Origin of the sequence: Streptomyces flavusporus, from assembly GCF_046267975.1 — a bacterium.
GTDB lineage: Bacteria > Actinomycetota > Actinomycetes > Streptomycetales > Streptomycetaceae > Streptomyces > Streptomyces flavusporus.
In genome coordinates this window covers 2,715,522-2,830,864 of the sequence record NZ_CP176503.1, presented here as the reverse complement: position 1 = coordinate 2,830,864, position 115,343 = coordinate 2,715,522, and the positions used below count along the sequence as shown (strand labels likewise).

Below are 115,343 nucleotides of genomic sequence, written 5' to 3'. Positions count from 1 at the left end.
TGTCGCCTGTCCGACGACCTCCGCCTCGGCATCCTCCGGTTCCGCCCCGGCAGGCTCCGCGCCCTCCAGGTCGACGTCCACGGAGGTCACGTCGTCGACGTCGTCCGCGGCAGCGGCGGCAGCGTCGTCCTCGTCAGCCGCGTCGCTCGCGTCCGTGATCTCTTCGGAGGCCTCTTCCTCGACGTCGGCCGGGGAGTCCGCCTCGTCCTCGCCCACCGCGACCTGCGATGCATCGGCAGCGGCCTCTGCCTCAGCCGCGGCAGCAGCCCGCTCCTGGATCTCCCGCTTCAGGGCGACCGAGGAGAACCGCATGGTGGCGCCGCTCTCCAGGTCACCGTTCCCGGAGTCGGCCTCGTCCGAAGCCTCCGCGGCCTCCGCGGTCTCCGAGTCCGCCGGCGACGCAAACCCACCGACCGGAATGCTCGGCACGGCCGCAGGAGAGGTGGGATCAGCAGAAGCGCCGTCCCCGGTCTCCGCCTCGGGCCGCTGCGGCTCGAACCCACTCCCCACCGGAAGCCCGGGCACGCCGGCCGGCCCACCGGTCGGCGGCGCGGGCGGCGTGTACGGCGCCCCGGGAGCCGGCGCCGGAGGCGTGAAGGGAGCCCCGGGCGCAGGCGCCGGCGGAGGAGGTGTGAAGGGCGCTCCAGGAGCGGGCGCAGGCGCGGACGCGGGCGGAGGCGGTGTGAAAGGAGCCCCCGGAGCCGAGTGCACCGGCGGAGTCAACCCGGGCAGGTATTCCGGCGCTGAAGGCGCCGAAGGAGCCGAAGAGGAGGGCGACGGAGAACCCGCGGAAGGCGACGACGAGGACGAAGCCGACGACGAACCCCCCGAGGCATTCTGCGTGTACCAGGCAGGCGGCGCATAGTCGATGGTGAACTCGCCCGTCGTCTCGACGGCGGACTCCGCGTCGGGCTGGTCATCGCCGGGCGTTGCCCAGCCCCCGCGGATCCCGTCCCGATCGCTGCTCACAGTTCCTCCTGGTGTGGTCGAGCACCCTCATGCCGTGCTGGGGCGACCAGTTCTTGTCGTCCGTACGTGTTCGAGGTCGTCCGATCCACCGGCTCTCCCCCTGCAGACGCCGACGCCCGCTCCACGGGTTCTGGCGTCGCGCCAGGTCCCAGCCTAATCACCACAGGGCGACCCGGCAGGGCCGTCCACCCTCATCGCCCGCCCGCGACAGACGCAACCTGTCAGCTACAACCGTACGCGCCACCACACCAGCAAATAAACCGGGAAATAACGGCGCCAGGCCGCTCACGATTGGACATGAAACCCCCTCAACCACCCCATGACGGCCAAGGAGTCGAACCGTCAGTCCCTCAGTCCATCCGCCGCGCCGTACCCAACAATCCGATCTCGGCGTCCGTCGGCTGCGTCATCACGTATTGACGGTCCCGTTCCGTGCACCACAGCGTCACGCCATCGGCGAGCGTCGGCAGGGACTCGTACTCGGCGCGGGGCAGTCCCGTCACACGCCCTATCTCCGCCGCTTCGTCAGGTGAGACTCGCTGCACGCCGACGAGACGCGCCTGGCGGAGCAACCGCGGTGCGACCGGGCTCAGATACGGCAGGAGCGTCAGCACCGACTGCCAGGGCGCCGACGCCACGCGCCCGCGCGGTGGACGCATGCCGCAGTCACGGATCACGAGAACAGGCCCGCCCGCAGAGGCACCCTGCGGGGGCACCCGCCCCACGTCGTGCACGGTCATCCCGGACTGGCCGCCGCCCACCGCCTGGACCACCTGCGCCCATTGCTGTGCCCTGCCGGTCTCCACGGTCACTCGCGCTCCGGTCGCCGCCGCCCGCAGCGCCAGCACCTGCGCCGTCCACAGACCGCCGATGAGCACGATGTCGTACGGCGTGGGACGGTTCACCCCGAGCACGGCGGGCTGACCCTCCGCGTTGACGCCCACCACGACGCCGTCGTCCCCGATGGGCAGGGACAGCGCGTCGACCTGCTCCACGGGCAGCGCATGCCGCGAGTGCCGAGGGCCCAGCAGGCCGAAGCCCGTGCGCAGGCGCTCCGCGAAGCCGGTGCCCTGCGCGCCGTCGGCACCCGCCGGGGAGGTACGGGTGGATGTCGTCATGGCCATCAGCGGGCACCTCCGAGCGGCAGAGTGGCGAGAACGCCGGGGAGTTGTTCCCGGTCCAGACGTGCAAGGCCCGTCCGCATCTGCCGTGCGCAACGCTCGAGGTCACGCCGCGACGTGGCCAGTTCGCTGCTGCTGCGGCCGGTGATCCGCACATGCCCGGTGACCGAGACGTCCTGCCGATCACCGCGGGCCAGCGTCAGACTGAACGTCGTCGCCAGCGCGGGCACCGCCGTCAACTGCGCCACCAGCTGCGGCAGTCCGACGCCGGAGGAGCCGCCGAGCGGGGGCCAGCGGCGCACCCAGTAGGTGGTGTGCCGGCGGTTGTCGCAGCGCCAGCTGCGGCTGGACTCCTCGGTCCGCCGCCGGGGCGCTTCGCTCTGCCCGGCCTGGGCCGTCACCATCGGGTTGGCGCAGGCCGAGGTGGCGATGGCGGAGGTCACCTCCTCCTCCGTGAGCACGCTCACCCGGAACCCGGCACCTGTCAGTCGGCTCGACAGATGCTCCGCCGACCGCACCAGGCACTTCTGCGCCCCGACGAGCCCACCGCCGCGCGCGGCCACGGCCTCCGGACACAACTCGGGATCCAGCTTCAGCGCGATCCACATGATGCGGACCGCGGGGGAGGCGGTCCCCGCCTGGAGCTGTGTGTAGTTGGTCACCACGACCGACTGCTGGGGCAGATGCGGTGCGGGCGCGGGCTGGGTGTGCACCACGATCTGCGCCGACTCCAGACGTATCCCGTCCACGTCCAGGACGTCCCGCACCAGCGCCACAGGCAGCGGTCTGAGGCTGCGCTCGGCGCGCAGGGCACCGGCGTCCGCCTCCACCTGGAGCACCGCGGTCAGGAAGCCCCCGTCGCCCACCATGCCCACCGGCCGCTGGTCGCGGTCGTCGCCGCGGCTGTAGCTGTACGTGCGCAGGCTCGGGTCGCACTCGACGGCGGGCGCCAGCCCGGCGTCGGTGCCGGGCGGTACCGGCGTGTTCCCGGCTCTCCGGCGGCGGGACCGTAGGGCCTGCACGCCGGCCAGCCACTCGGGCAGGGAGCGCCCACGGTGTCGTACGACCGCAAGCACCACGAGAATCACGGCGACGACGGCCGCCGGCACCAGCGCATACGTGCCGATGACCCAGCCGCACGCCACAAGCGCCGCCGCCAACTCCAGCAGGACCAGCCGCTGCACCGCGAACGAACCGCCGCGGCCCGAACGCCCCCTCAGCTGGAGCGTGACAGCACTGCCGACGGCCGCGGCCGGACCCGTCGTACGAGGCGCGGCGGGCGCGGGGCCGTGGGAATCCGGCCGGCCGTCGCCACCCGATCGCGCCCTCGATTGCGATCGCGACCCGGCCCGCGGTGCGGAAGCCATCACTCCAAACCCCCCGAACTCTCCCGAATTCCCTTGCGCTCAGGGCCCTTGAGGCCCGTAGCACCCTACCCGTGCCACAGGCACTGCCACGCAACAGGCATAGTAGGGGCCGGGTCTGACAACTGAGTCACCAGAGGCAACCATGGGCGGGGGGACGGATCTTCACGGGTCCCCCATGGCTCCGCAACGGGGAGTGAGCGGACACAGATGGCATCACGGCGCGATGAACTCAACGCCTACACCTTCGCGAAGCGCCGCACACTCGCGTCGTTCCTGCAACCTTCGCCGTCGGGTTCGGAGGAGGGCGCACCGAAGCCGCTGAGCGCGGTCTGGCCCGGCGTCGTCGTCGGCGTGGTGATCCTCGCGGTGTTCGGCGCCATCGGCCTGTTCAGCCCCACGGCGCCCAAGGGCTGGGACTCGCCGGGCGAGCACGTCATCGTCGCGAGCGACTCGACCACCCGCTACGTCGTGCTGAAGACGGACGGCAAGAAGCAGCTGCACCCGGTGCTCAACATGGCGTCCGCCAAGCTGCTCCTGGACCCGAACAAGAACAGCATCATCACCGTCGACGAGAAGGTCCTCGACAGCGGCAAGCCGCCGCACGGCGCCACGATCGGCATCCCGTACGCCCCCGACCGGCTGCCCTCCGACGGCGAGGCGGAGACCGCCAAGCGCTGGGCGGTCTGCGAGCGCCCGGGCGACGGGGGCCGGGCCATCCAGAAGGCGGCGTTCGTCCTCGCCGAGAAGGAGTGGTCGAAGACCGAAGGCGGCAACAAGCTCTCCGGCGGCGACCTGATGTACGTCGTCGCCCCGGACGGCAAGACGCAGTACGTCGTCGACTCCCGCGGCTCCGCGTACCAGCTCGCCAACCCGACCGACAAGGAACTCCTCAAGGCCCTCGACACCCAGGGCCGTGACCCGCAGCGCGTATCCCAGGAATGGCTCGACACCCTGCACAAGGGCGACCCGGTGTCGATCCCGACGATCACGGAGGGCACGCCGGGCGAGCCCGCGGGCGCATCCGACAGCCTCGGGGAGTACGACAAGGTCGGCATGGTCATCAAGGCCTATGACGGCACGCGGATGCAGTACTACGTCGTGCTGCCCGGCGAAGTGGCCCGTATCTCCGAGTTCACGGCCACGCTGCTGCTCAACAGTGGCGACCTCGTCGCCGTCGGCCAGGCGGGCGAGGCGCAACAGGTCAGCCCCGGCGCCGTCGTCGACAGCACGACGTTCCTCGGCGACAGGAAGTGGCCGACGTACAGGCCGAAGACGGTCAACACCGGCGCCGGCACCACCACCGGCCGCAACGCCGTCTGCAACGTCCTGCGCTCGGTGAACGCCGACAGCGGCGCGACGACCCTGTCCACCTGGGTGGGCACCGAATTCCCCGCGCAGCTGCCCACCGGCTCCTCGAGCGCGTACGTCACCCCCGGCTCCGGGCAGCTCTACCGCCAGTTCAAGGGCACGGAGACCAAGGCAGGCAGCGTCTTCCTGGTCACCGACACCGGCCTGCGCTACGCCCTGCAGTCCAACAGCGACAGCGCCACCGACGACAAGGGCATCGGCACCTCGGCCGAGCAGCGCAAGCAGGAGCTGAACGAGGCCAGGATCGCCCAGACACGGCTCGGCTACGAGAAGGTCGACCCGACGCCCATCCCCGCGGCGTGGTCGACGTTCCTGCCGACCGGCCCGCGCTTGTCGGAGGCTGCGGCACGTCAGCCGCAGGGTTCGTAGCGGTGCGTGTGGAGAACGAACTCATGCTGAATTCAACCGACTTGAAGCCCAAGGTCCGTACGACCGTGGCGGCTCTCCTCGCCACGACAACTCTCACGGCGACGACTCTGTTCGTCCTCCCGGCCCCCGCGGCACGGGCGGACGACAGCGGCCAGTGCACCTTCCCGTCCAAGAAGTACGAGGGCCGCCCCTGGGCGCTGCAACGCGTCAACCTCGACGAACTGTGGGCGCAGTCGAAGGGCGAGGACGTCCAGGTCGCCGTGATCGACACCGGGGTCGATGTCAAGAACCCGCAGTTGAAGCCGGCCGTCGACGCGTCCAAGGGCAAGAACTTCCTCCCCCCGAAGAACGCCAAGGGCGAGAAGATCGAACGCGGCAACGCGCAGGGCACCACAGATCTCGTCGGCCACGGCACGCGCGTGGCCGGCATCGTCGCCGCTCGCCCCGCCAAGGGAACCGGCTTCGTGGGCCTGGCCCCCGAGGCCACGATCATCCCGATCAAGCAGAATGACGCGGAGGGCAACGGAACGGCGGACAGCCTCGCGGACTCGATCCGTTACGCGGTCCAGGCGGGCGCCGACGTCATCAACATCTCCCAGGACACGGCCAACGCCGTCGAACCGGACCCGCGCCTGAAGCAGGCGGTGGACTATGCCCTGGCCCAGCGAGTGGTCGTCGTGGCCTCCGCGGGCAACGACGGCCTCGGCGGCAACGTCAAGGTCACGTACCCAGCGTCGTACGAGGGCGTCCTCGCGGTGGCGTCCTCGGACCGCAACAACGAGCGGGCCCCTTTCTCCCAGTCCGGCGAGTTCGTGGGCGTGGCGGCACCGGGCGTCGACATGATCTCCACAGTCCCCGGCAACGGCCACTGCTCCGACAACGGCACCAGCTTCTCGGCCCCGTACGTCGCCGGCGTTGCCGCCCTGCTGAAGGCCAAGTACCCCAAGTGGACGGCCCAGCAGATCGTCGCCCAGATCCAACAGACCGCGGAACGCTCCATCCCCGGCCACGACCGCCTGGTCGGCTGGGGCGTGGTCGACCCGGTCAGGGCCCTGACGGACGTGGACCCGGCGAACCCGGTGGAGTCCCCCAGACCCGAGAACGGCGTGGCGAAGGGAGAGGCACCGTCGGTGGCGCCGGTGCACTTCGGGGAGACGCCGGAGGAGCGGAACACGCGGCTGGGCACGTACGTGGTCGTGGGGGGCCTGGTGCTGGTGGCCGGCCTCGGGGGGACGGCGGTGGCGATACGGGATGCGCGGCGGCGTCGGCGAGGCATAGGAGACACGGCATGCTGACAAAACTGTCGGTAATCCTTTTCGTCCTGTCCGCGGTGCTGGTCGCCATGGCCTGCGTGAAGGCGGACCGAGTCCGCGCGTGGCGCGAGTCGCTCAATCCGTCCGCGCCCGAGGTCCCTGATGTGGCGTTCGTCGTCGCTCGCATCATCCTGGTTGGCGTCGCGGTGGGCGGCGTCGTCGTGGGAATCCAAGGCCTGACAGTCGAGGACGACTCGAAGTGGAGCGACAACGAGCTGACAAGCGCGGTAAGGGGCGCCACGGAGGCACTGGACGGCAGCTTCACCTACGGCAGCTCGCTGGAGGGCGACGCCCCTGCCGACTTCGAGGGCGAATACGCCACGAACATCGAGGACGAGGTCGTCGAGCACGGTGGCGGCGACGCCCCCCAGTTTGGCGTGGAAGCGGCGGTTACCGGCCAGACGACGTCCGACGAGGCCTACTACCGGATCACGGCCAGTGGGGCGGGGGTGTCCTTCTGCATGCACGTCAAGCGCACACACGAGGGTTACATCGAGACGGTGGCACCTGGACTCTCGGGCGACGCGGCGGTGGTGAAGGAGCCGAAGTACACGTTCGCGGTGTCGAGCCGTGTGGGGGAGTGCTGATCTCCGCCGCCGAGGGACGGGGGGAACGGGAGCGATGGGACGGATACCGAAGAGGCTGCGGCTTCCCCTGGCCGGGGTCCTGGCGCTGGGCCTGCTCGCGGCGGCTGGCGTGACGCTGATGCCGGGCGACGAGGGCGGCCATCTCGCCGCCAACAGGGCCCAGTTGAAGAAGGCCTGCGGAGGCCTGCTGCCGTACGACGAACTCCGCGACCACGTACCGGACGACGTACGAGGAACGCTCGACCAGTACGGCACCCTGCTGCAACCCGGTCAGGAGAGTCGCTCGCTGCTGAACTGCACCCTGGACTGGGAGGAGCGCGGTGGTGTGCACGTCGAGGCCGCGACGCTCGTCAACCACCTTCCGTACGAAATGAAGACAGAGGACCTCCTGGCGCCGGGCTACGAAGCTCCCGGCGTCACAGGCCGCGAAAGCGACGACAAGGGCAGGCCCTGGATCGTCGCGGAGTGCCCGAAGGGCCTGACCGGGCGCGCGCGCCCGGCGTCACAGATGTACGTCTCCGTGGGAATGGACAAGGTGCCCGTCCGCACGGAGTTCCGCATCGCCGTACATGTCGCCAACGCCATAGCGGAACGGCAACACTGCGGAACCACATCCACGCCGTCCGGCACTGCGTTGAATCTCCCCAGCCAGGTGATCGACACCTACGAGGAACACGACGCGAACGGCGGTCCGGTCGACGAGGGGGATTACGACGGCATCCGCGTCGACGAGCCGGGCCGGGGCGCCAAAAAATGCGGATGGATGTCGGCCAAGGGATCGGCACCCGTGCGGGGCACCTGGACCACGACAGGCGATCTCCAGCAGTCCCGCCTGCTGAGCGTGTGCCGGGCCGATCGCCGGGCCGACGAATACGGCGACTACACCGACCCGCAGCCGGCCGACCTGGAGCCTGTCACTCTAGACGCCACCAGCTGGGTGGGTGAGCTGGGGCGCAGCGCGTACCGCGACTACGAGCGGGACGGCGAGTACCCCGGCTTCGACGACGAGTCGGACACCATCAGGGACGACGACGCGGAACTCGCCCTGTGGGCCCGCTCGGAGTGCGCGGGCGGCACGACGTACCACCGGGTCTCGGTGCGTCCGAACCTCGATGAGCACTCGGTGGACCTCGAGTACGGCGGGATTGACCTGACCCGCTCCCAACGTGCCGAACTCTCAAGTGCTGCAAAGAAATTGATGAGCAGTTACCTGAACGCCCCCGACGGATGGCCGAAGGCACAGGACTGCCACGGCACGAAGCTGCTCGGGGAGGTGGAGCAGTGGAGGTGAGACGAAAGCGGATCATCCGCAATACGGCACTCGTGACGGCGGGAGCGCTGGTGGTCCTGGGCGGGTCGGTCTGGCTGTACGGCATGAACGACCGTGAACTGGGCCGCGCCTGCGGAGGCATGCTGCCCGTGGACGATGTCCGTGCGGTACTGGGTGACGACCGCCTGGACGTGGAGAGCAGATCCGGCGACGGAATCGACACCTGCGAGGTGAGTGCGAGCACCGACGGCGGGGGCAGTACGAAGGTGAGCATCGTCGACACGACGTGGATCGGTGTGTACAGCCGGCTCTCCGTTTCCTTTGCCGGGGTCCCTGCCAATGACATGCTCCCCGTACCGATCGGAAATGGCTGGTTGGGCCTCTTCGCCGCGGACACCGCTCCCATCAATGACGGTGAGGCAACAACCACACTGCTCCTGACCTGCGGCGAGGGCAGCTCGAAAACGTCGGCGGGCAAGCCGGTCAAGGGCCTGGCGGTGACGGTCGAGACGGAACTCGACACGACCCTTGACAACCCGGCCAACCGCCCCGCCCACATACGCATTGCCACGGGTACGGCAGCGAAGGCGGCCAAGGCGTACGGCTGCGTGACCCACCTGGGCCAGCGCCGGGTCCGCACGGTCGGACTCCCGGTGACGGAAGAGGAGTTCGAGCCCCTGTCAGGTGCTTCCGGCACGTGCCTGGGCATCCGCCCGACCTCCGACGTCACGACGGCCTGGGAGACCGCCCGCGACAGAGCTCCCCTTGAGAAATGCCGCCTGGGCGACGACGGCGTGGGCAACCACCGCTACTCCCTGGTGGCTTACTTCGGCGCGTACGCGGCTCAACTGAAGGCCGGCTACAAGGAAGAGCTCCGGTACACCTCGGACCCCACACCCGCCGACGCACCCAAGGGGCGACTTCCGGGAGACGGATCCTACTGGGGGTCCGCCGCGTGCCCGGCCGACGCGGAGCGGGCGGTCTTCATCGTGTCCCGCACACGGGACACTGACGGACAACGGGCAACGGAAGCGGAGCGCGAGTACGCGAGAACCGCCCTCCGAACCTTCGCCGAACGCTCTTCGAAGGCGCATGGCTGCTTGGCGCCTACAACTCCGTGACTCCGGGCAGACGGTTGGGGAAACCGAGTGCCAAGGCGGCGGCGAGTCGGGGTCCCGTCGGCCTCACAGCTTGCCGAAGATCACGCTGCGCCAGGTCCAGCCCGACTTGAGGATGGCGTCCTGCAGGGGGTTACGCAGGTCCGCACCGTTGAAGCGGAAAGTCTCCGTCGCTTCGAGGCCGCCGTTCTCCCCGCGTTCGATCGTGTAGTGGCGGGAGACGGTCCTGTCGGGCCCACGCGAGTACGCCCCTGAAATCTCGAGCCTCGGCGGATTCCCGACCCGGGTGACCTCCCACGATTCCTCGAGGGCGCGCACCTCCTGGTTCTCCGGGACCAGGCGCATACGGATCCGGACGGCGCGAGTCAGTTGGGACTGGACGAAGATGGCCTGCCAGGCGGGCTCCGCCATCCGCCACTCCGCCATCAGGTCGGCGCCCTCCGCGGCGCCGTTGCGGATGATGTACGGGACATCGGGTTGGTTGACGCCGAGCAGGGCTGCCCGCACCTCCTCGGCCGAACGCGGCGCGACACCGTCGTCGGGGTGCTTGGTTCCGGTCAGCTTGTCGAAGAGGCCCATGAGGTCAACCTATCCGGCATCCGGGTGCGGGTGCCGCGCGACGAACGCGGCACGCGGTGCGCCGGCCTCATCCGGTGGTGCGGGGCGCCAGCCTTCCGGCAGTTCGAACTGGATCGGTACGGGCAGGGCCGTGGGCATCTCGGGCCATCCTTTACGGCAGTGCATCTGCGGGGACGTGCATCAGAACAGGCTGCCGACCCCATCGGCGACCCACCCGGCTGCGTCCCCCACGGCGTCGGCGATCTTCCCCGGGTCGACGGTGACCTCGAAGCCGACGGCGTCACCGAGGATGGGGGAGACGCCCACTTTGGGGGCCCAGTGCCATGTGCGGTTGGCGTCCTTGCTGAAGTTCAGGGTTGCTTCCGCGCCAGGACCGGCTCATCCCTCGGCTGTGGCGCCCACTCCGATTCCCTCGATGTCCACACCTCCGGAGACGCCCGCCTTCGCACCCGCGAACGCCTCACCGCCCAACTGCACACCATCGAGACCGGCCCCGCGTAGGCTTCGGCCTCCCCGGCGAGCTTCATCGGCCCGTTGGTGAGCGAGCCCTCCGCGCTGGCGCGGCCGAGGTCAGCATGCGCCTCGGCCTCGCCCAGCTTGCCGGCCCCGGTGTTGGGCCCGGTGACCGATGTCCCGACGCCGGGGCCGGAGGCCTCGCTCTCACCTTCAGAGACCCACCCGTCGGTCTTCGTGGTGGCCTTGGGATCCGGCTTACCGGCCTTCGCCAGGTCACCCACAGCCGAGGCGTTGAACCCGCCGATCCCGATACCGTCCGTCGAAACATCGCTCGTCGCACGGGCCAGCGCCCGCTTCACGCTCTGGTCGGCCTCGTCGACGGCCTTGACCGCCTTGGCGATGCCGTCGGTCCAGCCCTGTGCCTTCTCGCGGGCGTCGGCCAGCAGTTGGGGGTAGTCAGGGTCGTGATGGAGGGCGTACTGGGGCAGCGGTGCTCCGGGCATGTTGGAGGGGCGTGTGCGGGACGGTTGCGCATCCAGCACCGCTGCCCTTAGGTGATCTTGGTGAGATAGGGGCCTCGGTCTATCAGTTTTGCGCGGTGAACCGTATGAAGGCGGCCCACCCCTGAAAGGAGACGGACAGGACCTTCCACGTCCTGTCCTTCGAGTCGCGGACATGCACGATGCCGGAGTGGGACGCGACCTCCACGCAGTCGCCGCCCTCGGCGCCGCTGTAGCTGCTCTTGAACCACGCCAGTTCATCGGCGGTACGAGTGGTCGGTTCGGCGTTCATAGCCCTCCCAGCAACTTCTCGATGTTGGCCAGCGACTCACGTGGGGTGAGGGCCTGCGCTCGGATGATCCCATAGCGGGCGGCGAGGGCACGGACCTCTTCTCGATCTGTCACCAGTGTGCTCTTGCCCTGCGCTTCCATGTAAGCGAACTGGTCGCCGCCCTGCCGGGTCAGCACCGTGAAAGGGCCGTCGACTCCCGCATTGTCCTCCCGGTCGCGGGGCATGACTTGGATTTCGACATTGCGCTTCTGGCCGATCAGCAGAAGCTGCTCGAGCTGGCCGCGGCGCACGGCGGGCCCGCCCAGGCCGCGCGTCAACACGTACTCCTCCATGACGAAGTTCAGCAGCGGTGCCGGCCACCTACTGAAGATCTCCTGCCGGGCCAATCGAGCTGCGACACGCTGCTCGATCGTGGCCTCGTCCAGAAGGGGCCTGCGCATAGCCAGCAAGGCGCGCATGTACTCCTCGGTCTGCAGGAGCCCCTTCACGATGTGCGTGTCGTAGGCGCACAACTCAACCGCCTCCGCCTCCAACCGCGCCGCATCCCGAAAGAACGCCGGATACTGCGCCTGTGCCACCACCTCCTTCCCCGCCTTCAAAACCCCGCCTGCATCCAGGACTTCGTCTGCTCGGTCGATGAACTTCGGCGGCGGAATCCGCCGCCCCTGCTCGAACGACGCAATGGTCGACGCCGAATACCCCGTCAGCGGTCCGAACCGAACCCGGTCCATCCCTGCCCGCACCCGGCACAACTTCAACTGCTGCCCGAATACGTGCAGAAGCGCCACTCCGAACTCGGCGTCGGGCAACACACCCGCATCCGCGTCCGAGACTGACTCGCCCTCCGCCGCCCGCTCCCGCTCCCGCTCTTCCAAGCCCTGCCACCCCTTACAGCGTCGTCGCACCCCGCCTGCCCGCGCCAACGCGGCGGCCCGGAACCGGTCACGCCCCAAGCCGCGTACAACGCCGACCATGCCGCGTACGGCCCGCCCATGTCACAGCGTTACGCCTGGTCAACGCTACGCACACGACGAGACCGTATGCGTCATGAATCAGGCAACTCACTCCGAAGAGCACCCGTCGCAACGCTGCCTGCATCCAACGGAGTTCGCGATGTGCTTCACATCCACCCCACGGGGCGCGCGGCTCGCCCGCCGACTCGTCGCGCACAGGCTTGCCGACTGGGGTCACCCTTACGACTCCGACGCCAACGAGACCGTCACCCTCATCGCCGCCGAACTCGCTGCCAACGCCATCCGTCACGGACACGTCCCCGGCCGCGGCTTTCACCTCCGGCTGAAAGTCACGCCGTACGTCCTCCGTGTCGAGGTCGCCGACACCCGCGGCGAGCGCGTCCCCGACCCGATCGTGCCGAGTCCGCCGGCCTCGGACGCCGAGTCCGGTCGCGGCCTGCTCCTGGTCGCGAGGCTCGCGGACCGTTGGGGGGTGACTCCCCGCGAGGCCGCCCCAGGCAAGTGCATCTGGGCGGAACTCGACATGCCGAGATGTGTCACGGCAGGCCTCCGTGAGTAATCCGAGGCGTTGCGATTTTCGCAAGCGGCGGTTACTGTGCGTGTATGGACGAGACTGTGATCGACCGTGTGCGCAGGGTCATGGAAGCAGCTTCAATGAGCCAGGCTGCGTTCGCCGAGAAGGTGGGCCTCACACCCGACAAGCTGTCCAAATCGCTCAAGGGCGTGCGCCGCTTCACCTCGCTCGACCTCGCGTTGATCGCCGAGGCGGGCGGCAGGACGGTGGACTGGCTGCTCACGGGGCGTGAACCGTCGCGCCCCTCGTTGGCCGCACGGACGGCGGACGCGACGGCTCCCGGACGGGAGCACGTGGGTGATATCGCGAGCCGGTTCACCGCGGCGTACGAGGTGCTGGAGCTGCTGGGGCGATTGCCGAAGCTGCCCCCGCTCCCCACCGTGCGTACGGATCTCGCGCGTTACGTCGATCAAGGGGAGAAGCTGGCTCATGATGCTGCCGCATCCCTCAAGCCGACGGACGCCCACTGGACCGTAGCCGATCTCGAAACCGACGCTCTGATCACAAGGTGCTCCGAGACCTTCGGCGTGGACATCGCAGTCACGCAGCTGCCCGACGGTGTCGACGGACTCGCGTGGCACACGGACACTTTCCGTCTCGTCCTCATCAAGCCCACCGAGATTTGGACCCGGCAGAGGTTCACTTTGGCGCACGAACTCGGCCACATCCTGGCCCGGGACGCTCAGGAACCGGTGGTCGAGTCCGATGTGGCGCCGGGCCGCCAGAAGGATCTGACAGAGGTGCGGGCGAACGTATTCGCCTCAAATCTGCTGATGCCTGCACCGGAAGTCACGCACCGCTTCCAGCAACTGGCCGACAGCCAAGGCGGCCTCAGTGACGAGGCATTTTCCGCGCTAGTCGTCGGTTTCAAGGTCTCGCCGAGTGCCCTGGCCGCACGCCTGAGCCAACTCGGCCTGATCGGCGCAGAGTCGGCACAGCACTACCGCGGCCTCACCACCCAGATCTGCCACCTGCTCGCCGGAGCGACAGACGCCTTCCAGCGACAGCTCGCCTGGGCTGCCGCCGGGAGGTTCCCCGTGCGCGTCGTATCGGCTCTGTACAGGTGCTACGCCGACGGGGAGACCACCCTCCGTCCCCTCGCAGCCCTCTTGCGAAGGGACGTGGACGAGCTGCACGACATCCTCGACCCGACGCAGCCCGAGGTTCCGGAACCGACAAGCGGTGAGGCGGAAGAGGGAGACCTGGTCTTTCAGCCATGAGAATCTGCTGGTTCCCGGACAACACGGTCCTCTGCAACTTCGCCTCCGTCGACCGCTTACCGCTCCTCGAAAAAGTGCTGAACGGCCGCGGACGCTGGACCGAGGCCGTGGCTTACGAGGCCAAGCAGTCCGCCAGGTACCTTCCGCCGTTACGAGGGCTCAAGGAAGCAGGCTGGCTGGGCGACCCCATCGAGATCACCGACTCCCGGGAGCTGACTGAGGTCGACCGCGTACGTCGAGCCGTCTTCAACGGGCCCGCGTCCGCGCCGACGAAGCACCTCGGTGAAGCCGAGACATGCGTACTGATCACCATGCGGACCGAGTTCCGCGACTCCGTGTGGATCACCGACGACCGGTCGGCCGGCGCGTTCGCGCGCCGTCGCGGCATCACCACCAAGGAGACATTCGACCTGATGAACGGGGCCGTAGTCGATGGGCTGATCAGTGCCGTGGATGGTCACGAACTCCTTGACCGAATGCAGGCAGCCGGGCGCCATTTGCACCGTGTTTCGACATGTCCTGAAGATCTCATGCGCTAACCCGAAAGGGGCCTGATGGAGCGTCAACTGCACCGCTAAGGGTCCTCAACACCCGGCAAACCCCAGACAGTCGTCGAGGACGTCATGGCGGTACTGAAGCTGGCATAAGCCGTGCCGGACGGTGGCGATGAGATTCGTCGCGGTATGGCGGGTCGCGTTCAGGGGGACATGCCTATCCGATTGATCGCACGTGCCGACGAGTTACGTCACTCCTGAACCGCGCTCGCCTTGCAGGTGGCAGAGGCCTCGACCTCGCTTGTGAAGGACGTGATGAGGCGTTTCATCGCGTCGGCATCGCTGTGTTCGGAGCCCTGTGCCTGAACCGCTGTGTACAGCTCTTGGCCGTACTGGGTGTCGACGCAGCCGTCTGTCTTGCCGAACGCTTCGTTTCCTGAGTAGCGGAATCTGCCACCCTCGGCTGAATGATCATGGTTTTCGAGGGACTGGCTATATGCAAAATAGGAGGTATTCTTCCCTTCTTCCAGCCATGCCTGTGTCGTAGTGACGATGAGTTTCTTGTCGATGACCACCTCGCAAGTCTTGACCCCAGACGCGGCTTTGTTTCGAACGTCAATGTCGCGTCCTGCCGGAAGGAAAGAGGCGAGATCGTCGGATTCGACAGCAACCCCGCACAGTGCGTCGGGGATCGAGTAGTCGCGCTTCTGCTCATTTCCGCCGCACGCTGAGAGTGTGAGGATGAGGGCTGCAATCGCTGAGATGGCCGCCACGCCGCGTTGCTGCGAAGCTGTTTGGCGATATTTCACAAGAACCCCTCTGTCGGGCGAGGATCGTCAGAAGGCCCCGATGCTTCCCGGTGCTTGACCCTGAAGAATGGCGCGTGCATTGAGATATCCCTGTTCTGCGGCGTCTCGTGCCACCAAGCCGGCGTCTGTCGCATCGACTGTGTGGTATTTATCCGCTGCGTTTCGGGCTGCGTCTTCCATGATGGTCTTATTTCTTACCTGCCCATCCTGCCAGAACTGGCCCCCAGTTTTCTGGGCATCGTCCATGGCATGGCCTTCGGCGTCCTTGAATACCGATTCAAGGATCATGCTGGTCGCGGTTCCGGTCCCACCGGCGATCATCGCGCCGACCCAGGGGGTTGCGACGAAGGATGTACCCACTCCGACGACGGCGCCAACGGTGCCGGAGATCAGGTTCTTCCTCTGTGCCACTGAGTGCTCATACGCCTTGTTCTTGTCCGAGGCTTCCTGTCCGATGGCCTCCTGGGCACCCAGCGCGAGTGTGCCGGACACCTCGCCGGACCTTCCCGTAATCTGCTCGATGAGGAGTTTCTCGTCGTCGGACAGCCGTTGTGCCGCTGGCAGGTCCGGGCTCAAGTGGTAGTCCAAGAGTTTGCCCATGTACGCTTTCTGGCCCACTTCGACTGCGGCGTAGCCTTCCGGGTTCTGTCCAACAGCGAAAAGGAGTTTGCTCACAGCAATGTGCTCCAGTTTCGCCTCGGAGCCGTTAACCGGATACAGCTTCTCTACCTCTTGCCACTTTTCTGAATTCGGGTCCCTTTCCACATCGGTCATGGAACGATTGAGGTCCGGCAGATACTCCGAAGTGATCTGTCCGATGCTGTCGGACATGTATCCGTTCTTCGTCAGACGCTCAGGGTCGTCTGCAATCGACGCGACCAGACTCTCCATGAGCTTGGTTTGCTCCCGATTGTGCGCCGGCGTGTCCGGGGTGGGCAGCTCACCCGCCGGGTGCCCCGTGGTGGCCGCCTCCAGAGCCAACGCGAGATTGTTCTGGCCTGTGTGGAGATCGTCGCCCTTGAAGTTGGTCTCCTGAGGCCAGTCCCGTTCCTCGAAGAGGTACTGGAAGTTGGACAGCGTGACCTTGCCGGGCTTGTCGTCGTCGTCCTTGTCTTCTTCGAAGGGGTTGTCCGGATCGTTATGGGAGATGAACTCCTGATTGAAGAAGTCGGTGGCCGCGTCGGGGCTGTTGGAGAGGCCCTTCAGGTAGCCGGTGAACGGATCTGACCCGCTGTCCTCACCAATTCGGTTCAACGTTGGGGACGCGCCCATCTCCCGCCACACCGTGTTGGCGTGCTCCCCGTTGCCGGTGAGCTTGCGCTCGGTGGCCATGAGCTTGGTTCCGTAGTCCTTCAGGAACTGGTCGTCGTAGTCCCCGGTTCGCATCAGGTTGCTCATGACCTGGAAGCCCATGGGGCCGCCCTGGTTGCCGTGGATCAACTTGTCGCCGTTGTCGATCATCGTGCGCTTCCACTCGGTCATCGCTACCGAGTCGATCTGCGTTGCGTTGGCGAGGGTCGTCCCGAGGCTGCGTTGCAGGTCGTCCAGCTGGTCGAGGCGCTCCCGCCCCAGCTCGTAGTTGCCGTGGTAGGGATCGCTGACCCCAGCCCAGAACTCCAATGTCTTCTGGGGCCCGAGAGTCGTGGCGAACCGTTCGGCGAAAAGATCGTCGTTGCCGTACTTCTTGAGCCCGGCGGTGAGTTGGTCGAACTCCTCGACGGTGAGGTCCTCGGGGTTCTTCCGCGCCAGTTTCGCCAGCCTCTCGGCCTGTTTGATGGCCTCTGCCGCGGCGTCCCGGCTGGAGTAGTTGGCATCCGAGAAGCCAAGCTTGCTCTGGTCGGCGATGGCAGTGAGAACGGTCTTGGCCGAGTTGTCGCTCTCCGTCGCCTTGTCCAGGATCTTCTGCAGCTCGTCGCGGAGTGTGGTGATCTCGGTCTGGTTGTTCTTGTCCTGCTGGGCTCGTCCCTCCGGCGGGACGTTCGAGGTGACGGTGAATCTGCCCTCGTACCCGATGACCATGAGGTTGTTCTTCCGGCCGCCCTCGATGGCGTCAACGAGCTGCTGGTGAAAGAGCTTCAGCTCGTTCCGTGTGTCCTCGAGAATTTTGTGGATCGTTCTCGCCTGAATGTGCGCGTCGGTGAATTCTTCGGCCGTCTTGCCGATGAACTCCTTCGTCACCTGGGCGTCCACGCCGGCCCAGTCCGCCTTGTTGGCGGCCTGGCGCAACTCGTCCTGGGCATCCTTCTTCAACGTCTCGAGGTCATTGACCAGGGTCGACCAGTCCTTGACGGCATCGTCGAGCAGCTTGAAGTTGGCGTTGCGCAGAGTGTCGAGGTCCATCGGTCTCTATCCCCAGAGGTGTCGAGCAGTGGCTGAGTGAGTCGGTGAGGTCGTGCCGGTCCGGGCAGTGACGGCGGGGTTCGCCGTCGTCCGCCTCATCCGCGGCTACTCGTCCTTCTTCTTCTCGCTCTTCTCTCCGTAGATGGGATTCTTCTCGCCGGGCTGACCAACCCGTTCGTCGAAGCCGGCGTCGAGTGTGGCGATACTGCTCATCTGCCGCACGATGTAGTTCTCGCCGGCGCCATGGATCTTCTTGCTGACCTGCAGGTGGTTCGTGATCTGCGCGCAGGCGTCCATCAAGGACTTGAGCTGCTCCTCCCACCGGTTCGACACATGCTGCAGCCCGGCCCCAAGCGCAAAACCCTGCTTCGACAGATCGCCGGCTGCGGAGTCGCTGGTGGGGACAGCGACGCGGGCCTTGTCCCATAGCGCGTTGTACAAGGTGTGCGCCGACTTGCTGATCTTGGTCAGCGAGGCGTTCGGAACTTCCAGGCGGCCGTAGTGGGTGGGCCCCCCGGCAATGCCGGGCGAGCCGTCACCCGGGTCGAGCTGATTCAACTGCATCTGCGTGGACTGCCGTTCGGCCGCCTGGGCCTTGAGCTGCTCCCACTCGTCCCATGCCATGCGTGACCCTTCCCCCGTGCCGCTCTGGCCACCGGAGCGCGTGTCAGGTGGATGCCGCGGTTCCGGTGCGCTGGTTGCCAGCCAAATTAGCAAGCCGGTTCAGGGGAGATCAGGGGCAGTGCTGTTGTGTGTGCTTTGTTCGGTGTGAAAGTTCGAAGGAGAGGCCAGCTGAGGGAGGCGGACAGTGGCAGGGCAGGACAGGACAGGGGTGCGGGGTGGCGGGTGCGGACTGGCTGTCGAGGCGTCGAACACGTCGCTGCTTGATGGAGTTTCGCAGCGAAGGGGCAAATGGGGCAAAGGTGCAGGGCACTGTAACTGGGTTAACACACACCTCAGTTGGAGCGGATGCGTTGGGTGACTACAGTGGTACCTGCGATGTGAGGCTCGACTTGCTTTGCGATCGTAGGGGCGAGTGGTCGGTTGGCCTCAGCCCATCGGCGTACGGGGAAACGGGGAGGGAGCACCATGCTTCCGGCAGACATGGTGGGGGGCGTGTCCGCTGCCAGGGCGGCGGACCTGGAGGCCAGTGGTGAGGCGCTCAGCGACTTCGTGTCGCGGGTGGACACGGTGCTTCGGGACCTTGAGGAGTCGGCCGGCAGTCCGACGAAGGTAGGCGCACAGACGATCAAGGAGTCGTCCCTGAGTAGCGGGCTGGCGAGCCTCTTCCCTGAAGCGCAACGGTTGTTCGCTCAGTACAACAACGTGCACGAACAGCTCACCTCCTTGTCTAAGACCCTGCATCTGCAGATCGAGGCCATCGGTATCGCCGTCAAGGGGGCGTCTGTCGGCTTCGACAACCTCGAAGAGGGACAGCGCCGCCGGTTCTGGGCGATCCAGTGGGAGATCGAGCAGATCCAGGATAGGGCGAGCGTCGAGCATGCCGGCAACGGCACCGGCCTGAAGGCGTGACGATGACCGACGAGCAACGCAAGGCAGACCTGGAGCGTGTCTCCAATCAGAACTCCTTCGCAGACGTGGCCCGGATCGTCGAGGAGCCTCACGGCGGCGGGCTGTTCAGCAGGTTGGTGACCGACCCTCTGCATGCAGTGGTTGGGTCCACCCGCCAAGGGAAGGCCGTATTCGACAGCACAGACTTCGATGCAAAGAATCTCGACCTCAACGAGATGATCGACCTGGTCGAGCAGACGAACCCTGAGGACCTGGAGTCGTCCGGCAAAGCCCTGTGGGACGCACGCGACGCCATCAAGGCGGCAGCGGACGAGCTTGACGGCCGTATCAACAAGGTCCGTTGGGTCGGACGGGCCGGCACGGCATTCCGCGAGTGGGGCGGTTCACTCGTCACGAGCACGCAAGACCTGAGTGACTTTGCTGGCAAGGCGGGCGATCAGATCACCGCTGCCGCGGTGGGGCTCGCGTCGGTACGCAAAGCCATGCCGGCGCGTGACCCGAACAACCGGAAGCGCCCTGAGAGCTTCACCGACGCCGAGAAGGCTGCGAACAAAGAAGACTACGACGCTGCCGTAAAGGTGGAGAAGGACCGCCAAGAGGCGATCAACCAGATGAATCGGTTGGCGTCCTACTATGCGGTCTCAAGTCAGCAGCTCCAGGTCTTGCAGGAGAAGCCTCCGACGTTCAAGCCGATGCCGAATGTCGGGGTGCCTGAGCCTGAACGTTTGCCAGGCTCTGGTCCTGGCGGGTCTGCCTCATCGGGTGACGGCGCGGTGGCAGGCACAGGTCATCATGCGCAGGTTGAATCATCTGGGCGTGCCGGAACGTACGGCACAGGTGATGCACCGTTCCCTTCGACATCCGCCAAGGGGACGGTCACGTACCCCGAAAGTCCTGTCGGCACGAACATCGACAGCGTCGGCACTCTGCCACCCACCACCACACCCGCGACTGGGCATACGCTGCCAGTCACCGGAACCCCACCCACGGTGAGCGGCCAACCCGGCGTGCTTGAGAATTACGGGCCTCAGATCCCGAATCGTGCGTCCGGCAGGACTACGGGCGGAACGAGCGGTCTTCGCACCCCTGCCTCCGCTCAGGGCCGCACTCAGCCCGGCTTGACCAACTCCGTCACGGGGCGCACCACGGGGCCGGGTGGCACGAGCCAGATGGGGCGTCCCACGGAGACTGGCCAGCCGGTTGCCAGGGGGAACGGCTCCGGTTCGAAGCCGTTCCCGATGGGGCAGGGGGGCGTGACCGGTGGCACACCCCGCGCCAGCGGTACGACAGGACCACGAGCCAACGTCGGCCCGGCTACTGGCGCGGGTCGTGCGAACGGTGTGGTCGGGGGGCGACCTGCGACCCCGGGTGGTACTGCGGCGAAGGGAGGGCCGAGGATTCCTCGTGGCACGGTGATCGGCGCTGGTCCGACGGCCAATCCCCGGCCGTCGACCGGTGGCCCCGGACAGCGTGGCGTTTTCGGAGCACCTCAGTCGGGCGTAAGGCCCGGTACTGGCGCTGGTGGTGCTTCTAGAGGCGGCACCACAGGCGGGTCTAAGCCTGTGAGTAGCAGTCCGACTGGGCGCAATTCCGCCATCCACACGGAACGGAATGGCATGACGCGCGGTGGCACGGGCCTCGTGCGTGGGCCTGGTAACAAGGGCAAGCCGGGGGACGAGAGAAACGCGCAGGGTACAGCGCGTCCGGACAACTTGGTCGAAGGCGAAGAAACACACCTGCCCAACAAGCCCCGGCGCGATGTGCCGCCGGTCGTCAACTGAGCACTAGCGAGGACTAAAAACGCCATGAAGTCAGGGACCAGCCGACGAGCCGAGCGGGCTGCGCATCTCGCGACATGGTGCGGTAGACGAGTGCGTGCTGCGAGCGCGATCGTCGGCACCCTGGCTGCCGTGAGTGTGGGACTGGCTCCAAATGCCGCTGCGGCTGACGCCCAGTCGAAGCAGTGGTACTTGGGGCCGATGCAGGTTGAGCAGATGTGGAAGGTCAGCAGAGGGGAGGGCGTCAAGGTCGCCGTCATCGACAGTGGCGTGAACGCGAATACACCCTCGCTGAAAGGACAAGTCCTCGTCGACGAAGTCCCCGAGGCGGTCAACTTCCGTGCCACTGACGACTACTCGGGCCATGGCACCACCATGGCCGAATTGATTGCAGGTACGGGCGCGGGCGGGGGCCTCCAGGGACTGGCGCCTGGCGCAAAGATCGTCCCGTATCGAGTGCAGCTCGAAGGGCTCAAGGATGGGGCGGAGAAGGAGAAGACGCCCTTGTCCTGGGAGGCGCTGAGGGCTGCAGCCGACACCGACGCCAAGATCATCAACATGTCCATCGGGGGCATGACCAGTGAGGAGGGCGAGGCAGCGGTCAAATACGCTGCTTCAAAGGGCAAGCTGCTCGTTGCCGCCGTAGGCAACGACGGCCATCCCGATATGCCGGCTGCTTACCCCTATGTAGTCGGTGCTGCGGCAGCTGACTCAACGCTCGCCATAGCGAAGTTCTCGAAAGAATCGTCACAGGGCTTTGCCGACCTCGTGGCGCCCGGTGTGGCGATCCCTCGGTGGTGCGACGTGACATTCCGTGCGTACTGTGATGCAAGCGGAACGAGCCACTCGACCGCCCTCATCTCCGCCGCCGCCGCCCTGATCTGGTCCGCCCACCCCGGCTGGACGGTTAACCAGGTCACCCGCGCCCTGATCGACACGGCAGGCCGCTCGTGGCCGAAGGACGAGCCGAGCAAGTACGCGGGCTATGGATTCATCCGCCCTCGCCTGGTGCTGGAGAACCCTAACTACGACGCAGGCGCACCGAACGTTGATCCGCTGGCGAAGGTGAACGGCGGCGATCTGTTGGCCAAGTCGGCGGACAAGGACGAGAAGGCCGACGAGACGTCGCCCTCCGCGTCCACTTCTGCATCAGCTGCGTCACAGGCCCCGGAAAAGGGTTCGACCGGCGGCACCTCCGCGGCAGGATCAAGCGCGGAATCCGCCGACGACAGCAACACCCTGTGGATCGCCCTGGGCGCCGCAGCCACAGTGATCGTGATCGGCGGCGCCGGTGCGGCCGTCCTGCGGGCACGGCGTGCGGGATGACGTGATCAGCCGCTCGAGCCACGTGGCCAGGTGCCTCATGGGCCACTGGGTACGGGCCTCCGCAGCGTCATCGCCCGGTTGAGGCGATGACGCGGGACCAATCGACCAGAAAACAGACAGAGGAAGGGAAGGCTGGTCATGGCTACGGACCAGAAGCTTGAAGATGCAGCAGTAGTCAAGCTGCAGAAGCAGATGTACGAGAAGTACGAGAACATCCGGAAGCGGGTGCATGGGCTTCAGGGCGTCATCGACGGCCTCGAGGGCCAGTGGCACGGTATCGGTCGTGCGGAGTTCGACCGGAAGCAGTACGAGATCAACGAGTCGCTGAAGAACATCGGCGTCATCCTCGGCGATGTCATGGAAGCCATGACCACGGCACGCAACATCAAGGACAGCAAGGAAGACGAGGTGCGCGCGTCGGTCAACCGGATCAACGTCAACGACGGGGCTCCCACGGTTCAGCCCTCTGCTTTCAACTCGATGTGAGACGCGCGGGAACCGAGGACATCGGTTCACGACATCGGACATCGGTAGTTCACCGCACATCACCGGCACACGCGAGCGAGACGAGGTAGGCAGACATGAGCCGTAACAATGACGGCCTTTCCGTCACTTATGACGGGCTGGACTTCGCAGCCACCACGATTGGTAACGAGGCGAAGCAGCTCGAGCAGGATCTGCAGGAGCTCCGGCAGATGGTCGAGAACAGCCGACAGTACTGGGCGGGTCAGGCCCAGGGGCAGTTCGGCGAGAAGCTGCGCCGTTGGGACAAGGAAGCCAACGACATCCACCAGGCGCTGATGGGTATCGGCCACGTCGTCGGCCAGTCCGGCGGTACGTACATGGAAGGCGACAAGAAGGCGGCCAGCTACTTCCTGTAGACCGCATTCTGGCCGAGTGTGGCTGTCGAGGGTGGGTGTGCGCGGGAGACACCCACCCTTCTTCTTTTCTGGCGCCCGAAGTCCGCCGCCGCTGCGACCGCAGGGGCGCCTGTTGATCCACCCGCTTGTTCGGCACGGGATTCGACGAGCCGGATCCAGGGATCGGAGACGGCACCGCTGACTCCGCCCTGGCCGACCAGCCGCACGACCTGTGTCGATGCGTCAGCACTTACTTGACTCAGCCGCGGCCCTCAGCCCGCATTCTCCTCCACCAAACCGACCTGAACGAGCGGCTTGCCCCGCTTGCGCGAAACAAACCCCCCCCGCCCCGCAGGCATAGCCCGTGGCCGCACCCCGCCCAGCAGGTCGCCCTCGCCCGGGTCACCGGCGAGCACCACACCCTGCGCCCCGAGTTCCTTCATGCGCTGCATGAACGGCTCGTAGCCGGCGCGGCCCGCGCCCGCTGTCGAGCGGGCGATGATGAAGCGCACGCCCACGTCCCGGGCGAACGGCAGCAGTTCCGTGAGTCCCGACAGGGGGTTGCCGCTCGACGTGGACACCAGGTCGTAGTCGTCGATGACGATGTAGACCGTCGGACCGCTCCACCAGCTGCGGTTGCGCAGCTGTTCCGGTGTGACGTTCGCCGTCGGTGTGCGGCGTTGCATCAGGTCGGCCAGGGCGTCCATGTGGTGCTGCATCTGGTTGGACATGGGGATGTACTCCGCCAGATGCGAGTTCGGCGTCACGCCGAGCAGGGAGCGCCGGTTGTCGACCACGAACAGCTTGCAGTCGTTGCCGTCGTAGCGCTCGGTGAGGCGTTGGATGAGCAGTTTCAGCAGGTTGGACTTGCCGGACTCGCTTTCGCCGAAGACGAGGAAGAACGGGTCCTGGTCGAAGTCCACGAACACCGGCTCGAGGTTGTCCTCGTCGAGCGCGAAGGCGATGCCTCGGTTCGGGAAGCGGTTGCCGGGCGGGAGGTGGGTCGCGGCGAACTCCCTGGGCAGCAGGCGTACTTCGGGGGCGCCCGGCTGCTGCCAGTGCCGGGAGACCTCGGCCGCGAGGGCCTGCGTCGCCTCGGCCAGGTCCGTGTCGGAGGACAGGCCGTCGATCCGCGGAACCGCCGCCATGAAGTGCTGCTTCTGCGGGGTCTGCCCGCGGCCCGGTACGCCCGTCGGCACATTGGCCGCGACCTTGCGGTCGAACTCGGAGTCCATGGGGTCGCCGAGCCTCAGCTCCAGGCGGTTCATCAGGTGGTCCTTGAGGTTGGAGCGGACCTCCATCGAGCGCGAGGCGGTGAGGATCACGTGGATGCCGTAGCCGAGACCGCGCGCGGCGATGTCCACGACCACCGGCTCGAGGCCGTCGTAGTCCGAACGGAAGTTGCCCCAGCCGTCGATGACGAGGAAGACGTCGCCCCACGGCTGGTCGGTCGTCGAGATGTCGCCGCGTGCGCGGCGGGCACGGAACTCCGCGATGGAGGAGATGCCGGCGGTGCGGAAGTACTCCTCGCGGCGCGTCATGATGCCGTACACCTCGGCGACCGTACGCCGGACCTTCTCCGGGTCCAGGCGCGAGGCCACTCCGCCCACATGCGGCAGGCCCGCCACGGCCGACAGGCCGCCACCGCCGAAGTCGAGCCCGTAGAACTGCACTTCCTGCGGGGTGTGCGTGAGCGCGAACGAGGCGACGATCGAGCGCAGCAGGGTCGACTTGCCGGACTGCGGGCCGCCGAGGATCTGCATATGGCCGGCCGCGCCACCGAAGTCGGTCCACAGCGGGTCGCGCCGCTGCTCGTACGGCTTGTCGACCAGGCCGACGGGGATGACCAGCCGGCCCGCGCCCTCATAGCCGGGCTGGGTGAGACCGCGGCCCGGCACCGCGGCCAGGCCTGGCAGCAGCGCGTCCAGCGACGGCGGGCTGTCCAGCGGGGGCAGCCACACCTGGTGGGCCGCCGGGCCCTGCGCCTCCAGTCGCCGCACGATGACGTCGAGCACGGTGTCGGCGAGCGCGTCGTCCGGCTGGTCCGGCTCCTCCTCCGGACGCTGCTGCGGCACCGCCACGTACTGCACCGGGACCTGGGCGGCCGTGAACAGCACGGGCCGGCGGTCCACCGGGAGCGGGCCGCCGAACGCCGCTGCCTGCTGGGAACTCGAGCGGTACACCCCGGAGACGTACGCCGCCTTGAAGCGGACCATCTCGTCCGTACCGAACTTCAGGAAGCCGGAGCCGGGGACGTTCGGCAGCTCGTACGCGTCCGGGACGCCGATCGCGGCGCGCGACTCGGCCGCCGAGAACGTCCGTAGACCGATCCGGTACGACAGGTAGGTCTCCAGGCCGCGCAGGCGCCCCTCCTCGAGGCGCTGCGAGGCGAGGAGCAGGTGCACGCCGAGCGATCGGCCGATGCGGCCGATCTGCACGAACATCTCGATGAAATCCGGCTTCGCCGTGAGCAGTTCGCTGAACTCGTCGATCACCAGGACGAGCGAGGGGATCGGCTGCAGCGGGGCACCGGCCGCGCGGGCCTTCTCGTAGGCGTGGATGTTGGCGTAGTTGCCCGCGTCGCGCAGCATCTCCTGGCGGCGGTTGAGCTCACCGCGGATCGAGTCACCCATGCGGTCGACGAGGGTCAGGTCGTCGGCGAGGTTGGTGATGACCGCGGCGACGTGCGGCATCTGGGCCATGCCCGCGAAGGTCGCACCGCCCTTGAAGTCCGCGAGGACGAAGTTCAGGGTCTCGGAGGAGTGGGTCACGGCGAGACCGAGGACCAGGGTGCGCAGCAGCTCCGACTTGCCGGAACCGGTCGCACCGACGCACAGGCCGTGCGGGCCCATGCCCTCCTGCGCCGCCTCCTTGAGGTCGAGCATCACGGGCCGGCCGTCCTCGCCGACACCGATCGGAACCCGCAGCCGCTCGGACTGCGAGCGTGGCCGCCAGGTGCGCCTGGGGTCGACGGCGGCCGCGTCACCGAGGTTGAGCAGATCCGTGAACTCCAGGTTGGCGAGCAGTGGTTCGTCGTCGTCCCCGCCCGACGCCATCCGCAGCGGCGCCAGCTGCCGGGCCAGGGCCTCGGCCGCCTCGTACGACAGGACGTCGGGCGTGCCCTCGTAGACCATGCCGTGCGCCGATTCCAGGCGCAGCTCGCGCGGGTGTACGACGACGGAGAGGTCGCCGCGTCCGGACGTGAGGTCGCCCGGCACCACCTCGAGGACCGTGACGCCCTGCAGGCCCTCCGGGCTGGCCAGCAGCGAGGTCGGCGGCAGCGAGACACCGTCGAGGACGACCACCACGTGCGGCTGCTCGGGAACCGGCGGCGCGGCCGGGTGGAAGCGCGGGCGACCCTGGAGCCGGGCGTCCAGCTCCTCCTCCAGCGCGACCGGGTTGGTGGTGATCAGGCGCAGGCTGCCGGCGCCGTCCGCCTCGCCCCGCGCCTGTACGTGCGGCAGCCACTTGGCCCACTCCCACTCGGGCGCCAACTCGCGCGCGGTGGCGACGGCGATGATGAGGTCCTCGGGGGAGTGCAGCGAGGCGAGAGAGGCCGTCACCGCGCGGGCGGCGCCGCGCACGGTGACCGGCTCGCCGCTGATCGACACGTGGTAGAAGGCGCGCAGCGAGACCGCCATCGGCAGGTCCTCGAGGGTGCTGTGCGTGGCCAGGAAGCGCTGCATGGCGCCCGCTGTCAGCGGCTCCAGCTGGTCCACGGGCGCGCTCTGCGGCGGGATCAGGGGAGTGGCCAGGGCCTGCGCCCCGAGGCCCACGCGCACCTGCCCGAAGTCCTCGTCACCGGCGCGGCGTTCCCACACCCGGCTGCCTTCGGCGACCAGCGCCCACAGTTGCTCCGGTGAAGGGTGCAGGTAGTACTGGGCGTCGCGCTGGGTCTTGGCGGTCTTCTGGGCGTCGCGGCGGGTCTGCGACAGATAGCGGAGGTAGTCGCGGCGGATGTCGGCCAGCTGACCCTGATTGCCCCGCCGGTAGCGGATCAGCATGGCGATGCCCATGGCGATCGTCGAGGCCACCATCACCATGCCCATGATCTTCATGAAGGGCTGGGCCTGGGGGTTGAAGAAGAACACCACGGACCCGCCCATGCCGAGCATGGGCAGGAGCTGCATCAGGGCGCCTTCCTGCTGCCCGCGCGGGAGCTCCGGCGGTGGCTGCAGCACGACCTCGTCCGTGGGCACTCCCTTGGGCAGTGCCCGCGGTGGGCGCTTGACGACGATGTGGCTCACTTCGCACCAATTCCCTTGCCGCACCGATCCGTTCCGTCCGCCGCCCCGTGTCCGGCGAACGTCGATCGCGCAGCGCGATCCTACTGACAACCACTGACAACAGCGGGCGGTAGGGTGCCCATGAGACGTATGAGCAGTTGCGAATCGGCCCGGGAAAAACGGGCAATCCGCAACGCTTCGCTACGAGTGCTCCCTGCTGATCCCGGGCAACGCGGCGCATGTGACCGGTGGCGCGGGCGGCGGGGCGCAACGTACACGGGAATCTTTACAGGCGGTCGTACGCTCGGCGCCGCGACCGCCGTCACCACCGACGAGGGGGAACAGCAGGTGAGCATGACGGCCTCCGCGCCGGCCGGCGCGACCGGCGGAGCGGGCACCGGAGCCCCTTCCGGGGCGGGAACCGGGTTCGGGTTCTGCCGGGTCACCATTGTGGCGCCCGACAGCCGCATCGACGTGGCGCTGCCCGACGACGTACCGGTCGCCGACCTCTACCCGGAGATCCTTCGGCTCTCCCGGCAGAGCCCCGCCGAGGGCGCCCCGGTCGGCTACCATCTCGTACGCCGTGACGGCACCGTCCTCGACGGCTCCCGCTCCTTCGCCGCCCAACGCATCCTCGACGGCGAGCTGCTGACGCTGCGTCCGTTCGCCGAGTCGCTGCCACCCGCGGTCTTCGACGACGTCTCCGAGGCCGTCGCCTCCGCCGTCACACAGGACCGCACGCTGTGGAGCGGCGCGCTCACCCGCGCCGCCGGCCTGGTCGCGGGCGGGATCCTGCCCGCGTTGCTCGCCTTCGTGGTCTGGAGCTCCCAGATCCGTCACGACATGCACGGCCTCCAGGGCATCCTCGCCGCCGTCACCGGTGTCCTGCTGACCACCATCGCCTGCGTCCGCGCGCGGGTGTACGACGACCGGGGGTCGGCGATCGCCCTGGGGCTCGGCGCCCTGCCGAACATCGCCGTGGCGGGCTCCGGACTGCTGCCGCTGTCGGAGGGGCAGGGCATCGGACGGCTGCAGTTCCTGCTCGCGTGCGCGGCGGTGCTCGTCGCCTCCGTCGTCCTCACGCTGGTGTCGCCGGGCGGTGACGGCCCCTTCGTGGCGTTCGTGTTCGCCGCCACGATCGGTCTGCTCACCACGTTCGTCGCGATCCTCACGGATCTGAAGCCCATCGAGACGGCCGCCGTCTGCGCCCCGCTCGCGGTCTGCGCCCTCGCCTTCCTGCCCGGCCTGTCCATGCGCTTCGCGCGGCTGCCCATCGGCTTCGAACCGCCCAACCCCGCACGCGGCTACACGACGGAGGAGACCGCCGCGCAGGAGCCCGTCGACGCCGAGCGCATCGCCGCCCAGGCCCGCCGCGGCCACGAACTCCTCGTCGGCCTCGTCGGCGGGTGCGCGCTCGTCACGGTCGGCGCGTCGATCGTCCTCGGCTTCTCCAGCAACGTGTGGGCGCAGCTCCTCGCCCTGGCCACGGGCGTCGCCATGCTGATGCGGGCTCACCTGTTCCGCTACACCGCGCAGGTCGGCGCCACGCTCGCCGCCGGTCTCGCCGCCCTTGTCTTCCTCGGCCTCGGGCTCGCCCTGAACCCGCCCGTGGAGTACTGGCGTGACGCCCTCCAGGGCGACACCGCCGGCCTCGACATCCGCACGGTCTGGCTCGCCGCCGCCATCGCCGGGGCCACCGCACTGGTGACCGCGATCGGCCTGATCACCCCGCGCAGCGGTGTCACCCCCTTCTGGGGGCGCTTCATGGAGATCGCCGAGACCTTCGTCCTGCTGACCCTGGTCCCCCTGGCGCTCGCCGTGTTCGACGTGTACGCGTCCGCCCGCTCTATGGCCGGCAACTGAAGCCGACAGTGGGGGGCGGCACGCGCGCGTGCCGCCCCCCACTGTCGTTTCACTCCGACGCAAGCCCGCCATTGTGCGGCGCCGGCTCCAGGTCGAACTCCCCGTCCCGCGCGCCCAGTACGAACGCCCGCCACTCCGCCTCCGTGTACCGCAGCACGGTGTCGGGGTCGAGGGACGAGCGCATGGCCACCGCGCCACCGGGGAGGTAGGCGATCTCGACGCGCTCCTCGTGCTCCTCCGTGCCCGGCGCGCTGTGCCACTCGACGTCCGAGATGTCGAGCGCGTAGAGCTCGTCCCGCTCCCGCTCCTTGCGCGCCTTCATCTCCGCTTCCGTCTCCGCCATGCCGAAGCGACCCCTTCCCGACGTACGAACGATCCGATCACTCACCCTAGTGGCCGAGCCCGGGCCGGCCGGGCGGTTCGGGGAGCGGGGGACAGGCGGTCACCAGCTGCTGGTACCCTGAGTGACGGCCGTTTGTGTACGCACCCCCGGAGCGCCGCTCTGGAGGCCGCGCCCAGCGGATCCCTGCCTCCCGAGTAACGGAAGCTCCCCCGCGATGAAGACCGGGGGCACTCGGTGGCCACTCACAGACTATGAGGAGTACGCGTGTCGCTCGACGCCGCTACGAAGAAGCAGATCATCTCCGAGTTCGGTACCAAGGAGGGTGACACCGGCTCCCCCGAGGTCCAGGTCGCTCTGCTGTCCCGTCGGATCTCCGACCTGACGGAGCACCTCAAGACCCACAAGCACGACCACCACTCCCGCCGTGGTCTGCTGATCCTGGTCGGTCAGCGCCGCCGGCTGCTGCAGTACCTCGCCAAGAAGGACATCCAGCGCTTCCGTGCGCTGGTCGACCGCCTCGGCATCCGTCGCGGTGCGGCGGGCGCCAAGTAAGACGCCGCGAAGGGAGCGGTTCCCACTGTTGAGGGGGCCGCTCCCTTTGCCGTACGTGCGGAAACGTGCACAGTGTCACTGCCCCTTTGTAGTGTGGTAGCACAACGCAAGACGTACGACACAGCGTGATGCCGCGTACCAACAGGGGTATGGCGGGATCACAAGACGAACGAGGAGAAGCGCACCTCGCCGCCGCCGGTCCTCGGTAGTGGCCCCCGGGGGAAGCGAGCCCCGGGTGCTTCGATCGAAGACCGGCCCGCACCAGACGGCGCGCTTCTCCGCCACCGTCCCCCCGCCATCACAGGCGAGGAGGGACGAAGACGAGGAGAAAACACTAGTGGAGAACGAGACCCACTACGCCGAGGCCGTCATCGACAACGGCGCCTTCGGCACCCGCACCATCCGCTTCGAGACGGGCCGCCTGGCCAAGCAGGCCGCCGGTTCCGCCGTGGCGTACCTGGACGACGACACCATGGTGCTGTCGGCCACCACCGCCTCCAAGCAGCCCAAGGACCAGCTGGACTTCTTCCCGCTGACGGTCGACGTCGAGGAGCGGATGTACGCGGCCGGGAAGATCCCCGGTTCCTTCTTCCGCCGTGAGGGCCGGCCCTCCGAGGACGCCATCCTCACCTGCCGCCTCATCGACCGCCCGCTGCGTCCGTCGTTCAAGAAGGGCCTGCGGAACGAGATCCAGGTCGTCGCGACGATCATGGCGCTCAACCCCGACCACCTGTACGACGTCGTGGCGATCAACGCCGCTTCCGCGTCCACGCAGCTGGCCGGTCTGCCCTTCTCCGGCCCGATCGGCGGCGTCCGCGTCGCGCTGATCCGCGGCCAGTGGGTGGCCTTCCCGACGCACACCGAGCTCGAGGACGCCGTCTTCGACATGGTCGTCGCGGGCCGCACCCTGGAGGACGGCGACGTCGCGATCATGATGGTCGAGGCCGAGGCCACCGACAAGACCATCACGCTGGTCGAGGGCGGCGCCGAGGCGCCGACCGAGGAGATCGTCGCCGCCGGTCTGGACGCTGCGAAGCCGTTCATCAAGGTCCTGTGCAAGGCCCAGGCCGACCTCGCCGCGAAGGCCGCCAAGCCGACCGCCGAGTTCCCGATCTTCCTCGACTACCAGGACGACGTCCTGGAGGCGCTGACCGCAGCCGTCCGCCCGGAGCTGGCCTCCGCGCTGACCATCGCGGGCAAGCAGGAGCGCGAGAGCGAGCTCGACCGCGTCAAGGCGCTCGCCGCCGAGAAGCTCCTGCCGGAGTTCGAGGGCCGCGAGAAGGAGATCTCCGCCGCGTACCGGTCGCTGACCAAGCAGCTGGTCCGTGAGCGCGTGATCAAGGAGAAGAAGCGCATCGACGGCCGCGGTGTCACCGACATCCGCACGCTGGCCGCCGAGGTCGAGGCCATCCCGCGGGTACACGGTTCCGCCGTGTTCGAGCGTGGCGAGACCCAGATCCTGGGCGTCACCACCCTGAACATGCTCCGCATGGAGCAGCAGCTGGACACCCTCTCCCCGGTGACCCGCAAGCGCTACATGCACAACTACAACTTCCCGCCGTACTCCACCGGCGAGACCGGCCGCGTCGGCTCCCCCAAGCGCCGCGAGATCGGCCACGGCGCCCTCGCCGAGCGCGCCCTCGTGCCGGTCCTGCCGACGCGCGAGGAGTTCCCGTACGCGATCCGCCAGGTCTCCGAGGCGCTGAGCTCCAACGGCTCGACGTCCATGGGCTCGGTCTGCGCCTCCACCATGTCGCTGCTGAACGCCGGTGTGCCGCTGAAGGCCCCGGTCGCCGGTATCGCCATGGGTCTGATCTCCCAGGAGATCGACGGCGAGACGCACTACGTCACCCTCACCGACATCCTCGGTGCGGAGGACGCCTTCGGTGACATGGACTTCAAGGTCGCCGGCACCAAGGAGTTCGTGACCGCCCTCCAGCTCGACACCAAGCTGGACGGCATCCCGGCCTCCGTGCTCGCCGCCGCCCTGAAGCAGGCCCGCGACGCCCGTCTCCACATCCTCGACGTGATGATGGAGGCCATCGACCGGCCCGACGAGATGTCCCCGAACGCGCCGCGGATCATCACCGTGAAGATCCCGGTCGACAAGATCGGTGAGGTCATCGGCCCCAAGGGCAAGATGATCAACCAGATCCAGGAGGACACGGGCGCCGAGATCACCATCGAGGACGACGGCACGATCTACATCGGTGCCGCCGACGGCCCGTCCGCCGAGGCCGCCCGCACCACGATCAACGGCATCGCCAACCCGACGATGCCCGAGGTCGGCGAGCGCTACCTCGGTACGGTCGTGAAGACGACCACCTTCGGTGCCTTCGTCTCCCTGCTCCCGGGCAAGGACGGCCTGTTGCACATCTCGCAGATCCGCAAGCTGGCCGGCGGCAAGCGCGTGGAGAACGTCGAGGACGTGCTCGGCGTGGGCCACAAGGTCCAGGTCGAGATCGCCGAGATCGACTCCCGCGGCAAGCTCTCCCTCATCCCCGTGATCGAGGGCGAGGAAGCTGCCGAGGACAAGAAGGACGACGCCGACCAGTGACGTCCCGTAGCTCCAAGGCGACGGCCCGCACCTCTTCGGAGGCGCGGGCCGTCGCCCGTACCCAAACCCTCATCAAGGGCACGAACGGCATCGGCACCGTCCGCAAGACCACCCTCCCCGGGGGCCTGCGCGTCGTCACCGAGACCCTGCCCTCCGTGCGCTCCGCCACGTTCGGCATCTGGGCGCACGTCGGCTCCCGCGACGAGACCCGGTCCCTGAACGGCGCCACGCACTACCTGGAGCACCTGCTCTTCAAGGGCACGCAGAGAAGAAGCGCCCTGGACATCTCCTCCGCCCTCGACGCCGTCGGCGGCGAGATGAACGCGTTCACGGCGAAGGAGTACACGTGCTACTACGCGCGCGTCCTCGACGCCGACCTGCCGCTCGCCATAGACGTCGTCTGCGACATGCTCACCGGCTCGCTGATCCTCGAGGAGGACGTCAACATCGAGCGCGGCGCCATCCTCGAAGAGATCGCGATGACCGAGGACGACCCGGGTGACTGCGTGCACGATCTGTTCGCGCACACCATGTTCGGCGACAACCCCCTCGGCCGCCCGGTCCTGGGCACGGTCGACACGGTCAACGCCCTCACCGCCGACCGCATCCGCCGCTTCTACAAGAAGCACTACGACCCGACCCACCTCGTGGTCGCGTGCGCCGGCAACATCGACCACAACAAGGTCGTACGACAGGTCCGCGCCGCCTTCGAGAAGGCCGGCGCCCTCACGGACCCCGACGCCACGCCCATCGCCCCGCGCGACGGCCGTCGCGCCATCCGCACCGCCGGCCGCGTCGAGCTGCTCGGCCGCAAGACCGAGCAGGCCCATGTCGTGCTCGGCATGCCCGGCCTGGCCCGCACCGACGAGCGCCGCTGGGCCCTGGGCGTGCTGAACACCGCGCTCGGCGGCGGCATGTCGTCCCGCCTCTTCCAGGAGGTCCGCGAGAAGCGCGGCCTGGCCTACAGCGTGTACTCGTACACCTCCGGCTTCGCCGACTGCGGCCTGTTCGGCGTGTACGCGGGCTGCCGGCCCTCGCAGGTCCACGACGTGCTGAAGATCTGCCGCGACGAACTCGACCACGTCGCCGAACACGGCCTGCCCGAGGACGAGATCGCCCGAGCCATCGGCCAGCTCCGCGGCTCCACGGTCCTCGGCATGGAGGACACCGGCGCGCTGATGAACCGCATCGGCAAGAGCGAGGTGTGCTGGGGCGAGCAGATGTCCGTCGACGACATGCTGGCCCGGATAGCCTCGGTCACCCCGGACGACGTCCGCTCGGTCGCCCGCGAGATTCTGGGACAACGGCCCTCCCTGTCGGTCATCGGCCCGCTGAAGGACAAACAGGCGTCCCGGCTGCACGAGGCCGTCGCCTGACCCCCGTATCCGGTAAGGAAGCAAGATCATGAGCAAGCTGCGCGTGGCGGTCCTCGGTGCCAAGGGCCGGATCGGTTCGGAGGCGGTACGAGCCGTCGAGGCCGCCGAGGACATGGAACTGGTCGCCGCTCTCGGCCGGGGCGACAAGCTGGAGACGCTGGCCGAGACCGACGCCCAGGTGGCCGTCGAGCTGACCACCCCCGCCTCGGTGATGGGCAACCTCGACTTCTGCGTACGGCATGGCATCCACGCCGTCGTCGGTACGACCGGCTGGACCGACGAGCGCCTCGCGCAGCTCAGGGGCTGGCTGGCCCAGTCCCCGGAGACCGGCGTGCTGATCGCGCCGAACTTCTCCATCGGCGCCGTGCTCACCATGAAGTTCGCGCAGATCGCCGCACCCTGGTTCGAGTCCGTCGAGGTCGTCGAGCTGCACCACCCGAACAAGGTCGACGCCCCCAGCGGCACCGCCACCCGCACCGCCCAGCTCATCGCCGAGGCCCGCCGTGCCGCCGGCACCGCCCCGGCGCCGGACGCCACCGTCACGGCCCTGGACGGCGCGCGCGGCGCCGACGTCGACGGCGTCCCCGTGCACGCCGTCCGCCTGCGCGGTCTGCTCGCGCACCAGGAGGTGCTGCTCGGCGGCGAGGGCGAGACCCTCACCATCCGGCACGACTCCCTGCACCACAGCAGCTTCATGCCGGGCATCCTGCTGGGCGCACGCCGCGTGGTGACCACTCCGGGCCTGACCTTCGGCCTGGAAAACTTCCTGGACCTGAGCTGACGCGAGCCATGCGAGCCAAGCTGTCCTACGCCCTCACGGCCGCCGTCCTGGTCTTCTACTTCGTCCTGGTCGGCAGCCGCGGGGTGCTGCTCATCAAGACCGGCACGTTCCTCACCGTCACCTTCGGTGTCGCGGTGCTGATCCTGCCGGTGATCGGCCTGTGGTTCCTGTGGAAGAACACCCAGTTCGTCCGCAGGGCCAACCAGCTCTCCGCCGAACTCGACGCCGAGGGCGGCCTGCCCGTCGACGAGCTGAAGCGCATGCCCAGCGGCCGCATCGACCGCGACTCGGCCGACGAGGTCTTCGCCCGGCGCAAGGCCGAGACGGAGGCGGCGCCGGACGACTGGCGCGCCTGGTTCCGCCTCGCCGTCGCCTACCACGACGCCCGCGACACCCCCCGCGCCCGCAAGGCGATGCAACGGGCGATCGCCCTGCACGAGGGCAGAACGCCTTCCAGCGCCTGAGCCGGAGAGTCAGGCGCCCCGCCGATACTCGTCGGCCCACGCCTCCACCGAGTCCGACGCACGGTCGAACGCCCCGGGCCGCGCCAGGAAGTCGGCGTTGTGCGTGGTCATCAGCGGCGGCACGTCGTCCGCGGCCCGGTCCTTGCGTACGAGGAGCAGGGCCTGTCCCTGCACGGTGCGCGGCAGTCCGAACCAGCGCACCGGCTGCTGAACCGTCCGCACGGCGACGACCTGGTCCCACCGCACCGTACGCGTGAGGAGAAAGCCCACGTGCCGCAGCCCGTGGGCGCTCACCCACACGCCCATGCGCAGCAGCCGCAGGGCACCGGCAATGACCACCAGCGCGATGCCGAACACCACCCCGGCGGACGACAGCGTGCCGGTCAGCGCGATGATCACCGCCGCGAACAGCACGTACGAGGCGAGCAGCAGCCAGATCGCGGCCGTGCCCACGCGCCAGGGCCCGGGACGGTAGGGCCGCCGCCAGCGGTCGCGATCGTCGAACGGCAGCGCGACGTCGTCCGCTGCGTCGAAGGCGCGGTCGGCCGTCAGGAAGGGCAGGGGCACGGCTGGTCCTCACTCAATCCATGCATGGGCTGTGCCGGTGAGGTTATCGACCTGCGCCCCCGCTCACCACCCTCGGGGGTCCGTCCGAGTCAGCTCCGGCTCAGCGCCCTTCGGACGCCTGGGACTGCTGCGGGTGCTCGGCCGAGTGGTCGAGCTCCAACGCCGGCATGCCGATCACCAGGGAACCCACCAGCGCGGCGACGATGGTGAGCCCCATGAGCCAACGCCCGGCTATCTGCCCGGCGGTGGCCCGCTCGCGGGATGGGGGAGTGACGTTGCTACGGAACCTGTCGGCTTCGGCGAGGAAGGCGAACGGCACAGGTTCGCGCCGACGGTACATCGGTGCTGCTTCTCCTCTCAGGGCTCGAACGCATCACTGTCACCAACACAGACGAGCGAGTGCCCCAAAAGGTGCCCGGCTTCGCCGAATTCGCAGAAGTTGCCGACGTTCGCCGACGAATGTCGAGGCCCGGCACCGAACGCCCCGATGTCAGTGCCGGGCCGTAGAGTGGGCGCCGCCCGAGAGAAGTGGATGGAAGGGACCCTCCAAGCCGTGACCGACACCCCCGCCGACGCACCCCAGGAAGCCCCGGACCTCAAGCCGAGCTTCCGCAGCGACGTCACCGTCGAGCTGGTCAAGCACACCGCCTCGGACGCCGACGTGCTGTTCGCCGCCCGCGTCTCGACCGCCGGCGAGCAGTCCCTGGACGAGCTGAACAAGGACCCGGAGCGCTCCAAGGGCTTGATCAACTACCTGATGCGGGACCGGCACGGCAGCCCCTTCGAGCACAACTCGATGACGTTCTTCATCAGCGCCCCGATCTTCGTCTTCCGCGAGTTCATGCGGCACCGCGTGGGCTGGTCGTACAACGAGGAGAGCGGCCGTTACCGCGAGCTCCAGCCGGTGTTCTACGTCCCCGACGAGTCCCGCAAGCTGGTCCAGGAGGGCCGCCCTGGCAAGTACCGGTTCGTCGAGGGCACTCAGGCCCAGCAGGAGCTGGTCGGCCGCGTCATGGAGGACTCGTACCGCCAGGCCTACGAGGCCTACCAGGAGATGCTCGCCGCCGGCGTCGCCCGCGAGGTCGCCCGCGCGGTCCTCCCGGTCGGCCTGTACTCCTCGATGTACGCCACGTGCAACGCCCGCTCGCTGATGCACTTCCTCGGCCTGCGCACCCAGCATGAGCTGGCCAAGGTCCCGTCCTTCCCGCAGCGTGAGATCGAGATGGTCGGCGAGAAGATGGAGGCAGAGTGGGCCGGCCTCATGCCGCTCACGCATGCCGCCTTCAACGCCAACGGCCGCGTGGCGCCGTAACGCACATGCGCTTCCCCGCTCGCCGAGCACAGATGTACGGACCAGCCGGGCGAAGTGTCCGTATTGCGGCATTTGGAGAAGTTCATCTAGCCTGATCAAACGGACCCGGCACTGCTTGAACCCCCGAGCAGGCAGTGCCGGGCTCCATCTTTATCCTGACTTATCCGGCTCCCCGAGGGCAGACCCCGCCGTGAGCAACGAGTAGCGTGTAACCCATGGCTCCGACCTCCACTCCGCAGACCCCCTTCGGGCGGGTCCTCACCGCCATGGTCACGCCCTTCACGGCGGACGGCGCACTTGACCTAGACGGCGCGCAGCGGCTCGCCACGCACCTGGTGGACGCAGGCAACGACGGCCTGATCATCAACGGCACCACCGGCGAGTCCCCCACCACGAGCGACGCGGAGAAATCGGACCTCGTACGAGCGGTCCTGGAGGCAGTGGGCGACCGCGCCCACATCGTCGCCGGTGTCGGCACCAACGACACCCACCACAGCATCGAGCTGGCCCGCGCCGCCGAGAAGACCGGCGCGCACGGCCTCCTCGTCGTCACGCCGTACTACAACAAGCCCCCGCAGGAAGGCCTCTACCGGCACTTCAAGGCCGTCGCCGACGCCACCGAGCTGCCGGTCATGCTGTACGACATCCCCGGCCGCAGCGGCGTCCCGATCAACACGGAGACACTGGTCCGCCTCGCCGAGCACCCGCGGATCGTCGCCAACAAGGACGCCAAGGGCGACCTCGGCCGCGCCAGCTGGGCCATCGCCCGGTCCGGCCTCGCCTGGTACTCCGGCGACGACATGCTCAACCTGCCGCTGCTCTCCGTGGGCGCGGTCGGGTTCGTCTCCGTCGTCGGTCATGTCGTCACGCCCGAACTGCGCGAGCTCGTCGAGGCCTACACGACCGGCGATGTCCAGAAGGCCACCGAGATCCACCAGAAGCTGCTCCCGGTCTACACCGGCATGTTCCGCACCCAGGGCGTCATGACCACCAAGGCCGCCCTCGCCCTCCAGGGCCTGCCCGGCGGCCCCCTGCGTCCGCCCATGGTCGAACTCACGGCCCAGGAGATCGAGCAGCTCAAGATCGATCTTGCCGCCGGCGGGGTACAGCTCTGACATCAGACTTCGCCCGACCGGGCGTGTACGGACTTCACAACTGAATACGCGGGCCACCGGTGCCTGCACTCCACAACGACAACTGCTTCTGCACGAACGTCACGCGCGCCACGTGCCCAACCGGTACGTGGCGCGCGTGGTGAGGAGAGTCTTTTGAGTCATCCGCATCCTGAACTCGGCCCGCCCCCGCCGCTCCCCGAAGGCGGCCTGCGGGTCACCCCGCTCGGCGGCCTCGGCGAGATCGGCCGGAACATGACGGTCTTCGAGTACGGCGGCCGCCTGCTGATCGTCGACTGCGGAGTGCTCTTCCCCGAGGAGGAGCAGCCCGGAATCGACCTGATCCTGCCGGACTTCACCTCCATCCGGGACCGCCTCGACGACATCGAGGGCATCGTCCTCACCCACGGCCACGAGGACCACATCGGCGGCGTCCCGTTCCTGCTCCGCGAGAAGCCGGACATCCCACTGATCGGCTCCAAGCTGACCCTCGCTCTCATCGAGGCCAAGCTTCAGGAACACCGCATCCGGCCGTACACCCTCGAGGTGGCGGAGGGCCACCGGGAGCGCATCGGCCTGTTCGACTGCGAGTTCGTCGCGGTCAACCACTCCATCCCCGACGCCCTGGCCGTGGCCATCCGCACCCCTGCGGGCATGGTCGTCCACACCGGCGACTTCAAGATGGACCAGCTCCCGCTGGACAACCGCCTCACCGACCTGCACGCCTTCGCGCGGCTGAGCGAGGAAGGCATCGACCTCCTCCTCAGCGACTCCACGAACGCCGAGGTCCCCGGCTTCACCCCGCACGAGCGCGACATCTCCAACGTCCTGCGCCAGGTCTTCGCGTCCGCCCGCAAGCGGATCATCGTGGCGAGCTTCGCCAGTCACGTCCACCGCATCCAGCAGATTCTGGACGCGGCCCACGAGTACGGCCGCAGGGTGGCCTTCGTCGGCCGCTCCATGGTCCGCAACATGGGCATCGCCAGGGACCTCGGCTACCTGAAGGTCCCCCCGGGCCTGGTGGTCGACGTCCGGACACTCGACGACCTGCCGGACAACGAGGTGGTCCTGGTCTGCACGGGCTCACAGGGCGAGCCGATGGCGGCCCTGTCCCGCATGGCCAACAGGGATCACCAGATCCGCATCGTCAACGGCGACACGGTCATCCTGGCGTCGTCCCTCATCCCCGGCAACGAGAACGCGGTCTACCGCGTCATCAACGGTCTCACCCGCTGGGGCGCCAACGTCGTCCACAAGGGCAACGCCAAGGTCCACGTCTCCGGCCACGCGTCGGCGGGCGAGCTCCTGTACTTCTACAACATCTGCAAGCCGCGCAACCTGATGCCGGTCCACGGCGAATGGCGCCACCTGCGGGCCAACGCGGAACTCGGTGCCCTGACCGGTGTTCCTCACGACCGCATCGTGATCGCCGAGGACGGAGTCGCCGTCGACCTCATCGAGGGCAAGGCGAAGATCTCCGGCAAGGTCCAGGCGGGCTACGTGTACGTCGACGGCCTCTCGGTCGGCGACGTCGGCGAGCCGGCCCTCAAGGACCGCAGGATCCTGGGCGAGGAGGGCATCATCTCGGTCTTCGTCGTCATGGACTCGTCCACCGGCAAGATCACGGGCGGCCCGCATGTCCAGGCCCGCGGCTCGGGCATCGAGGATGCGGCGTTCGTCGATGTCATCCCGAAGATCACGGAGACACTGGAGCGCTCGGCCCAGGACGGCGTCGTCGAGCCCCACCAGCTGCAGCAACTCATCCGCCGCACGCTGGGCAAGTGGGTCTCCGACACGTATCGGCGCAGGCCGATGATCCTCCCGGTCGTCGTGGACGTCTGACCCGCGTACGACCCCTCGTACGCGTGAACCGGGAGCGGGGCGCCTCGATTTGCATCGAGGCGCCCCGCTCCAGTACGTTTACGGCTCCGCCTCACGGGGAACCCGGCTGCTTCGCGCAATCGGAGACAGTCTCCGAGTGGGGTGGAAATTCCGACTCAGAATCTCTGATAAAGTCGGAGCCGCCGGAAAGGGAAACGCGAAAGCGGGAACCTGGAAAGCACCGAGGAAATCGGATCGAGAAAAGATCTGATAGAGTCGGAAACGCAAGACCGAAGGGAAGCGCCCGGAGGAAAGCCGCGAGAGAGTCTCTCGGGTGAGTACGAAGGAAGCGTCCGTTCCTTGAGAACTCAACAGCGTGCCAAAAGTCAACGCCAGATATGTTGATACCCCGTCCATCGGATAACCGATGGTCGAGGTTCCTTTGAAAAACACAGCGAGGACGCTGTGTGCGAGGGGACTATTCCTCCTCTCGCACCGCTCTCGTGGTGTTGCACCGGATTACCGGTAAACATTCACGGAGAGTTTGATCCTGGCTCAGGACGAACGCTGGCGGCGTGCTTAACACATGCAAGTCGAACGATGAAGCCCTTCGGGGTGGATTAGTGGCGAACGGGTGAGTAACACGTGGGCAATCTGCCCTTCACTCTGGGACAAGCCCTGGAAACGGGGTCTAATACCGGATACCACTCTCGCAGGCATCTGTGAGGGTTGAAAGCTCCGGCGGTGAAGGATGAGCCCGCGGCCTATCAGCTTGTTGGTGAGGTAACGGCTCACCAAGGCGACGACGGGTAGCCGGCCTGAGAGGGCGACCGGCCACACTGGGACTGAGACACGGCCCAGACTCCTACGGGAGGCAGCAGTGGGGAATATTGCACAATGGGCGCAAGCCTGATGCAGCGACGCCGCGTGAGGGATGACGGCCTTCGGGTTGTAAACCTCTTTCAGCAGGGAAGAAGCGCAAGTGACGGTACCTGCAGAAGAAGCGCCGGCTAACTACGTGCCAGCAGCCGCGGTAATACGTAGGGCGCAAGCGTTGTCCGGAATTATTGGGCGTAAAGAGCTCGTAGGCGGCTTGTCGCGTCGGTTGTGAAAGCCCGGGGCTTAACCCCGGGTCTGCAGTCGATACGGGCAGGCTAGAGTTCGGTAGGGGAGATCGGAATTCCTGGTGTAGCGGTGAAATGCGCAGATATCAGGAGGAACACCGGTGGCGAAGGCGGATCTCTGGGCCGATACTGACGCTGAGGAGCGAAAGCGTGGGGAGCGAACAGGATTAGATACCCTGGTAGTCCACGCCGTAAACGGTGGGCACTAGGTGTGGGCAACATTCCACGTTGTCCGTGCCGCAGCTAACGCATTAAGTGCCCCGCCTGGGGAGTACGGCCGCAAGGCTAAAACTCAAAGGAATTGACGGGGGCCCGCACAAGCGGCGGAGCATGTGGCTTAATTCGACGCAACGCGAAGAACCTTACCAAGGCTTGACATACACCGGAAAGCATCAGAGATGGTGCCCCCCTTGTGGTCGGTGTACAGGTGGTGCATGGCTGTCGTCAGCTCGTGTCGTGAGATGTTGGGTTAAGTCCCGCAACGAGCGCAACCCTTGTCCCGTGTTGCCAGCAGGCCCTTGTGGTGCTGGGGACTCACGGGAGACCGCCGGGGTCAACTCGGAGGAAGGTGGGGACGACGTCAAGTCATCATGCCCCTTATGTCTTGGGCTGCACACGTGCTACAATGGCCGGTACAATGAGCTGCGATACCGCGAGGTGGAGCGAATCTCAAAAAGCCGGTCTCAGTTCGGATTGGGGTCTGCAACTCGACCCCATGAAGTCGGAGTCGCTAGTAATCGCAGATCAGCATTGCTGCGGTGAATACGTTCCCGGGCCTTGTACACACCGCCCGTCACGTCACGAAAGTCGGTAACACCCGAAGCCGGTGGCCCAACCCCTTGTGGGAGGGAGCTGTCGAAGGTGGGACTGGCGATTGGGACGAAGTCGTAACAAGGTAGCCGTACCGGAAGGTGCGGCTGGATCACCTCCTTTCTAAGGAGCACTTCTAGGCAGCCGCAAGGTTGTCCAGAGGCCGGTACATCAGCGAACGTCTGATGCTGGTTGCTCATGGGTGGAACGTTGACTACTCGGCACACTTGGTCGTCTTCTCCTGCCAGTACTGCTCTTCGGGGCGTGGAACGTTGAGGGAAGCGGGGAGTGTGTCGGGCACGCTGTTGGGTGTCTGAGGGCACGGCCGCAAGGTCTGTCTTCGGATGCCGGCCCCGGTGAAGCGCCACGTGGTGGTGTGTGACGGGTGGCTGGTCGTTGTTTGAGAACTGCACAGTGGACGCGAGCATCTGTGGCCAAGTTTTTAAGGGCGCACGGTGGATGCCTTGGCACCAGGAACCGATGAAGGACGTGGGAGGCCGCGATAGTCCCCGGGGAGTCGTCAACCAGGCTTTGATCCGGGGGTTTCCGAATGGGGAAACCCGGCAGTCGTCATGGGCTGTCACCCGCTGCTGAACACATAGGCAGTGTGGAGGGAACGCGGGGAAGTGAAACATCTCAGTACCCGCAGGAAGAGAAAACAACCGTGATTCCGGGAGTAGTGGCGAGCGAAACCGGATGAGGCCAAACCTACGACGTGTGAGACCCGGCAGGGGTTGCGTCGTGGGGGTTGTGGGATCTCTCTTCTGTTGTCTGCCGGCAACAGGACGAGTCAGAAACCGTTGATGTAGGCGAAGGACATGCGAAAGGTCCGGCGTAGAGGGTAAGACCCCCGTAGTCGAAACGTCAGCGGCTCGTTGGAGAGACACCCAAGTAGCACGGGGCCCGAGAAATCCCGTGTGAATCTGGCGGGACCACCCGCTAAGCCTAAATATTCCCTGGTGACCGATAGCGGATAGTACCGTGAGGGAATGGTGAAAAGTACCCCGGGAGGGGAGTGAAATAGTACCTGAAACCGTGTGCCTACAAGCCGTGGGAGCGTCGGACATCAGCTTGCTGGTGTCTCGTGACTGCGTGCCTTTTGAAGAATGAGCCTGCGAGTTTGCGGTGTGTTGCGAGGTTAACCCGGGTGGGGAAGCCGTAGCGAAAGCGAGTCCGAACAGGGCGTCTCAGTAGCATGCTCAAGACCCGAAGCGGAGTGATCTAGCCATGGGCAGGTTGAAGCGGAGGTAAGACTTCGTGGAGGACCGAACCCACCAGGGTTGAAAACCTGGGGGATGACCTGTGGTTAGGGGTGAAAGGCCAATCAAACTCCGTGATAGCTGGTTCTCCCCGAAATGCATTTAGGTGCAGCGTCGTGTGTTTCTTGCCGGAGGTAGAGCACTGGATAGGCGATGGGCCCTACCGGGTTACTGACCTTAGCCAAACTCCGAATGCCGGTAAGTGAGAGCGCGGCAGTGAGACTGTGGGGGATAAGCTCCATGGTCGAGAGGGAAACAGCCCAGAGCATCGACTAAGGCCCCTAAGCGTACGCTAAGTGGGAAAGGATGTGGAGTCGCAGAGACAACCAGGAGGTTGGCTTAGAAGCAGCCACCCTTGAAAGAGTGCGTAATAGCTCACTGGTCAAGTGATTCCGCGCCGACAATGTAGCGGGGCTCAAGCGTACCGCCGAAGTCGTGTCATTGCAGCATGAGGGCCAACGCCCGCTGTGATGGGTAGGGGAGCGTCGTCTGCCGGGTGAAGCGGCCGCGTAAGCGAGTTGTGGACGGTTGACGAGTGAGAATGCAGGCATGAGTAGCGATACAAACGTGAGAAACGTTTGCGCCGATTGACTAAGGGTTCCTGGGTCAAGCTGATCTGCCCAGGGTAAGTCGGGACCTAAGGCGAGGCCGACAGGCGTAGTCGATGGATAACCGGTTGATATTCCGGTACCCGCTGTGGAGCGTCAAACATCGAGTCCGGTGATGCTAAGCCCGTGAAACCGCCGTGTGCGTCTTCGGACAAGCGCGGAGTGGTGGAGCCGGTGACCCGAGCTGGTAGTAGGTGAGTGATGGGGTGACGCAGGAAGGTAGTCCATCCCGGGCGGTGGTTGTCCCGGGGTAAGGGTGTAGGACGTCACGTAGGTAAATCCGCGTGACACATAGTCTGAGACCTGATGCCGAGCCGATTGTGGTGAAGTGGATGATCCTATGCTGTCGAGAAAAGCCTCTAGCGAGTTTCATGGCGGCCCGTACCCTAAACCGACTCAGGTGGTCAGGTAGAGAATACCGAGGCGTTCGGGTGAACTATGGTTAAGGAACTCGGCAAAATGCCCCCGTAACTTCGGGAGAAGGGGGGCCACACCCGGTGATGAGTCTTGCGCTCTGAGCTGGGGGTGGCCGCAGAGACCAGCGAGAAGCGACTGTTTACTAAAAACACAGGTCCGTGCGAAGCCGTAAGGCGATGTATACGGACTGACGCCTGCCCGGTGCTGGAACGTTAAGGGGACCGGTTAGCTCACCTTCGGGTGGGCGAAGCTGAGAACTTAAGCGCCAGTAAACGGCGGTGGTAACTATAACCATCCTAAGGTAGCGAAATTCCTTGTCGGGTAAGTTCCGACCTGCACGAATGGCGTAACGACTTCTCGACTGTCTCAACCATAGGCCCGGTGAAATTGCACTACGAGTAAAGATGCTCGTTTCGCGCAGCAGGACGGAAAGACCCCGGGACCTTTACTACAGTTTGATATTGGTGTTCGGTTCGGCTTGTGTAGGATAGCTGGGAGACTGTGAGCCCTGGACGCCAGTTCGGGGGGAGTCGTCGTTGAAATACCAGTCTGGTCGTGCTGGATGTCTAACCTGGGTCCGTGATCCGGATCAGGGACAGTGTCTGATGGGTAGTTTAACTGGGGCGGTTGCCTCCTAAAGGGTAACGGAGGCGCCCAAAGGTTCCCTCAGCCTGGTTGGCAATCAGGTGTTGAGTGTAAGTGCACAAGGGAGCTTGACTGTGAGACCGACGGGTCGAGCAGGGACGAAAGTCGGGACTAGTGATCCGGCGGTGGCTTGTGGAAGCGCCGTCGCTCAACGGATAAAAGGTACCCCGGGGATAACAGGCTGATCTTCCCCAAGAGTCCATATCGACGGGATGGTTTGGCACCTCGATGTCGGCTCGTCGCATCCTGGGGCTGGAGTCGGTCCCAAGGGTTGGGCTGTTCGCCCATTAAAGCGGTACGCGAGCTGGGTTTAGAACGTCGTGAGACAGTTCGGTCCCTATCCGCTGTGCGCGCAGGAGTCTTGAGAAGGGCTGTCCCTAGTACGAGAGGACCGGGACGGACGAACCTCTGGTGTGCCAGTTGTCCTGCCAAGGGCATGGCTGGTTGGCTACGTTCGGGAGGGATAACCGCTGAAAGCATCTAAGCGGGAAGCCTGCTTCGAGATGAGGACTCCCACCCACGTGATGGGGTAAGGCTCCCAGTAGACGACTGGGTTGATAGGCCGGATATGGAAGCCCAGTAATGGGTGGAGTTGACCGGTACTAATAGGCCGAGGGCTTGTCCTCAGTTGCTCGCGTCCACTGTGTTGGTTCTGAAACCACGAACAGCCCCACGCCGCCACGCGTGGTGCGGCGTTCACAGTTTCATAGTGTTTCGGTGGTCATAGCGTGAGGGAAACGCCCGGTTACATTCCGAACCCGGAAGCTAAGCCTCACAGCGCCGATGGTACTGCAGGGGGGACCCTGTGGGAGAGTAGGACGCCGCCGAACAAATCTTGAGTGGGTTGGACCCGGAACTTCCGTTCCGGGTCCAACCCTTTTTTGTTCTGCGTCACTTGAAGTTCACGTTGCGCAACCACGATCCGCAGCATGGGTACTGCTGCAATGCTCAGGGCCGCCGGCATCGGAGTCGGTGACGAGGTCATCGTGCCGGCCTTCGGGAACGTCGAGGTCTCGGAAGCCGTGGCTCTGGCCGGTGCGCTCCCGGTGTTCGCAGACATCGACCCGGTGTCGTACTGCCTGGACCCGTCGGCTGTCGAAGCGGTCGTAACTCCGCGTACCGCGGCGGTCGTTGTCGTACACCGCTTCGGTCGGCCGGCGGATGTGGCGCGGCTGCACCGCGTTGGGCAGCGGCACGGAATTCTGGTGCTGGAGCAGGGGGAGTCCGAGTCGCCGTACGACGAGGTGGCTCAGCGACGGCAGCGGGCCGCTTATCTCGATGCCAAGTTGAAGAGTGTGTACACGCCTGATGGCGGTGTCGGGCACACCTACCGGCAGTACGTCGTGCGGGTGCCGGGGAACGGGCGGCCGGACCGGGACGCCTTCGCGCGGGCAGTGCGGGCGAGGGGAGTTGAGTGCCGCGTTCCGGTGAAAACTCCGGTGCATCGGCTGCCTGGGTTCCGGCAGTGCGTGTCCTTGCCGGAGACCGAGCGAGCGGCGGCAGAAACGCTTGCGCTGCCTGTGGAAGGGGCTTTGACGAAGCGGGACATGCAGCGGATCGTGTCCGCGTGCAATGCCCTGGGTGGCCTGTTGCAGCCGGCCTTCTGACCGGTCTTGTGTCGGGCGGTCGTGGTTGGGAGCACAGGTCTGTTCGGGGTATGATCTATTCCGTTGCCGCGAGGGAAACCTCGGCAAGGCGACCGGCCCCTATAGCTCAGTCGGCAGAGCGTCTCCATGGTAAGGAGAAGGTCAACGGTTCGATTCCGTTTGGGGGCTCCACTACAAAAGGCCTTCGCCCTTTCGGGCGGAGGCCTTTTGGTTGTTCAGGCGTTGTTTCAGGCTCTGTTCAGTTTCAGGCGCCGTTCAGACCGTTGTGGAGACCCGGCACGCGCATGGCCAGGATCGCCATGTCGTCGGAGGGGGCGTCCGTGGCGAAGCGTTCCACGGCGCGCATGACGCGGGCCGCCACCGCGCCCGCCGTGAGGCCGGTGCAGGTGGTGAGGACGTCGGCTAGGCCGTCGTCGCCCAGCATGCGGGTGCCCTCGCGTCGTTCGGTGACGCCGTCCGTGACGCAGAGCAGGACGTCGCCCGGGTCGAGGATGACGGTCTGCTCGTAGAGGTCCAGGTCCTCCAGGACACCGAGGAGCGGCTGAGGCTCGGCCGCGGTCTCGACCGTGCCGTCCTGGCGCAGGCGGAGCGGCAGCGGGTGTCCGGCGCACACCACCTTCAGCTCCGCGCCGCCGTCCTCCTGCGGGCGCATCTCGCCGTACAGGAGCGTCAGGAAGCGGCTGCGGGCGCCCTCGTCGAGGATCGCGGAGTTGAGGCGTTGCAGGACCGCCGGGCCGCTGAGGCCCTCGCGGGCCAGCAACCTCAGCGCATGGCGGGCCAGGCCCGTGACCGCCGCCGCGTTGGGGCCCGTACCGCAGACGTCGCCGATGGCGAAGCCGTAGGCACCGTTGCGGATGGGGAACAGGTCGTAGAAGTCGCCGCCGACCTCGTTGCCCTCGCCGGCCGCGCGGTAGATGACCTCGACCTCCACGCCACCGATCTCGGGGAGCTCGGGCGGCAGGAGGCTGCGCTGGAGGGACTGGCTGATGGCCACGCGCTCCGAGTAGAGACGGGCGTTGTCCAGGGCCAGGGCGGCTCTGCGGGACAGGTCCTCGGCCAGTTCCAGGATCTCCTGGCGGAAGTGTTCGTCGGTCGGCTTGCCCAGCGTCAACATGCCGATGACGCGGTTGCGGGCCACCAGGGGGAGGACGACCGTCTCGCCGCCCACGGCCGAGGCCGTTGCCAGGGTCGGACCGATTCCCCCGCTGACCGTGGCTGGTTCACCGAGGCCCAGGCTGCGCATGGACGTGCGCAGCGCCGCCTGGTGGGCGGCTTCCGCGGGGGCCGACCAGACGCGGGCGCCCGGGGTGGGGACCGGGTCGGGTGGGGCGATCTTCGACAGGAGGGACTTGATGCCGTCGATGAGTTCCTCGTCCTCGTGCAGGACGTACGACAGATACGGCTCCGAGGCCTGGTCGGCGATCGTGTAGACGGCGCACCAGGTGGCCAGCGTCGGGACCGTCATCTGGGCCATGAGGGCCAGTGTCTGGTCGCGGTCCAGGGTGCCGGCCAGGAGGTCGGAGGCCTCGACGAGGAAGCTGAGGGAGCCGCGGCGCAGGCGTTCGAGTTCACCCAGGCGGGCCGATTCGACGGCCAGGGCGATGCGGTCGGCGGCGAACTGGAGGCGCAGGGCCTCCTCGTTGGAGTATCTGCCGGGCGCCTCCGCGGCGACGCCGAGGGAGCCGGTGAGGCGGCCCTCGACCTTCAACGGGACCGTGACCACCGAGCGCATGCCGGTGCCGTTCAGCAGCGGTACCGCACCGGAGACCGCCGTGAGGTCGTCATGGACGGCCGGCATGCGGGCGGAGCCGTAGCGGCCGGGGCCCGCCTCGACGGGGACGCGGGCGAAACGCTGGCGGGCGGAGGGCAGGCCCGTGGAGGCGCGGACCTCCAACTCCGTTTCGTCGTCGGTGGCGAGGAGCAGGAAGGCGGAGTCGCCGTCGAGCATGTCGCGGGCGCGTTCCACCGTGCGCTGGAGGAGGCCGTCGAGGTCGTCCGGGGCGGGGGAGCCGATGAACACCTCGAAGGGGTCGGTGTTCTGGCCCTCCGAGGAGGTGCTCGTGTCAGATGCCGGCAGGCGCATCGGCGTCTGCAGGACGGCGCGTTCATGGTCCCGTACGAGGAGGCAGACCGTGGAGGGCTCGCCGGCCGTGTCGCGGACGCGGAGGTGGGAGGCGTAGACGGGAATCACCCGCCCGTTCGCGTTGCGGATGCCGTAACTGCCTTCCCAACGGGAGAGTTGGAGGGCCTCCGCGATGCCCGTGCTGGTGCCGGGCGTGTGCGGCCAGGCCGCGAGGTCGGTGAGGGGTTTTCCGGTGACCTGTTCCGCCTGGTAGCCGAACAGCTCCTCGGCGTCGTCGTTCCAGGCCGAGATGGAGCCGTTCCGGTCGATCTGGATGACCGCCACACGGACGCGGCCGTCGGCCAGCGGGAGCAGGTCGGCCGGGAGGGACGGGCCGGCGGTGCGGGTGCCCACCGCGCGCTCGGGGAGGTCGAGTTGGAACCAGACCTGTTTGTGCGTCGGGGTGTACTCGACGCCCCAGCGGCTGGCCAGGGCCGCGCACAGCTGGAGGCCGCGGCCGCCCTCGCGGTCGGGGCTGCCCATGTTGACGGGCGAGCCCTGGAGTGGGACTTCGCGTTCGGGGTAGTGGTCGGCGACCTCGATGCGTACGCCGCCCTCGGTGCGCAGACACAGGACGTCCGCGGTCGTACCGGCGTGCACGACGGCGTTGGTGACCAGCTCGCTGGTGAGGACCACCGCGTCGTCCACGATGTCGGCGTAGCCCCAGCCCTGGAGTGTGTCGCGGACGAAGGAGCGGGCGGAGGCGACCGAGCGCCCGACGGGCTCGAAGCTGGCGGCCGCGCGCGCGGTGATCACAGAACTCCTCGACCTGCTTTCTACGTGCTGGGCCCCGTGGTCGACCGGCTCCCGTCGCGTTTGCGACGGCAGGCCGCTCGTCGGCCGGGGGTCCGGGGGCTGTCCCCCGGGAATCAGTCCGGTGGTCATGTGTGCGGCCGCCCCTCCGATGCCCGCTCGTTCTCGTGCCACCGCCCAGGCCGGACGGACCGGCGCGGCTGGACAGCCGCATGCAAGGTTACTTACCTTCGCCATCCATGCGTGTGCCGGTCTGCAGTGTTTCCGTCCGGAGGGTGTGCGGACGATGTGCGAAGCTGCCGAACTGTTATGGCCTGGTTCGGCAGGGGTGAAACACTGGGCAGGCTTCTGGTGGAGGTCCTGGCAGGCCGAGAGTGTGTTCCGCGTATGGCGGGCAGCAGCCCTAGGTGCGGCCGGTACCCCTGGTAGTGATACCGGCCCGGTACCGCCGGGCCGGTATACGCAGTAGTAACCGGTACGCCGAGCAGCAGTACCCGAGCACAGCAGTAACGGTCGATCCCCGCGGGAGGGACACAGTGGAGTCTGGCGCAGCGACGCGGGGCACTAAGCCGCGTGCGAAGGGCGGACAGTCCCCGAGCAACCGGAACGGGACCACTGAGGTGGACACGGCTGCCCTGAACCGGCTGCTCGCGGCTCTTGTGTCGATGCGGAACGGAAACTTCCGCAAGCGGCTCACGGTGTCCGGGGACGGCGTGATGGCGGAGATCGCGGCCGTGTTCAACGAGGTGGCCGACCGCAATCTGCACCTGACGGGTGAGCTGTCGCGCGTGCGCCGCGTGGTGGGACGGGAGGGCAAGCTCACGGAGCGGCTGGAGACGGGCGCCTGCGAGGGGTCCTGGGCGGCCGCAATCGACGCCTCGAACGCCCTGGTCGACGATCTCGTATGGCCGGTGTCCGAGGTCAGCCGGGTGCTGTCCGCGGTGGCGGACGGTGATCTGCTGCCCCGGATGGAGTTGCGGACGCAGGCGCCCGACGGGAGCGGGCACCCGCTGCGCGGGGAGTTCCTCAAGGTCGGGCGGACGGTCAACAACCTGGTCGACCAGCTGTCGACGTTCACCGACGAGGTCACGCGGGTGGCCAGTGAGGTGGGCACCGAGGGAAAGCTGGGCGGGCAGGCCCAGGTGCGCGGGATGTCGGGTTCGTGGAAGGACCTGACGGAGTCCGTCAACACGATGGCATACCGGCTGACCGCTCAGGTGCGGGACATCGCGCTGGTGACGACGGCGGTCGCCAAGGGTGATCTGTCCCGGAAGGTCACGGTTCACGTGGCCGGCGAGATGCTGGAGCTGAAGGAAACCGTCAACACGATGGTGGACCAGCTCTCCGCGTTCTCCTCCGAGGTGACCCGGGTCGCCCGAGAGGTGGGGACCGAGGGCGAGCTGGGCGGTCAGGCGCAGGTGCCCGGCGTGGCCGGTGTGTGGAAGGAGCTCACCGACTCCGTCAACACGATGGCCGGGAACCTCACCGCCCAGGTGCGCGGTATCGCGGAGGTGACGACCGCGGTCGCCAGCGGTGATCTGTCGCGCAAGGTGACGGTGCAGGCGCGGGGCGAGGTCGCGCAGCTCGCCGAGACGATCAACCAGATGACCGAGACGCTGCGGATCTTCGCCGACGAGGTCACGCGCGTGGCCAACGAGGTCGGTGCAGAGGGACGGCTCGGCGGGCAGGCGAACGTGCCGGGTGCGGCGGGAACATGGAAGGACCTGACGGACTCCGTCAACACGGTGTTTCGGAACCTGACGACTCAGGTGCGGGACATCGCCGCGGTGACGACGGCGGTGGCCAACGGTGACCTGTCGCAGAAGGTCACCGTGGACGTGGCCGGCGAGATGCTGGAGCTGAAGAACACCGTCAACGGGATGGTGGACCAGCTGTCGGCCTTCGGTTCCGAGGTCACGCGGGTGGCGCGGGAGATCGGTGACGAGGGTGAGCTGGGCGGGCAGGCGCAGGTGCCGGGTGCGGCAGGGACGTGGAAGGACCTGACGGACTCCGTCAACACGGCGTTCCGGAATCTCACCGGACAGGTGAGGAACATCGCCCAGGTGACGACGGCGGTGGCCAACGGTGATCTGTCGCAGAAGGTCACCGTGGACGTCTCCGGCGAGATGCTGCAGCTGAAGAACACCGTGAACACGATGGTGGACCAGCTGTCGTCGTTCGCCGACCAGGTCACGACCATGGCCCGGGAGGTGGGCACCGAGGGGCGGCTCGGCGGGCAGGCGCGCGTGGAGGGCGTCTCCGGTACGTGGAAGGAGCTCACCGACGCCGTCAACTCCATCACCGGCAACCTGACCGCCCAGGTGCGGCAGATCGCCCAGGTGACGACTGCTGTGGCGCGGGGTGATCTGTCGCAGAAGATCACCATGGATGTGCGCGGGGAGATTCTGGAGCTGAAGAACACCGTCAACACGATGGTGGACCAGCTGTCGTCCTTCGCCGACCAGGTGACGCGGGTGGCCCGTGAGGTGGGTACGGAGGGCCGGCTCGGCGGTCAGGCGCAGGTGCCCGGCGTGGCCGGTGTGTGGCGGGACCTGACGGACTCCGTGAACGGCATGGCCGGCAACCTGACCGCGCAGATGCGGCAGATCGCCCAGGTCGCGACTGCTGTGGCGCGGGGTGATCTGTCGCAGAAGATCACCGTGGACGCGCGTGGCGAGATTCTGGAGCTGAAGAACACCCTCAACACGATGGTGGACCAGCTGTCGTCCTTCGCCGAGGAGGTCACCCGCGTCGCCCGCGAGGTGGGCACCGAGGGGAAGTTGGGCGGTCAGGCCGAGGTGCAGGGCGTGTCCGGCACCTGGAAGGACCTCACCCAGTCCGTGAACTTCATGGCGAACAACCTCACCGTGCAGGTGCGCAGCATCGCCGACGTCACGACCGCGGTCGCCAAGGGTGACCTGTCGAAGAAGATCACCGTCGACGCCAAGGGCGAGATCCTCGAGCTCGTCACCACCGTCAACACGATGGTGGACCAGCTGTCGTCCTTCGCCGACCAGGTGACCCGGGTGGCCCGCGAGGTGGGCACCGAGGGCATCCTGGGCGGCCAGGCTCATGTGCCGGGTGTCACGGGCATCTGGAAGGACCTCAGCGACAACGTCAACCTGATGGCCAAGAACCTCACCGTTCAGGTGAGGAACATCTCCCAGGTCGCGGCGGCCGTCGCCAACGGTGACCTGACGCGGACGGTGACGATCGAGGCGCGTGGTGAGGTCGCTCAGCTCGCCGACACCTTCAACACCATGGTGAAGACCCTGAGCTCGTTCGCCGACCAGGTCACCAAGGTGGCCCGCGAGGTGGGTACGGACGGCATCCTGGGCGGGCAGGCGCACGTGCCGGGCGTGGCGGGCACCTGGAAGGACCTCACCGAGTCCGTGAACCAGATGGCGTCCAACCTGACCGGGCAGGTGCGCAACATCGCCATGGTCACCACGGCCATCGCCAAGGGTGACCTCACGAAGAAGATCGACATCGACGCGCGCGGTGAGATCCTCGAGCTGAAGACGACCATCAACACGATGGTCGACCAGCTGTCCTCGTTCGCCGAGGAGGTCACCCGCGTCGCCCGTGAGGTGGGTACGGAGGGCCAGCTGGGCGGCCAGGCACGCGTGCGTGATGTCGACGGCACCTGGCGTGACCTCACCGAGTCCGTGAACGAGATGGCCGGGAACCTGACCCGGCAGGTGCGTGCCATCGCGCGCGTGGCGACCGCGGTGACCCGTGGCGACCTGAACCTGAAGATCGATGTGGACGCCTCCGGCGAGATCCAGGAACTTCAGGACTACATCAACAAGATGATCGCCAACCTGCGCGACACCACGATCGCCAACAAGGAGCAGGACTGGCTCAAGGGCAACCTCGCCCGTATCTCCGCGCTGATGCAGGGCCGCCGTGATCTGGAGGACGTGGCCTCACTGATCATGAGCGAGCTGACGCCGGTGGTCTCCGCTCAGCACGGCGCGTTCTTCGTCGCGATGCCGCTCGGCGACGGTGCCGGCAAGGACGACCAGTTCGAACTGCGCATGCTGGGCTCGTACGGCTACTCGATGGGATCCATGCCGACGTCGTTCCGGCCGGGGGAGGCGCTGGTCGGCACGGCCGCGCAGGAGAAGCGCACGATCCTTGTCGAGAACGCCCCCAGTGGCTATCTGAAGATCTCCTCCGGGCTCGGCGAGGCGCCGCCCGCGCAGGTGATCGTGCTGCCGGTGCTGTTCGAGGACAAGGTGCTCGGCGTCATCGAACTGGCGTCGTTCACACCGTTCACGCAGATCCAGAAGGACTTCCTCAACCAGATCGCCGAGATGATCGCGACCAGCGTCAACACGATCTCCGTCAACACCAAGACGGAGGTGCTGCTGAAGCAGTCGCAGGAGCTGACCGAGCAACTGCGTGAGCGGTCCGCCGAGTTGGAGAACCGGCAGAAGGCCCTCCAGGCGTCCAACGCCGAGCTGGAGGAGAAGGCCGAGCTGCTCGCCCGGCAGAACCGCGACATCGAGGTGAAGAACACCGAGATCGAGGAGGCGCGGCAGGTCCTGGAGGAGCGCGCCGAGCAGCTCGCGGTCTCCATGCGCTACAAGAGCGAGTTCCTCGCCAACATGTCGCACGAGCTGCGTACGCCCCTGAACTCGCTGCTGATCCTGGCCAAGCTGCTCGCCGACAACGCGGACGGCAACCTCACCCCGAAGCAGGTCGAGTTCGCCGAGACGATCCACGGGGCGGGCTCCGACCTGCTCCAGCTGATCAACGACATCCTCGACCTGTCGAAGGTCGAGGCGGGCAAGATGGACGTCTCTCCGACGCGGATCGCGCTCGTCCAGCTCGTCGACTACGTGGAGGCCACGTTCCGGCCGCTGACCGCGGAGAAGGGCCTGGATCTGTCCGTACGGGTGTCGCCGGAGCTGCCCGCCACGCTGCACACCGACGAGCAGCGGCTGCTGCAGGTGCTGCGCAACCTGCTGTCCAACGCGGTGAAGTTCACCGACTCCGGCTCGGTCGAGCTCGTGATCCGTCCGGCGCGCGACGACGTGCCGCAGAAGATCCGGGAGCAGTTGCTGGAGGCCGGTTCACTGACCGATCCGGACGCGGAGCTGATCGCGTTCTCGGTGACCGACACCGGCATCGGCATCGCGGCGAGCAAGATGCGGGTGATCTTCGAGGCGTTCAAGCAGGCGGACGGCACGACCAGCCGCAAGTACGGCGGTACCGGGCTCGGGCTGTCGATCTCGCGGGAGATCGCTCAGCTGCTCGGCGGTGAGATCCATGCGCAGAGCGAGCCGGGCCGCGGTTCGACGTTCACGCTGTATCTGCCCCTGCACCCGAGCGAGCTGCCGCCGCACGGCTACCAGCAGCCCGCGCTTCCCCCGGGGGTCGGCGAGCTCGGCGAGGGCTGGCCGGAGTTGTCCGAGGCGGTCGTCGAGACGCCGGCCGAGGTGAAGTCGTACCGGGAGACGCAGAACGGTGCGGCCGCCCTGTTCCGGCGGCGCCGCAGGACCACGCCTGTCGCTGAACAGCGGGCCCTGCCGCAGGCGCAGTGGCCGGCCGGCGCGGAGGACGTGGACGCGCAGGCGCGCGGCGGGATCCGGTTCGGCGGCGAGAAGGTGCTGATCGTCGACGACGACATCCGTAACGTCTTCGCCCTCACCAGCGTCCTGGAGCAGCACGGGCTGTCGGTGCTGTACGCCGAGAACGGCCGGGAGGGCATCGAGGTCCTGGAGCAGCACGACGACGTGGCGGTCGTCCTGATGGACATCATGATGCCGGAGATGGACGGGTATGCGACGACCACGGCGATCCGTCGGATGCCGCAGTTCGCAGGGCTGCCGATCATCGCGCTGACGGCCAAGGCGATGAAGGGCGACCGGGAGAAGGCGATCGAGTCGGGCGCCTCCGACTACGTCACGAAGCCGGTCGATCCCGATCATCTGCTCACGGTGATGGAGCAGTGGATGCAGGAGGAATGAACGGTGGATGTTCACCTCGAGTTGCTGACTCAGGGTGTTGGTAGTCGTGTACAAGTACGGGATTCGGGGAACCTTCTGGTCTCCCCCTACGTTTCTGCTACGTGCACAGTGACATCACGGTGACAGGGTGTGGCGACAGGCGGGGTACGGCTACGATGACCGGCACGAGGATGGGCGGCGTAACGGAGTCGTCCCACGGGGCGGCGCCCGGTGCACTGCCGGGGCGAGGAGGGCGGGCCATGGTGCAGAAGGCCAAGATCCTCCTGGTCGATGACCGGCCGGAGAATCTGCTGGCGCTGGAGGCGATCCTCTCTGCGCTCGATCAGACGCTGGTGCGGGCATCGTCCGGGGAGGAAGCGCTCAAAGCACTGCTCACGGACGACTTCGCGGTCATTCTGCTGGACGTCCAGATGCCGGGAATGGACGGTTTCGAAACCGCCGCCCACATCAAGCGGCGTGAGCGGACGCGGGACATCCCGATCATCTTCCTCACCGCGATCAACCACGGTCCGCACCACACGTTCCGTGGCTACGCGGCGGGCGCGGTCGACTACATCTCCAAGCCCTTCGACCCGTGGGTGCTGCGGGCGAAGGTCTCGGTGTTCGTCGAGCTGTACATGAAGAACTGCCAGCTGCGGGAGCAGGCGGCGCTGCTGCGGCTCCAGTTGGAGGGCGGCGGCAAGGGCGCGATCGGCGGCGGCAAGGAGCCGGCCGGTCTGCTCGCGGAGCTGTCGGCGCGGCTCGCGGCCGTGGAGGAGCAGGCCGAGGCGCTGTCCAAGCAACTCGACGACGATTCGGCGGACGCGGCGGCGGTGGCGACGGCGGCCCATCTGGAGCGCAAGCTCACGGGGTTGCGGCGAGCGTTGGACGCGCTGGAGCCGGGTGCGGGCGGCGCGGCGTCGGTGCCGTCGCAGAACTGACGTCTGCGCGGGGCCAGTTGCCTGGTGCCCGCGCCGCGGTCGGCGGCGCGGCGTTCATGAATGCGTCACTCCTACGTGAACTCGCGTCAGTTTCACGCCTCTGCAAGGGCGACACGAACGGGTGAAGCAGTGGGCACGCGTGTCCGCTGTCGTCTCCACCGGTAATCTCACACCTATGGCCTCACGTCCCTCCGCAGCCAAGAAGCAGCCCGCGAAGAAGGCTGCCGGTTCCGCGAAGGCTCCGGCGAAGAAGGCCGCTGCGAAGAAGGCCCCGGCGAAGAAGGCTCCCGCCAAGAAGGCCGCGGCGAAGAAGCCCGCGCCCAAGCCGGCACCCAGTCCGACCGGAGGCGTCTACCGGCTCGTCCGCGCGATCTGGCTCGGCGTCGCGCATGCCGTCGGCGCCGTCTTCCGCGGCATCGGACAGGGTGCCAAGAACCTCGACCCGGCCCACCGCAAGGACGGCATCGCCCTGCTGCTCCTCGGCCTGGCGCTGATCGTCGCTGCGGGCACCTGGTCCAACCTGCGTGGCCCGGTCGGCGACCTCGTCGAGATACTCGTCACCGGCGCCTTCGGCCGGCTGGACCTGCTCGTACCGATCCTCCTCGCGGTCATCGCGGTGCGTTTCATCCGGCACCCCGAGCAGCCCGAGGCCAACGGCCGCATCGTCATCGGCCTGTCCGCGCTCGTCATCGGCGTGCTCGGCCAGGTCCACATCGCCTGCGGCTCTCCCGCCCGCAGCGACGGCATGCAGGCCATACGGGACGCCGGCGGCCTCATCGGGTGGGGCGCGGCGACTCCGCTGACGTACACCATGAGCGAGATGCTCGCGGTACCGCTGCTCGTACTCCTGACGGTCTTCGGTCTGCTGGTCGTCACGGCCACCCCGGTCAACGCCGTCCCGCAGCGGCTGCGGCTGCTCGGCACGAAGCTCGGCCTCGTCCGCGACCCGGCGGACGAGGAGTTCACCGACGACGACGAGCGGTACGACGACCAGTGGCGCGAGGCGCTGCCCGCCCGCCCCCGCAGGCGCGGGCCGGCCCCGCAGTCGTACGACCCCGAAGGCGCGGAGCAGGAGGCGCTCTCCCGGCGTCGCGGCCGTCCGAGGCGCTCCGCTGTGCCGCAGCCCGAGACGGACCGGCAGATGGACGCCGTGGACGTCGCTGCGGCCGCCGCTGCCGCGCTCGACGGTGCCGTGCTGCACGGCATGCCGCCCTCGCCGGTCGTCGCCGACCTCACCCAGGGTGTGAGCGTCGGCGACCGCGCGGAGACCACACCGACTCCGACGCCGGTCCCGGCCGCGCGCCCCCAGCAGGAGAAGCTGAAGGGCGAGGTCCCCGACCTCACCAAGGCGCCGCCCCACGAGACCCGCGACCTCCCGCCGCGCGCCGAGCAGCTCCAGCTGTCCGGCGACATCACGTACTCCCTGCCGTCCCTCGACCTCCTCACGCGCGGGGGCCCCGGAAAGGCGCGCAGCGCCGCCAACGACGCCGTGGTGGCCTCGCTCACCAACGTCTTCTCCGAGTTCAAGGTCGACGCTGCCGTCACCGGCTTCACGCGCGGGCCGACGGTCACGCGCTACGAGGTCGAACTCGGCCCCGCCGTGAAGGTCGAGCGGATCACCGCGCTCACCAAGAACATCGCGTACGCCGTCGCCAGCCCCGACGTGCGGATCATCAGCCCGATCCCCGGCAAGTCCGCGGTCGGCATCGAGATCCCGAACACCGACCGCGAGATGGTCAACCTCGGCGACGTGCTGCGGCTGGCGGCGGCCGCCGAGGACGACCACCCGATGCTGGTCGCGCTCGGCAAGGACGTCGAGGGCGGCTACGTGATGGCGAACATCGCGAAGATGCCGCACGTCCTCGTCGCCGGAGCTACCGGTTCCGGTAAATCCTCGTGCATCAACTGCCTGATCACGTCGGTCATGATGCGCGCGACCCCCGAGGACGTCCGCATGGTCCTGGTCGACCCCAAGCGCGTCGAGCTCACCGCGTACGAGGGCATCCCGCACCTGATCACGCCGATCATCACCAACCCGAAGCGGGCCGCGGAGGCGCTCCAGTGGGTCGTACGGGAAATGGACCTGCGGTACGACGACCTGGCGGCGTACGGCTACCGGCACATCGACGACTTCAACGAGGCCGTACGGAACGGCAAGGCGACGGCGCCGGAGGGCAGTGAGCGGGAACTCCAGCCGTACCCGTACCTCCTGGTGATCGTCGACGAGCTCGCCGACCTGATGATGGTGGCGCCGCGCGACGTGGAGGACGCCATCGTGCGCATCACGCAGCTCGCGCGCGCGGCCGGCATCCACCTGGTGCTCGCCACGCAGCGGCCGTCGGTGGATGTGGTCACCGGTCTGATCAAGGCGAACGTGCCGTCGCGGCTGGCGTTCGCCACCTCCTCACTGGCGGACTCGCGGGTCATCCTCGACCAGCCGGGCGCCGAGAAGCTGATCGGCAAGGGCGACGGACTGTTCCTGCCGATGGGCGCGAACAAGCCGGTGCGTATGCAGGGCGCGTTCGTGACCGAGGAGGAGGTCGCGGCCGTCGTCCAGCACTGCAAGGACCAGATGACGCCGGTCTTCCGGGACGACGTCACCGTCGGCAGCAAGCAGAAGAAGGAGATCGACGAGGACATCGGCGACGACCTGGACCTGCTGTGCCAGGCGGCCGAGCTGGTGGTCTCCACGCAGTTCGGCTCGACCTCCATGCTCCAGCGCAAGCTGCGCGTGGGCTTCGCCAAGGCCGGGCGGCTGATGGACCTCATGGAATCGCGGAACATCGTCGGGCCGAGCGAGGGCTCCAAGGCGCGTGATGTTCTTGTGAAACCCGATGACCTGGATGGCGTGCTCGCATTGATCCGTGGGGAGTCTGAAGCGTAGGGAGACGGGTGTCCTACGGCCGTCGTGCGGTGTGTTGTTCGATCGTGACTCACCCGTAAGCGATCATTGAGCAACCGTTTCCCCCCGGCGTACGTCAAGTTGAGGGAACCGCAAAGCACCTGCCCCACCATCAGTCAACACTCGACCCGTCATCAGGATGTCCGGCCATTCGGATGGCGTACAAAGTCCCGTCGCCCGGTTGCCCCACCCTTTCGTACCCCCCCTAGACTGAACCTCCAGCACAGGTGGCTACACGCTCGAAAGGCGCCCCCGTGTCCATCGGCAACTCCCCTGAAGACGAGCGTCCGTTCGAAGACGTATCCGAGGAAGCCCGCCCCTCCATCGGCCGCGCCCTGCAGCAGGCGCGCATGGCCGCCGGGCTGACCGTCGACGACGTCAGTACCGCCACCCGAGTCCGCATCGCCGTCGTGCACGCCATCGAATCGGACGACTTCGCGCTCTGCGGTGGCGACGTCTACGCCCGCGGGCACATCAGGACCCTGGCCAGGTTCGTCCACCTGGACCCGGCCCCACTCCTCGCCCAGTACGACGCCCAGCACGGCGGGCGGCCGGCGCCGACACCGGCGGCACCCCTCTTCGAGGCCGAGCGCATCCGCCCGGAGCGGCGGGGGCCCAACTGGACCGCGGCCATGGTCGCCGCGATCGTGGTCGTGATCGGCTTCGTCGGGTTCACCGTGGTCAAGGGCGGCGACACTGGCACCGGCTCCGAGACGCCGGTCGCCGAGGGATCCAAGCCCTCGTCGACCAAGACGGCCTCGCCCTCCAACGGCAACAGCAAGCCGACCGAACCGAAGCCCGACCCGACGGAGAGCGCCATCGCGGCCGCGCCCCAGGACAAGGTCACCGTCCAGGTGAGCGCCGTCGGCGGCCGCAGCTGGATCTCCGCCAAGGACCACAACGGCCGGCTGCTCTTCGACGGACTCCTCAAGCAGGGCGAATCCAAGACCTTCCAGGACAGCTCCAAGATCAACCTCGTGCTCGGCGACGCCGGCGCGATCCAGCTTTATGTGAACGGCAAGAAGATCGAGAGCGACTTCCAGCCGGGCTCCGTGGAGCGGCTCACCTACACGAAGGGCGACCCGCAGGTCGGATAGGCATCTGAGAGGCGTGTCGTCGCTACGGGGTTGGCCATGATCGGCCAACCCCGTCGTCGTGGGGTGGTCGACATGGGGTGTCAGCGGGACGAAGTAGTCTTGAGCCCATGCCTGAACGCCGTACCGTCGCACTCGTCACCCTTGGCTGCGCCCGTAACGAGGTGGACTCGGAGGAGCTCGCAGGCCGTTTGGAGGCGGACGGCTGGGAGCTCGTCGAGGAAGCCGGGGACGCCGACGTCGCCGTCGTCAACACCTGCGGCTTCGTCGACGCCGCCAAGAAGGACTCCGTCGACGCCCTGCTGGAGGCCAACGACCTCAAGGGACACGGAAGAACCCAGGCCGTCGTGGCGGTGGGCTGCATGGCCGAGCGGTACGGCAAGGAGCTCGCCGAGGCGCTCCCCGAGGCCGACGGCGTGCTGGGCTTCGACGACTACGCGGACATCTCCGACCGGCTGCAGACGATCCTGAACGGCGGCATTCACGCCGCGCACACCCCGCGCGACCGGCGCAAGCTGCTGCCGATCAGCCCGGCGGAGCGGCAGGATTCGGCGGCATCCGTCGCACTGCCGGGGCACGCTCCGGTGGACCTTCCCGAGGGTGTCGCTCCGGCCTCCGGGCCACGGGCGCCCCTGCGGCGCCGGCTGGACGGCGCCCCCGTCGCCTCCGTGAAGCTGGCCTCGGGCTGCGACCGGCGCTGCTCCTTCTGCGCCATCCCCTCCTTCCGCGGCTCCTTCATCTCGCGCCGCCCGAGCGACGTGCTGAACGAGACGCGGTGGCTGGCCGAGCAGGGCGTCAAGGAGATCATGCTGGTCTCCGAGAACAACACCTCGTACGGCAAGGACCTGGGCGACATCCGGCTGCTGGAGTCGCTGCTGCCGGAGCTGGCGGAGGTCGACGGCATCGAGCGGGTGCGCGTGAGCTACCTCCAGCCGGCCGAGATGCGCCCCGGGCTGATCGACGTCCTGACTTCGACGCCGAAGGTCGCGCCGTACTTCGACCTGTCCTTCCAGCATTCCGCGCCCGACGTGCTGCGCGCGATGCGCCGCTTCGGTGACACCGACCGGTTCCTCGAGCTGCTCGACACCATCCGCAGCAAGGCGCCCGAGGCCGGTGTGCGCTCCAACTTCATCGTGGGCTTCCCCGGCGAGAGCGAGGCCGACCTGGCCGAGCTGGAGCGGTTCCTGAACGGCGCACGGCTGGACGCCATCGGCGTCTTCGGCTACTCCGACGAGGAGGGCACGGAGGCGGCCACGTACGACAACAAGCTCGACGAGGACGTCGTCGCCGAGCGCCTCGCCCGCATCTCGCGACTGGCCGAGGAACTCGTCTCGCAGCGGGCCGAGGAGCGCGTCGGTCAGACCGTGCGCGTGCTCGTGGAGTCGGTGGACACCGAGGACGGCACATACGGCCGTGCGGCGCACCAGGCGCCTGAGACGGACGGCCAGGTGCTGCTGACGAGCGGCGAGGGCCTGCGCATCGGTCGTATGGTCGAGGCGAAGGTGGTCGGTACGGAAGGTGTCGACCTGGTGGCCGAGCCGTTGCCGGGCGCGTTCGTCGGCGGTCGCGCCGGCGGTCTCCCGGGCAGTGAGGAGGCGGGCAGATGACCGGAGTACCAGCGTCCGCCGCAGGTGGCTCCGCCAAGGCGAACGGTGCCGCGGCCTCCTCGAGAGGGACCGCCGCGCGCGGGGCCTCGAAGGGGAAGGGGGCAGCCGCGGGTTCCACCGGATCGGGCGCTTCCGGCGCGCAGGACGGCGTGAAGTCGGCGCGTGGCGGGAAGATCGCCGCCGCGGCCGTCGACCAGGCCAGCGTCTGGAACATCGCCAACCTCCTGACCATGCTCCGGCTGCTCCTGGTGCCGGGTTTCGTCGCGCTGATGCTGGCCGACGGCGGCTACGACCCCGCGTGGCGTTCGCTCGCCTGGGCGGCCTTCGCCATCGCCATGATCACCGATCTGTTCGACGGCCATCTGGCGCGCACCTACAACCTCGTCACCGACTTCGGGAAGATCGCCGACCCCATCGCCGACAAGGCGATCATGGGCGCGGCGCTGATCTGTCTGTCGGCGCTGGGCGATCTGCCGTGGTGGGTGACGATCGTGATCCTCGGGCGGGAACTCGGGATCACACTGCTGCGTTTCTGGGTCATTCGGTACGGCGTCATCCCGGCCAGCCGCGGCGGCAAGCTGAAGACGCTCACGCAGGGCGTGGCCGTGGGGATGTACGTGCTGGCGCTGACGGGGTGGCTGGCCACCCTGAGGTTCTGGGTGATGGCGGCGGCGGTCGTCCTGACCGTGGTGACCGGGCTTGACTATGTGAGACAGGCCATTGTGCTGCGCAGGCAGGGAATGGCCGAGCGCAAGGCTGCGTTGGAGGAGACGGAAACGTGAGTTTCCCGGCCGCGGAAGTGGTGCGACTACTCACGGTGAGGGGCGAGACGGTCGCCGTCGCCGAGTCGCTGACGGGCGGCCTGGTGTCGGCGGAGCTGACGGCGGTTCCAGGGGCGTCCAAGGCGTTCCGGGGCTCGGTGACGGCGTACGCGACTGCGCTCAAGCACGAGCTGCTGGGCGTCGACGCCACTCTGCTGGCTCAGCGTGGAGCGGTGGATCCGCAGGTCGCGGTCCAGATGGCGATCGGCGTGCGGAAGGCGCTGGGTGCCGACTGGGGCATCGCGACCACCGGTGTCGCCGGTCCGGAACCACAGGACGGGCAGCCCGTCGGGACGGTTTTCCTGGCCCTGGACGGGCCCTTCGGACCGGGTTCCGGTTCCGCCGGTGGCGGAAAAGTGGAGCCCCTGAGGTTGAACGGCGACCGCACGGAAATTCGTATGGAGAGTGTACGGAGCGTACTCGCACTGCTTCTGAGGGAGCTTGCGGGCGAACAGACCGGGAATGAGCGGGCACAGGATACGGAACGGAACGGGGGGTTTTGATGTTTGCAGCCCTGAGTGAACACGACATCGCTCCCCGCACGGCCGCAGCGCAAGGCGGTACGGTGGGGCGTGAAGGATGCGGCTACGCGGTCCGAGGAGGGAGCCACCGATGATTCTGCTCCGTCGCCTGCTGGGTGACGTGCTGCGTCGGCAGCGCCAGCGCCAGGGCCGTACTCTGCGCGAAGTCTCCTCGTCCGCCCGAGTCTCACTCGGCTATCTCTCCGAGGTGGAGCGGGGGCAGAAGGAGGCTTCCTCCGAGCTGCTCTCCGCCATCTGCGACGCGCTGGACGTACGGATGTCCGAGCTCATGCGGGAAGTGAGCGACGAGCTCGCCCTCGCCGAGCTGGCCCAGTCTGCTGCGGCCACACCCAGCGAGCCCGTACCCACGGCGGTTCGTCCGATGCTGGGTTCCGTGTCGGTGACCGGTGTGCCGCCGGAACGGGTGACCATCAAGGCGCCCTCCGAGACGGTCGATGTGGTCGCGGCGTGACGTACGCGCGCGTTGGACGCGTGGGCTGACGCCCACGCCGTAGGAATCGTGTGATGCCCCGGCCGGGGCTTCCCGGGGAGATCCCCTGGGGAGTGCCGTCGGGGTTTTCGCATGTGCGGGGTCTTGCCTCGGGTTCGCTTTGGTTCCCGTTCGGGTGCGTTTGCCGGTCCCGGGTGCCGCGTTCATCGTGGAAGGACATGCCGGGCGAGCCAACGGAGGTGCGATGTACGTCGTCAAGAGCCCCCTGTCCGATGCACATCTGATGACCGTCTCCGAGGCGCTGCAGGGCGCACTCGTCGATCTGGTGGACCTCGCCCTGGTGGCCAAGCAGATCCACTGGAACGTCGTGGGGCCGCGCTTCCGGTCCGTGCACCTTCAGCTCGACGAAGTCGTCGACACCGCGCGAACCCACTCCGACACCGTTGCCGAACGGGCCTCGGCCCTGGGCGTCTCGCCCGACGGGCGCGCCTCGACGGTTGCCGTCGGCAGCGGCATCGGGGCGCTGAACGGCGGCTGGATCCAGGACGGGGACGCCGTGGGGATGCTCGTCGAGGCCCTCGGGGCGCTGATCGGACGGATGCGGGAGCGGGTGGCCGTGACCGCGGAGGCGGATCCGGTGTCGCAGGACATCTTCATCGGGATCACGGCGGATCTCGAGAAGCACTACTGGATGTTCCAGGCCGAGAACGGTTGACCGGGGATGCGCCTGCCCGGTGAACCGCCGGCTGCCCGCAGCTCAGCCCGTCCGGTGCGAGTGGCACGCGAGTCGTTCCGGACGTGAGGACGGGCTTGCCGGCGTCGAGCTGGAGGTGACGGGGCCATGGCGGCGCGGACAGTGCGCTGGGGGGCGGTTCTGGGGCTCGGGGCGGTGTGGTGGTGGGCCGTGCTGCGGCTTGCGGTGGCGCCGGACGCGGGGGCGCTGGAGGGGACGGTCGCGGCCGGGGGGTGGGGGTTGAGCCTGTTGCCGGTGCACTGTGCGCCCAGGGCGCGGGCGGCCGGGGCGCTCGGGGTGGCGCGGTGGCGGAACGCCTTGCGGACCAGCGCTACCAGGGCATCGCCACACCCCCGTTCGGACGCAGGATCTGGCCCGTGGTGAAGGCCGATGCGTCGGAGGCCAGGTGGAGGACCGCATGGGCGACGTCCTCCGGTTCGCCGACCCGGCCCAGCGGCGACATCCGCGCCATCACCGCCTCGGTGCGCGCCTGGGCCGCGTCGTCGTGGCGGTCGGTCATGGGAGTGCGGATCCAGCCCGGCGCGACCGCGTTCACACGGATGCCGGACCGGCCCAGCTCCGTCGCCAGCGTCTTCGTCAGCTGTACGACGGCCGCCTTGGCTGCGCCGTAGCACAGCAGGCCGGGGCCGCCGGTGTCGACGGCGCCGGACGCCATCGTGATGATGCTGCCCCTGATGTTCCGGTCGAGCATCAGGCGGGCCGACTCCTGGCAGGCGTACAGCACGCCCTTGAAGTTGACGTTCAGCACCCGGTCGAGGTCCTCGTCCCGGGTCTCCAGGACCGGGCTGCTGTGCATGATCCCGGCGATCGCGGCCAGCACGTCCAGCCGCTCACAGGACTCGACGGCCTGTCTCATCTGGGTGCGGTCGGTGACGTCGAGGTGGTGGGTGCGGGCGGTGCCGCCGTGGTCCTTGATCCGGGTCGCCGTCTCGTGCAGGCCCTGCGCGTCGCGGTCCGCGCAGTGCACGGTGGCGCCGGCCCGGGCGAGCAGGACCGCCGAGGCGCGGCCGATGCCGCCGGCGGCGCCGGTGACGAATGCGGTGCGTCCGGTGAGGTCGTACGCCTTCACGGCCATGCTGGGACGGTACGAGCATTTCTGACGGCCCGTCAATTAGTACGGTGCCGGGTTCCGTCTCGTACGCGGGGTGCCGGACGTCGGGGCCGGGCCTGTCTGGCAGGTCGGGCACCAGTAGGTGGGGCGCTCGCGGGAGCCGTCGCCCTGGTCGGCGACGCGGACGGGTGTGTGGCAGCGCAGGCAGGGGCGGGGTGCGCGGCCGTAGACGAACAGGTCCTGGCCGCGGCGGCCCGTCGTGGTGCGGACCGGGCGGTCGCGGTTGGCCTCCAGGAGTTTCCTGGCGAGGGCCGGGAGCTTGGCTGTGCGGTCGGCGGGGAGGTCGCCGACCGGGAGCCAGGGGGTGGCGCCGTGCAGGAAGCAGAGCTCGCTCTTGTACACGTTCCCGATGCCGGCGAGGTTGCGCTGGTCCAGGAGGGCTTCGCCCAGGGGGCGGGCGGGGTCTGCGAGGAGGTTGGCCAGCGCACGGTCCGGGTCCCAGTCCGGGCCCAGCAGGTCGGGGCCGAGATGGCCGACAGCGCGGTCCTCGTCGGCGGTACGGAGGAGTTCGAGGACGGGGAGGCGGTAGCCGACGGCCGTGCGGTCGGCAGTGCCCAGGATCGCGCGGATCTGGTGTGCCGGGCCGCCGGTCCAGCGCCGGCCGCTCGCGTACACCTTCCAGGAGCCGTTCATCCGCAGGTGCGAGTGCAGGGTCAGGCCGCCTTCGATACGGGCCAGGATGTGCTTGCCGCGCGGGGTGACGTCCAGCACGGTACGGCCGGTGAGGTCGGCCGTCGCATATTTCGGCACGCGCAGGTCGGAGCGGGTCAGCACCTTGCCCGCGAGGGCGCCGTGCAACCGCCTCGCGGCCTGCCAGACCGTGTCTCCTTCGGGCATGGATTCAGGGTGGCACGGGGGAGAGGGGCGTGTGCGGGGTCGCGTTGTGGGACGTGGTTCACGCCCGTAGGCGTAGGCCTCTCGGTGTTGCGACGAAGCCTGCTGTTTCCAGCAGGGTGCCTATCGGGGACGTCAGGGCAGGGGTGCCGTTGATGCGTTCCACCGTGACCGTGCCGAGGGAGCCGGCGCCGGCGGCTGCGGCGAGGGCCTCGGCGGCCGTGCCGAGGCGTGGGTCGTCGGCGGGTGTGAGGTCCGGGGCGGTGGGCCAGGCCAGCAGGGTCTTGCCGCCGCGTTCCATGTAGAGGGCCGGCTCGCCGTCGACGAGGACGACGAGGGAGCCCGCCTTGCGGCCCGGCTTGTGCCCGGCGCCTGTCGGGGGCTCCGGCCAGGGGAGAGCGGCGCCGTAGGCGTTCGCCGGGTCTGCGGCGGCGAGGACGACGGCACGGGAGGCGGCGGACGGGCGGTTGCGGCGGGCGGGGGAGCCGGGGGTTGTGCGGCCGCCGTTCTGCCAGGAGGGGGCGCCGGATGTGGGCAAATCCCGGGGTGAGACATAGTCGCCCGGTGAGGGATGGGGGAGCGGGGAGTCGGCGTCCAGGGGGTCGTACACCGGGTCGGCCTGGTAGGCATGGTCGTCGAACGGGCCGAGGGCGTCGGCGGCGGTGAAGTAGCCGTCGGTGACGCCCTCGGGGGCGCCGGTCCCGAACTGCGGGTCGGGCAGCCCGTCGCCCCGGTCGCGGGCATTGGCCACGGCCCGCAGGCGGTCCACGGCGCCGTCCATCGCGAACTGTGCGGCCCCGAGCCCCTCGACGACGTAGCCGCGCCGTGCCTGACCGCTCTCCTCGAAGACGGACAGAATGCGGTACGTCGCCGAGAACCCGCCCTCGACGCCCTCCGCGGCGACCGCTCCCCGGGTCACGACACCGTGCCGGTCGAGGAGTGTGCGGGCCAGGGCGTGGGCGCGCACGGTGAGGTCGGGTTCGTGGGCCGGGAGCAGGGACCAGCGGCCGGCGACGGTCGGCGGGCCGCTGCGGGAGGCGGGGCGGGCGGCCGCGGTCAGGGAGCCGTAGCGGCCCCGCGGCACCGTGCGTTTGGCGCGGTGTGCCGTGGAACCCGCGGTGCGGCCGGAGCCGAGCAGGGAGCGCAGGGGCGCGAGGGTGTCGTTGGTCAGCCGGCCGGACCAGGCCAGGTCCCAGACGGCGTCGGCCAGTTGGGGGTCCGTGGCCTCGGGGTGGGTGGTGGCACGGACCTGGTCGGCGATCTGGCGGAAGAACAGACCGTAGCCGCCGGAGAGGGAGTCCAGGACGGACTGGTGAAGGGCAGTCAGCTCCAGCGGGTGCGGGGGCGGCAGGAGGAGCGGGGCCGCGTCCGCCACGTACAGGGACACCCAGCCGTCCTTGCCGGGAAGCGCGCCGGCTCCGGCCCACACCACCTCGCCGGCGGCGGTGAGTTCGTCGAGCATCGCGGGGGTGTAGTTCGCGACGCGGGACGGCAGGACGAGCTTCTCCAGGGCGGAGGCGGGCACCGATGCGCCCTGCAACTGCTCGATGGCGCGCACCAGTCCGTCGACGCCGCGCAGCGCATGGCCCCTGCCGATGTGCTGCCACTGCGGCAGGAACTGCGCGAGCGCGGCCGGCGGGACCGGCTCCAGCTCGTGCCGCAGCGCGGCCAGGGAACGGCGACGCAGCCGGCGCAGTACGGCTGCGTCGCACCACTCCTGGCCGATGCCGGCGGGGTGGAACTCTCCCTGTACGACCCGCCCCGACGCCGCCAGCCGCTGCAGGGCGCCCTCGGTGACGGCCACGCCCAGGCCGAAGCGGGCCGCGGCCGTCGTGGACGTGAACGGGCCGTGGGTGCGGGCGTAGCGCGCGAGGAGATCGCCGAGGGGGTCCTTCACCGGTTCGGTGAAGGCTTCCGGGACCCCGACCGGCAGTGCCGTGCCCAGTGCGTCGCGCAGGCGGCCCGCGTCCTCGATCGCCGCCCAGTGGTCCGCCCCGGCGATACGGACCCGGATCGCCCGGCGGGCGCCCGCCAGCTCCTTCGCCCACTGCGGTTCGGCGCCTCGCTCGGCCAGCTCGGCGTCCGTGAGCGGGCCGAGCAGCCGCAGCACATCGGCGACGCCCTCGGCGTCCTTGACGCGCCTGTCCTCGGTGAGCCACTGCAGCTCCCGCTCCAGCTCGGTCAGCACCTCCGCGTCCAGCAGCTCGCGCAGCTCCGCCTGGCCGAGCAGCTCGGCGAGCAGACGCGAGTCGAGCGACAGGGCGGCGGCCCGGCGCTCGGCGAGCGGCGAGTCCCCCTCGTACAGGAACTGGGCGACGTACCCGAAGAGGAGGGAGCGCGCGAAGGGGGACGGCTCCGGAGTGGTGACCTCGACCAGGCGGACCTTGCGGGACTCGAGATCGCCCATCAGCTCGACGAGCCCGGGGACGTCGAAGACGTCCTGGAGGCATTCGCGCACCGCCTCCAGGATGATCGGGAACGAGCCGAACTCACCGGCCACCTGAAGCAGTTGGGAGGCGCGCTGGCGCTGCTGCCACAGGGGGGTGCGCTTGCCCGGGTTGCGGCGCGGCAGCAGCAGCGCGCGGGCGGCGCACTCGCGGAAACGCGACGCGAACAGGGCCGAGCCGCCCACCTGGTCGGTGACGATCTGGTCGACCTCGCCCTTGTCGAAGACCACGTCCGCCGCGCCGACCGGCGCCTGCTCGGCGTCGTATTCCGTGCCCACTTTCATCGGTTCCCGGTCGAGCAGGTCCAGGCCCATGAGGTCGGCGTCCGGCAGGCGCAGCACGATGCCGTCGTCGGCGTGCATGACCTGTGCGTCCATGCCGTACCGCTCGGAGAGCTTGGCGCCGAGGGCGAGCGCCCAGGGGGCGTGCACCTGGGCGCCGAAGGGGGAGTGCACGACGACCCGCCAGTCGCCGAGCTCGTCGCGGAAGCGTTCGACGACGATGGTGCGGTCATCGGGGACGTGGCCGCAGGCCTCGCGCTGTTCGTCCAGGTAGGACAGGACGTTGTCCGCCGCCCAGGCGTCCAGGCCGGCTGCGAGCAGGCGCAGCCGGGCGTCCTCCTTGGTGAGTGAGCCGACCTCGCGCAGGAACGCGCCCACCGCACGGCCCAGTTCCAGTGGGCGGCCCAACTGGTCGCCCTTCCAGAACGGGAGCCGCCCCGGGACGCCGGGAGCGGGGGAGACCAGGACCCGGTCGCGGGTGATGTCCTCGATGCGCCAGGAGCTGGTGCCGAGCGTGAAGACGTCCCCGACCCGGGACTCGTAGACCATCTCCTCGTCGAGCTCGCCGACCCGGCCGCCGCCCTTCTTGGGATCGGCACCGGCGAGGAAGACCCCGAACAGGCCACGGTCCGGAATCGTGCCCCCCGAGGTGACGGCGAGGCGCTGGGCTCCGGGGCGGCCGGTGATCGTGCCGGCGATGCGGTCCCACACCACGCGCGGGCGCAGTTCCGCGAACGCGTCCGACGGGTAGCGCCCGGCGAGCATGTCGAGGACCCCGGTGAACGCCGACTCCGGGAGCGACGCGAAGGGGGCGGCCCGGCGGACCACGGCGAGCAGGTCGTTGACCTGCCAGGTGTCCATCGCCGTCATGGCGACGAGCTGCTGGGCCAGGACGTCCAGGGGGTTGGCCGGGACCTTCAGGGACTCGATCGCGCCGGTGCGCATCCGCTCGGTGACCACGGCCGCCTGCACCAGGTCGCCGCGGTACTTGGGGAAGACCACGCCGGTGGAGACCGCACCGACCTGGTGGCCCGCGCGACCGACGCGCTGGAGGCCGGAGGCCACGGACGGCGGAGACTCGACCTGGACCACGAGGTCCACCGCGCCCATGTCGATGCCGAGTTCGAGGCTGGAGGTGGCGACCACGGCGGGGAGACGGCCCGCCTTGAGGTCCTCCTCGACAAGGGCCCGCTGCTCCTTCGACACCGAGCCGTGGTGTGCGCGGGCGATGACGGGCGGGGCGCCCTGGGCGGCACCCGAGCCGCCCATGAGTGCGGCGGGGGCGTGGTGCTCGTCCAGGGGCTCGCCGGTGGCCCGCTCGTACGCGATCTCGTTGAGCCGGTTGCACAGGCGCTCCGCGAGGCGGCGGGAGTTGGCGAAGACGATGGTGGAGCGGTGGGCCTGGACGAGGTCGGTGATGCGCTCCTCGACATGCGGCCAGATGGACGGGCGCTCGGCGCCCTCGGAGCCGTCGGCCACCGGGGAGCCGCCCAGTTCGCCCAGGTCCTCGACGGGGACCACGACCGAGAGGTCGAACTCCTTGCCGGACTCCGGCTGAACGATCTCCACCTTGCGGCGGGGGGAGAGGAAGCGGGCGACCTCGTCGACCGGGCGGACCGTCGCGGAGAGGCCGATACGGCGGGCCGGCTTCGGCAGGAGTTCGTCCAGGCGCTCCAGGGAGAGAGCGAGGTGCGCGCCGCGCTTGGTGCCGGCGACCGCGTGTACCTCGTCGAGGATCACCGTTTCGACGCCGGACAGCGCGTCGCGCGTGGCCGACGTCAACATCAGGAACAGGGACTCGGGGGTGGTGATCAGGATGTCCGGTGGTCGGGTGGACAGGGCGCGGCGCTCGGCGGCCGAGGTGTCGCCGGAGCGGATGCCGACCTTCACGTCCGGCTCCGGCAGGCCGAGGCGCACGGACTCCTGGCGGATGCCGGTCAGAGGGCTGCGCAGGTTGCGCTGCACGTCCACGGCGAGGGCCTTGAGCGGGGAGACGTACAGGACGCGGCAGCGCTTTCTGGGGTCGGCCGGGTGGGGGGTCGAGGTGAGCTGGTCCAGGGCCGCGAGGAAGGCGGCCAGAGTCTTGCCGGAACCCGTGGGGGCGACCACCAGTACGTCCGATCCCTCACGGATGGCCTGCCACGCGCCCGCCTGGGCCGCGGTGGGCGCGGAAAAGGCCCCCGTGAACCAACCGCGGGTCGCGGGGGAGAAGCCGTCGAGGGCTCGGTGCCCGGAGCTCGCCATGGGTCCATCCTGCACCCGGCCACTGACAATGCGGCTGACCTGCGCGTTTGCTGCGTCGGGCCGGGCGGTGCCGGAGAATGGAGTCATGACGGGTACCGGCGAGCGGGCGCGGCACTGGCAGTACGCGGAGCTGCCCGGTGTTGATCTGCTGCGGGCCCGGTACATCCGGAAGACGTTCGTGCGGCACACGCACGAAAACTTCGTGATCGCCGCCATCGCCGACGGGGTGGAGGTCTTTCACCACGGCGGGGGCGATCAGTACGCGGGTGCCGGGGCGCTGGCCCTGGTCAATCCGGACACCCCGCACACGGGGCGGGCCGGGGTACCGGAGGGATGGCGGTACGGGGCCGTGTATCCGTCGCCTGAGGTGGTGTCGGACATCGCCGCGGAGACGACCGCGATACGCGGTACGCCGGGGTTCGTCCGGCCCGTGCTCGACGATCCGTACGCCGTGAGCCTCGTGCATCAGGTACTGCGCGCCGCCGACGAGGGCAACGCGCTGGCGGCCGACACGCTGCTGCGGGTCGCGGTGACGCGGCTGCTGCGGTTGAACGGCGGAGCACTGCCGCAACGCCGGGTGCGGACGGCGGGAGCGCGGATCGCGGCACTCGCGCGTGAGGTGCTGGAGGAGCGGATGGCCGAGCCGCCGACCCTGGAGACGCTCGCCGGGAACCTCGGCACCAGCCCGTTCGCGTTGCTGCGGGCGTTCCGGGAGGTGTACGGCATGCCGCCGCACGCCTGGCTGACCGATGCCCGGGTGCGGCGGGCGCGCCGGTTGCTGGACGCGGGGACGGCGCCCGCCGAAGCCGCCGTCGCGGTCGGGTTCACCGACCAGCCGCACCTGAACCGGCACTTCAGCAGGATCGTGGGCGTGCCTCCAGGGGCGTACCAGCGGGAGCGCAAGAACGTACAAGACGCTCCGCGACAGCTGCACCTACCGTCCGACGTGTGGCAGAACGGACAGCTCACGCAGACACGCACGCAGACATACCGGCCGACCGCGGAGGAAGGCCGGACACCGCCGTCGTACGGGACGCCCTCGGGGTCGGAGTCGCCGTAGGACTGTCGGGGTTCGCCTTCGGGGTGACCTCGGCGGGCAGCGGGCTCAGCTTGGTGCAGACGTGTGTGCTCAGCCTGCTGGTGTTCACCGGCGCCTCCCAGTTCGCGCTGGTGGGGGCGCTCGCCGCGGGCGGGAACCCGCTCACGGCGGCTGCGGGCGCCTTCTTCCTGGGCGTGCGCAACGCCTTCTACGGGCTGCGGCTGTCGCAGTTGCTGGCCCTCCCGCGCGCGGTGCGCCCGTTCGCCGCTCAGTGGGTGATCGACGAGACGACGGCGGTCGCCCTGGCGCAGCCCACGCGGCGCAGCATCCGGATCGGGTTCGTCGTGACCGGGCTCAGCCTGTACGTGCTGTGGAACCTGACCACGCTGCTGGGTGCGCTGGGGGCCGAGGCCCTCGGCGACACGGCCACCTGGGGGCTGGACGCGGCCGGGCCCGCGGTCTTTCTGGCGTTGCTGGCGCCGATGTTGAGGACCGGGACCGAGCGAGCCGTCGCCGGACTCGCCGTGGTCCTGGGGCTGGGGCTGCTGCCGGTGCTGCCCGCGGGCGTGCCGGTGCTGGCGGCCGCCCTCGCGGCGCCGGCCGTGCTGTTCGTGGAAGGACGCCGAGAGTCACGAAAGGGATTGCGTTGAACACCTGGATCGCGATCGGTGTCACCGTCGTCGGCTGCTACGCCGTCAAGCTCGCCGGACTCCTCGTCCCGGCCGGTGTGCTCGAGCGGCCCCTCGTCAAACGGCTCGCAGCACTCCTCCCCGTCGCCCTCCTCGCCGCCCTCACGGCCCAGCAGACCTTCGCCGACGGGCGGGCGCTCGTGCTGGACGCGCGCGTGGCGGGGCTTGCCGCGGCGGCGCTGGCGCTGTTCCTGCGCGCCCCGTTCCTGCTCGTCGTCGCGGCGGCGGTCGTGGTGACGGCGGGGGTACGGGCGATGGGTGGGTGAGGCGAGCCGATGGGGCGGCGGGACATCCGCGGTCAGCCAATGGGCCGGCCGTAGGCCCTGAGGGTGCGCAGTGCCTCGATCGTCACCATGGGGCGCGCCTCCAGCGCCGGGGCGGGTGCCCACTGACGCCATCGGATCGGCCAGCCGCCGTCCTCCTGCTGTTCGCTCGCGAGGAAGTCCAGGGAGCGGTTCATCTCGTCGTCGGTGAACCACGCGCGCGCGAGGGACTGCGGAGTCTGCGCGTAGTCGTGCGGGAAGTGGTGCTCCCCGGGGGCGTAGCCGGGGGCCACGGGGTAGGCGTCGGGCTTCTCCGGGTCCAGGACCGCGAGGCTGTGCTCGCGCACCAGGCGGCCCAGGCGGTCGGCGGCCGCCTCTGCGCGCGGGCGGTCGGGTGCCGAGTCCAGGAAGGCCACGGCGGCCTCGATCTCGTAGGGGTGGGACTGCTCCAGGGACTCGACCGTCTGCCAGCAGAAGTCCGTGGCCCGGAACAACCAGGCGTGCCAGACCTCGTTACGGTGCAGCAGGCCCACCACCGGCCCGGTGGCGAGCAGTTCGCTCGGAGGGTCGTCGACGACCGGCACGAAGGGGGCGGTCGGATAGCCCCGCTGGCTGGGATGAATCGCCGGCAGTGCGCCGTCCGCCGTGGACACGGAGGTCAGGTACCGGCACACACGCTCCACCCGCTGTCCGCCGCAGCGCCCGAGGGAGTCCAGGACGCGCAGGGCGTGGGAGGTGTGCAGCGGCTGGCTGACCGGGCCGCGCAGATCGGGTTCCAGGGCGTGACCGTATCCGCCGTCCTGGTTGCGGTAGGCGTCCAGCGCGGTCTCCACCGGGTCGGCGCCGCCGTGCAGGAAGTGGTAGGCGAACAGGCGCTGTTCCAGCACGCGCGCGGTGAGCCGGACGAAGTGCTCGGCGCGGAAGAGCGGGGAGTGCGCCGGGGGCGTAGGGGGGAGTGGGGAAGCTCCAGTTTCGGCCATGGGTCAGACCGTAGGGCGGAAAGCGTTCTCGGCAAGCGGTCCCGGCTCGGGCCCACCCTCAGGGGCGGGATACTGGTGTCATGAGGTTGACGGTCTTCTGGGAGCGGATGGCGGAGCACTTCGGTACGGGCTACGCCGAGACCTTCGCGCGCGATCACGTGATGTCGGAGCTCGGCGGGCGTACCGTGCACCAGGCGCTCGACACCGGCTGGGAGGCCAAGGACGTGTGGCGAGTGGTCTGCTCGGTCATGAACGTGCCACAGGAAAAGCGCTGACCGGTCACGAAGATCGCAGGACCGCACCCGATTGTCACCGGTGTGGGCGAGACTTGCACCGTGGCACCCATAGATGAGACCGGGCAGGCAGCCCAGCAAGCATCCCCCTCCGGTACCGCGCCGCCCGCCCGGCCCCGCGGCCGCGCGTCGGGCGCACGCATGCCGCGTTGGCTGCCGCGCGCCATGGTGCTGGCGCTCGCGCTCATCGCCGTGTTCCAGCTGGGCAGCTGGGCCTTTCACCAGCTCACCGGCCTGCTGATCAACATCCTGATCGCGTTCTTCATGGCCCTCGCGATAGAACCCGCGGTGAGCTGGATGGCCTCGCGCGGTATGCGCCGAGGGGCCGCCACCGGCATCGTCTTCCTCGCCGTGATCATCGCGTCCGCGGGCTTCGTCACGCTGCTCGGCTCCATGCTCGCCGGCCAGATCATCACGATGGTCGAGGGATTCCCGGGCTACCTCGACTCCGTCATCAACTGGATCAACGCGCACTTCAACACCGACCTGAAGCGGGTGGACGTCCAGGAGGGCCTGCTCCGCTCCGACTGGCTGCGCAACTACGTGCAGAACAGCGCCACCGGCGTCCTGGACGTGTCCACGCAGGTCCTCGGGGGGCTCTTCCAGCTGCTGACGATCACCCTGTTCGCGTTCTACTTCGCCGCCGACGGACCGAGACTGCGCCGTGCGATCTGCTCAGTGCTGCCGCCCGCGCGGCAGGCCGAGGTCCTGCGGGCCTGGGAGATCGCCGTCAACAAGACCGGCGGCTATATCTACTCGCGCGGCCTGATGGCACTCATCTCGGGGCTCGCGCACTACATCCTGCTGGAGAGCCTGGGCGTGCCCTACGCGCCCGTGCTGGCTGTCTGGGTGGGGCTCGTCTCGCAGTTCATCCCCACCATCGGCACGTATCTCGCAGGTGCCCTGCCCATGCTGATCGCCTTCACGGTCGACCCCTGGTACGCGCTGTGGGTGCTGGTCTTCGTCTTGATCTACCAGCAGTTCGAGAACTACATGCTGCAGCCCAAGCTGACCGCCAAGACCGTCGACATCCACCCCGCGGTCGCCTTCGGCTCGGTCATCGCGGGCACCGCTCTCCTCGGCGCGGTCGGCGCGCTGATCGCCATCCCGGCGATCGCCACGCTCCAGGCGTTCCTCGGGGCGTATGTGAGGCGGTACGACGTCACGGACGACCCGCGCGTGGACGGGAACCACAGACGGGAGCCGGGGCGGCCCGGGGCGCTCACGCGCACGCGACGCCTGTGGGAGCGGCTGCGGGAGACGGAGCGGAGCTCGACGGCGGAGCGTCAGTAGGTGAGGACGGCCCGCACCGCGGCCCCGATGACGGCGGCCACGTAGCAGCTGACCGCCCGGGGAAGCAGGGCGGGAGCGGGCTGTCGGCACCGGAGCCAGGGGCCGTTGTCGGTGCGCCGACGTAGTCTCGGAAGTGCCGCGTGGTGCGCTTGACACGAAAATCGAACATCCATTCTTATGGAGGCTCCGGCGAGGCTCTGGACGGGGATTTCCGCAGGGGTTTGAGGGGGAAGTGCCCGAGTTATCCACAGGCCGGACCCGCGTCGGGGCGCATTGTCAGTGGCAGGCGTTAGCGTCTTTGACGTGAAGCGATCGACTCAAGCAAACCGGGTGGAACCCATGGCAGGCACCGACCGCGAGAAGGCCCTCGACGCCGCGCTCGCACAGATTGAACGACAATTCGGCAAGGGCGCGGTCATGCGCATGGGCGAGCGGTCGAAGGAACCCATCGAGGTCATCCCGACCGGGTCGACCGCCCTCGACGTGGCCCTCGGCGTGGGCGGCCTGCCCCGTGGCCGTGTCGTGGAGATCTACGGACCGGAGTCCTCCGGTAAGACGACCCTGACCCTGCACGCGGTGGCGAACGCCCAGAAGGCCGGCGGCCAGGTCGCCTTCGTGGACGCGGAGCACGCCCTCGACCCCGAGTACGCGAAGAAGCTCGGCGTCGACATCGACAACCTGATCCTGTCCCAGCCGGACAACGGCGAGCAGGCGCTGGAGATCGTGGACATGCTGGTCCGCTCCGGTGCGCTCGACCTCATCGTCATCGACTCCGTCGCCGCGCTCGTCCCGCGCGCCGAGATCGAGGGCGAGATGGGCGACAGCCACGTGGGTCTGCAGGCCCGTCTGATGAGCCAGGCCCTGCGGAAGATCACCAGCGCGCTCAACCAGTCCAAGACCACCGCGATCTTCATCAACCAGCTCCGCGAGAAGATCGGTGTGATGTTCGGCTCCCCGGAGACCACGACCGGTGGCCGGGCACTGAAGTTCTACGCCTCGGTGCGCATCGACATCCGTCGCATCGAGACCCTGAAGGACGGCACGGAGGCGGTCGGCAACCGCACCCGCTGCAAGGTCGTCAAGAACAAGGTCGCGCCCCCCTTCAAGCAGGCCGAGTTCGACATCCTCTACGGCCAGGGCATCAGCCGCGAGGGTGGCCTGATCGACATGGGCGTGGAGCACGGCTTCGTCCGCAAGGCCGGAGCCTGGTACACGTACGAGGGCGACCAGCTCGGCCAGGGCAAGGAGAACGCCCGCAACTTCCTGAAGGACAACCCCGACCTCGCCAACGAGATCGAGAAGAAGATCAAGGAGAAGCTGGGAGTCGGCGTACGGCCTGAGGAGCCCGCCGCCGAACCGGGCGCGGACGCCGCGGTTGCCACCCCCGCGGACGACGCGGCCAAGGCGGCACCGGCGGTGGCGAAGACGGCCAAGACCAAGGCCGCGGCCGCCAAGAGCTGACCCCGTGACACGGCGAACCGACTGGCCGGAGCACGCCTACTCCGGCCCCCCACACAGACCGGAGCCGGCGAGCGCGGGCGACGGAGGCTTTGCCGGGCACGGTGACGATGAGTCGGAGGGAGGCTCGCACCCCGCTGAGGGCGTGAGCGGCAGCGGTCGGCTTCGCGGCGACCGCACAGGGCACGGCGAGGGCGGTTCACGACGTGGGCGTGGACGCCGTCGGCGCGGCTTCGGAGAGCCGTCCGCCGAGGACGGGGACGCCTTCTCCTCGTCGAGGGCCGAGAAGGGGGAGTCCTCAGGGGACCCGGCTGAGCGGGCGCGGGCGATCTGTCTGCGCCTGCTCACCGGGACCCCGCGGACACGGAAGCAACTTGCGGACGCTCTGCGCAAGCGGGAGATCCCGGACGAGGTTGCCGAGGAGGTGCTGTCACGGTTCGAGGAGGTCGGGCTGATCAACGACAGCGCGTTCGCGGACGCCTGGGTGGAATCCCGGCATCACGGCCGGGGGCTGGCCCGCCGGGCGCTCGCCCAGGAGCTGCGGACCAAGGGGGTCGACTCCACGCTGATCGACGAGGCCGTCGCCCAACTCGACTCCGAGCAGGAAGAGTCGACCGCGCGTGAGCTGGTTGCCCGCAAACTGCGCTCCACCCGCGGCCTCGACCGCGACAAACGACTCCGCCGCCTTGCGAGCATGCTCGCCCGCAAGGGCTACCCCGAGGGCATGGCCCTGCGAGTGGTCCGGCAGGCGCTGGAGGAGGAGGGCGAGGACACGGAGTTCCTCGGCGACGAGGGGGGCTGACGCATGTGCCGCGCGCCGGTGACATCCAGAATCCCCGGAACTGCGAACCACGGTTGCACAGCCCACAGCCTCGGTGCGGGAGCAGCTGTGCAAGGGGGCGGGGCGGGGCCCTGTGGCACGGTAGACGCGCGGGGGCGCCGATCGCGTCCAGGGCCGCCCTGCCCCACCCACTCTCGCCGAGCCGTGGTGCCCACGCCACGCTCTGTCTACGACGTCACCGGAAGCCCCGCCGCCCGCCAAGCCTGGAACCCGCCCACCAGGTCGGTCGCCCGGTGCAGCCCCAGCCGGTGCAGGGAATCGGCCGCCAGGCTCGAGGCGTAGCCCTCGTTGCAGATCACGACGACGCGCAGGTCGTGGCTCGTGGCCTCGGGGAGGCGGTGGCTGCCATGGGGGTTGTGCACTGCTGTCGTATGACGGTGTACGGGTGTGTTCTGGCGTGCATGAGTGAGTGCCGGGCAGCGGAAGATTCCCTTCAGGGAACGCTGGTTCGCCTGTCGAATGCGTGACCTTTTCGGACGTTGGTCGTTGGGCGGGGCGGCGGACTGGGTTGTTCCTGGCAGGAGGGTGATCGGGGTGGGGGTGCTGCGGGAGGTGGCGGCGCCGTTCGTGGTGCCCGGCCCGTCCGGGGTGGCGGTCCGTGACCGGCTTAAGCACCTGACCGCCGACGATGTGCGGGTGCTCCGCTTGGTCGGCGACCACCTCGGCTCGCTGGCCTCCCGTGATCTGAAGGCACGCTGCGCGGCCGGGCTGGATCACGACGGCGATGCGTGGGCGGAGCGGAAGAGGGTGTTGACCGGGCAGTCCTCCTCGCGGTGGGCGGGGTCGATCACGAAGGCCACGCACGACCAGTGGGGTCTGGCCCGGCGGGCCCAGCTCGCACATGTGCAGAGTCTGGAGGCAGGGGTGCGCACGGTCGCCCACCGGCTCTCCCTGCCGGTGGGGGAGAAGGGCGACAGGCACACGCCGGGCAGCTACCGCTCGCGGCGGGAGTGGCATGCCAAGTTACGCCGCCTGCGCGTCCTTCAGGACCGGCTCGAAGCGGCACGGGCCGACTGGCAGGCCGGCATCGTGCACGTGGTGCGCGGCGGGAAACAGCTGCTGAACACCCGCCACCACCTGGAGGCCGCCCGGCTCACCGAAGCCGAGTGGCGCCGGCGGTGGCAGGCCGGGCGCCGGTTCCTCGCCGCGGACGGCGAGTCCGGCAAGCGGTACGGCAACGAGACCATCCGTGTGACCCCCGACGGTGAGGTGAGCATCAAGCTCCCCGCTCCGCTGGCGTATCTGGCGAACGCCCCGCACGGCCGGTACGTCCTCGCCGCGCGGGTGGCGTTCGCGCACCGGGGCGAGCAATGGGCCGACCGCGTCGCCACCAACCGGGCCGTGGCCTACCGCATCCACGAAGACCCGGTGCGCGGGCGCTGGTACCTCACCGCCTCCTGGACCATTCCGCCGGCCATGGCCGTGCCGCTCTCGGCGGCCCGCGCGCACGGAATGATCGGGGTCGACACCAACGCCGACCACCTCGCCGCCTGGCGCCTCGACCAGCACGGCAACCCCATCGGCGCACCGCTGCGGTTCGGCTACGACCTGTCCGGCACCGCCCCCCACCGCGACGCCCAGGTCCGCCACGCCCTGATCCGCCTGCTGCACTTCGCCAGGCGCCACCACCTCGCCATCGCTATCGAGGACCTGGACTTCGGCGCGGAGAAGACCCGCGAGAAGCACGGACGGCGCAAGCGCTTCCGCAACCTGATCTCCGGCATGCCCGTGGCGAAGCTGCGCTCCCGGCTGGTGGCGATGGCCGCCGAACTCGGCATCCCCCTCATCGCCGTCGACCCGGCCTACACCAGCAGGTGGGGCGCCCAGCACTGGCAGAAGCCCCTCACCAGCAAGAACAGGAAGACCACACGTCACGAGGCGGCCAGCATCGCCATCGGACGACGCGCCCTCGGACACCCGATCCGGCGACGGACGGCACCGCCCCACGACGACCAGAGCGATCGTCGCGGGCATCGGACCGCCCAGGCTGGACCGGGTGCCCCGGGGCGTGAGGGAACCCGCCCCCGCATCCCCGGACCACGCACACGATGCGTGCCGCCCGGATGCGGAGCGAAAGCGGGGGACCAGTGTGCCCAACACCGTTCGGGGCACGCGGCTGAGCCTGTGCAACTCATGCTCAGTCTTTAGGAACGGTCGAGTCGCCACTCCAGTTCGTTGCGCTCCACGACGAAGGCGCAAGGCGCCCACCGAGTCGGCGTGGTCATGCCAGCCGGTGCCGGGCGCCAGCCGATCAACGAGTACCCGCCGTGGCCTCTTCCGGGGCCTTCGCCGTGCCGCCGAGCGTGGCCTCGGCCGCCGCGTACAGGTCGGCCGGGCGTACTCCGTTCAGGGCCGTGACGAGGTGTCCGTCGGGCCGGACCAGGAGCACGGTGTGGGCGGCGGCGCCCGGATAGCTCTCGGCGACGAGCAGCTCGGCGGGATGCGGCAGCGCGGTGACCGCAGCCGCGAGCCGGGGCATGATCCCCGCGGTCACCCAGTGCTTGCGCTCCCACACCCCGGTGCCTGGGGCGATCAGGACGACGAGCAGCGCGCCGCGGCCGAGCCGGTCGCGGAGCCGTACGAAGGAACCGTCCTCGGCGGTGACCTGTACGTCCGTGACGGGTGCTCCGGGGGCCGTGTGGACGGGTGCCGGGTCCTCGAGGTAGCGAGGGGTGAGCGGGGAGTCGGCGTAGGTGCCCGGGGCGCCCAGCGGACCGCGTCCCAGGTGTCCGTCGGTGAGCAGCGCGTCATGGCCGCGGGCGGTGCCGGGGACGTACGAACGCAGGCTCCCGCTGCCGCGGAGGAGCGGGAGCACCTGGTCGGCGTTGCGTAGCCGGGCGGCGACCACCGCGCGGCGCTCGGTCTGATAGCTGTCCAGCAGCGCCTCGTGCGGCCCGTGGTGCCAGGCCAGCGCCAGCTTCCAGGCGAGGTTGTCGGCGTCCCGGAGCCCCTCGTCCAGACCGTGCGTGCCCAGCGCGCCCAGCAGGTGGGCGGCGTCCCCGGCGATGAACACCCGGCCGACCCGCCAGCGGCGGGCCAGCCGGTGGTGGACCGTGTGGACTCCGGTGTCCAGGAGCTCGTACGACGGTGTGGGGCCGTCGGTCCAGCCCGCGAGGGTCTCCCGGATGCGGGCCACCAGCAGCTCGGGCGTGACCAGGTCCTTGCCGGGCGGCAGCAGCCAGTCCAGCCGCCAGACGCCGTCGGGCAGCGGTCGTCCGGTGATCTCCCCGCCCGAAGGTCCCGACGTCCGCCACGGCGGCATCCGATGGAGCAACGCCCGACCGGGCCACGGAAGTTCCGCCCGCAGCGCGGCGACGGCGTACCGCTCCACCGCGGTGCGGCCGGGGAAGCGGATGTCCTGGAGCTTGCGTACGGTCGAGCGGGGACCGTCGCAGCCGACCAGGTAACTGCCGCGCCACCACGTGCCCTTGGGGCCTCGAGTGTGCGCGCTGACGCCGGAGGGCTCCTGCTCGATGGCGTCGAGGCGGCTGTCCACGGCGATCTTCACGAGCCGCTCGTGCGCGAGGGCCGCGCGCAGGGCGTTGGTCAGGACGTGCTGGGCGATGTGCAGCGGGGCGAACTCGACGGGAGGCGCGGCCTCCGCACCGTCCGGGCCCCCCTCTCCCGCGTCGCCGAACGTGACCTCGCGCATCACCTGCCTGCGCCGCATCGACCGCCATCCGGCCCAGCGCATCCCCACCTCGGCCAGCGGCACCCCGGTCAGCCGTTCCATGAGGGCGGCGGTGTCCTCACGCAGCACAACCGTCCGCGCGAGCCGCTGTTCGTCCTTGCCCGGCCCCTCGTCCAGGACCACGGACGGCACTTCCTGACGCGCGAGCGCCAGGGCGAGCGTGAGCCCGACGGGCCCCGCTCCGACGATGATCACCGGGTCCACGGCGCGCCGCTCCCCGTTCCCAGTGGTGCCTCGACGGACGTATGTGAACAGGAGGTTGGAGCAGGGTGCACGATCACAGAACGTATGCAACCCATTGCCGGTGCTTGCGTCAAGTGACGAGGGCAGTGGCGATCATGCCACTGCCCTCTTGCCTTCGACGATCAGTGACTGGCCGTCAGATCGTGCCTCCGGCGCCGGTTCCGTAGGTACCACCGACCTCGGCAGCGTTGAGCTCCTCGACGTCCTCCTTGCCGAGCACCGCACCCGTGCTCCGCTTGCTGCGGCGAAGCCTGCCCTCGAGCCAGCTCGCGAAGCTGGTCAGGATGAAGTTGAGGACGATGTAGATGACAGCCACCACGATGAAGCTCGGGATGACGTTGGCGTAGTTGGCGGCGAGCGTGCCCCGCGTGTTCAGCAGCTCGGTGAATCCGAGCAGCACGCCACCCAGCGCGGTGTCCTTCACGATGACGACCAACTGGCTGACGATGGCCGGGAGCATCACCGTGACCGCCTGCGGCAGCAGGATGCTGGTCATCGTCTGGCCCTTGCGCAGACCGATCGCCTTGGCGGCCTCCGTCTGGCCCCTGGGCAGGGCGAGGATGCCGGCCCGGACGATCTCGGCCAGGACGGAGGCGTTGTAGAGCACCAGGCCCGTGACGACCGCATAGAGGGGCCGGTCGTCACTGGCGACGTCCGTGGAGCGGGCGTAGAACTCGTTGGCGAACAGCATCAGCAGCAGCACCGGGATCGCCCGGAAGAACTCGACCACCGCGCCGACCGGAACCCGCACCCACCGGTGGTCGGACATGCGTGCGATGCCGAAGACGGCGCCCAGCGGAAGGGCGATGATCATGGCGAGCGCCGCGGCCTTCAGGGTGTCGCCGAGCCCGGGCAGCAGATACGTCGTCCAGGCCTCGGACTCGGTGAACGGCTTCCACAGTGCCCACCGCAGCTGGCCCTTGTCGTCCATGGTCTGCCAGATCCACCACAGCAGCAGGGCGAGCAGGGCGAAGAAGACCACCGAGAGGATCAGGTTGCGCCGCTTGGCCCGGGGGCCGGGGGCGTCGTAGAGAACGGAGGTCACCGCTTCACCGCCAGTCGCTTGCTCAGCCAACCGAGGAACAGGCCGGTGGGCAGGGTCAGTACCACGAAACCGAAGGCGAAGATCGCGCCGATGAGCACTGTCTGAGCCTCGTTCTCGATCATTTCCTTCATCAGGAGGGCCGCCTCCGCCACACCGATCGCGGCCGCCACGGTCGTGTTCTTGGTCAGTGCGATCAGTACGTTGGCCAGCGGGCCGATGACCGAGCGGAACGCCTGCGGCAGCACGATGAGCGAGAGGACCTGGCTGAAGCTCAGCCCGAGGGCGCGGGCCGCCTCGGCCTGCCCGACGGGCACGGTGTTGATGCCGGAACGCAGCGCCTCACAGACGAAGGCGGCTGTGTAGGCGACGAGACCGAGGATCGCGAGGCGGAAGCCCTGGAGTTCGAAGTCGTCGGGCGCGCCCATCGTCACCCCGAAGATGTCGGCGAGGCCGAGCGAGGTGAAGACGATGATGACGGTCAGGGGGATGTTCCTGACGATGTTCACATAGGCGGTGCCGAAGCCGCGCATGAGCGGGACCGGGCTGACCCGCATGGCCGCCAGCAGGGTGCCCCAGATCAGGGAGCCGATGGCCGAGAAGACGGTGAGCTGCACCGTCACCCAGAAGGCGCCCAGCAGGCTCGGGTCGTCATAGTCTGAAAGAAAGTCGAACACGATCTCCCGCGCTTCCGGGTGTGTGACGTACGTGGCGGACGCGGCGCGCCGCCGCTGTGAGCACAGCGACGGCGGCGCGCCGGTGAAACTCCGCGTTACCTGCGGGCATCCGCGTAACGCGCGGATGCCCGCTCACTGGACAACCTGAGGGTTACTGAACGATCTGCCCGGTCTTCGGGGCGGGCTCGTTCTTGTAGTTGGCCGGGCCGAAGTTCTCCTTGATCGCGGTCTCCCAGGCGCCGTCGCTGACCATCTTCTCCAGCGCGTCGTTGATCTTGTTGACGGTCTCGGTGTCGCCCTTCTTGACGCCGACGCCGTAGTTCTCGTTGCTGAGCTTCAGGCCGGCGAGCTTGAACTGGCCCTTGTACTGGTCCTGGGCGGCGAAGCCCGCAAGGATCGAGTCGTCGGTGGTCACCGCGTCCACGGCGCCGCTCTGCAGACCCGCGATGCACTCCGAGTAGGTGCCGTTCTGCTTCAGCTGGGCGTCTGGAGCGATCTCGTCCTTGACGTTCTGCGCCGAGGTCGAGCCGGTGACCGAGCAGAGCTTCTTGCCGTTGAGGTCGGTGCCCTCGGCGATGTCCGAGTCCGCCTTGACCAGCAGGTCCTGATGGGCCAGCAGGTACGGGCCGGCGAAGTCGACCTTGGCCTTGCGCTCGTCGGTGATCGAGTAGGTGGCCGCGATGAACTTCACGTCGCCGCGAGCCAGCGCGTTCTCGCGGTCGGCGCTCTTGGTCTCGACCCACTCGATCTGGTCGGCCTCGTAGCCGAGCTCCTTGGCGACGTAGGTGGCCACATCCACGTCGAAGCCGGAGAACGAACCGTCGGGCTCCTTCAGACCGAGACCCGGCTGGTCGTACTTGATACCGATCTTGATCTTGTCGCCGCCACCCGAGCCCGAACCCGAGTCGCTGTCGCCGTCGTCGCCGCCACACGCGGTTGCGGTCAGGGACAGGACAAGCGCGGCGGCCGCCGCGGCGGTGACCTTGCGGAGCTTCATGGTGAACATCCTTTGCGTGGTGAAGGGGACGCGGGCCGTCCAGTGCGGGTGACGCAGCTCGTCGCGGACGCGACGGGCGCGGTCAGTGGTGCAGGATCTTCGACAGGAAGTCCTTGGCGCGGTCGCTGCGCGGATTGCTGAAGAACTGATCCGGCACAGCCTCTTCGACGATGCGGCCGTCTGCCATGAACACCACACGGTTCGCAGCCGAGCGGGCGAAGCCCATCTCGTGCGTGACGACGATCATGGTCATGCCGTCGCGGGCGAGCTGCTGCATGACCTCGAGGACCTCGTTGATCATCTCCGGGTCGAGGGCCGAGGTCGGCTCGTCGAAGAGCATGACCTTCGGGTCCATGGCCAGGGCGCGCGCGATCGCGACACGCTGCTGCTGGCCTCCGGAGAGCTGGGCGGGGTACTTGTCCGCCTGTGAGGCCACGCCGACCCGGTCGAGCAGGGCGCGTGCCTTCTCCTCGGCCTTCTTCTTGTCCGCCCTGCGAACCTTGATCTGGCCGAGCATCACGTTCTCGAGCACGGTCTTGTGCGCGAAGAGGTTGAACGACTGGAACACCATTCCGACGTCGGCACGCAGCCGGGCCAGCTGCTTGCCCTCCGCGGGCAACGGCTTGCCGTCGATGGTGATCGCGCCCGAGTCGATCGTCTCCAGGCGGTTGATGGTGCGGCACAGGGTGGACTTCCCGGACCCGGAGGGCCCGATGACCACGACGACCTCGCCGCGGGCGATCGTCAGATCGATGTCCTGGAGCACGTGCAACGCGCCGAAGTGCTTGTTGACACTCTTCAGGACCACGAGCTCACCGGTCGCGGCCACATCTTCCTTGGCCACCGATACTTCGGTCATCGCTCTCAGGCTCCGTCCTCCTCGCGGTTTCGGAGGACAGTAGCTACCCTACGCGACCTGCGTCATTACATCTGAGGCGAATTTGAGCATCACGATCCGGTAGCAGCCGGACACGTGTCGTAGCACTTGTGAACGGAGCACGTATCGGCCGGATAACGGAAGCCCTCCGCAACCGGAAGCCTCTTGACGCCGTCCTCACCCATCAGCGTGACTGCCTTGGTGCACGCGCGCGCGTGCACACGTTTTGTACACCGACAGACCGTACTGCCGATGAACCGGAGGAGGCCGGGATGAGACTGCTCCTCGTCGAGGACGACAACCATGTCGCCGCCGCCCTGTCCGCGGTCCTGGCTCGGCACGGTTTCGACGTCACGCACGCGCGCAGTGGGGAGGAGGCCCTCCAAGCGCTCGTCCCGGAAGGCCCCGGATTCGGTGTCGTGCTGCTCGACCTCGGCCTGCCCGACCAGGACGGATACGAGGTGTGCAGCAAGATCCGCAAGCGCACCAGCACTCCGGTGATCATGGTCACCGCGCGCTCCGACGTCCGCTCCCGCATCCACGGCCTCAACCTGGGCGCCGACGACTACGTGGTGAAGCCGTACGACACGGGGGAGCTGCTCGCCCGCATCCACGCCGTCAGCCGGCGCAGCGTCCCCGAGGACGCCACGGGCAGCAGCGAGAGCGCGCTGCACCTGGGCCCCGTGCGTATCGAACTGCCCACCCGTCAGGTCAGCGTGGACGGTACGGTCATCCAACTGACCCGCAAGGAGTTCGATCTGCTCGCCCTGCTCGCACAGCGACCCGGGGTGGTCTTCCGCCGGGAACAGATCATCAGCGAGGTGTGGCGCACCAGCTGGGAGGGGACCGGACGCACCCTGGAGGTGCACGTCGCCTCACTGCGCGCCAAGCTGCGCATGCCGACGCTGATCGAGACCGTACGCGGCGTCGGCTACCGGCTCGTCGCCCCGGCCGGGTAGCGGGGCAGGGTGCGCACACGTCTCCTGCCGCTGCTCATCGTCCTGATGGCAGCCGTACTGCTGGCGCTGGGCATCCCGCTCGCCGTCAGCGTGGCAGCGGCCCAGCAGCAGAAGGTGGTCGTCGACCGGATCGACGACACGGCGTTCTTCGCGGCCCTCGCCCAGTTCGTCACCGCCCCGCCCAGTGGATCCCGCCGCACGGACCCGGACGAGCGCCTGGAGACGCTGAGTCGCGAACTCGAAAGCTACTACAAGGTCTACGGCATTCGTGTCGGTGTCTTCTACGCCAATGACGCCCCCATGGCTCATGCGCCGGCGGACTGGTACCTCCCCCAGGAGGGCGAGGTGCGCAACGCATTCGACGAGGCGCTGCTCAGCCGGCGCAGCGACGACCCCAAGCAGGTGTGGCCCTGGCAGCGACACCGGCTCGTCGTCGCGTCTCCGGTCATCCGGGACGGCGACGTCGTCGCGGTCGTGGTCACCGACTCGCCCACGGGCCAGATGCGTTCACGGATCCTGTCCGGCTGGCTGGTCATCGCCGCGGGCGAGACGGCCGCGATGCTGCTGGCCGTCGGCGCCGCCCTGCGGCTGACCGGCTGGGTGCTCAGACCCGTCCGGGTCCTGGACGCCACGACGCACGACATCGCCACGGGACGCCTGAAGTCCCGGGTCGCGGCGGCCGGCGGACCGCCGGAACTGCGCAGGCTCGCCCGATCGTTCAACGAAATGGCGGACAACGTCGAGGCCGTGCTGGAGCAGCAGCGCGCCTTCGTCGCCGACGCCTCGCACCAACTGCGCAACCCGCTGTCCGCACTGCTGCTGCGCATCGAACTGCTTGCCCTCGAACTCCCCGAGGGCAACGAGGAGATCGCCTCGGTCCAGGCCGAGGGCAAGCGCCTGGCACAGGTCCTCGACGACCTGCTCGACCTGGCGCTGGCCGAGCACGCCGAGGCCGACCTGAGCCTCACGGACATCGGCGCGCTGACCGCCGAGCGCGTCGCCGCCTGGGCGCCGACCGCCGAGGCCAAGGGCGTCCGGCTGGTCGGGGACTGCCCGCCCACAACCGCCTGGACGGACCCGGTGACGCTGTCCAGCGCACTGGACGCGGTGATCGACAACGCGGTGAAGTTCACGCCGAAGGACGAGTGCGTCGAGGTCACCGTCGCCTCCAACGGCGACACCTCGACGATCGTGGTCGCCGACGGCGGACCCGGCCTGACCGACGAGGAGCTCACCCGCGTCGGCGACCGCTTCTGGCGCAGCAGCCGCCATCAGAACGTCAAGGGCTCCGGCCTCGGCCTGTCCATCACACGCGCCCTGCTCGCGGCGGCCGGCGGCTCCATCGCGTACGGCCATCATGAGCCGCACGGGCTGACGGTGACGGTGACCCTGCCGAGGACCGGACCTACGGCTTGACCGAGCGGTAGTAGCGCCGGGCACCCTCGTGCAGCGGCAGCGGGTCGGTGTAGATCGCCGTGCGCAGGTCGACCAGCTGGGCGGAGTGGACGTGGGCGCCGATGCCGTCGCGGCTCTTGATCACCGTGCGGGTCAGCCACTCGATGAGCTCGGGATCCATGTCCTTGCGGGTGATCAGCACGTTGGACACCGCCATCGTCGGCACGGTGGCCCCGTTCTGGGCGGTGCCGTACGCCGACTCCGGCATGTTGGTGGAGCGGTAGTAGTGGGTGGCCCGGCCCTGGCGGTGCAGCTCGGACACGAAGTCGGCATCGATCGGGACGAACCGGAAGTCGAACGTGTCCGCGAGCTGCTTCAGACCGTCCGTCGGCAGTCCACCGGACCAGAAGAACGCGTCGATCTCGTCCCGCTTCAGCCGGTTCGGCCCGGTGTCGATGCCGTCGGACAGCGGCGTGATGTCCTGCTGCGCGTCGATGCCCGCCGTCTTGAGCACCCGGGTCGCGATCAGTCGCACACCTGAGCGGGGAGGCCCTATGGCGACCCGCCGGCCGCGCAGGTCGGCGACGGACTGGATGTCCGAGCCGCGCGGGACGACGAGATGCACATAGTCGTCGTACAGGCGGGCGACCCCGCGCAGCCGGTCGGCGCCGGGCCCGTTGTTGAGCTCGTACGTCTCCACCGCGTCCGCCGCGGCGATCGTGAAGTCGACCTCGCCGGTCGCCACGCGCGCGACGTTCTCCTGCGAACCGTCGCTGGTCATCAGCCGCACCTCGAGGTTCGGCATGTCCTTGGAGAGCTCGGTGCGCAGCAGGGTGCCGTACCGCTGGTAGACCCCGCGCGGCGTGCCGGTGCTGAAGGTGATCGTCCCGCTCGGCGGCTCCTCGCCCAGCGGCAGCAGCCACCACAGCAGCAGCCCGAAGGCGACGAAGCCGGCGGCCGCGCCCTGCAGGGCCCGGCGTCTGCCGATACGGGACAACACCTTGGACATGCGCGCGATCCTGCCAGCCCGTACGCCGTGCTGACCAGGGCCGGAATCACACAGGGTTGTCACAGGCGGCCGTTAGAGTCGGCGTATGAGCTCCTCGCCCGCCGACCTGGTCCGTGAATTCCATCTCGCCTTCGGCCTCGACGTCCGCACCGCCCCGACGCAGATCCCGCAGGCGCTGGCCGCGCACCGCGGTGAACTGCTGGCGGAGGAGGCCGCGGAGGTCGCCGAGGTGTCGGTGACCGGACCGCTCGACCGGCTCGCGCACGAACTGGCGGACGTCGTCTACGTGGCGTACGGCACGGCGCTCGTGCACGGCATCGACCTGGACCAGGTCATAGCCGAGATCCACCGTTCCAACATGACCAAGCTGGGCCCCGACGGCCAGGTCGCCCGCCGCGCCGACGGCAAGGTCCTCAAGGGGGAGCACTACGAGGCGCCGGACGTGACGGGGGTCCTGCGCCGCCAGGGGTGGGAGCCCGGCGGCGCGTGAGCGGGCGGGGCGGCTCAGCCCCCACCCTCAGTCCCCCACCGGTGCCTCCGTCCTGGCATCCTCCGGCGGCCGTACCGGCCTCGGCGTGTCCTTGCCGCCCCGGAAACGGCGGCTCCATCGCATGGCGAGCGGCTCGGTGTACCGCGCGGTGCTCGGACCGAGGACCACCAGGATGAGGACGTACGCCGTGGCCAGGGGGCCCAGCGACGGTTCGATGCCGGCGGTGACCGCCAGCCCGGCGATCACGATGGAGAACTCACCGCGGGCCACCAGAGCTCCGCCCGTGCGCCAGCGGCCCCGCACGGAGATCCCGGCCCGCCGGGCCGCCCAGTAGCCGGTGGCGATCTTCGTGAGGGCGGTGACGGCGGCCAGCGCCAGGGCGGGCAGCAGGACGGGCGGGATGCTCGCCGGGTCGGTGTGCAGCCCGAAGAAGACGAAGAAGACCGCGGCGAACAGGTCCCGCAACGGACTCAGCAACGTGTGAGCGCCCTCCGCAACCTCGCCGGACAGCGCGATGCCCACCAGGAACGCGCCCACCGCCGCGGACACCTGGAGCTGCTGGGCGACACCCGCGACGAGGATCGTCAGGCCCAGCACGACGAGCAGCAGCTTCTCCGGATCGTCGCTGGAGACGAATCGCGAGATGACCCGGCCGTAGCGCACGGCCGCGAACAGGACGAGCCCCGCCACACCCAGCGCGATCGCCAGCGTCACGCTGCCGGCCGCCAGCCCGGCCCCGGCCACCACCGCGGTGACGATGGGCAGGTACACGGCCATCGACAGGTCCTCCAGGACGAGGACACTGAGGATCACCGGTGTCTCCCGGTTGCCGATCCGGCCCAGCTCGCCGAGCACCTTGGCGATCACTCCGGACGACGAGATCCAGGTGACGCCCGCCAGCACCACGGCGGCCACCGGACCCCAGCCCAGCAGCAGCGCGGCGGCGGCACCCGGAAGGGCGTTGAGCGCGCAGTCGACGAGCCCGGCCGGATAGTGGGCCTTGAGGTTGGTGACGAGATCGCTGGCCGTGTACTCGAGGCCGAGCATCAACAGCAGCAGGATGACGCCGATCTCGGCGCCGGTGGCGATGAACTCCTCACTCGCTCCGAGCGGCAGCAGTCCGCCCTCGCCGAAGGCCAGCCCGGCCAGCAGATAGAGCGGGATGGCGGAGAATCCCAGCCGGCCGGCCAGCCGGCCGAGCAGACCGAGGCCCAGGAGGAGGGAACCGAACTCGATCAGCAGGATCGCGGAGTGCACCGGTTCACTCCCGCCCGAGTATCGCGGCGGCGGCCTCGACGCCCTCGCGGGTGCCGATGACGATGAGGGTGTCTCCGCCCGCGAGCCGGAAGTCCGGCGTGGGGGACGGGATCGCGTCGGCCCGGCGCAGCACGGCCACGACGGACGCGCCGGTCTCGGTCCGCATCCGGGTGTCGCCCAGGACCCGCCCGTTCCAGTGGGAGGTCGCGCCCACCTCGATGCGCTCGGCCACCAGGCCCAGGTCCGTCGTGTAGAGCAGGCTGGTGCTGTGGTGGGACGGCTGCAGTGCGTCGATCAGCGCGCCGGCCTCGGCGCCGGTGAGCCGAAGCGACTGGGCGCAGGAGTCGGGGTCGTCGGCCCGGTACACGTTGACCGACCGGGTGCCGTCGCGGTGGGCCACCACGGACAGGTGGCGGTGTTCCCGGGTCACCAGGTCGTACTGGACCCCGATCCCCGGCAGCGGCGTCGCCCTCAGGCGTGGAGCAGACACGTTTCTTCCCCTTGTTGATCGTTCCTGCGCTCCGGGGCTTCCCGGCCCCGGAACACTGCGCCGAGCCGCCATGCTGTCATCCGCCCGTACGGTGGTGACATGGGTGTCAGCACGGATGGACGGGGCCGGCGAGGAGCGGAGAGGCTGGTCACGGCGGCGCCGTCGGCTGAGGCGGGAGAGCGGTCGGCCGACGTTGCGTTGCCGAACGTCATGACCGGGAGAGGAGTCACCAGAGGCGTGTCGCTGTTCTGGCGGATCTTCTCCCTGAACGCCGCCGGCCTGATCGTGGCCGCCGCCCTGCTGCTCGGCCCGGTCACCGTGTCGACCCCGGTGCTGCCTGGCGAGGCGCTGGTCGTCGTCGGCGGGCTCGCCGCGCTGCTGGCGGTCAACGCGGTCGTGCTGCGGGTCGGGCTGGCCCCGCTGGCCGCCCTGGGCCGCGCCATGGCCACGGCGGACCTGCTACGGCCGGGCACCCGGGCCGAGGTCGCCGGCCCCGCGGAGGCGGCGACGCTCATCACGACGTACAACACGATGCTCGACCGACTCGAGACCGAACGCACCACCAGCGCCGCCCGCGCGCTGTCCGCCCAGGAGAGCGAACGCCACCGCATCGCCCGTGAACTCCACGACGAGGTCGGCCAGACCCTGACCGCCGTGCTCCTTCAGCTCAAGCGGCTCGCGGACCGGGCCCCCGACGAGCTGCGGGACGAAGTGGGCCACGCGCAGGAGGCCACCCGCGCCGGTCTCGACGAGATCCGGCGTATCGCCCGCCGCCTGCGCCCCGGTGTCCTTGAGGAACTCGGCCTGGTCAGCGCCCTGCGCGCGCTCGCGACCGAGTTCACCGCGCATGGACTGACCGTGCGCCACGACGTCCACGGCGATCTCCCTCCGCTCCCCCAGGGGACCGAACTGGTGGTCTATCGGGTTGCCCAGGAAGGCCTCACCAACACCGCCCGGCACTCGGGTGCCGACCGCGCCGAACTCCGGCTCGAGCCGGTGGCGGACGGTGTCGAGCTCCTCGTACGCGACAACGGCACTGGTCTCGGTGCGAGGCCGGAAGGAGCCGGAATCGGCGGGATGCGTGAGCGTGCGCTGCTGGTCGGCGCGGTGCTCACCCTCGAACCGGCGCCCGAGCAGGGCACCGACGTACGTCTGCGGATACCGCTCACGGCCGGGAGTCGCTGATGTCGTCCCCGATCCGGGTTCTGCTCGCCGACGACCACACGCTTGTACGCCGTGGGGTGCGCCTCATCCTGGACGGCGAACCGGATCTGACGGTCGTCGCCGAGGCGGGCGACGGCGCCGAGGCGGTCGCGCTCGCGGGCGCGGGCGAGGTGGACCTGGCCGTCCTGGACGTCGCGATGCCCCGCATGACCGGCCTGCAGGCGGCCCGGGAACTCTCACGGCGACTGCCCGCCCTGCGCATCCTGATCCTCACGATGTACGACAACGAGCAGTACTTCTTCGAGGCCCTGCGGGCCGGGGCCTGCGGCTACGTCCTGAAGTCCGTCGCCGACCGTGACCTCGTCGACGCCTGCCGGGCGGCGATGCGCGACGAACCGTTCATCTACCCCGGCGCCGAGCGCGCCCTCGTCCGCTCCTACCTGGACCGCCTGCACCGCGGAGACGGCCTGCCCGCGCGGGCCATCACCGAGCGCGAGGAGGAGATCCTCAAGCTCGTCGCCGAGGGCCACTCATCCAAGGAGATCGGCGGGCTGCTCTTCATCAGCGCGAAGACGGTCGAACGCCACCGCGCCAACCTCCTGCACAAACTCGGCATGCGCGACCGTCTGGAACTCACCCGCTACGCGATCCGCTCCGGGCTCGTCGAGCCGTGACCGCTTGAAATCGCCCGGGACGCCGTGGTTATCGGCACTCATGGCAGTGCCGCATCGTCCGGCGGGAAGCCGTATCGCCCCAGCAGCCGGACGAAGCAGGCCGCGCTCAGCACTCGCAGCGGCTCCAGCCCCGACGCGGTGCGCTCGAAGCACACCACCTGCTCGTGTCCGCCCGGCCCGATCGGCTGCACCAGCCGGCCGCCCGGCCGTACCTGCGCGACCAGCGGCGCGGGCACCTCCGGGAACGCAGCCGACACGAGGACCGCGTCGTAGGGAGCGCGGTCCGGCACGCCGCCGCTACCGTCACCGACCCGCAATTCCACGTTCCGTACGCCCTGGCGGGCGAGATTCGCGCGCGCCTGCGCGGCGATGTCGGGCCGCATCTCGATGCTGACCACGTCAGCGGCCAGCCGGGCGAGCAGCGCGGTCTGGAAGCCCAGACCGGTACCGACCTCGAGGACGTGTTCGCCCCCGCTCAGAGCAAGGCTCTCGATCATCATGGCGGACAGTGACGGCTGCGTGGTGACCTGTCCCTGCCCGATTGCAACGGGTCCGTCCTGGTAGGCGGCGGCCACCTGACCGGGCGGGACGAATCCCGCCCGGGGCGTCGTTCGCACGGCCTCAAGCAGCCGCTCGTCCCTGATCCCGGCGGCTCTGAGGGCTCGCACGAGGTCCTCGGGCTTCCTGGGGGCGGAATTCACGGGCGGGTCACCACACCACCAGGCTAGGCGCCCCGACCGGTCAGTTGGTGAAGCGTTTGACGAAGGCGAGCGCGGTCTCGGCGACCTCACGCCAGCCGTTGTCGATGGTGAGGGCATGGCCGCGCTCGGGCATTTCGGTGATCTCGGTCACGGCGTGCTCGTTGCGGGCCTGCTTCTTGTACGAGGCGTTCGCGATGGCCCACGGCACGGTGTGGTCCTTCTCGCCGGAAATGATCAGGAGAGGGCCGCGTTCGGGTGCGAGGGTGTCGACCTTCACCTCGGTCCACGGGTTGATGTTGGCGGCGGCCGCCTGGAACAGCGGCTCGCCCGGCGCGGGTACGGCGAACCGCTCGTACAGCTCCTTGGCCTCCTCCTCGCTCACCGCGTTGGCGAAGGAGTAGCGGAACTGGTCGTAGGTGAGCGGCACCGCGCGGTGGTAGTTCGCCGGGTTGCCCAGGACGGCGCTCGCGGCGCGCAGCGACGAGATCGGCAACGGCAGCACACCTCGGAAGGGCGCAGGGTCGATGGCGACGGACGCTGCCGACAGCCCGCGGCCGGCGATCATCTGGGTGATGAGGCCGCCGAAGGAATGGCCGATGACGACGGGCGTGCGCTCCAACTTTCCGATGAGGTCCGCGAAGTGGTCGGTGACCTGACCGACGCTCTTGCCCGCGAAGACCTCGGGGTGCGCGTTGGCCTCGGCCACGGTGTCGGGGTCGTCGGGCCAGCCGGGGGTCAGGGGCGCGTATCCGGCCTCTTCGAAGACCGCCGCCCAGCGGTCCCAACTGCTGGGCAGCAGCCACAGACCGTGGACGAACACGACGGGGGTGCGGTCGCCCGCGTTGATGCGCGCGATCTGCTCGAGGTCATTGACTGTCGACATGGAGCGGTCCTCACTCGGGAAGGGCGGCACGGGCTCAGGCTGAGGTGACAGTGCGCGCGGCGGCCTTGATCAGACCGGCCACCGCGCGCGTCCGAACGGCTGTGGAGCGGGATCAGGCCGCACGCTATGACGGCACGGTTCGCGCGGATTGCCTGTGCGCGCACAGCGTTGTGCCGTCGGTGAACGGAAGCGGACCGCCGCGTTCGGCGTCTCACAGCCGACGCCGCACGGTCAGTTCACGGCGGCGGAAGGGGCTCTCCCAGGACCGCCTACTCTTGAGGCATGACCAGCAGCAGCGACCGGAGCCCGGCAGTGGACGTTCAAGCACCCAAGAGCTACGAAATCCGCACCTACGGGTGCCAGATGAACGTCCATGATTCCGAGCGACTGGCCGGTCTGCTGGAGGACGCCGGCTATGTGCGCGCGCCGGAGGGGTCGGACGGCGACGCGGACGTCGTCGTCTTCAACACCTGCGCCGTACGCGAGAACGCCGACAACCGGCTGTACGGCAACCTCGGCCACCTCGCGCCGAAGAAGGCCAAGCGGCCCGGCATGCAGATCGCGGTCGGCGGCTGTCTCGCGCAGAAGGACCGCGACACCATCGTGAAGAGGGCGCCCTGGGTGGACGTCGTCTTCGGCACGCACAACATCGGCAAGCTGCCGGTCCTGCTGGAACGCGCGCGCGTCCAGGAAGAGGCGCAGGTCGAGATCGCCGAGTCGCTCGAAGCCTTCCCGTCGACGCTGCCGACGCGGCGCGAGAGCGCCTACGCGGCCTGGGTGTCGATCTCCGTCGGCTGCAACAACACCTGCACCTTCTGCATCGTCCCGGCGCTGCGCGGCAAGGAGAAGGACCGCCGCCCCGGCGACATCCTGGCCGAGGTCGAGGCGCTGGTCGCCGAGGGTGTCTCCGAGATCACGCTGCTCGGCCAGAACGTCAACGCGTACGGCTCCGACATCGGCGACCGAGAAGCCTTCAGCAAGCTGCTGCGGGCCTGCGGGAAGATCGAGGGCCTGGAGCGCGTCCGCTTCACCTCTCCGCACCCGCGCGACTTCACCGACGACGTCATCGCCGCCATGGCCGAGACGCCGAACGTGATGCCGCAGCTGCACATGCCGCTCCAGTCCGGTTCGGACACCGTCCTGAAGGCGATGCGCCGCTCCTACCGCCAGGAGCGCTACCTGGGGATCATCGAGAAGGTCCGCGCCGCCATCCCGCACGCCGCGATCACCACCGACATCATCGTGGGCTTCCCGGGCGAGACGGAGGAGGACTTCGAGCAGACCCTGCACGTGGTGCGCGAGGCCCGCTTCGCCCAGGCGTTCACCTTCCAGTACTCCAAGCGCCCCGGCACTCCGGCCGCCGAGATGGACAACCAGATCCCCAAGGAGGTCGTCCAGGCGCGCTACGAGCGTCTTGTCGCCCTCCAGGAGGAGATCTCCTGGGACGAGAACAAGAAGCAGGTCGGCCGCACCCTGGAGCTGATGGTCGCCGAGGGAGAGGGCCGCAAGGACGGCGCCACCCACCGCCTCTCCGGCCGCGCCCCCGACAACCGCCTGGTCCACTTCACCAAGCCGGAGCAGGAGGTACGCCCTGGCGACGTGGTCACCGTCGAGGTCACCTACGCCGCCCCGCACCACCTCCTCGCCGAGGGCCCCGTCCTCGACGTGCGTCGCACGCGCGCGGGTGACGCCTGGGAGAAGCGGAACGCCGCTCAGGCGGCCAAGCCGGCCGGTGTGCTGCTCGGGCTGCCGAAGGTCGGCGTGCCCGCGCCGCTGCCGGTCGCCTCCGGCAGCGGCTGCGGCTGCGACTGACCTCGCACCTCGGCGGAGCAGGTCCCACGCGCGCGTGGCACCCTCTTCGGAGCTACTCTGCCGATCATGCTTGTCGCCGCCGCAGTATGCCCCTGCCCGCCGCTCCTCGTGCCCGACATCGCATCGGGTGCCGTACCCGAGCTGGATGCGGCTCGTGCCGCGTGCACGGACGCCGTGGGGCTGCTCGCCGCCGCCCGGCCCGACCGGCTGGTGGTCGTGGGGCCCGAGCCGGCGGGCGGCGCCGAGTCGTACCTGACGTATCCGGAGGGCACCCGAGGCTCGTTCCGTGGCTTCGGCGTGGGACTCGACGTACGGCTGGGCCGGGAGAAGGCTGCCGACGCGGATGTGCAGCGTGAGCTTCCACCGTCGCTCGCGGTCGCGGCATGGCTGCTGGAGCGGACCGGATGGTCGGACGCACCGATCGAGGGACTCGGCGTGGGGGAACCGCTCGGGCCCGAGCGGTGTATCGATATCGGAAGGGACATCGCCGCGCGGGCCGAGCGGGTGGCCCTGCTGGTGATGGGCGACGCCAGCGCGTGCCGTTCGCTGAAGGCGCCGGGCTATCTCGACGAGCGGGCGGAGCCCTTCGACGCGGTGGTCGCGCGTGCGCTGGGGGCGGCGGACGTCGCGGCCCTCGAGGCGCTGGACGTGGGACTGGCGCGGCAGTTGAAGGTGTCGGGCCGGGCGCCCTGGCAGGTGCTCGCGGGCGCGGCCGAGGGCACCGGGCTCGCGGGCGCGCTGCTGTACGAGGACGCGCCGTACGGGGTGGGGTACGTGGTGGCGGCCTGGTCGTAGGAGGCGTCAGGAAACAACGGGGGCGTGCGGAAACGCGGCAGAGGCGTGCGGAAACGGCGGACGGCCGGGAGCGTTCTGCTCCGCGGCCGCCCGTCGTGTGCCGTGTGCCCTTCAGGAGACCGGCGGTGGTGGGCCCGGCGGTGGTGGGCCCGGCGGTGTGGCGGGGCCTTCTCCCGGGTCGGTACGGTCCTTGTGCGCGAGTCGGTCCATGGCGCCCTTGGCCTTGTCGGTGCCCGTGTGGATCCTGTCGCTGTACTTGCCCTTGGTCCGCTCGTCGACGACCTTCGCGGCCTTGTCGATGCCGTGCTGGATCTTGTCCTCGTGCTTCTGCGCGAGATCAGAGACCTTGCCCTTGGCGGGGGCGAGCTTGGCCTTCAGATTGTCCAAGAGTCCCATGGTTCACCTTCCCTCGCGGGAACTCTACGTGTGGGCGCCCTCGTCGGCCTCGCTGTCGGCCGCCTTCCCGGCCGACTGCTGCTGGGGGATCCCGACCGCCTCCGGGCCGGTGCCGTCGCCCTCGTCCGTCGCCGTGGCCGTCTCCGTACCGGCCCCGGCTTCCGCCTCCGTCGTCTCCTTCGCTTCCCCAGCCTCATCCGCCTCGGACCCCGCCGACGGCGTGTCGGCCTGGGTCTCGGCGGTCGCCGCCTCCTCCTTGGTCTTCGACCTTCGGAGAAGTCGCGCAAAAACGCCCATATCAACTCCATACGTTACTCGTGCGGGCGAAATCCCGCGTAGCCCGGTGCGTCCGGTTGCATCGCCCCGGTCACCGCCTCTGTGCGCTGGCGGCGAGAACCTCGCAACGGGCAACGACCCCGGACTCCCGCCGTCACGTAACTCGTTCGAGGGCGGGGCAGGAGGTTTGCGAGACTGGTGCAGTGAGTAGCGCACCCCCCACCCCCCGTGTCATCGCCGTCGTCGGACCGACCGCGGCAGGAAAGTCCGATCTGGGCATCCACCTAGCCCGGGAACTCGGTGGGGAGGTCGTCAACGCCGACTCCATGCAGCTCTACCGAGGGATGGACATCGGCACCGCCAAGCTGACGCCCGAGGAGCGGGCCGGCATCCCGCATCACCTCCTGGACATCTGGGACGTGACCGTCACGGCCTCCGTCGCGGAGTACCAGCGGCTCGCCCGGGAGCGGATCGACGCGCTGCTCGACCAGGGCCGCTGGCCGATCCTGGTCGGCGGGTCCGGCCTGTACGTCCGCGGGGCCGTCGACAACCTGGAGTTCCCCGGCACCGACCCCGAGGTCAGGGCCCTGCTGGAGGAGGAACTCGCACTGCGCGGCTCCGGCGCGCTGCACGCCCGTCTCGCTGCCGCGGATCCCGAAGCCGCGCGCGCGATCCTGCCGAGCAACGGCCGCCGTATCGTCCGGGCGCTGGAGGTGATCGAGATCACCGGCAGGCCCTTCACCGCCAACCTCCCCGGCCACGACTCCGTCTACGACACCGTGCAGATCGGCGTCGACGTGGCGCGTCCCGAGCTGGACGAGCGCATCGCCCGCCGGGTCGACCGGATGTGGGAGGCGGGGCTGGTCGAGGAAGTGCGCGCACTTGAGGCGCAGGGGTTGCGCGAGGGGCGTACGGCGTCGCGTGCGCTCGGCTACCAGCAGGTTCTCGCGGCGCTCGCCGGCGAGTGCACGCTGGACGAGGCGCGGGCCGAGACCGTCCGTGCCACCAAGCGCTTCGCGCGCCGTCAGGATTCGTGGTTCAGACGGGATCCCCGGGTGCACTGGCTGAGTGGGGCTGCGGCGGATCTCACGGAACTTCCGCACCTCGCTCTGGCGTTGGTCGAACGACCGGTTACAGCCTGATCACGTGATGGCATCGGGACGCTCCGGCCGTCATCCGGGCCTCCGGTGCCGTGCCATCATCGAGCTTCGATCGACCAAGTGGAGTCCAAGTTGGGAGGGCGCGTGGCGATGGAGGCCGGCCCTCGCGACACCGCACAAGGCCCCGAGCGCGCCACCACCGAGCGTGGCGAACCGGAGCGGGACGCCGACGGCCGTCTGAGCCCCGACGGGCTCGACGAGACACCGGACGGCATGACCGACGACGGCCCCGAACCCGACGAGATGTTCGTCGGCGGACCCGAGGTCGAGGTCGAACTGCGCCCCCAGCGCCGGCTGCGCCTGTGGCAGCTCGCGCCCATCGTGGGCCTGGCCGCGCTCGGCTCCCTGATGTTCGCGTTCCCGCTGGCCTTCGACTTCGGCGACAGCGGGGCCGTGATCGCCATGCTGGGGCTGCTGATCTGCTCCTGCGCGGCCGGCTGGGGCATGATGGCCGCGCGCAGGGTGGGCTACACCTGGCCGGGGCTGCCGCAGCGGGGATCGGGCCGACGCCCGGACTGGCGGGTGGTGCTGGCCTACATGATCGTGGTCGCCGCCGTGGTGGTGCTGGCCGTCTGGCGAGTGGCCCGGCTGCGCTGACCGGCTGGCCACTGCGTGACCGGGTGGGTTGCTCCCGCTGACGAGCTGGGCCGCCGCGTGACCGCGTGGGTCGCTCCGCGACCACATGCCGCGCGAGACGCGGCCCGCGCGATGTGACGTGGGCTGCGCGCCGGGACGTGGGCCGCGCGCCGTGGCCTGGGCCGCCCGGTGACCCGGGCCACGTGCCGTGACCGTCTGGCCCGCCCGTGATCCCCGGCTGTCGTACCCACCCCGTACGATCGAGGAATGAGCACGCGGATCGCCTTCCTCAAGGGGCACGGCACCGAGAACGACTTCGTGATCGTCCCGGACCCCGAGAACACCCTTGACCTGCCCCCGGCCGCCGTCGCCGCCCTGTGCGACCGTCGTGCGGGCATCGGCGGTGACGGGCTGCTGCACGTCGTGCGGTCCGCCGCACACCCCGAGGCCAGGGAGATGGCGGCCGAGGCCGAGTGGTTCATGGACTACCGCAACGGCGACGGATCCATCGCGGAGATGTGCGGCAACGGCGTGCGTGTGTTCGCGCGCTACCTCCAGCATGCCGGGCATGTGGCCGAAGGGGACATCGCCATCGCCACGCGTGGGGGCGTGAAGACCGTGCACCTCGCCAAGGACGGTGACATCACTGTCGGCATGGGCAAGGCGCTGCTCCCCGACGGGGACGTCACGGTGAGCGTGGGCGAGCGCAGCTGGCCCGCGCGGAACGTGAACATGGGCAACCCGCACGCGGTCGCCTTCGTCGAGCACCTCGCCCAGGCCGGCGACCTGTTCGCGCCGCCGCCGTTCAGCCCGGCCTCCGCCTACCCGGACGGGGTGAACGTCGAGTTCGTCGTCGACCGCGGCCCCCGGCACGTTGCGATGCGCGTGCACGAGCGCGGCGCCGGCGAGACCCGCTCCTGCGGCACGGGCGCATGCGCCGTCGCCGTGGCGACCGCCCGGCGCGACGGCGCCGACCCGGCCGTCACCGGGACTCCGGCGACGTACACCGTCGACGTCCTCGGCGGTCGCCTCGTGATCACCGAACGGCCCGACGGCGAGATCGAGATGACCGGCCCCGCGGTGATCGTCGCCGAGGGCGAGATCGACGGGGAGTGGCTGGCGGGCGCCGTCCGCTGAAAGGGCGGCCCTGGAGCGCGTGTTCGACGCCAGGCCCGCCCCAACTCACGCTGTTGGCAGCCGCAAACCTCCAAACCCTCGCTCGAATGGGTGATCCGTTTCACGCTCCGCGAGAGGCGGTCCGTCGCGCGTGATGGGCTCGGTAGCATCAAGCACCGGCCCGGACGGGGGAGAAGACGCCGACCCCTGAGCCGTGTCCGCCATGGGGCACCCCGTTCGCCGGTCCACGCAGCCGGAGGTGCCCATGAGTGCGGAGGCCACGAACCCTGCGAGCCCAGGCGCGGTGACGGGCCCCGCGACAGGCCCGGTGGCGCCCGCGGCGCCGCGCCGCAGGTCGCTCCCCCGGATCGACCTGCGCCGACTGGGGCGCGCCGCGCTGCTCGGCTCCGCCACCCGCGACCGGCTGCCCGATGCCATCGGCCACGTGGTCGACGCGCACCGCGCCCACCACCCCGACGCCGACCTGGAACCCCTGCGCCGCGCCTACGTGCTCGCGGAGTCCTCGCACCGCGGCCAGATGCGTAAGAGCGGCGAGCCGTACATCACGCACCCGCTCGCCGTCACCCTGATCCTCGCCGAACTCGGTGCGGAAACCACCACGTTGACCGCCTCTCTCCTCCACGACACCGTCGAGGACACCGAGGTGACCCTCGATCAGGTCGGCGAGCAGTTCGGCGAGGAGGTCCGCTATCTCGTCGACGGCGTCACGAAGTTGGAGAAGGTCGACTACGGGGCGGCCGCCGAGCCCGAGACCTTCCGCAAGATGCTCGTTGCCACCGGCAACGACGTCCGCGTGATGTCGATCAAACTCGCCGACCGGCTGCACAACATGCGCACGCTCGGCGTGATGCGCCCCGAGAAACAGGCCCGGATCGCGAAGGTCACCCGGGACGTTCTCATTCCGCTCGCCGAACGGCTCGGTGTCCAGGCGCTCAAGACCGAACTCGAGGACCTGGTGTTCGCCATCCTCCACCCCGAGGAGTACGAACACACCCGGGAGTTGATCGTCGAGAACGCGGCGCGCCCCGGCGACCCCCTCGCCGAGATCGCCGACGAGATGCGCAGCGTGCTGCGCGAGGCCGGCATCCAGGCCGAAGTCCTCATCCGGCCCCGGCACTTCGTCTCCCTGCACCGCGTCTCCCGCAAGCGCGGCCGACTGCGCGGCACCGACTTCGGCCGCATCCTGGTCCTGGTGAACGAGGACGCCGACTGCTACGGCGTCCTGGGCGAACTGCACACCTGTATGACGCCCGTCGTATCGGAGTTCAAGGACTTCATCGCCGTACCGAAGTTCAACCTGTACCAGTCGCTGCACACCGCAGTCGCCCTTCCCCGGGCTCGACCGGACTCGCCGGGGGGGACCGCCATGGATCGCCAGGTCGTCGAGGTCCTCATCCGCACCCACCAGATGCACAAGGTCGCCGAGGCCGGCGTCGTGGCGCTCGGCAATCCCTACGCTCCTCCTTCGGAGGAGCAGTCCCCGGCCGACGGCGAGCGCGTCGACCCCACCCGGCCCGGCTGGCTCTCCCGCCTCCTCGACTGGCAGCAGTCCGCGCCCGACCCCGACACCTTCTGGTCCACCCTGCGCGAGGACCTCGCCCAGGACCGCGAGATCGCCGTCTTCCGCCCCGACGGCGGCACCCTCGGCCTTCCCGAGGGCGCCACCTGCGTGGACGCCGCGTACGCGCAGTACGGCGAGGACGCGCACGCATGCATCGGCGCCCGGGTCAACGGCCGCCTGGCGACGCTGAGCACGGTCCTGAAGGACGGCGACACCGTCCAGCTCCTCATGGGCCAGGACCCCGCCTCCGAGCCCTCCCGGGAGTGGCTGGAGCACGCGCACACGCCCGCCGCCCGCATCGCCATCCAGCGCTGGATCGCGACCCATCCGGCGCCCGCGACAGCGGACGCCGAGACGCCGACCCGGACACCCCCCGTCGCCGAAGCCGCCCCCAGGCGTGCCGTCGACGACCCCGCACCGCGCACCGCAGCCGACGCCGTCGTCGTCGACCGGCCCGGCGCGAGCGTGCGGCTCGCCGGCTGCTGTACGCCTGTACCGCCCGACGAGGTCACCGCGTTCGTCGTGCGCGGGGGAGTGGTGACCGTGCACCGCGTCGGGTGCGCCGCGGTGGCCCGGATGAAGAGTGCGGGGCGCGCCGAGGTCGGCGTGCGCTGGGGCGACACCGCCGAGTGCCGCGTCACCCTCGTCGCCGAATCGTTCGGCCGACCCCATCTCCTCGCCGACCTCACCGAGGCCATCGCCCTCGAGGGCGCCGAGATCGTCTCGGCCACCGTCGAACCCCCGAGCCAGCAGCGCGTACGCCACACGTACACGCTCCTGCTCGCGGACGCGGCCCAGCTGCCCTCCCTCATGCGCGCGATGCGCAATGTGCCGGGGGTCTACGACGTGAGCCGGGCGCAGCATCACGCGCCGACGTGGTGAGGCTCGCGGGGCGTGCACGGCGTGAGCTGCCGCGCCCGGGCCGGCTCCGAGGCCCCTTGAGTCATGTACAGAGCCTGTTCGGGTGGGCCTCGGCGCGCGTCGTCGCTGTGCGGTACGGGCGTGCTGGTAGCCGTGGGGTCCATGCTGCTCACCACCCCTGACAGGGCTTCCCTGTCCGGCGCCGCCGCGCCCCGACTTCGCACCAGGTCCACCAAGGCCACCCGAGGTGTCAAGGCGGCGCTGCTCGCCTCCGCCGTGTCCGTGTGCCTCGTCGCCGCGAGCACCCCGCCGACCCCGCTGGGCGTCGGCGACCGTCTCTTCCCGCACCTGGGGAACCCGGGGTACGACGTGGCGTCGTACGACCTCTCCCTCACCTACTCCGGCACCAATGACAAGCCTCTCCAGGCGGTCACCACGATCGACGCCTGGACCACCGCCCCGCTGGAGCACGTCAACCTCGACTTCGCCCGCGGTGCGGTCCGCTCGGTCGAGATCGACGGTGAGCCGGCCACGTACGCGGCGGCCGGCGAGGACCTCGTGGTCACGCCGGAGAAGCCGTTGTCCGGGGGGCAGTGGATGCGGATCACGGTCCGGCACACCAGCGACCCCATGCCCGTCGGCGGCCGGGAGGGCGGCTGGGTGCGCACCGCCGACGGACTCGTCATGGCCAACCAGGCCGACGCCGCCCACCTGGTGTTCCCGAGCAATGACCACCCCTCCGACAAGGCACTGTTCACCATCCGGGTCACCGCGCCAAAGGACTTCACGGCCGTCGCCAGCGGCCTGCCGACCAGCGTGGAACGGGTCGGCGCCGCGACCAGATGGACGTACCGGACCCAGCACCCCATGGCCACCGAACTCGCTCAGGTCTCCATCGGCCGCTCCACAGTGCTGCACCGCAAGGGCCCGCACGGACTGCCCGTCCGGGACGTCGTGCCCACCGAGCACAAGGCGTCCCTCGAACCGTGGCTGAAGAAGACGCCCGACCAGATCGCCTGGATGGAGAGCAAGGTCGGCCGCTACCCCTTCGAGACGTACGGCGTCCTCGCGGCCGACGCCTCCACCGGCTTCGAACTCGAGACGCAGACGCTCTCTCTCTTCGAGAGAGAGCTCTTCACCGATCCGGCCTTCCCCAAGTGGTACGTCGACTCGATCATGGTCCATGAACTGGCCCACCAGTGGTTCGGCAACAGCGTCGGTCCGCGCACATGGTCCGAGCTGTGGCTCAACGAGGGGCACGCGACCTGGTACGAGGCGCTCTACGCGGAGGAGAAGTCGGGCAAGTCCCTGGAGGCGCGGATGCGGGCGGCGTACGGCGCTTCCGACCGCTGGCGCGCGTCCGGCGGCCCGCCCGCCGCCCCGAAGGCGCCCGAACCCGGCAGCCGGCTGGGCATCTTCCGGCCGATCGTCTACGACGGAGCCGCCCTGGTCCTCTACGCCCTCCGCCAGGAGATCGGACGCCCCGCCTTCGAGCGCCTGGAACGAGCCTGGGTCAGCCGCCACAAGGACGCCACGGCGACCACCGCCGACTTCGTGGCCCTCGCCTCCCACACCGCCGGACGCGACCTGAGCGGCTTCTTCCAGAAGTGGCTCTACGGCAAGAAGACCCCGCCGATGCCAGGTCACCCGGACTGGAAGCAGACTGCGGCTCCGAAGGCGGCCCCCTCGGCCCCGATGGCGGCCCGCACGGCCGCGAAATAAGACGGTGACGAGACGGGGCGTGCCGTGCGACCATCGTCAGGTCGGCGGCACGGTCCACCACCTCACGCCACGGGCACGGGTCACGGGAATCTCCCGGGGTACTCATGCGTTGTGGAGAGTGACGGACCGACTCCGAAGCCTCTGCTTCCGCCCCGTCGCCGCACAAGGATTCCGCATCGACGTAAGGACCCAATGACCTCCTCTTCTTCCTTTTCCCAGGACACCAAGCGCCTCGCGCACGACTACCCCGAAGGTCTTCGGGCCGATGCCCTGATGGAAGAGGACGTCGCCTGGAGCCACGAGATCGACGGAGAGCGGGACGGCGATCAGTTCGACCGCTCCGAGCGCGCGGCTCTGCGACGTGTCGCAGGCCTCTCCACCGAGCTCGAGGACGTCACCGAGGTCGAGTACCGCCAGCTCCGTCTGGAGCGCGTCGTGCTCGTCGGAGTCTGGACCTCGGGGACGGTGCAGGACGCGGAGAACTCCCTCGCGGAGCTCGCCGCCCTCGCGGAGACGGCGGGGGCGCTCGTGCTCGACGGCGTGGTCCAGCGCCGCGACAAGCCCGACGCGGCGACCTACATCGGTTCCGGCAAGGCCGAGGAACTGCGCGACATCGTGCTCGAAACCGGCGCGGACACCGTCATCTGCGACGGTGAGCTCAGCCCGGGCCAGCTGATCCACCTCGAGGACGTCGTCAAGGTCAAGGTCATCGACCGTACGGCACTGATCCTGGACATCTTCGCCCAGCACGCCAAGTCCCGAGAGGGCAAGGCGCAGGTCGCGCTCGCGCAGATGCAGTACATGCTGCCGAGGCTCCGCGGCTGGGGTCAGTCGCTGTCCCGGCAGATGGGCGGTGGCAAGGGCGGCGGTCTCGCCACCCGTGGCCCCGGTGAGACCAAGATCGAGACGGACCGGCGCCGGATCCGCGAGAAGATGGCGAAGATGCGCCGGGAGATCGCGGAGATGAAGACCGGCCGCGAGATCAAGCGCCAGGAGCGCAAGCGCCACAAGGTGCCCTCGGTCGCCATCGCGGGCTACACCAACGCAGGCAAGTCCTCGCTGCTCAACCGCCTCACCGGGGCCGGCGTCCTGGTTGAGAACGCCCTGTTCGCGACCCTGGACCCGACCGTCCGCCGGGCCGAGACGCCGAGCGGCCGGCTGTACACGCTGGCCGACACGGTCGGTTTTGTACGGCACCTGCCGCACCACCTGGTCGAGGCGTTCCGTTCCACGATGGAGGAGGTCGGCGAGTCCGACCTGATCCTGCATGTGGTGGACGGTTCGCACCCGACTCCGGAAGAGCAGCTGGCGGCCGTGCGCGAGGTGATCAGGGATGTCGGCGCCACCGACGTACCCGAGATCGTCGTGATCAACAAGGCCGACGCGGCCGACCCGCTGACGCTCCAGCGGCTGCTGCGGATCGAGAAGCGTTCCATCGCCGTCTCGGCCCGCACCGGTCTGGGCATCGCCGAGCTGCTCGCGCTGATCGACAACGAACTGCCGCGGCCGTCCGTCGAGATCGAGGCGCTGGTGCCGTACACGCACGGCAAGCTCGTCGCCCGTGCACACGACGAGGGCGAGGTGCTCTCCGAGGAGCACACCCCGGAGGGCACCCTGCTCAAGGTGCGGGTGCACGAGGAACTGGCGGCCGAGCTCGCGCCGTACGTCCCGGCGCCGACCGCCTGAGCCGGTGTAGCGCCGACGGACTGAAACGGATGGGCCCGCCCCTGGTGTGAGGGGCGGGCCTTCGTCATGGGCGCGTCATCGACCGCCGTATGTCTCGCTCATGTTCTCGTACAGCGACTGGGCGTCCCGCCCGAGCTGCGGGCCGGCGAGCCAGGTGTTGTCGGCCGGGCCGATCGACGTGTTGGAGACCAGCTTGGTCTCGCCGTCCACGACCCGGAACCAGCCGCCGCCGGACGAGCCGCCCGTCATGGTGCAGCCGATGCGGTACATCGTCGGCAGGGACGGGCTGAGCGAGAACCGGCCCGGCTCGTCGATGCACTTGAACATCTTCAGACCGTTGTACGGCGAAGCCGCCGGGTAGCCCCAGGCGCCCATCTCCCTGGCCTCGGCCGCGGACGGGGCGGAGAAGTCCACGTCCAGTGCCGCGCCGACCGTCTCCTCCAGGGACTTGGCGCCCTGCTCCGGCTGCACGTGCAGCACGGAGTAGTCGTACGCCGCGCCCGCGCCGCCGGTCTGAGAGCCGCCCTCGATCCAGCCGTTCGACGTGGACGCCCAGTCCGCCCACCAGTTGCCGTACGGGGCGATCTCCGTGGCGTTCGCGCTGCCCAGCTCGGCCTCGGACTTACCGAGGTCGTTGTAGGCCGGGACGAACACGATGTTGCGGTACCAGCCGCCGCTCTGGCCTGCGTGTACGCAGTGGCCGGCCGTCCAGACGAGGTTGGACTTGCCCGGATGGTTCACGTCCTTGATGACCGTGCCGGAGCAGACGCTCGGGCCTTCGGGCGAGTCGAAGAAGACTTTGCCGACCGGTGCCGCGTTCTGGTGGTACGGCGTCTTCTCGGCCGTGGCCTCCACAGGCGCGGGCTCGGGATCGCTGACGCCCTGGCCGGCCGACGCGTCTTTCGTGGAGACCGTCTTGTCGGCCTCCTTGGCGGACTGCATCCGCTCGGGCTTCCAGAGGCCCTCGATCACCGGGTTGACGAAGTCCTTGGCTTCACTGAGCCACTTGTCCTTGTCCCAGTCCTGCCAGCCGCCGTCCTTCCAGTCGTCGACATCGATGCCGTGCTCCTTGAGCTGGTCCGCGATGTCGGACGGGATCCGGACCCCGCCGTCGGCGTTGCCGCCCGCCTGGGAGGCGGTGGCGCCGGGCTCGCCGCCCGCCGTGTCCTCCCCTGAACCGCCGCAGGCGGTCGCGGTGAGCGCCAGGGCGGCGACCAGGCCGCCGACGGCGAGGAGCGTGCGACGCCGACCGCGCCGGGGAGAGGCGGGCGTACGTGTGGAACGCATGGTGCGATGACCCCCGTTGAAATGTGCGTGTGTCATGTACTTGTCATACCGACGGAGATCTTCCTCGTCGGCAACACTCCACTATGCCCGTGGGGTTGAGGGCGAACGGCGGTGGGACGGTGAAGGTTTCCCATACGCCGTCCCGCCGCCGCCCGCGCTACGAGGCCGTCACCGGCCCGCGAACTTCCCGCTGACCGCGTCGAAGACGCCCTTGGCCTCCTCGCCCAGCCGCGGTCCCGCCAGCCAGCCCGAACTCACCGGACCGATCGAGGTGTTGGATACCAGAGCGGGCTTGCCGTCCGATCCGGTCGCGACCCAGCCACCGCCGGACGAGCCGCCGGTCATCGTGCAGCCGATGCGGTACATCGTCGGGTCCGACGCGTTGATCGACAGGCGTCCCGGCTTGTCCTGGCACTGGTACAGCGTCTGGCCGTCGTACGGCGCCGCCGCCGGGTAGCCCGTCGCGGTCATGCTGTCCACATCCGGCACGGTCGGGGCCGCGAAATCCACCGGGAGGGCCGAACCCACCGTCTCCTCCAGGGACTTGCCGCCGCTGCCCTCCTCCGGCGTCACATGGAGGACGGCGAAGTCGTACGCGGCTCCGTCCCCGCCCGTCGCACCGCCCTGCTCGATCCACTGGTCCGAGGTCTGCACCCAGTCGGCCCACCAGACACCGTACGGAGCGACCTTCTCCTTGGTGGCACTCTGCAGCTCCGCGGCCGACATGGCCGCATCGTTGTACGACGGCACGAACGCGATGTTGCGGTACCAGCCGCCGCTCTTGCCGGCATGCACGCAGTGACCCGCCGTCCACACCAGGTTCGACTTGCCCGGGTTGGCCGGGTCCTCGACGACCGTCGCCGAGCAGACCATCGTGCCTTCGGGCGCGTCGAAGAGCAGCTTCCCCGCCTCGGGCGCGTTGTCGTGGTACTTGGCCGGCACGGCCTCCGCCTCGACCGGCGCCGGCGTCGGGTCGGTTACGCCCTGGTCACCGGAGAGGTCACCCTCGTCGACGCCCTGGTCCGGCTCCTCGGCCTCGCGCATCCGGTCCGGGTTCCACAGGTCCTCGATGATCGGGTTGATGAAGTCCTCGGCCTCGCGCAGCCAGTCGTCCTTGTCCCAGTTCTTCCAGGCACCGTTCTGCCACTTGTCGAGGTCGATCCCGTGTTCCCTGAGCTGGTCCTTGATGTCGTCCGGGATCGTGATCCCGCCGTCGCCTTCCGCCGTCGCCGAGGCCGACGCCTCAGCGTCCGCCGTGGGGTCGCCCGACTCGCAGGCGGTGGCCGTGAGCACGAGCGCTGAGGCCAGGGCAACGGCGGCCAGTGCGGGGGAGGTTCCGCGGCGCGTGCTCCCCTCCCGGCGAGCGGTGAACGACGGCCGTATGGATCGCATGGTGTTACTCCCCCTGGTGGTGAAAGGAATCGACGCTGCGGCCGCGACCCGGACCGAACTCACGCCGAGCTCAGGCCGATCTCACGGCTCTCTGGGAATGGCACCCCACACTATGCGCTCGCAGTGGGGGACTTCCGACGGAACGGCAACGGTTTCGCTACGGGCTGTCTGATCTGGCAATTCGTCCGAAGTGCTGCCGATTTGACGTCCTCCCGCGACCGGTGGGGGAGTTGCTCCCCTACGGCTTCGGGGCGGCCGGCGAGCTGCCGGGGTTGGGCACTGCCATGACGAGGGCGAAGCGGGCGGCCGGGTCGGTCCACCAGTGGCGGACGGTGAAGCCGTCCGCCTTGAGTCCGGCGATGAGGGCGTCGCGGCGGAACTTGCACGACAGTTCGGTGCGCAGGTCCTCACCCTCGGCGAGGTCGAGGGTGAGATCGAGGTCGGGGATCTCGCGACCTGATCCGCCGGACCGGCCCTCGCCCTCGTGGGAGGCGCCGCGCCCGTGCCGACCCCGGTGACCGGCTCCGACTTCAGCATGTCGCTGCACGATGCCGAGGCCGTCGCTGAAGCCGTCGGCGCCGGCGTGCGCAAACCGGTGGTGGCGCAGGCCCGGGAGCGGCCTTCGCCGGCCGAGCCGCCTGAGCTGTGGCCTGCGCAGGTGAAGGATCTTGAAGCAACCCGTAACCCGGTGGCTGGGCCGCGGTTGGTAGCGGTGGGAAGGGGAGCGGGGTTGGTCCGGTGCGCCTGGGATGCAAGGTCGGTCTCGGGGCGATGCCGCCTGGTCCCCGAGGGTGCGTCCCGGTTCTGGGTGGGACGGACAGGGCCGGTGTGCTGTCGGGCGTGGGACTGGTCGGGCCGGTCGCTGTTCGACGGGCGCCGGGGGCCGTCCCCGCTGGGCGAGGCGGGAGCGGGCTCAGGAAAGCGAAGGGGGGCGTTCGAGGACCGGATGAGGAGAACGCGAGACCAACTCGTCGCCCTACCGCGGGAGGACAGGGAGCCATGGCCGTGACCGAGGGAACCCTGTGCCGCCAGCCGGCGTGCGAGTCGGCAGCGCGGACCTATCCCCGTGCCCTGCCGATCGTGCCGGTGCGGGCGCGCGGGCTGACCATCGAGGGCGCGGACGGGCGCCGCTACCTGGACTGCCTCTCGGGCGCCGGAACTCTTCCCCTGGGACACAACCATCCGGTCGTACTCGAGGCGATCCGCAAGGTCCTCGACTCGGGTGCACCGCTGAACGTCCCCGATCTCGAGACCCCCGTCGAGGACGCCTTCGTCACGGAGCTGGTGCGCACCCTGCCGCCCGGGCTCGCCGAACGCGCGCGCGTTCAGATCTGCGGACCGGCCGCCACGGACGCGGTGGAAGCCGCGTGCGCACTGGTACGGGCCGCGACCGGGCGGACTGACATCCTCGCTCTCACCAGTGGCCGGCAAGCACTGACTCCCGGCGTCCGCTACTCCGGCGAGACCGCCGAGAACCCCGGCGACGCCCGAGCCATACGAGGTGCGTTCCCGCCCTTTCCGCAGGACCACCGCCTTCCGTTCGACGTCAGCGGTCCACACGGCACCGAACATGCCGCCCGATGTATCCGGGCCCTCCTCGACGACCCCTCGGCGGGGGCGCCCAGCCCCGCCGGAATGCTCCTCGAACCCGTCCAGGACGAGGACGGGTTGATCCCCGCGCCGGACGCCTGGATGCGAGCGGTGCGAGAGATCACCACAGCCCGGTCCATCCCGCTGATCGTCGACGAGGTCCAGACCGGGGTCGGAAGGACCGGTGCCTTCTGGGCTGTGGAGCACAGCGGGGTGACGCCCGACGTGATGATCCTGTCCGAGGCCATCGGCGGCAGCCTGCCGCTGGCCGTGGTGGTCTACCGCGACGACCTTGCGGGCCGCCAACCCGGTGCTCACACCGGCCCGTTCCGCGGCAACCAGCTGGCGATGGCCGCAGGCATGGCAACCCTCGCCCACGTCCGCGGGCACCGGCTCGTCGAACGAGCAGCCACACTCGGCTCCCGCATGCTGTCCCAACTCCGCGGATTTGCCCGCGAGTTCCCCTGTATCCGCGAGGTACGCGGCCGGGGTCTGATGATCGGCCTCGAACTGGTGACCTCGGCGGCCTCCGATGCGGCGGCTTCCACAAGCTTGGGCCCCACCCACGACCCACGCCAAGCCGCCCCCGAACTGGCCGCCGCTGTCCAGCGGGAGTGCCTCCGCCGGGGCCTCATCGTCGGCCTCGGCGGCCGTCGGATGAGCGTCGTACGGCTGCTCCCTCCTTTGACCATCAGCGACGAGCAGGCGTCCGCCGTACTCGATCGCCTGTCCGACGCCCTCACGGCGGCGTCCCGCGGTAGCACCCGTCAACACCTGGGCGACCCGACGCCCCACGCGCACCGCCCGCTCCACAGCCACCCCGATCACGCCGAGCAGATTCGGTAACGGGAGCGCCGATGCAGCTGGGCACGACGCCGATGCACCTGAGTACCCACGCACGCCCGCGCCCCAGCACCGCCTGCTCCTCCCACACGACCCAGAACGACCTCGCGAGGAACCGACGTGACCACCGCACCCACACCTGACGGCCGCCTCCGCACCCCCGCGCGGCGCGGGACGCAGACCCCGGCTGTGCCGACGAGCCCAAGTCTCCCTGGGCAGCACGGCGGTGCTCAGGAAACCCAGCAGCAGCACGACCACACCACCGACCTTCTGGACCACCCCGACGCTGACACCGCGGCCCAGGCGGCGTCGGTGGAGAACCTGCTGCGCTGCTGGGTGCGCGAAACCGGCCTCGCAGCTCCCGACCACGACACCCTCCGTATCCCCTTGCCTGCCAGCAGCACCGTTCTGCTCGTCCCGGTGCACTACTGGTCACCGACGGGCTGGCACCGCTTCGGCCTGCCGTATCTCGCTGACGCACACCAATCGGCCCCGCCTCTCGACGCGGTCACCGTCGCAGCCCTGCTGGCCCGGGAGTCGATCAGGGGCCAGCCCCCGAAGCGCACATCCCCGGGGACGGGGACCGGCACGCCCGCCGCACCACCCGCTTCCATCCCCACAACCATCTCCGCACTTCCCACCCCCGTTTCCGCCCCCACACCCACCGAGGGCACCGATCTCGTCGCACGCGTCGCCGACTCCGTCCGCCGCGTCGTCACCTTCATCAGCGATCGCAGACAGGACCCCGCCGACAGGCCCGACCTCTTCCTGGCAGCCGAACAGGCACTCCTGCTCGGACATCCCCTGCACCCGACCCCGAAGAGCCGCGAAGGCCTCACCGAAGCCGAAGCACGGCTGTACTCACCCGAGTTGCGCGGCTCCTTCCCCCTGCACTGGATCGCTGCCGCTCCGTCCGTACTCGCTGGCGACTCGGCCTGGACCGAGCGCGGCCGTCTGGTTTCCGCTCCCCAGCTCACGACCCGCCTTGCCGGAGCCGACCTGCCACTGCCCGACGGCTATGCCGCCCTGCCGCTGCATCCCTGGCAGATGCGCGAGATCCGGCACCGCCACGACATCGCGGCCCTGCTCGACGCGGGGCTGCTCCGGGACCTGGGGACGCACGGTTCCCCTTGGCACGCCACCTCCTCTGTCCGAACCGTCTACCAGTCACACGCCCCAGCCATGCTCAAGCTGTCCGTGGGACTACGCATCACCAACTCCCGCCGCGAGAACCTCCGCAAGGAACTCCACCGGGGTGTCGAGGTCCACCGCCTGCTGCGCAGCGGCCTGTCCCAGCAGTGGCGGGCCGCACATCCGTGCTTCGACATCGTCCGTGACCCGGCCTGGCTCGCCGTCGACGCACCGGACGGCAGTCCCGTGCACGGGCTCGACGTGATGATCCGGCACAACCCGGTCACCCCGTCGGACGACGTCTCCTGCGTCGCTGGACTCGTCGCACCTCGGCCGCACGCCCAGCCAGGCTGCGCCGGCCATCCGCAGTGCGCCACGCCGCCGATGCGGTCCCGACTGGCCGACCTCGTCATGCGGATCGCAGCCCGGACCAGCCGGTCGCGTGGAGCGGTAGCGGCCGAGTGGTTCCTGCGTTACCTAGAACAGGTCGCCCGTCCCGTGCTGTGGATGGACGGCGAGGCGGGGATCGCCCTCGAAGCCCACCAGCAGAACATGCTGCTCGTGCTGGACGGCGACGGGTGGCCGGCGGGCGGCCGTTACCGCGACAACCAGGGCTACTACTTCCGTGAGTCCTGGCGTGCGGAGCTGGAGGCCCGGCTGCCGGGCATCGGAGAGCGCAGCGGCACCTTCGTGTCGGACGAGACCACAGACGAGCGCTTCGCGTACTACCTGGCGATCAACAACGTGCTCGGCCTCATCGGTGCGTTCGGATCACAGCGACTCGCTGACGAAACCCTGCTTCTTGCCGCCTTCCGGCGCTTCCTCGAAAGCGCTGCTTCCGGCCCCGACCGGCTGCGCTCCTCGCTTCCCGCCCGGCTTCTCGACTCATCCGTCCTGCGCTGCAAGGCCAACCTACTGACCCGGCTGCACGGCCTCGACGAACTCGTTGGCCCGGTGGACAACCAGTCCGTCTACGTCACCATCGCCAACCCCTTGCGTTCCTGACCACTCATGCCTGACCACCGACGCGCCCTTGCCCGACCACTGCCCGAACCCGGTCAGTTCTGATCACTGCCACTCCCTTCATCCACGAGGAAGACGCCCCCGCCTCCTGAGAGGAGCCTCTCGTGCCTCCGACCGACGCGAGCGCCGACGCTGGTGCCGCACCTGTCACCGACCGGGACCCCGGCGCCGGCGCAAGCACCGGCAAGCCTGCGGACGCGGATGGCGAGGACACTTTGGACCTCAGCCTCCCTGCAGAGCTCATCTCGCTCCTCGCCATGGAAAGGACCGACGCAGACAGGGGCGAGGCCCGAGGGATGGCACGGCACACAGCAGTCACCACTGCTCTCCGCGACGATCTGCTCGACCACGTGGACGATTGGGGACCCACGGACACACCCGCGGGTGTTTTCCAACTCGTCCCCGTGCGGGTCGAACGGGATCTGCCGCTCGTCGGCCGCTGGATGAACGACCCCGCCGTAGCCGCGTTCTGGGAGCTGGCCGGGCCCCCGAACGTGACCGAGGATCACCTGTGTTCCCAGTTGGCCGGCGACGGACGCAGCGTCCCATGCCTCGGCGTGCTGGACGGCACGCCGATGAGCTACTGGGAGATCTACCGGGCCGACCTCGACTCGCTCGCCCGTTACTACCCCGCCCGGCCTCATGACACCGGTATCCACCTCCTGATCGGCGATGTCGCCGACCGTGGGCAAGGCATCGGCCGCATGCTGCTCAGAGCAGTCGCCGACCTCGTTCTCGTCAAACGGCCCGCCTGTGCACGTGTCGTTGCGGAACCCGACATTCGCAACACCCCCTCCGTGGCTGCCTTCCTCAGCGCCGGTTTCCGGTTCGCCGCCGAGATGGACCTGCCTGCCAAACGGGCCGCTCTCATGGTTCGAGACCGGTCCCTGCGTGATCTGCTGTAGCGCTGTGCGATGCCGCCATCACTTTTGGTACACCGTCCGCCGCGATTCGGTTCCCACTCGGTCCGAACTTGTTCGAGCCCAGATGGAAGTCCCCGTGTCTCCCAACCGAGGCCCGCACACCGATCCCAAAGCGACCTCGGGTCCAACCGGCCGGTCCCGGATGTCGCACCCAACCGAATCCCAACCGAACCCGGCCGCATCCAACCAATCCGAACCGATCCCAGCCCGGAAACCCGACGCATTGACCCCACCAGTCACCCCCGCAGCGATCACCCGTTTGTCAG

At 69.1% G+C, this 115,343-nt stretch carries 93 protein-coding genes, 1 tRNA gene, 3 rRNA genes and 2 pseudogenes (1 of these 99 only partly in view); 61 read left to right on the top strand and 38 right to left on the bottom strand.

Annotation, left to right across the window (positions count from 1 at the left end; translation table 11 throughout):
• From ACKTSN_RS13435 to eccE, 4 genes and pseudogenes are all read right to left on the bottom strand, one after another.
• Nucleotides 1–312, bottom strand: the 5' portion of a protein-coding gene (locus tag ACKTSN_RS13435; RefSeq protein WP_431197163.1) for an AAA family ATPase. It extends 2,322 nt beyond the left edge of the window; only the first 312 of its 2,634 coding nucleotides appear in the window; its start codon is at nucleotides 310–312; its stop codon lies beyond the left edge, outside the window.
• A gap of 528 nt (nucleotides 313–840) precedes the next feature.
• Nucleotides 841–969 (bottom strand): annotated as a pseudogene (locus ACKTSN_RS47545) (SCO5717 family growth-regulating ATPase); the annotation flags it as partial.
• Between the two features lie 350 nt (nucleotides 970–1,319).
• Nucleotides 1,320–2,093: a hypothetical protein gene (locus ACKTSN_RS13430; RefSeq protein WP_409469340.1), complete on the bottom strand. Its 774-nt coding sequence runs from the start codon at nucleotides 2,091–2,093 to the stop codon at nucleotides 1,320–1,322.
• Nucleotides 2,093–3,457, bottom strand: coding sequence for a type VII secretion protein EccE (gene eccE / locus ACKTSN_RS13425; protein ID WP_409469339.1), 1,365 nt, complete (start codon nucleotides 3,455–3,457; stop codon nucleotides 2,093–2,095). The genes ACKTSN_RS13430 and eccE overlap by 1 nt, the downstream gene beginning before the upstream one ends.
• Before the next feature lie 207 nt (nucleotides 3,458–3,664).
• Here eccE and eccB point away from each other — a divergent pair, with 207 nt between their 5' ends.
• From eccB to ACKTSN_RS13400, 5 genes are read left to right on the top strand one after another with little or no spacing between them, the layout of a single operon-like run.
• Nucleotides 3,665–5,194, top strand: coding sequence for a type VII secretion protein EccB (eccB, locus tag ACKTSN_RS13420; protein ID WP_409469338.1), 1,530 nt, complete (start codon nucleotides 3,665–3,667; stop codon nucleotides 5,192–5,194).
• A gap of 23 nt (nucleotides 5,195–5,217) precedes the next feature.
• On the top strand, nucleotides 5,218–6,489 hold the full coding sequence (mycP, locus tag ACKTSN_RS13415; protein ID WP_409469337.1) for a type VII secretion-associated serine protease mycosin: 1,272 nt from the start codon (nucleotides 5,218–5,220) through the stop codon (nucleotides 6,487–6,489).
• A complete protein-coding gene (locus tag ACKTSN_RS13410; protein WP_409469336.1) occupies nucleotides 6,483–7,094 on the top strand; it encodes a hypothetical protein in 612 nt (203 codons plus the stop codon). The genes mycP and ACKTSN_RS13410 overlap by 7 nt, the downstream gene beginning before the upstream one ends.
• A 34-nt stretch (nucleotides 7,095–7,128) precedes the next feature.
• The gene (locus ACKTSN_RS13405) at nucleotides 7,129–8,385 is read left to right on the top strand and encodes a hypothetical protein (protein ID WP_409469335.1); all 1,257 of its coding nucleotides are present in this window, start codon (nucleotides 7,129–7,131) and stop codon (nucleotides 8,383–8,385) included.
• Nucleotides 8,382–9,485, top strand: coding sequence for a hypothetical protein (locus tag ACKTSN_RS13400; RefSeq protein ID WP_409469334.1), 1,104 nt, complete (start codon nucleotides 8,382–8,384; stop codon nucleotides 9,483–9,485). Before ACKTSN_RS13405 ends, ACKTSN_RS13400 begins: the two co-directional genes overlap by 4 nt.
• A 63-nt stretch (nucleotides 9,486–9,548) precedes the next feature.
• Here ACKTSN_RS13400 and ACKTSN_RS13395 read toward each other — a convergent pair whose 3' ends face one another.
• The 6 genes from ACKTSN_RS13395 to ACKTSN_RS13370 all read right to left on the bottom strand — a co-directional run bounded on the left by ACKTSN_RS13395 (nucleotide 9,549) and on the right by ACKTSN_RS13370 (nucleotide 12,121).
• Nucleotides 9,549–10,061, bottom strand: a complete 513-nt coding sequence (locus ACKTSN_RS13395) for a hypothetical protein (RefSeq protein WP_409469333.1) — start codon at nucleotides 10,059–10,061, stop codon at nucleotides 9,549–9,551.
• 9 nt (nucleotides 10,062–10,070) lie between these two features.
• On the bottom strand, nucleotides 10,071–10,199 hold the full coding sequence (locus tag ACKTSN_RS13390; RefSeq protein ID WP_409469332.1) for a hypothetical protein: 129 nt from the start codon (nucleotides 10,197–10,199) through the stop codon (nucleotides 10,071–10,073).
• Between the two features lie 42 nt (nucleotides 10,200–10,241).
• Nucleotides 10,242–10,367 (bottom strand): hypothetical protein, encoded by a 126-nt coding sequence (locus ACKTSN_RS13385; RefSeq protein WP_409469331.1) that lies wholly within the window; start codon nucleotides 10,365–10,367, stop codon nucleotides 10,242–10,244.
• Nucleotides 10,368–10,411: 44 nt separating this feature from the next.
• On the bottom strand, nucleotides 10,412–11,020 hold the full coding sequence (locus ACKTSN_RS13380) for a hypothetical protein (protein ID WP_409469330.1): 609 nt from the start codon (nucleotides 11,018–11,020) through the stop codon (nucleotides 10,412–10,414).
• A gap of 82 nt (nucleotides 11,021–11,102) precedes the next feature.
• Complete coding sequence (locus tag ACKTSN_RS13375; protein WP_409469329.1) at nucleotides 11,103–11,309, bottom strand: DUF397 domain-containing protein; 207 nt, start codon at nucleotides 11,307–11,309, stop codon at nucleotides 11,103–11,105.
• A complete protein-coding gene (locus ACKTSN_RS13370) occupies nucleotides 11,306–12,121 on the bottom strand; it encodes a helix-turn-helix domain-containing protein (protein ID WP_409474821.1) in 816 nt (271 codons plus the stop codon). The genes ACKTSN_RS13375 and ACKTSN_RS13370 overlap by 4 nt, the downstream gene beginning before the upstream one ends.
• A gap of 301 nt (nucleotides 12,122–12,422) precedes the next feature.
• On the opposite strand from ACKTSN_RS13370, the gene ACKTSN_RS13365 reads away from it, so the two are divergent.
• From ACKTSN_RS13365 to ACKTSN_RS13355, 3 genes are read left to right on the top strand one after another with little or no spacing between them, the layout of a single operon-like run.
• On the top strand, nucleotides 12,423–12,842 hold the full coding sequence (locus ACKTSN_RS13365; protein WP_409469328.1) for an ATP-binding protein: 420 nt from the start codon (nucleotides 12,423–12,425) through the stop codon (nucleotides 12,840–12,842).
• Between the two features lie 44 nt (nucleotides 12,843–12,886).
• Nucleotides 12,887–14,077, top strand: coding sequence for a helix-turn-helix domain-containing protein (locus ACKTSN_RS13360; RefSeq protein WP_409469327.1), 1,191 nt, complete (start codon nucleotides 12,887–12,889; stop codon nucleotides 14,075–14,077).
• A complete protein-coding gene (locus ACKTSN_RS13355) occupies nucleotides 14,074–14,616 on the top strand; it encodes a hypothetical protein (RefSeq protein WP_409469326.1) in 543 nt (180 codons plus the stop codon). Before ACKTSN_RS13360 ends, ACKTSN_RS13355 begins: the two co-directional genes overlap by 4 nt.
• A gap of 206 nt (nucleotides 14,617–14,822) precedes the next feature.
• Here the strand turns inward: ACKTSN_RS13355 and ACKTSN_RS13350 are convergent, their stop codons facing one another.
• The 3 genes from ACKTSN_RS13350 to ACKTSN_RS13340 form a co-directional block, all read right to left on the bottom strand.
• On the bottom strand, nucleotides 14,823–15,380 hold the full coding sequence (locus ACKTSN_RS13350; protein ID WP_409469325.1) for a hypothetical protein: 558 nt from the start codon (nucleotides 15,378–15,380) through the stop codon (nucleotides 14,823–14,825).
• A 27-nt stretch (nucleotides 15,381–15,407) separates the two neighbouring features.
• A complete protein-coding gene (locus ACKTSN_RS13345) occupies nucleotides 15,408–17,720 on the bottom strand; it encodes a hypothetical protein (RefSeq protein ID WP_409469324.1) in 2,313 nt (770 codons plus the stop codon).
• A 105-nt stretch (nucleotides 17,721–17,825) separates the two neighbouring features.
• Nucleotides 17,826–18,344 carry a hypothetical protein gene (locus ACKTSN_RS13340; protein WP_409469323.1) on the bottom strand — a complete coding sequence of 173 codons (519 nt, stop codon included), beginning with the start codon at nucleotides 18,342–18,344 and terminating at the stop codon, nucleotides 17,826–17,828.
• Nucleotides 18,345–18,809: 465 nt separating this feature from the next.
• Here ACKTSN_RS13340 and ACKTSN_RS13335 point away from each other — a divergent pair, with 465 nt between their 5' ends.
• The 5 genes from ACKTSN_RS13335 to ACKTSN_RS13315 all read left to right on the top strand — a co-directional run bounded on the left by ACKTSN_RS13335 (nucleotide 18,810) and on the right by ACKTSN_RS13315 (nucleotide 23,238).
• Nucleotides 18,810–19,253 carry a hypothetical protein gene (locus ACKTSN_RS13335; protein ID WP_409469322.1) on the top strand — a complete coding sequence of 148 codons (444 nt, stop codon included), beginning with the start codon at nucleotides 18,810–18,812 and terminating at the stop codon, nucleotides 19,251–19,253.
• A 2-nt stretch (nucleotides 19,254–19,255) separates the two neighbouring features.
• Nucleotides 19,256–21,034, top strand: coding sequence for a WXG100 family type VII secretion target (locus tag ACKTSN_RS13330; RefSeq protein ID WP_409469321.1), 1,779 nt, complete (start codon nucleotides 19,256–19,258; stop codon nucleotides 21,032–21,034).
• Between the two features lie 90 nt (nucleotides 21,035–21,124).
• Nucleotides 21,125–22,357, top strand: coding sequence for a S8 family serine peptidase (locus tag ACKTSN_RS13325; RefSeq protein ID WP_409469320.1), 1,233 nt, complete (start codon nucleotides 21,125–21,127; stop codon nucleotides 22,355–22,357).
• Between the two features lie 138 nt (nucleotides 22,358–22,495).
• On the top strand, nucleotides 22,496–22,843 hold the full coding sequence (locus tag ACKTSN_RS13320; protein WP_385272480.1) for a hypothetical protein: 348 nt from the start codon (nucleotides 22,496–22,498) through the stop codon (nucleotides 22,841–22,843).
• A gap of 95 nt (nucleotides 22,844–22,938) precedes the next feature.
• On the top strand, nucleotides 22,939–23,238 hold the full coding sequence (locus ACKTSN_RS13315; RefSeq protein ID WP_224733539.1) for a WXG100 family type VII secretion target: 300 nt from the start codon (nucleotides 22,939–22,941) through the stop codon (nucleotides 23,236–23,238).
• A 251-nt stretch (nucleotides 23,239–23,489) separates the two neighbouring features.
• Here ACKTSN_RS13315 and eccCa read toward each other — a convergent pair whose 3' ends face one another.
• Nucleotides 23,490–27,464 (bottom strand): type VII secretion protein EccCa, encoded by a 3,975-nt coding sequence (gene eccCa, locus ACKTSN_RS13310; RefSeq protein WP_409469319.1) that lies wholly within the window; start codon nucleotides 27,462–27,464, stop codon nucleotides 23,490–23,492.
• Between the two features lie 333 nt (nucleotides 27,465–27,797).
• Here eccCa and eccD point away from each other — a divergent pair, with 333 nt between their 5' ends.
• Entirely contained in the window at nucleotides 27,798–29,306 is a 1,509-nt protein-coding gene (eccD, locus tag ACKTSN_RS13305; protein WP_409469318.1) for a type VII secretion integral membrane protein EccD, read from the top strand.
• 49 nt (nucleotides 29,307–29,355) lie between these two features.
• Here the strand turns inward: eccD and ACKTSN_RS13300 are convergent, their stop codons facing one another.
• Nucleotides 29,356–29,649: a DUF397 domain-containing protein gene (locus ACKTSN_RS13300; RefSeq protein ID WP_224733280.1), complete on the bottom strand. Its 294-nt coding sequence runs from the start codon at nucleotides 29,647–29,649 to the stop codon at nucleotides 29,356–29,358.
• A 264-nt stretch (nucleotides 29,650–29,913) separates the two neighbouring features.
• Between ACKTSN_RS13300 and rpsO the strand changes: the two genes are divergently transcribed.
• The 5 genes from rpsO (at nucleotide 29,914) to ACKTSN_RS13275 (ending at nucleotide 35,379) form a co-directional block, all read left to right on the top strand.
• Entirely contained in the window at nucleotides 29,914–30,201 is a 288-nt protein-coding gene (rpsO, locus tag ACKTSN_RS13295; protein ID WP_004982702.1) for a 30S ribosomal protein S15, read from the top strand.
• A 337-nt stretch (nucleotides 30,202–30,538) separates the two neighbouring features.
• Nucleotides 30,539–32,758 carry a polyribonucleotide nucleotidyltransferase gene (locus ACKTSN_RS13290; RefSeq protein ID WP_409469317.1) on the top strand — a complete coding sequence of 740 codons (2,220 nt, stop codon included), beginning with the start codon at nucleotides 30,539–30,541 and terminating at the stop codon, nucleotides 32,756–32,758.
• Complete coding sequence (locus tag ACKTSN_RS13285) at nucleotides 32,755–34,134, top strand: M16 family metallopeptidase (RefSeq protein WP_409469316.1); 1,380 nt, start codon at nucleotides 32,755–32,757, stop codon at nucleotides 34,132–34,134. The genes ACKTSN_RS13290 and ACKTSN_RS13285 overlap by 4 nt, the downstream gene beginning before the upstream one ends.
• Before the next feature lie 28 nt (nucleotides 34,135–34,162).
• Nucleotides 34,163–34,915, top strand: a complete 753-nt coding sequence (gene dapB / locus ACKTSN_RS13280) for a 4-hydroxy-tetrahydrodipicolinate reductase (RefSeq protein ID WP_409469315.1) — start codon at nucleotides 34,163–34,165, stop codon at nucleotides 34,913–34,915.
• A gap of 8 nt (nucleotides 34,916–34,923) precedes the next feature.
• Nucleotides 34,924–35,379: a hypothetical protein gene (locus ACKTSN_RS13275; RefSeq protein WP_409469314.1), complete on the top strand. Its 456-nt coding sequence runs from the start codon at nucleotides 34,924–34,926 to the stop codon at nucleotides 35,377–35,379.
• A 9-nt stretch (nucleotides 35,380–35,388) separates the two neighbouring features.
• On the opposite strand, the gene ACKTSN_RS13270 is transcribed toward ACKTSN_RS13275, so the two are convergent.
• On the bottom strand, nucleotides 35,389–35,946 hold the full coding sequence (locus ACKTSN_RS13270; protein ID WP_409469313.1) for a hypothetical protein: 558 nt from the start codon (nucleotides 35,944–35,946) through the stop codon (nucleotides 35,389–35,391).
• Between the two features lie 100 nt (nucleotides 35,947–36,046).
• Nucleotides 36,047–36,286 carry a hypothetical protein gene (locus ACKTSN_RS13265; protein ID WP_409469312.1) on the bottom strand — a complete coding sequence of 80 codons (240 nt, stop codon included), beginning with the start codon at nucleotides 36,284–36,286 and terminating at the stop codon, nucleotides 36,047–36,049.
• Between the two features lie 213 nt (nucleotides 36,287–36,499).
• Between ACKTSN_RS13265 and thyX the strand changes: the two genes are divergently transcribed.
• The 8 genes from thyX (at nucleotide 36,500) to ACKTSN_RS13225 (ending at nucleotide 46,832) form a co-directional block, all read left to right on the top strand.
• Nucleotides 36,500–37,258, top strand: coding sequence for an FAD-dependent thymidylate synthase (gene thyX, locus ACKTSN_RS13260; protein ID WP_129801130.1), 759 nt, complete (start codon nucleotides 36,500–36,502; stop codon nucleotides 37,256–37,258).
• 215 nt (nucleotides 37,259–37,473) lie between these two features.
• On the top strand, nucleotides 37,474–38,373 hold the full coding sequence (dapA, locus tag ACKTSN_RS13255) for a 4-hydroxy-tetrahydrodipicolinate synthase (protein ID WP_409469311.1): 900 nt from the start codon (nucleotides 37,474–37,476) through the stop codon (nucleotides 38,371–38,373).
• A 153-nt stretch (nucleotides 38,374–38,526) separates the two neighbouring features.
• A complete protein-coding gene (locus tag ACKTSN_RS13250) occupies nucleotides 38,527–40,212 on the top strand; it encodes a ribonuclease J (RefSeq protein WP_409469310.1) in 1,686 nt (561 codons plus the stop codon).
• 511 nt (nucleotides 40,213–40,723) lie between these two features.
• Nucleotides 40,724–42,248 (top strand): 16S ribosomal RNA (locus ACKTSN_RS13245).
• 309 nt (nucleotides 42,249–42,557) lie between these two features.
• Nucleotides 42,558–45,680, top strand: a 23S ribosomal RNA gene (locus ACKTSN_RS13240).
• 87 nt (nucleotides 45,681–45,767) lie between these two features.
• Nucleotides 45,768–45,884, top strand: a 5S ribosomal RNA gene (gene rrf, locus ACKTSN_RS13235).
• Together the 16S, 23S and 5S rRNA genes form the textbook arrangement of a ribosomal RNA operon.
• A gap of 114 nt (nucleotides 45,885–45,998) precedes the next feature.
• A complete protein-coding gene (locus ACKTSN_RS13230; RefSeq protein WP_409474820.1) occupies nucleotides 45,999–46,661 on the top strand; it encodes a DegT/DnrJ/EryC1/StrS family aminotransferase in 663 nt (220 codons plus the stop codon).
• Nucleotides 46,662–46,756: 95 nt separating this feature from the next.
• A tRNA-Thr gene (locus ACKTSN_RS13225) sits at nucleotides 46,757–46,832 on the top strand.
• A gap of 73 nt (nucleotides 46,833–46,905) precedes the next feature.
• Here the strand turns inward: ACKTSN_RS13225 and ACKTSN_RS13220 are convergent.
• Entirely contained in the window at nucleotides 46,906–49,668 is a 2,763-nt protein-coding gene (locus ACKTSN_RS13220) for a SpoIIE family protein phosphatase (protein WP_409469309.1), read from the bottom strand.
• Between the two features lie 404 nt (nucleotides 49,669–50,072).
• Here ACKTSN_RS13220 and ACKTSN_RS13215 point away from each other — a divergent pair, with 404 nt between their 5' ends.
• The 10 genes from ACKTSN_RS13215 to ACKTSN_RS13170 all read left to right on the top strand — a co-directional run bounded on the left by ACKTSN_RS13215 (nucleotide 50,073) and on the right by ACKTSN_RS13170 (nucleotide 64,947).
• Nucleotides 50,073–55,514 (top strand): HAMP domain-containing protein, encoded by a 5,442-nt coding sequence (locus ACKTSN_RS13215; RefSeq protein ID WP_409469308.1) that lies wholly within the window; start codon nucleotides 50,073–50,075, stop codon nucleotides 55,512–55,514.
• Between the two features lie 239 nt (nucleotides 55,515–55,753).
• Nucleotides 55,754–56,434: a response regulator gene (locus tag ACKTSN_RS13210; protein ID WP_409469307.1), complete on the top strand. Its 681-nt coding sequence runs from the start codon at nucleotides 55,754–55,756 to the stop codon at nucleotides 56,432–56,434.
• 175 nt (nucleotides 56,435–56,609) lie between these two features.
• Entirely contained in the window at nucleotides 56,610–59,318 is a 2,709-nt protein-coding gene (locus ACKTSN_RS13205; RefSeq protein ID WP_409469306.1) for a DNA translocase FtsK, read from the top strand.
• 272 nt (nucleotides 59,319–59,590) lie between these two features.
• The gene (locus tag ACKTSN_RS13200) at nucleotides 59,591–60,433 is read left to right on the top strand and encodes a helix-turn-helix domain-containing protein (RefSeq protein WP_409469305.1); all 843 of its coding nucleotides are present in this window, start codon (nucleotides 59,591–59,593) and stop codon (nucleotides 60,431–60,433) included.
• 107 nt (nucleotides 60,434–60,540) lie between these two features.
• On the top strand, nucleotides 60,541–62,037 hold the full coding sequence (gene rimO, locus ACKTSN_RS13195) for a 30S ribosomal protein S12 methylthiotransferase RimO (RefSeq protein ID WP_409469304.1): 1,497 nt from the start codon (nucleotides 60,541–60,543) through the stop codon (nucleotides 62,035–62,037).
• A complete protein-coding gene (gene pgsA / locus ACKTSN_RS13190) occupies nucleotides 62,034–62,819 on the top strand; it encodes a CDP-diacylglycerol--glycerol-3-phosphate 3-phosphatidyltransferase (protein WP_409469303.1) in 786 nt (261 codons plus the stop codon). Before rimO ends, pgsA begins: the two co-directional genes overlap by 4 nt.
• The gene (locus tag ACKTSN_RS13185; RefSeq protein WP_409469302.1) at nucleotides 62,816–63,361 is read left to right on the top strand and encodes a CinA family protein; all 546 of its coding nucleotides are present in this window, start codon (nucleotides 62,816–62,818) and stop codon (nucleotides 63,359–63,361) included. The genes pgsA and ACKTSN_RS13185 overlap by 4 nt, the downstream gene beginning before the upstream one ends.
• A gap of 109 nt (nucleotides 63,362–63,470) precedes the next feature.
• Nucleotides 63,471–63,851, top strand: a complete 381-nt coding sequence (locus tag ACKTSN_RS13180; protein ID WP_129801119.1) for a helix-turn-helix domain-containing protein — start codon at nucleotides 63,471–63,473, stop codon at nucleotides 63,849–63,851.
• Nucleotides 63,852–64,074: 223 nt separating this feature from the next.
• Nucleotides 64,075–64,545 (top strand): Dps family protein, encoded by a 471-nt coding sequence (locus ACKTSN_RS13175; RefSeq protein ID WP_409469301.1) that lies wholly within the window; start codon nucleotides 64,075–64,077, stop codon nucleotides 64,543–64,545.
• A gap of 126 nt (nucleotides 64,546–64,671) precedes the next feature.
• Nucleotides 64,672–64,947, top strand: a complete 276-nt coding sequence (locus ACKTSN_RS13170) for a hypothetical protein (protein ID WP_409469300.1) — start codon at nucleotides 64,672–64,674, stop codon at nucleotides 64,945–64,947.
• On the opposite strand, the gene ACKTSN_RS13165 is transcribed toward ACKTSN_RS13170, so the two are convergent.
• The 3 genes from ACKTSN_RS13165 to ACKTSN_RS13155 are packed head-to-tail and all read right to left on the bottom strand — an operon-like array spanning nucleotide 64,895 to nucleotide 71,501.
• On the bottom strand, nucleotides 64,895–65,659 hold the full coding sequence (locus ACKTSN_RS13165; RefSeq protein WP_409469299.1) for an SDR family NAD(P)-dependent oxidoreductase: 765 nt from the start codon (nucleotides 65,657–65,659) through the stop codon (nucleotides 64,895–64,897). The genes ACKTSN_RS13170 and ACKTSN_RS13165 overlap by 53 nt on opposite strands.
• A gap of 36 nt (nucleotides 65,660–65,695) precedes the next feature.
• Nucleotides 65,696–66,532, bottom strand: a complete 837-nt coding sequence (locus ACKTSN_RS13160; protein WP_409469298.1) for an Fpg/Nei family DNA glycosylase — start codon at nucleotides 66,530–66,532, stop codon at nucleotides 65,696–65,698.
• Between the two features lie 58 nt (nucleotides 66,533–66,590).
• The gene (locus ACKTSN_RS13155; protein WP_409469297.1) at nucleotides 66,591–71,501 is read right to left on the bottom strand and encodes an ATP-dependent helicase; all 4,911 of its coding nucleotides are present in this window, start codon (nucleotides 71,499–71,501) and stop codon (nucleotides 66,591–66,593) included.
• A gap of 85 nt (nucleotides 71,502–71,586) precedes the next feature.
• On the opposite strand from ACKTSN_RS13155, the gene ACKTSN_RS13150 reads away from it, so the two are divergent.
• The 3 genes from ACKTSN_RS13150 to ACKTSN_RS13140 are packed head-to-tail and all read left to right on the top strand — an operon-like array spanning nucleotide 71,587 to nucleotide 73,495.
• Nucleotides 71,587–72,561 (top strand): AraC family transcriptional regulator, encoded by a 975-nt coding sequence (locus ACKTSN_RS13150; RefSeq protein WP_409469296.1) that lies wholly within the window; start codon nucleotides 71,587–71,589, stop codon nucleotides 72,559–72,561.
• The gene (locus ACKTSN_RS13145) at nucleotides 72,450–73,190 is read left to right on the top strand and encodes an AzlC family ABC transporter permease (protein WP_409469295.1); all 741 of its coding nucleotides are present in this window, start codon (nucleotides 72,450–72,452) and stop codon (nucleotides 73,188–73,190) included. The genes ACKTSN_RS13150 and ACKTSN_RS13145 overlap by 112 nt, the downstream gene beginning before the upstream one ends.
• The gene (locus tag ACKTSN_RS13140) at nucleotides 73,187–73,495 is read left to right on the top strand and encodes an AzlD domain-containing protein (protein WP_409469294.1); all 309 of its coding nucleotides are present in this window, start codon (nucleotides 73,187–73,189) and stop codon (nucleotides 73,493–73,495) included. Before ACKTSN_RS13145 ends, ACKTSN_RS13140 begins: the two co-directional genes overlap by 4 nt.
• 32 nt (nucleotides 73,496–73,527) lie before the next feature.
• On the opposite strand, the gene ACKTSN_RS13135 is transcribed toward ACKTSN_RS13140, so the two are convergent.
• The gene (locus ACKTSN_RS13135; RefSeq protein ID WP_409469293.1) at nucleotides 73,528–74,472 is read right to left on the bottom strand and encodes a hypothetical protein; all 945 of its coding nucleotides are present in this window, start codon (nucleotides 74,470–74,472) and stop codon (nucleotides 73,528–73,530) included.
• A gap of 80 nt (nucleotides 74,473–74,552) precedes the next feature.
• Here ACKTSN_RS13135 and ACKTSN_RS13130 point away from each other — a divergent pair, with 80 nt between their 5' ends.
• The 4 genes from ACKTSN_RS13130 to recX all read left to right on the top strand — a co-directional run bounded on the left by ACKTSN_RS13130 (nucleotide 74,553) and on the right by recX (nucleotide 78,318).
• Nucleotides 74,553–74,747 (top strand): DUF3046 domain-containing protein, encoded by a 195-nt coding sequence (locus tag ACKTSN_RS13130; RefSeq protein WP_409469292.1) that lies wholly within the window; start codon nucleotides 74,553–74,555, stop codon nucleotides 74,745–74,747.
• A 60-nt stretch (nucleotides 74,748–74,807) separates the two neighbouring features.
• A complete protein-coding gene (locus ACKTSN_RS13125; protein ID WP_409469291.1) occupies nucleotides 74,808–76,058 on the top strand; it encodes an AI-2E family transporter in 1,251 nt (416 codons plus the stop codon).
• Nucleotides 76,059–76,397: 339 nt separating this feature from the next.
• Nucleotides 76,398–77,519, top strand: coding sequence for a recombinase RecA (recA, locus tag ACKTSN_RS13120; RefSeq protein ID WP_409469290.1), 1,122 nt, complete (start codon nucleotides 76,398–76,400; stop codon nucleotides 77,517–77,519).
• Nucleotides 77,520–77,523: 4 nt separating this feature from the next.
• Nucleotides 77,524–78,318, top strand: a complete 795-nt coding sequence (recX, locus tag ACKTSN_RS13115; RefSeq protein WP_409469289.1) for a recombination regulator RecX — start codon at nucleotides 77,524–77,526, stop codon at nucleotides 78,316–78,318.
• 206 nt (nucleotides 78,319–78,524) lie between these two features.
• Here recX and ACKTSN_RS13110 read toward each other — a convergent pair.
• A pseudogene (locus ACKTSN_RS13110) lies at nucleotides 78,525–78,713 on the bottom strand (rhodanese-like domain-containing protein); the annotation flags it as partial.
• A 178-nt stretch (nucleotides 78,714–78,891) separates the two neighbouring features.
• Between ACKTSN_RS13110 and ACKTSN_RS13105 the strand changes: the two are divergent.
• Nucleotides 78,892–80,505, top strand: a complete 1,614-nt coding sequence (locus ACKTSN_RS13105; RefSeq protein ID WP_409469288.1) for an IS200/IS605 family accessory protein TnpB-related protein — start codon at nucleotides 78,892–78,894, stop codon at nucleotides 80,503–80,505.
• A 103-nt stretch (nucleotides 80,506–80,608) separates the two neighbouring features.
• On the opposite strand, the gene ACKTSN_RS13100 is transcribed toward ACKTSN_RS13105, so the two are convergent.
• From ACKTSN_RS13100 to ACKTSN_RS13080, 5 genes are all read right to left on the bottom strand, one after another.
• Nucleotides 80,609–82,252, bottom strand: a complete 1,644-nt coding sequence (locus ACKTSN_RS13100) for an FAD-dependent monooxygenase (RefSeq protein ID WP_409469287.1) — start codon at nucleotides 82,250–82,252, stop codon at nucleotides 80,609–80,611.
• Nucleotides 82,253–82,427: 175 nt separating this feature from the next.
• A complete protein-coding gene (locus tag ACKTSN_RS13095) occupies nucleotides 82,428–83,336 on the bottom strand; it encodes an amino acid ABC transporter permease (protein ID WP_409469286.1) in 909 nt (302 codons plus the stop codon).
• Nucleotides 83,333–84,010 carry an amino acid ABC transporter permease gene (locus ACKTSN_RS13090; protein WP_409469285.1) on the bottom strand — a complete coding sequence of 226 codons (678 nt, stop codon included), beginning with the start codon at nucleotides 84,008–84,010 and terminating at the stop codon, nucleotides 83,333–83,335. Before ACKTSN_RS13090 ends, ACKTSN_RS13095 begins: the two co-directional genes overlap by 4 nt.
• Before the next feature lie 151 nt (nucleotides 84,011–84,161).
• Complete coding sequence (locus ACKTSN_RS13085) at nucleotides 84,162–85,007, bottom strand: glutamate ABC transporter substrate-binding protein (RefSeq protein WP_409469284.1); 846 nt, start codon at nucleotides 85,005–85,007, stop codon at nucleotides 84,162–84,164.
• Between the two features lie 82 nt (nucleotides 85,008–85,089).
• Nucleotides 85,090–85,866 carry an amino acid ABC transporter ATP-binding protein gene (locus ACKTSN_RS13080; RefSeq protein WP_409469283.1) on the bottom strand — a complete coding sequence of 259 codons (777 nt, stop codon included), beginning with the start codon at nucleotides 85,864–85,866 and terminating at the stop codon, nucleotides 85,090–85,092.
• A 290-nt stretch (nucleotides 85,867–86,156) separates the two neighbouring features.
• Between ACKTSN_RS13080 and ACKTSN_RS13075 the strand changes: the two genes are divergently transcribed.
• Both ACKTSN_RS13075 and ACKTSN_RS13070 read left to right on the top strand, forming a co-directional pair.
• Nucleotides 86,157–86,843 carry a response regulator transcription factor gene (locus tag ACKTSN_RS13075; protein ID WP_409469282.1) on the top strand — a complete coding sequence of 229 codons (687 nt, stop codon included), beginning with the start codon at nucleotides 86,157–86,159 and terminating at the stop codon, nucleotides 86,841–86,843.
• A 9-nt stretch (nucleotides 86,844–86,852) separates the two neighbouring features.
• Nucleotides 86,853–88,259, top strand: coding sequence for a sensor histidine kinase (locus ACKTSN_RS13070; protein ID WP_409469281.1), 1,407 nt, complete (start codon nucleotides 86,853–86,855; stop codon nucleotides 88,257–88,259).
• Here ACKTSN_RS13070 and ACKTSN_RS13065 read toward each other — a convergent pair.
• Nucleotides 88,249–89,247 (bottom strand): TAXI family TRAP transporter solute-binding subunit, encoded by a 999-nt coding sequence (locus ACKTSN_RS13065; protein ID WP_409469280.1) that lies wholly within the window; start codon nucleotides 89,245–89,247, stop codon nucleotides 88,249–88,251. The genes ACKTSN_RS13070 and ACKTSN_RS13065 overlap by 11 nt on opposite strands.
• 85 nt (nucleotides 89,248–89,332) lie before the next feature.
• On the opposite strand from ACKTSN_RS13065, the gene ACKTSN_RS13060 reads away from it, so the two are divergent.
• The gene (locus tag ACKTSN_RS13060; protein WP_409469279.1) at nucleotides 89,333–89,737 is read left to right on the top strand and encodes a MazG nucleotide pyrophosphohydrolase domain-containing protein; all 405 of its coding nucleotides are present in this window, start codon (nucleotides 89,333–89,335) and stop codon (nucleotides 89,735–89,737) included.
• A gap of 27 nt (nucleotides 89,738–89,764) precedes the next feature.
• Here the strand turns inward: ACKTSN_RS13060 and ACKTSN_RS13055 are convergent, their stop codons facing one another.
• Together ACKTSN_RS13055 and ACKTSN_RS13050 are read right to left on the bottom strand one after the other, a co-directional pair.
• Nucleotides 89,765–90,994 (bottom strand): cation:proton antiporter, encoded by a 1,230-nt coding sequence (locus ACKTSN_RS13055; RefSeq protein WP_409469278.1) that lies wholly within the window; start codon nucleotides 90,992–90,994, stop codon nucleotides 89,765–89,767.
• Nucleotides 90,995–90,998: 4 nt separating this feature from the next.
• Complete coding sequence (locus ACKTSN_RS13050) at nucleotides 90,999–91,484, bottom strand: cation:proton antiporter regulatory subunit (RefSeq protein WP_409469277.1); 486 nt, start codon at nucleotides 91,482–91,484, stop codon at nucleotides 90,999–91,001.
• A gap of 237 nt (nucleotides 91,485–91,721) precedes the next feature.
• Here ACKTSN_RS13050 and ACKTSN_RS13045 point away from each other — a divergent pair, with 237 nt between their 5' ends.
• Complete coding sequence (locus tag ACKTSN_RS13045; RefSeq protein WP_409474819.1) at nucleotides 91,722–92,669, top strand: sensor histidine kinase; 948 nt, start codon at nucleotides 91,722–91,724, stop codon at nucleotides 92,667–92,669.
• Nucleotides 92,669–93,322, top strand: coding sequence for a response regulator (locus ACKTSN_RS13040; RefSeq protein WP_409469276.1), 654 nt, complete (start codon nucleotides 92,669–92,671; stop codon nucleotides 93,320–93,322). The genes ACKTSN_RS13045 and ACKTSN_RS13040 overlap by 1 nt, the downstream gene beginning before the upstream one ends.
• A gap of 38 nt (nucleotides 93,323–93,360) precedes the next feature.
• Here ACKTSN_RS13040 and ACKTSN_RS13035 read toward each other — a convergent pair whose 3' ends face one another.
• Together ACKTSN_RS13035 and ACKTSN_RS13030 are read right to left on the bottom strand one after the other, a co-directional pair.
• On the bottom strand, nucleotides 93,361–94,023 hold the full coding sequence (locus ACKTSN_RS13035) for a protein-L-isoaspartate(D-aspartate) O-methyltransferase (protein WP_409469275.1): 663 nt from the start codon (nucleotides 94,021–94,023) through the stop codon (nucleotides 93,361–93,363).
• Between the two features lie 40 nt (nucleotides 94,024–94,063).
• Complete coding sequence (locus tag ACKTSN_RS13030; protein ID WP_409469274.1) at nucleotides 94,064–94,906, bottom strand: alpha/beta hydrolase; 843 nt, start codon at nucleotides 94,904–94,906, stop codon at nucleotides 94,064–94,066.
• Nucleotides 94,907–95,188: 282 nt separating this feature from the next.
• On the opposite strand from ACKTSN_RS13030, the gene miaB reads away from it, so the two are divergent.
• A complete protein-coding gene (gene miaB, locus ACKTSN_RS13025; protein ID WP_409469273.1) occupies nucleotides 95,189–96,718 on the top strand; it encodes a tRNA (N6-isopentenyl adenosine(37)-C2)-methylthiotransferase MiaB in 1,530 nt (509 codons plus the stop codon).
• Nucleotides 96,719–96,784: 66 nt separating this feature from the next.
• Nucleotides 96,785–97,513 carry a class III extradiol dioxygenase subunit B-like domain-containing protein gene (locus ACKTSN_RS13020; protein ID WP_409469272.1) on the top strand — a complete coding sequence of 243 codons (729 nt, stop codon included), beginning with the start codon at nucleotides 96,785–96,787 and terminating at the stop codon, nucleotides 97,511–97,513.
• 111 nt (nucleotides 97,514–97,624) lie between these two features.
• On the opposite strand, the gene ACKTSN_RS13015 is transcribed toward ACKTSN_RS13020, so the two are convergent.
• Together ACKTSN_RS13015 and ACKTSN_RS13010 are read right to left on the bottom strand one after the other, a co-directional pair.
• Complete coding sequence (locus tag ACKTSN_RS13015) at nucleotides 97,625–97,909, bottom strand: antitoxin (protein ID WP_409469271.1); 285 nt, start codon at nucleotides 97,907–97,909, stop codon at nucleotides 97,625–97,627.
• A 24-nt stretch (nucleotides 97,910–97,933) separates the two neighbouring features.
• Nucleotides 97,934–98,206 (bottom strand): hypothetical protein, encoded by a 273-nt coding sequence (locus ACKTSN_RS13010; protein WP_409469270.1) that lies wholly within the window; start codon nucleotides 98,204–98,206, stop codon nucleotides 97,934–97,936.
• Nucleotides 98,207–98,388: 182 nt separating this feature from the next.
• Here ACKTSN_RS13010 and miaA point away from each other — a divergent pair, with 182 nt between their 5' ends.
• The 6 genes from miaA (at nucleotide 98,389) to hflX (ending at nucleotide 106,888) form a co-directional block, all read left to right on the top strand.
• Nucleotides 98,389–99,327 (top strand): tRNA (adenosine(37)-N6)-dimethylallyltransferase MiaA, encoded by a 939-nt coding sequence (gene miaA / locus ACKTSN_RS13005; protein WP_224734471.1) that lies wholly within the window; start codon nucleotides 98,389–98,391, stop codon nucleotides 99,325–99,327.
• A gap of 108 nt (nucleotides 99,328–99,435) precedes the next feature.
• A complete protein-coding gene (locus ACKTSN_RS13000; protein ID WP_385514831.1) occupies nucleotides 99,436–99,942 on the top strand; it encodes a hypothetical protein in 507 nt (168 codons plus the stop codon).
• A gap of 246 nt (nucleotides 99,943–100,188) precedes the next feature.
• A complete protein-coding gene (gene dapF, locus ACKTSN_RS12995) occupies nucleotides 100,189–101,058 on the top strand; it encodes a diaminopimelate epimerase (RefSeq protein ID WP_409469269.1) in 870 nt (289 codons plus the stop codon).
• A gap of 244 nt (nucleotides 101,059–101,302) precedes the next feature.
• Nucleotides 101,303–103,501, top strand: coding sequence for a RelA/SpoT family protein (locus tag ACKTSN_RS12990; RefSeq protein ID WP_409469268.1), 2,199 nt, complete (start codon nucleotides 101,303–101,305; stop codon nucleotides 103,499–103,501).
• A gap of 141 nt (nucleotides 103,502–103,642) precedes the next feature.
• Nucleotides 103,643–105,202, top strand: a complete 1,560-nt coding sequence (locus tag ACKTSN_RS12985) for a M1 family metallopeptidase (RefSeq protein WP_409474818.1) — start codon at nucleotides 103,643–103,645, stop codon at nucleotides 105,200–105,202.
• Between the two features lie 192 nt (nucleotides 105,203–105,394).
• Nucleotides 105,395–106,888 (top strand): GTPase HflX, encoded by a 1,494-nt coding sequence (gene hflX, locus ACKTSN_RS12980; RefSeq protein ID WP_385514789.1) that lies wholly within the window; start codon nucleotides 105,395–105,397, stop codon nucleotides 106,886–106,888.
• A gap of 75 nt (nucleotides 106,889–106,963) precedes the next feature.
• On the opposite strand, the gene ACKTSN_RS12975 is transcribed toward hflX, so the two are convergent.
• From ACKTSN_RS12975 to ACKTSN_RS12965, 3 genes are all read right to left on the bottom strand, one after another.
• Nucleotides 106,964–108,175, bottom strand: coding sequence for a trypsin-like serine peptidase (locus tag ACKTSN_RS12975; protein ID WP_409469267.1), 1,212 nt, complete (start codon nucleotides 108,173–108,175; stop codon nucleotides 106,964–106,966).
• 168 nt (nucleotides 108,176–108,343) lie between these two features.
• Nucleotides 108,344–109,567 (bottom strand): trypsin-like serine peptidase, encoded by a 1,224-nt coding sequence (locus ACKTSN_RS12970; RefSeq protein WP_409469266.1) that lies wholly within the window; start codon nucleotides 109,565–109,567, stop codon nucleotides 108,344–108,346.
• A 238-nt stretch (nucleotides 109,568–109,805) separates the two neighbouring features.
• Nucleotides 109,806–110,114: an L-histidine N(alpha)-methyltransferase gene (locus ACKTSN_RS12965; RefSeq protein WP_409469265.1), complete on the bottom strand. Its 309-nt coding sequence runs from the start codon at nucleotides 110,112–110,114 to the stop codon at nucleotides 109,806–109,808.
• 452 nt (nucleotides 110,115–110,566) lie between these two features.
• On the opposite strand from ACKTSN_RS12965, the gene ACKTSN_RS12960 reads away from it, so the two are divergent.
• The 3 genes from ACKTSN_RS12960 to ACKTSN_RS12950 all read left to right on the top strand — a co-directional run bounded on the left by ACKTSN_RS12960 (nucleotide 110,567) and on the right by ACKTSN_RS12950 (nucleotide 115,059).
• Nucleotides 110,567–112,003 (top strand): aminotransferase class III-fold pyridoxal phosphate-dependent enzyme, encoded by a 1,437-nt coding sequence (locus ACKTSN_RS12960; RefSeq protein WP_409469264.1) that lies wholly within the window; start codon nucleotides 110,567–110,569, stop codon nucleotides 112,001–112,003.
• Between the two features lie 267 nt (nucleotides 112,004–112,270).
• Nucleotides 112,271–114,136 (top strand): IucA/IucC family protein, encoded by a 1,866-nt coding sequence (locus ACKTSN_RS12955; RefSeq protein WP_409474817.1) that lies wholly within the window; start codon nucleotides 112,271–112,273, stop codon nucleotides 114,134–114,136.
• A gap of 122 nt (nucleotides 114,137–114,258) precedes the next feature.
• A complete protein-coding gene (locus ACKTSN_RS12950; protein WP_409469263.1) occupies nucleotides 114,259–115,059 on the top strand; it encodes a GNAT family N-acetyltransferase in 801 nt (266 codons plus the stop codon).
• Nucleotides 115,060–115,343: the final 284 nt, after the last annotated feature.

Coding starts and splice junctions, on each gene's coding strand:
- ACKTSN_RS13430 (WP_409469340.1), bottom strand. CDS start 2,093: ATGGCCATGACGACATCCACCCGTACCTCCCCGGCGGGTGCCGACGGC.
- eccE (WP_409469339.1), bottom strand. CDS start 3,457: ATGGCTTCCGCACCGCGGGCCGGGTCGCGATCGCAATCGAGGGCGCGA.
- eccB (WP_409469338.1), top strand. CDS start 3,665: ATGGCATCACGGCGCGATGAACTCAACGCCTACACCTTCGCGAAGCGC.
- mycP (WP_409469337.1), top strand. CDS start 5,218: ATGCTGAATTCAACCGACTTGAAGCCCAAGGTCCGTACGACCGTGGCG.
- ACKTSN_RS13410 (WP_409469336.1), top strand. CDS start 6,483: ATGCTGACAAAACTGTCGGTAATCCTTTTCGTCCTGTCCGCGGTGCTG.
- ACKTSN_RS13405 (WP_409469335.1), top strand. CDS start 7,129: ATGGGACGGATACCGAAGAGGCTGCGGCTTCCCCTGGCCGGGGTCCTG.
- ACKTSN_RS13395 (WP_409469333.1), bottom strand. CDS start 10,061: ATGGGCCTCTTCGACAAGCTGACCGGAACCAAGCACCCCGACGACGGT.
- ACKTSN_RS13390 (WP_409469332.1), bottom strand. CDS start 10,199: ATGCCCACGGCCCTGCCCGTACCGATCCAGTTCGAACTGCCGGAAGGC.
- ACKTSN_RS13380 (WP_409469330.1), bottom strand. CDS start 11,020: ATGCCCGGAGCACCGCTGCCCCAGTACGCCCTCCATCACGACCCTGAC.
- ACKTSN_RS13375 (WP_409469329.1), bottom strand. CDS start 11,309: ATGAACGCCGAACCGACCACTCGTACCGCCGATGAACTGGCGTGGTTC.
- ACKTSN_RS13365 (WP_409469328.1), top strand. CDS start 12,423: ATGTGCTTCACATCCACCCCACGGGGCGCGCGGCTCGCCCGCCGACTC.
- ACKTSN_RS13360 (WP_409469327.1), top strand. CDS start 12,887: ATGGACGAGACTGTGATCGACCGTGTGCGCAGGGTCATGGAAGCAGCT.
- ACKTSN_RS13355 (WP_409469326.1), top strand. CDS start 14,074: ATGAGAATCTGCTGGTTCCCGGACAACACGGTCCTCTGCAACTTCGCC.
- ACKTSN_RS13345 (WP_409469324.1), bottom strand. CDS start 17,720: ATGGACCTCGACACTCTGCGCAACGCCAACTTCAAGCTGCTCGACGAT.
- ACKTSN_RS13340 (WP_409469323.1), bottom strand. CDS start 18,344: ATGGCATGGGACGAGTGGGAGCAGCTCAAGGCCCAGGCGGCCGAACGG.
- ACKTSN_RS13335 (WP_409469322.1), top strand. CDS start 18,810: ATGCTTCCGGCAGACATGGTGGGGGGCGTGTCCGCTGCCAGGGCGGCG.
- ACKTSN_RS13330 (WP_409469321.1), top strand. CDS start 19,256: ATGACCGACGAGCAACGCAAGGCAGACCTGGAGCGTGTCTCCAATCAG.
- ACKTSN_RS13320 (WP_385272480.1), top strand. CDS start 22,496: ATGGCTACGGACCAGAAGCTTGAAGATGCAGCAGTAGTCAAGCTGCAG.
- ACKTSN_RS13315 (WP_224733539.1), top strand. CDS start 22,939: ATGAGCCGTAACAATGACGGCCTTTCCGTCACTTATGACGGGCTGGAC.
- eccD (WP_409469318.1), top strand. CDS start 27,798: ATGACGGCCTCCGCGCCGGCCGGCGCGACCGGCGGAGCGGGCACCGGA.
- ACKTSN_RS13300 (WP_224733280.1), bottom strand. CDS start 29,649: ATGGCGGAGACGGAAGCGGAGATGAAGGCGCGCAAGGAGCGGGAGCGG.
- dapB (WP_409469315.1), top strand. CDS start 34,163: ATGAGCAAGCTGCGCGTGGCGGTCCTCGGTGCCAAGGGCCGGATCGGT.
- ACKTSN_RS13275 (WP_409469314.1), top strand. CDS start 34,924: ATGCGAGCCAAGCTGTCCTACGCCCTCACGGCCGCCGTCCTGGTCTTC.
- ACKTSN_RS13265 (WP_409469312.1), bottom strand. CDS start 36,286: ATGTACCGTCGGCGCGAACCTGTGCCGTTCGCCTTCCTCGCCGAAGCC.
- dapA (WP_409469311.1), top strand. CDS start 37,474: ATGGCTCCGACCTCCACTCCGCAGACCCCCTTCGGGCGGGTCCTCACC.
- ACKTSN_RS13230 (WP_409474820.1), top strand. CDS start 45,999: ATGCTCAGGGCCGCCGGCATCGGAGTCGGTGACGAGGTCATCGTGCCG.
- ACKTSN_RS13220 (WP_409469309.1), bottom strand. CDS start 49,668: ATGACCACCGGACTGATTCCCGGGGGACAGCCCCCGGACCCCCGGCCG.
- ACKTSN_RS13210 (WP_409469307.1), top strand. CDS start 55,754: ATGGTGCAGAAGGCCAAGATCCTCCTGGTCGATGACCGGCCGGAGAAT.
- ACKTSN_RS13205 (WP_409469306.1), top strand. CDS start 56,610: ATGGCCTCACGTCCCTCCGCAGCCAAGAAGCAGCCCGCGAAGAAGGCT.
- rimO (WP_409469304.1), top strand. CDS start 60,541: ATGCCTGAACGCCGTACCGTCGCACTCGTCACCCTTGGCTGCGCCCGT.
- pgsA (WP_409469303.1), top strand. CDS start 62,034: ATGACCGGAGTACCAGCGTCCGCCGCAGGTGGCTCCGCCAAGGCGAAC.
- ACKTSN_RS13180 (WP_129801119.1), top strand. CDS start 63,471: ATGATTCTGCTCCGTCGCCTGCTGGGTGACGTGCTGCGTCGGCAGCGC.
- ACKTSN_RS13175 (WP_409469301.1), top strand. CDS start 64,075: ATGTACGTCGTCAAGAGCCCCCTGTCCGATGCACATCTGATGACCGTC.
- ACKTSN_RS13170 (WP_409469300.1), top strand. CDS start 64,672: ATGGCGGCGCGGACAGTGCGCTGGGGGGCGGTTCTGGGGCTCGGGGCG.
- ACKTSN_RS13165 (WP_409469299.1), bottom strand. CDS start 65,659: ATGGCCGTGAAGGCGTACGACCTCACCGGACGCACCGCATTCGTCACC.
- ACKTSN_RS13160 (WP_409469298.1), bottom strand. CDS start 66,532: ATGCCCGAAGGAGACACGGTCTGGCAGGCCGCGAGGCGGTTGCACGGC.
- ACKTSN_RS13155 (WP_409469297.1), bottom strand. CDS start 71,501: ATGGCGAGCTCCGGGCACCGAGCCCTCGACGGCTTCTCCCCCGCGACC.
- ACKTSN_RS13150 (WP_409469296.1), top strand. CDS start 71,587: ATGACGGGTACCGGCGAGCGGGCGCGGCACTGGCAGTACGCGGAGCTG.
- ACKTSN_RS13135 (WP_409469293.1), bottom strand. CDS start 74,472: ATGGCCGAAACTGGAGCTTCCCCACTCCCCCCTACGCCCCCGGCGCAC.
- ACKTSN_RS13130 (WP_409469292.1), top strand. CDS start 74,553: ATGAGGTTGACGGTCTTCTGGGAGCGGATGGCGGAGCACTTCGGTACG.
- recA (WP_409469290.1), top strand. CDS start 76,398: ATGGCAGGCACCGACCGCGAGAAGGCCCTCGACGCCGCGCTCGCACAG.
- ACKTSN_RS13085 (WP_409469284.1), bottom strand. CDS start 85,007: ATGAAGCTCCGCAAGGTCACCGCCGCGGCGGCCGCCGCGCTTGTCCTG.
- ACKTSN_RS13080 (WP_409469283.1), bottom strand. CDS start 85,866: ATGACCGAAGTATCGGTGGCCAAGGAAGATGTGGCCGCGACCGGTGAG.
- ACKTSN_RS13075 (WP_409469282.1), top strand. CDS start 86,157: ATGAGACTGCTCCTCGTCGAGGACGACAACCATGTCGCCGCCGCCCTG.
- ACKTSN_RS13065 (WP_409469280.1), bottom strand. CDS start 89,247: ATGTCCAAGGTGTTGTCCCGTATCGGCAGACGCCGGGCCCTGCAGGGC.
- ACKTSN_RS13060 (WP_409469279.1), top strand. CDS start 89,333: ATGAGCTCCTCGCCCGCCGACCTGGTCCGTGAATTCCATCTCGCCTTC.
- ACKTSN_RS13040 (WP_409469276.1), top strand. CDS start 92,669: ATGTCGTCCCCGATCCGGGTTCTGCTCGCCGACGACCACACGCTTGTA.
- ACKTSN_RS13030 (WP_409469274.1), bottom strand. CDS start 94,906: ATGTCGACAGTCAATGACCTCGAGCAGATCGCGCGCATCAACGCGGGC.
- miaB (WP_409469273.1), top strand. CDS start 95,189: ATGACCAGCAGCAGCGACCGGAGCCCGGCAGTGGACGTTCAAGCACCC.
- ACKTSN_RS13020 (WP_409469272.1), top strand. CDS start 96,785: ATGCTTGTCGCCGCCGCAGTATGCCCCTGCCCGCCGCTCCTCGTGCCC.
- ACKTSN_RS13015 (WP_409469271.1), bottom strand. CDS start 97,909: ATGGGACTCTTGGACAATCTGAAGGCCAAGCTCGCCCCCGCCAAGGGC.
- ACKTSN_RS13010 (WP_409469270.1), bottom strand. CDS start 98,206: ATGGGCGTTTTTGCGCGACTTCTCCGAAGGTCGAAGACCAAGGAGGAG.
- ACKTSN_RS13000 (WP_385514831.1), top strand. CDS start 99,436: ATGGAGGCCGGCCCTCGCGACACCGCACAAGGCCCCGAGCGCGCCACC.
- dapF (WP_409469269.1), top strand. CDS start 100,189: ATGAGCACGCGGATCGCCTTCCTCAAGGGGCACGGCACCGAGAACGAC.
- ACKTSN_RS12990 (WP_409469268.1), top strand. CDS start 101,303: ATGAGTGCGGAGGCCACGAACCCTGCGAGCCCAGGCGCGGTGACGGGC.
- ACKTSN_RS12985 (WP_409474818.1), top strand. CDS start 103,643: ATGCTGCTCACCACCCCTGACAGGGCTTCCCTGTCCGGCGCCGCCGCG.
- hflX (WP_385514789.1), top strand. CDS start 105,395: ATGACCTCCTCTTCTTCCTTTTCCCAGGACACCAAGCGCCTCGCGCAC.
- ACKTSN_RS12975 (WP_409469267.1), bottom strand. CDS start 108,175: ATGCGTTCCACACGTACGCCCGCCTCTCCCCGGCGCGGTCGGCGTCGC.
- ACKTSN_RS12970 (WP_409469266.1), bottom strand. CDS start 109,567: ATGCGATCCATACGGCCGTCGTTCACCGCTCGCCGGGAGGGGAGCACG.
- ACKTSN_RS12960 (WP_409469264.1), top strand. CDS start 110,567: ATGGCCGTGACCGAGGGAACCCTGTGCCGCCAGCCGGCGTGCGAGTCG.